Consider the following 115,343-nt stretch of genomic DNA (forward strand, 5'->3'; position numbering starts at 1 on the left):
CTATTATTAAGTGCGCTATTATCATTAGGATTTTTAACTCTTCCATTCACTACTGCAGAAGCAGCTACGACGAAAGATCAGCTTATCGTAAACACAAAAATAAATACAATGGATTATTATCAAGATGGAAAATTCATAAAAAGTTTCACCGTCGCTACTGGAAAAGCAGCAACACCAACACCTAAGGGTACTTTTCAAATCGTAAATAAAATTAAAAACCGTCCTTACTATACAGGAAAAATTAAAGGCGGCGATCCACGTAATCCACTTGGGGACCGCTGGCTCGGATTAAATATGGCAGGAACTTACGGAACAACGTATGCGATTCATGGAACTAACAATAATCAAGCAATCGGGAAAGCAACAACACTTGGTTGTATTCGTATGTTTAACAATGATATTCACTGGTTATTTGAGCGCGTTCAGCAGCAAGCTACTGTCACTGTAAATTAGCCTAAGAACAAGATTTATGTGTAGCCAAGAATTTTATGTCTTGGCTTATTTTATTTATTCATTTACAGTAGCAAAGTAACTGTATTTACATATATAATAAAAATAGATTGCATTCAACTTCATCGTAACATTGATAAACATGGATATTAAAATTATACAGTTATAATGTTTTATAAATTTTACAATACATACTATAATAGAACTACTGTAATTCTGAACTATTCAGTGACACTAAACAATCCCCCTTGCTACTTTCATTACTATTTTATAGCGGGGGCTTATTATATGTATAAACAATCTGAGTCATCCGAAAAATGACGAATTCGAATATTGCAGTAAAAAGCGTTATTTAGGAGGTGTTACTATGACGCATATACTGGTGATTGAAGACAACCCAGATATACAAGAACTTATTCGTGAATTTCTAATGGCACAAAACTTTACTGTTGATGTAGTTGGTGCTGGAACAGAAGGCATTCTTCTTTTCCAAAAAAATTCATACGATCTTGTCCTCCTCGATGTAATGTTACCAGATATAGATGGCTATAGTATTTGTAAAATTATGCGAGGACAATCTGATGTACCAATCATTATGTTAACAGGCTTACATAATGAAGAAAGTGAAATTAAAGGATTTGAGTTAGGTATTGATGACTATATTACAAAACCGTTCCATTACACCGTATTTATAAAACGTGTAGAAGCTGTATTAAGAAGGGCAGCAACAAAGGAAGCAGAAGCTGCAACTATACTACAATTCCATGAATTGATGTTAAATTCTACAGCATATGCCGCTTATGTTCATGGTAATCAAATTGAATTGACTACAAAAGAATTTGAAATTATATATACTTTACTGCAAAATCGGGGAAAAGTACTATCAAGAAGTGATTTGTTGAATAAGGTATGGGGCTATGAACATTATGGTGATGTGAGGGTTATAGATACACATATTAAAAACTTACGAAAAAAATTAGAAATTCCTTATATTAAAACGGTGAAAGGCATTGGCTACAAAATCGAATCGTAGCAAAGACAACATCACCAAAAATATATTCATCAAAACCTTATTATTTTGTATTCTATTATCACTTTGTCTTTATCAAATTATTTATTTTCTAGCCTCAAATTACGATAAAGATCGTTTGAAAGCTTCTGGAACGCAAACTGCGGAACAAGCGGAATCAGACAAACAAAACGACCAAAGTAAAACAAAGCAAAATAAAGCTGTGTCAGAGAGTAGCATCTCTAATTTTCAATCTTCTCAAATAGACATGAAAACACTCTCTACAGCCATCAATCATCTTTTGCAGCCTAGCCAAACTGCAAAAGCAAAAGAACATGCACAAAATATTCCGGGGAAAAGTAACACAACGTCTTCACTTACAGAAGCGGAAAAGCAAGTTACTAACAATGATGCCTTACATACACAAAATGCAGCAAGTAAAGCAAATGATACACATGATAATCCAAAGTTAACAGATGTGTTGCAGCAGTTAGCTCCACATATTGGGGCGACAATGCTTGCATTATCTCTGCTTGGATCTTTAATCTACGCAAAAATAATCGCCAAACCTTTCCGATATATGAGCGATGCTTTAAAAGATATTATGAATCTTGATTTCTCAGATAAAAAGCTACTTAACAAAAATATAGATCAAACAGATTTTAATTTGCAAGTAGCTGCCTCACAAGTACCTACTATTGTGAAAAATTTACATGAAAGCAATCAAGATTTAAGAAATGAACTCAAGAAGGAACAACAGTTAGAACAATCTCGTAAAGAATTTATGTCTATGATATCCCATGAATTAAAAACACCAATCGCAGCCGTTATGGGACAACTCGATGGCATGATTCACGGAATTGGCGCTTATAAAGATAGAGATAAATATTTAAAACGTTCATATGAGATGATGCAAGATATTAACATATTAACGGAAAAAGTGTCAGAATTATCCAAAATACAAAACCCTCAATTTAAACCAAATTTAAAAGTTATCTCATTAACTAATATTATTGAGGACGTTATAAAGAAAGTAGATTATTTTGTATCTGTAAAACAATTAAATGTTCAATCTAACATTAAACAAGATGTACAAATTTTAGCTGATCCTAAATTTATGCAAACTGCTATTTTTAACATTATTTCAAATGCAATTCATTATACAATTGACCATCAGCATGTATATATAAAACTTTATGAAAAGCCAAACGGTTACGCATTAGAAGTATTAAATACAGGTTCTCAAATTGATGAAGATAAACTTGCCCATTTATTTGAACCATTCTATCGCGCAAATCCTGACAAACATGGCTTAGTACAAGGTAGTGGTCTTGGGTTATATATTGTAAAACAAATATTAGATAAACATCAGTTTCCTTATGGAATACAAAACACACCTCAAGGTGTAAAATGCTCCATTGTATTCCCAAAAGCAATGTAAAACCTACTCTAATTTCATACCCCAAATTCATACTTCGTATGAATGGCGGAATTTTGTAGAGTATCTTACTCTGTTTCGTTCGCCCGTTATCCTTATTTGGATAGCGGGCGTTTTTTATTATTTAAAAGGAGGATTTTTATGGAGAAGTTTAAGTATTCATTACTAGTTTTATTCGGCGCTTGTAGCTACGGCGTACTTTCAACTATTTTTAAACTCGGATTCATCGACGGATTTTCCGCACACCAACTACTAGGAGGGCAATATGTCTTCGGATGGATTGGACTACTTTTACTCGTTCTGTTCTTTTCACGTCATAAAGTATCAAAAAAACAATTCTTTTCGTTACTAACAGTCGGCACAACAATGAGTATGACAGGTATTTTCTATGCTATTTCCGTAGAAGAATTGCCAGCCTCTATCGCTGTCGTTTTACTCTTTCAGTTCACTTGGATTGGTGTAGTCATCGAAGCGATTGCCAACCGGACATTCCCAAGCCGTGAGAAAGTTATATCTATTATTATTTTATTTACTGGTACATTGTTTGCTGGTGGAGTATTTGAAGGTCTTGGACAAAACTTTTCTACGAAAGGTATTATTTTCGGACTATTAGCTGCCGTCTCTTTCTCATTCTATGTATTTGTAAGCGGGCGCGTTGCTACAGATGTTCCGCCTTATACGAAAAGCTTTCTTATGACAACGAGTGCTACTCTTATTGTATGCTTATTTTTCCCGCCTACCTTTTTAACGGACGGCGCTTTACAAGCAGGCCTATGGAAATATGCTTTCTTCCTTGGACTGTTCGGGGTTATTATACCTGTCATTTGTTTTTCAATTGGGGTACCAAAAGTCGGAACTGGACTTGGTACAATATTAGGTGCAGCTGAATTACCAACAGCAATTATCGCTTCTATTACACTTGTTCATGAAGTTGTATCGCCAATGCAGTGGATTGGTATTGTGGTTATATTACTCGGTATTTTCACACCACAACTACTTATTGCTAGGAAAGAAAAAAAACATAATCGTGTTCATAGTGCATGACAACATCAACTTGTATATAAATGTGAATAAAGTTACGATATGTTAAACTTTATTACTACCTTTAAAATAACATATGATATTGCGGCTATTATTCTCGTAATCCTTGCTGTGCTTTTCTTTTTGAAAGATAAGAAAGAGGGTTATACAGCATAACAAACGACCTTTCATTTATTTGAAAGGTCTTTTCCTTATATTTCACTTTACCGCTCCATATAACTTCTCTACCTCATGTTCAATTTGTTTTACATCGATTCGCTCAAATAATGGCTGCACATTATCAATTCGGTTTGGCAACGTATTTTGAGGTTCCCAATTTACTTTAACACTCGATAATGTATTTCTAACTCTTTCACTTGAAAACGGTAAAAATGGTTCAAGCAGTTGTGCAAAGTTTGCTATTAGGTAAACACAATTATAAATTGTTTCCTCACATGAAACTGGGTCGTCTTCTCTTTGTTTCCAAGGCTGCTTTTCATCAAAGTATTTATTTGCAAAGCGTACTGCATCAAATATTGTTTCTAGTGCCACCTTAAATTTAGTTTGTTCAATCGCCTCTCCTACACTTTTATATAATCCTTCTACTTTATCTTTCAGCTCTACATCAATACTTCCCTTCGGTACAGTACCACCATAATATTTTTCAATAAACTTTAATGTCCGGTTCACAAAGTTCCCGTATGCACCTAACAATTCACTATTATGACTGTAAATGAATTCACGCCATGAAAAATCAGTATCACGATTTTCTGGTGCGTTAACTGTTAAAAAGTAACGAATAGAATCTGGATTATAGCGTTCCAATATATCAGGCACCCATACTGCCCAGTTTTTACTTGTCGATAATTTTCTTTTTTCTACTGTTAAATACTCATTCGAAACGATATGACGCGGGATCGCTTCTTCTCCTATTCCAAGTAATACCGCTGGCCAAATGATTGAATGAAACGGAATATTATCCTTACCATGTACATAATATGTTTTCGCTTCTTTATCCCAAAACTCTTGATCATCTTTCCCTGTTTCTTCAGCCCAGTGTTTACTCGCCGAATAATATCCTGTCACTGCTTCAATCCATACGTAAATTTTCTTATCTTCATATCCTGCCACTGGAATTGGTACCCCAATTGGTAAATCACGTGACACTGCCCTATCTTGTAATCCTTCCTTTAAATATCTCTCTGTTAATTGAATTGCATTGTCGCGCCATGTTCCTTTCTGCTTTGCAATTTCTACGGCCTCTTTAATTTGCTGCTGAAATTTATGCAATGCAAAATAGAAATGCTCTGTTTCCTGTACTGATGGCGTACTACCACATAACTTACATTTCTTTTCTAACAAATCGAGTGGATCTAAAATAGCGGAACAAGCATCGCATTGATCGCCCCTTGCTGCTTCATGACAATGCGGACAAATACCTTCTACATATCGATCCGGTAAAAATTGCGTACACGTTTCGCAATAAGCTTGTTCAACTACTTTTTTATAAATATAACCTTCTTCTAATAGTCGCAAAAAGACTTTTTGAACAGTTTCATGATGATGCTCGCTATCTGTACGTGTATAGCAATCATAAGTAAAACCAAGGCTACGAAAACATCGCTCAAACTCTTCGTGATACTTATCAGCAATTTCTTTCACCATCACACCGTCTTGCTTTGCTCTAATTGTAATCGGTGTTCCATTACAATCACTTCCTGAAACATACAACACATGCTCACCTTTTGCCCTGTAATAACGTGCTAAAATATCTCCTGGTAACAAACTAGCAATGTGTCCAAGGTGTAACGAACCATTTGCATACGGCCAAGCGCCTCCAATAAAAATACTCATCTTATATTCCTCCTTTAAAATATAAAAAGCCCCGCCCTTATCTTAAAAAAGATAAGGGCGGGGCTGTATAAACAGTCGCGGTACCACCTTATTTCGTCAGTCATTCGCATAACTAACCTTAACAAGTACGGAGCTATATGCTCTTATACTGTGGTTTTGATAACGAGTACCAACTCTCGTCGCCGCCTACTATTATCATTTGATAAGTTCAGGACGAAGCTCAAAGGCCATTGTTCAAATGAATATTCTTGCTTCTTCTCAGCTACCGAAGCTCTCTGGAAAGAATGGTTCTATTCTACTTTTCCTTTTCAACGCTTTTATGTATAAAACGTATTTTACGACTTAACAACAGAAAAATCAAACTTTTATTCAAAAAAACAGGAAATCCTACTCATTCACCGAATAACTATACGTTCACAAAAGGAGTGATAAAATTGAATCAAAAACAACTAAGTACTATTAATGAAAAAAGCTGGAACGCAGCTGCTTATGAAGCTTGGACAAATCGCCACGGGGCGCCAGAGGATTATGCGAAAAAGCTCATGGAAGATCCCGTGCGCGAGGTAAATCATTATTTACCTTACATACAATCTCCAAAAGGAAAGCGTATTATTAATTTACTCGGATCAAAAGGAAATAAAGCAGTTGCTCTTGCTCTTTTAGGAGCCGATGTAACAGTTGTAGACATTTCAGCAAGTAATGAAAAATACGCAACCGAACTAGCCGAAGCTGCTGGTGTCTCTATCCAATACATCGTCTCTGATGTACTGGATGTAAATCTTTCCGAATCATTTGATGTCGTATTGCTGGAACTTGGTGTACTTCATTACTTTTTAGATTTAAAACCACTCTTTCAAAAGATTGCTAACTTACTTAAACAAGATGGAATGCTTATCCTTCGTGACTATCATCCTATTTACACTAAATTATTAGGTGTAGATCATCCATCATTTCGGGCCAATGGAAATTATTTCGATGAAGAATTGATTGAAGATGATGTTGCTTATAGCATTCTTCTTACAGAATCGCAGAAAGAATCATTACCGAAGACAAACATACGCCGCTGGACGTTAGGAGAAATTGTTACAACACTTGCGGAAGAACGTTTTAAAATTGAAAAGCTAGTTGAAGAACACGGGTCTCATCAAAGGTGGGTTTTCCCTTCTACTTCACCCGAAGGAATTGAAGAACGTATACCAGGTCTATACACATTAATTGCGACAACATGCAAAAAAGGATCCCTTCACGGATAGGATCCTTTTTTTGCATGCTTACGCATATAAGTTGAGGTTGGAGATTACCATAATTCTGTAGAATAGGACACAAGATATTTCAACATTCGTCTCTGACTTACGTCGTCAAAAAGGGGTATGACCAACATAACGAAGAGTAATGTTTAGTTGATAGTGATAATCGTTATCAACTAATTAGAAGTATACAGGATGTTATTTCAAATTACAATACCATTTCTGATTTTTATTTATGAATTTTTTGATATACAAATGTATACATTTTAAGAACATTTAATCACATTAATCTGCCATATTCCATTATCTGCTATAATTTTCATTGAACAGATTAGTAACTTCTTAATTATGTTTTTATTAGTTTCGTTCTCAATATTCATAAATTACAATAAATAGTTTTTAAAAAGATAGGGGTAACAATGAAATATGTTAGCATTCGAAAAAAACTACTGTTCACACTCTTAAGCATTTCTTCCTTATTTAGCATTGCTCTTATTGTTATTCTTTCATTCGCGATGAATCAAGCAAGTGAAATCGAAACATTAAAGAATGATGTATCGAAAAGAGCAACGATTTTAAAAGAACGTGGCGATTGGTTCCAAGCGCAAGTCGCTGGTTTACAAGAATATTTACTATCACATGACCAAAAAGGATTGGATAAATTCAACCGGGAAGGAAAAAAACTAGCTGATACTAGGGAGAAAGTAACAAGTGATAAAAAACTCCCAGAAGGAATGAAAGAGGCCATTTTAATGGGAGCAAAATGGCGCAGCGTCGTAGATAATGAAGTCCTCCCTCTTGCACGGGAAGGAAAATGGGATGAAGCATCCAAAATTGCTCTTGCTCAAACAGATTATGTAAATGATCTTTTAAGTCGTTTTACTAAATATGCAAATGAAGAAAATGACAAACGGGACGTATTAATTGCTGACGTAGAGTCTTCTTCATCCCTTATTCAATATATTATTTTCTTCTCACTCATTACATGTACACTAACGTCTATTCTATTGGCATGGTGGTTCTCTGGTAAACTCGTTAAACCGATTCGACAAATTGATGCGAAGTTAAAAGAATTAGCTTCTCAAGATGGCGATTTAACCGCTAGATTGCACGTAACGAGTAAAGATGAAATTGGTGACATCGCAAATTCCTTTAATCAAATGCTTGCTAACTTACAGCGTATAATAAAGCAAGTTCAACAAACATCAACAAGTGTAAAAGAAGCTTCTGAAAATGTGTTTATCGAAACAACTGCTTCTATGGAAAATACCGCAAAAACTAAAGAGACTATGAATGCTCTTGAGCACAATATTCGTTCACAAGTTTCTAGCATTGAAGAAAGTTCAACCGCAATGGATGATATGGCAACGAGTGTTCAGCGCATTGCACAAGCTGCCTCTTCTGCCGCTAGCCTAGCTGTTACAACTTCTGAAAAAGCAGATGATGGAAATAAAGTCATTGAAAAATCTATTACACAAATGCATACAATTAACGAAGCTGTTAACGCTACATCACAAGTGGTAGAGCGACTCATTACACATACGAATCATATTGATACTGCACTTCAATCTATTTCTAATATTGCCGAGCAGACGAATTTGCTCGCTTTAAATGCTTCTATTGAAGCGGCCCGTGCTGGTGAACACGGAAAAGGATTCGCTGTTGTTGCCGATGAAGTACGAAAACTTGCTGAACAATCTCAGCTAGCAGCAAATGACATTAACCATTTACTTCATCAAATTCAAGCGGACACAAAAATAGCAAATGACATGATGACACAAGGTCAGTCAGAAGCTTCTGAAGGAATTACAGTCATTCGTACCGCTGGATCTTCATTCTCAGAAATTGTTAATCACATTAACAATTTCTCTACACAAATACAAGAAATGTCTGCAACTGCTGAAGAAATGGCCGCAAGTTCTGAAGAAATGAATGCAGCTTTAAATAATATCGCTTCTATTTCAAATGAAGTTGCTGCCGAAACATCGAAAACAGCAACTTCAGCTGGTGACCAAGTAAACAAAATGAGTGTCGTTGCTAAAAAATCATCAGAAATGAAAACAATTGTGCAAGAACTTGAAGTGCTCGTTTCTCATTTCAAAACAAATAGTTAAAATGAAAATTTCATTTATACTTCTACGAACTCTAAATTGTTAGAAAGAGCGATTTAGAGTCTCTCTTTTTTCACGCTAAAATATCTCTTTCTATCTCCCATTCTGTCTGCTATAATTCCTAAAGGAAAGAAGAAAGCTTTATTCCAGATGGAGTAAAGCTTTCTTTCAATTTTTTACATTAATTAATTAATTCTAATACTAAGATTTTACAAGGAGGATTTTTATCATATGAATTTTATTAGCATTCGAAAAAAACTAATGTTCATGATGGGAATGATTTGCGCTTTATTCGGCATCGCCTTAGCTTTTATTTTATTCTTTACCATGGATCAGTCTCATAAAGCTGAAACATTACAAAAAGAAATTTCTCCTCTTGCAACAGAATTGAAAGAGCGCGGAGACGCTTATCAAGTACAACTTTCTGCTTTAAGAGGTTATTTACTACAACATGATCAAGTCGAATTAGACAAGTTTAATGAGATGAGTAAACGTCTTGAAGATACAAAAGGGCAACTTCTTTCTAACCCTAACACTTCTCAGTCCGTGAAAAGCACAATGGAATTAGGATCCACTTGGAGAAAGTTCATTGAAGAGAAAGTATTCACTCTTGCAAAAGAACAAAAATGGGAAGAAGCTTTACAAGTAGCTTCTACAGAGAATGGCACTGTTTATAAAGTAATCGGTGATTTCACAAATTACACTAATGAACAAGCTAAATTACGTGAACAATCTATTGAAAAAATCGATCAATCTTCACTACGAATTGAATATGTTGTCTTCTTATCACTTGTTATTTGTATTGTAACTGCAATTATTCTTGCATGGTGGTTCTCTGGTAAGCTTGTAAAACCAATTCAACAAATTGATACTAAACTAAAAGAATTAGCCTCTCAAGAAGGCGACTTAACAGCCCGTCTACAAGTAAATAGCAATGATGAAATCGGTGCTATTGCTACATCATTTAATAAAATGTTAGAAAACTTGCAGCATATCATTAATCGTGTTCAAAAAACATCTGTAGAAGTACAAACAGCTTCTGAAAATATGCTAGAAAAGACTAATACATCACGCGAGGCAACAATAAGAGTTCAAAGCTCGATGTCCAACTTAAATTCAAGTATTCAATCGCAAACTTCTAGTATGGAAGAAAGCTCGACTGCGATGGATGATATGGCAATAAGTGTTCAGCGTATCGCTGAATCTGCTTCATCTGTAGCCGAACTTGCTGTAGCTACATATGAACACGCTAACGACGGAAGTACTGTTATCCAAAAATCTGTTTCACAAATGACAACGATACATGAAGCTGTAAATGCTACATCAGAAGTAGTCGAACGTCTAATCACCCATACGAAATATATTGATACGGCTGTACAATCTATTTCTAATATCGCTGAGCAAACGAATCTACTTGCTTTAAATGCTTCTATTGAAGCGGCTCGTGCTGGTGAACAAGGAAAAGGATTTGCTGTCGTAGCTGATGAAGTTCGTAAACTTGCGGAACAATCAAAAACAGCGGCAAAAGATATTAACCAATTGCTTCATCAAATTCAAAATGATACGGAAACTGCTAGCTCTATGATGTCTCAAGGCCGCTCTGAAGCATTTGAAGGCATTACTGTCGTTCGTGAGGCTGGTACTTCTTTCACAACAATTGTTGAACAAGTAAATAAAGTATCAACTCAAATGCAAGACATATCAGCAACTGCTGAAGAAATGGCTGCAAGCGCTGAAGAAATGAACGCTTCACTTAATAACATCGCTTCTATTTCAAATGAAGTATCTAGTGAAACAGCCGCAACGGCACAATCTGCTGAACAGAAAGTCATCGTGATGAATGAAATGACTCTCACTGCAAAACAAATGAAACAAACAGTTGAAGAATTAGATCAGCTTGTATCTCATTTTAAAACTGAATAGCTTTTCAAAAAAATATTCCTCTCTCAGGGAGGAATATTTTTTTGAGCTCATTTCCTGCACTTATCCCGCATATCCGTTATAATGAGAACCGATATCATTAATATTTAGGGGGTGCTACACATGTCACAACAAGCATTTGAAGAAAAGTTATATGCAAACTTAGAAGCTGTTATTGACCCTGAGCTAGGTGTTGATATTATCAATCTCGGATTAGTTTATGACGTTACAGCGGATGAAAATAATAATGCTGTCATTACAATGACGATGACTTCTATCGGTTGTCCAATGGCTGGCCAAATCGTATCAGACGTTAAAAAAGTATTATCAACGAACGTACCTGAAGTAAATGAAATAGAAGTAAACGTTGTATGGAATCCGCCATGGACAAAAGAACGTATGTCGCGTATGGCGAAAATCGCATTAGGTATTCGTGACTAAATAAGGAAAAGACCTGACAATCCAGTCAGGTCTTTTTTCTCTTATTATTTTACTCCTACAGCGTCATAAGCTTTCGTTACAGCTTGTACCTCTTTAGAGTTTTTACCGAATAAATCTTCTGCTGATTGAAGTGCAGCTTGACGCATCATTTTGAAATCAGAGTTTGCAGTTAAATATTTTGTAAGAGCACGATAGTAAATTTTTTCTGTCGCTTCGCGGCCCACTCCAGTTACTTTCACATTGTAATGCGTGCCGCCCTCAGACACTAAATACGCCGCCTTATTATTAATACTACTGTTAATATGAACGCCGCCATTATCAGCTGTTCCAGTATAACGTTTATTATAGTGATCTGGGTAACCTTCACCTGGTTTTAATGGGTTTGGAATAGATGCTGGATCTTTTAGAGAACGAAGTGCATCTCCAGGTTTACCAGGTGTATAAATATCAGCACCTAAATCCCAGCTCTTCTTCTCAACCATGACGCCCATAATATCAGATAACGATTCATTTAACGCTCCTGATTCATTTTTATATACAAGGTTTGCTGTATGTTCAGTTACAGCATGCGTTAATTCGTGGCCAATAACATCTAGCCCTGCTGATAATGGAATAAATGTCTTACCATCTCCATCACCATACATCATTTGCACACCGTTCCACGCTGCGTTATTCCAAGATTCACCTACGTGAACAGCAGAAATAAGTTTTGCACCTTTATCATCGAAAGAGTTACGGTTAAATGTCTTTTTATAATAATCATATACTTTTCCTGCATTCACATGCGCATCAACTGCCGCTTTATCTTCGAAGAACTTAGATTTACTTCCAATTTCTTCTCCTGTATATCCAAGAATTTGTGAGAATAAATTAAACCAGTCTTCGTTCATATTCTCTGCATCAAATGTATGGACACCTTGTCCTCGTGTACCATCAAATAAGTTGAACGCTCCTGTTTTCGTATCTTGAGCAATTTCAAATGATTGTCTAGCACCTAATACTCCGTAACCAAATCCAGTAATGTTATCTACAGCATTATATTTCTCAATAACATTTCCATTTGTTGCATCAACAAAGTAATGCCAATATCCTGGAGCTGGTTTCGAAACCGACGCTTTTACAAGATATGCAAGATAGTATTGACCATCTTTTTCATACACATATAAATCTTTTTTCACACCATCATAATTCTTTACTTTACCAATTTCTTTCTCAATATTAGCTTTTGCAATCGTTTCTGCTTGTTCCGCACTAATACTTGCAGATGTAGGAATATTTTTATCATCTAAACTCGGAATAACTTGTCCGAAAAATGCTTTTACATTGTTCTCTTTATCAAGCGTAACTGTTTGATCTGAACCATACACAGGAATGTTATTATGCTTCTCAACTAACTTCACATGTGTTGTACCAGACTCAGCATCTTTTTCTTCACCAACGATATTGAAATGTTTGTCAATATTTCCTGCTAGTTTAAACATATCTTTTTTACTCTCTAAATATTGAAAGACCGTCTCTTTTTTATCTAGTCCTTCCGGCGCTTTCCATTCTTCACCTATGTAAGCTGGTGTTTTAAACTCTTGGTGATACTGGATTTTTTGCTCTTCTGCTTTCGTCGTAGTTGCTCCAAATGCCCCAAACCCACTTGCGATAACAGTTAATGCTAATGCTGATGAAATTACTTGCTTTTTCAATCTAACACTCCCCATTTCCCTAAAAGTTTTTAACACCTTTATAAATATTCTGAATAATCTCTCTAATACCTGCTCTCAAAAATTGAGAAAGTTTTTTCTGATAATTAAACTCACCAAAAAGAGGACATCGAAAAACGATGTCCTCTTTCCTATAACTTTTCATTCCGCTATTTATATGCTGGAAAGCCACCACTGATTAAAGCCTCACTTTATTGCATTTTCATTTCAATTGCTAAATAGTGAGACTTCTCTTTCGCTTGAATGCGAATATATTCTTCTACAGCCTCCGCTGCATCACGCATTACAAGTGTTTCACCGTTTACAACGCTGCTACCTTCAATTTGTACAATGTACAATTGACGTCCTTCTTTAACAGGGAAATGAATTTCTTTACCAGCTTCTAATGATAAAGAATATAAATTTGCATCTTGGTGAATATGAATTGGTGCATCTCCATCAGAAGGAGATACCATATGGAACCACTCATTTTCACGTTTACTCCAATCAAATTTAAACTCACCATAGTTCGGTTTATGACCGTCGCGGTCTGGTAAAATCCAAATTTGCAATAAACGTAATGTTTCACTTCCTAAGTTATGCTCACTGTGAAATACACCAGTACCTGCACTCATATATTGAACATGCCCACGCTCAATTGTCCCGCGGTTCCCCATACTATCTTCATGTGTTAATTCACCATCTATAACGTAAGAGATAATCTCCATATCACGGTGCGGATGCATATCAAAACCAGTTTGTGGCGCTATTAAATCATCATTCATAACACGTACTGCTCCAAAATTCATGTTGTTTGGATTATAATAATTTGCAAAGGAAAAATGAAAATGTGTATTTAACCAACCGTGATTTGCTCTTCCCATATTTTTATGATCAACTTTTCTAAACATATCCTTCACCTCATATTATCTCGAAATCGAGATAATTATTTTTAATTTTATCACTGCAACTTCTTCAGTAATTCTAATAATTGTTTTTGTTCTTCTCTATTTAACTTATCAAATTGCTCTGCTTGAAATGTTTCTTGCGGCGGGACTATTTCTTCATATAGAACCTTTCCCTTTTCTGTTAATGAAATATATTTCGTAGTACCTTCTTGTTCACGCTGAATCCAATCTAGTTGCTCCATCTTATTTAAAAGTTGAGTAACATTTCCTTTCGTAACAAACAACTTATTTCCAAGTTCTTGCTGCGTTAAACGATCGTTTCCTCCAATTTGAACTAATACATCAAACTGAGCGGCAGATACATTCCACTTTTTCAAATGCTGATTCGTCTCACGAATACTTCTATTATAAAAGCGTGATAAACGAAACCATAATAGTACTCCAAGTCTTTCCCCTGCTTTCATTCCATCACCTCGCTCATTTGATACTATTAGTTTAGAACTAAACTTATTAAAGGTCAACTACTTATTTTTAATTAGCAATAAATAAAAGCACAGTGATTTTTCTCCACTATGCTTCAGATTAAATTTCTATTTTTATATTCATCTAGCTTCCTCTCCGCGAAACGCCTCGCATCTTTCTCAATCCATCTTTCTTCGTATAGTTCATTTCCAACATATAGTACATCGTCCTTATGCTGCATCGCATGCCTGAATTCATGCAATAGCGTTTTGAGCACTTGCTCATATTCTTCCCACATACAAACGAAAATTAATTGTTTTTCTTTATGATAAAAACCACCTACTGGGAATAAAAACTCCTCTTCTTCTTCTCCTAATGATAAAAGTACATGATTCGCATCACACGTATCACAAAAAATAACTGGCGTTGCACTTACTTCAATAAGAGAAAACAAATCATTTCTTAACTTTTTGACATCCCAAGGAAGCTCCGAATCCAACACATACCAATTCTCAACTTGTTGATATACATTTTGAAACTGGAGTTCCATTTCTCAATAATCCCCTTCCTAAACTCCCTTTTCCTATATATATGCCACAATATGGTAAATATTAAACATACACTTTCATCCTTTAAAAAATGACAATAAAAAAGAATCTATGTCAGCATAGATTCTTTTTCCGTAATCACTTTTTTTTCATCATTTTTTTTAATATAAAATAACCAATTGCACAAACAATAGCAGCAAGTGCAAAGTATTTCACATATGGCCCAGCTACTTTATTAATACTTTCCCACTCTGTTCCTAATTTAAAACCTAAATATACAAATACAATTGACCATGGAATAACAGCTAGTGTAGTTAGCGTAATAAACTTAGCATGTGACATTTTCGCAATACCCGCTGGTATCGAAATAGCATGACGCACAACAGGAATAAAACGCGCTGTAAAAATAACACCAGTTCCATAACGATTAAACCACGCTTCAGCATAATCAATATGTTTCTTCTGAATCAAAATATATTTTCCATATCGCTCAAGAACAGGTCTTCCTCCGTATCGGCCGATCCAATAAATGAATAGTTGTGCGATTACACCACCAATTGTACCGAACGCGACAGCCCCCCAAAATGTAATGCTTCCTGTTGATACTAAATAACCTGCATAAGATAATACGATTTCACTTGGGATAACCTCTATCATTAATCCCAGCATAATTCCCCAATAACCAAGTCCTTCTAGAAAAACTAAAACTGAATGAATCAACTCTCCTAACATCATTTACCTCTCTTTACTGTTTTCATTGCAAAAAATAAAAGTACAAGCAGTAAATATCTTGTACTTTTATTTTTTCAAAATTTATCTAGTCTTCGTATCCCACTTAAAGATTTTATTTAAAAATTTATATACATTCTTTGACTCTTTCGTCAGAAGTGGACCTAAGATCGATAGTATAAGCACGTATAGTGCTGAGAATGGTTTCAATACCGACATTAACCCACCCGCGATACCGATATTAGCCATAATGATTGAGAATTCTCCCCTTGAAACGATTGTTAATCCAATATTTGTTGATGCTTTATGAGATAATCCAGCTTGTCTTCCTGCAATCATCCCTGCTACAAAGTTTCCGATTATCGTCAGAAGTACAGCACCTAACGTTAACCATATTGCTCCGCCCAATGAAAACGGATCGATACTTAATCCGAAACTGAAGAAGAAGATAGCTCCGAAGAAGTCTCTAAATGGAACAACAAGATGTTCAATTCGATCACTATGCTCTGTCTCAGAGAAAACTAACCCTAAAAGAAGTGCCCCGATTGCTTCTGCAACGTGAATTGTTTCTGAAAAACCTGCAATAAAGAACAACGAAGCAAATACTACAATAATAAAAATTTCATCTGAACTAATATTGAGCAATCTATTTAATAACGGCGTTGCTTTTCTAGCCACAATAAAGAATAGAAGCATATATCCTAAAGCAATTCCAATTGAAGTAAGGGCACCTAAGAAGGAAGCGTGATCCCCAAGAACTAAGCCAGAAACTACTGATAAATATACAGCAAGGAATATATCTTCAAACATAATAATTCCTAAAATTAATTCGGTTTCATTATTACCAGTCCTTCTTAAATCAACTAATACCTTTGCAACGATAGCACTAGAAGAAATCGTAATAATACCCGCAATAATTAAGATTTCGAGTAACGGGAATCCCATTATAAATCCGTATAATAATCCTAGTGAAAAGTTAATCAAAATATAGATTGTTCCGCCAATCGCGATAGAACGTCCAGATTTAATTAGTTTTTTCATCGAAAACTCTAATCCCAGATAGAAAAGAAGGAACAGAACACCAATCCTTCCAAGGAAGGATATCACACTTGCACTTTCAATAAATTTGAGATCGATAACACCTATTGTCGGCGCGTGCGGCCCTACTAACATGCCAAGAACAATTAGAAAAGGAATTACTGAGAATTTAAACTTTCCAGCGATTACCGCCGCAATTGCTACTAAAACTAAAGCTGTACCAACTTCAAAAATTAAAGTATCCATCTAGTCAGTCCCCCTATTCGAAAGTAATTCATTAATAATCTTTTTAATTTCTTCTCTCTCACCAGAAACTACAAGCATATCTCCTTCTTCAATCACCGTGTCTGGACCTGGATTAAATAGCTTTTTCATATTCTTTTTCATAACTGCAATTATCGTTACGCTATATGTTTTTCTTATTTCAAGGTCGCCAATTGTTTTTCCGATTGCCGGAGCTGCATTCTCCACTTTAAACCACTCAATTGCTAAACCTTCAAAGACCATCTCAACATTTTCTAATGCTCTAGGTTTGTATACCATTCCACCTAATATTGCTGCAATTTGTCTCGCCTCTGAGTCACGTAATGAAATACTTGAGATGCTTTCTTCATGATCTGAATCAAAATGATACATTTCTCTACGCCCATCATCATGAATGACGATCACCATCTTTTCGTTACCTTTCGTAACGATTTGAAATTTATAACCAATACCCGGAAGTTCACTTTCTCTAATATTCATATTTAGCTCCTCCATAACTTCTTTATTTTAATTTTCTGTTTTTCTGTCTTTTGTTCATCCAATCAATTTTAGAAATTCTAACCATTCAGGATACCTATGACTTGGAAATCTTTTATTGTAATAATAAGTGGCTCCTAAAAAGATACTTAAAGATGTAATGATAAAAAATAAATTACTTCTTATTTTCAAACTCTTAAGACTTACTTTCAATAAAGATTCTTCTTTCAAATTATCCCCTCTTTTTCGCTTTAAATTTAGTTTTTTAAAATGTAAATAATTCTAAAAATATTACGATGTAACATAATCATAACACAAAGCACGTTTAAGTAACATGATTTTTTAGAAAAATTGATTCTGGTATATTTTTTGCATATAATTTTCTTATTATGAAAAAAAGGAAGTGTATTATATGGTTGATATCTTTAGCAGATTCCTTGAGGTAACGAATAATATTTTATGGTCATATATTCTTATTGCAATGTTAATCGGCTTCGGTCTTTATTTCTCTTTCAAATTAAAATTTGTCCAAATTACTCATTTCCGTGAGATGGTCAGTTTAATTAGTAAAGGATTTAATCGAAAAGAAAAAAAGAAAGATAGCATCTCTCCATTCCAAGCATTTTGCTTAAGTGCAGCGGCACGTATCGGTATCGGAAACTTAGCTGGTGTAGCATTAGCCATTTCAATGGGTGGACCTGGCGCAATATTTTGGATGTGGTTTATCGCTATCCTTGGAGCAGCTACTAGTTTCGTAGAATGTACGCTCGCGCAAATTTATAAAGTAAAAGATGGAAGCAGATTCCGTGGTGGACCAGCGTATTACATGGAAAAAGGGTTAAACAAACGCTGGATGGGTGTTTGGTTTTCACTTCTTATTACAGTTGCGTACGGATTAATTTTCAATTCTGTACAAGCAAACACGGTAACAATAGCATTTGAAAATGCTTTTGGACTAGAGCGAACGATCGTAGGAGCTCTATTAGCTTTATTAGTTGCAGTTATTATTTTTGGTGGTATCAAGAGCATTTCACGTATTACAGAAATGATTGTTCCTCCAATGGCAATCATTTATATCGGCGTAGCTGTTTTTGTCGTAATTAACAACTTCACTATGTTACCAAGCATTTTTACAGAAATATTTAACAGCGCATTTGGTTTAGACCAAGCTATCGCTGGTGGTATTGGAGCAGCAATCAAATTCGGAATTCAGCGCGGTTTATTCGCGACAGAAGCAGGTATGGGTAGCTCTCCTAATGCAGCAGCAACATCAGATGTATCTCACCCTGTAAAACAAGGACTTGTTCAAGCATTAGGTGTTTTCGTAGATACATTCTTAGTATGTACATCAACAGCGTTTATCGTATTATGTTCTGGGCTTTACAAAGGATCGAATTTAGAAGGTATTGAATTAACACAACAAGCATTAAGTTCACAAATTGGACCGTGGGCAAGCACTTTCTTAGCGATTATTATTTTCCTATTCGCTTTCAGTTCTTTACTAGGAAACTACTATTATGGTGAAACAAATATCGCATTCATTAAAGAAAGCAAAACATGGTTACTGATTTATCGTGTTGCAGTTGTCGGAATGGTGTTCTTCGGATCTATCGCTGCCCTTCAAACGGTTTGGAGTTTAGCTGATTTCTTTATGGGACTAATGGTATTTACAAACTTAATTGCCATCTCATTCCTTAGCAAGTTCGCCTACGCAGCATTAGTAGACTATATTAAACAAAAGAAACAAGGAAAAGATCCTGTCTTCGTTGCAAGTTCTATCCCTGGCTTAAAAAATACAGAGTGTTGGGATGGGCAAGATTTAGAAGAGAAGAAACAAGTTGGATAACAACTAAAAGCGGAAGAGGCTCGTAGGAAAAAGCGAAACCACCGAATATTCTAGCCGCTGGAGCTATATAATAAAAAATCCCTATTACTTCATAGTAATAGGGATTTTTTATTTACAAAAGTTCATAATTTGTTCAAATTAATTCCAGCAAAAGGGTTGTTTTATACAAATTACTAGATTATAATAATTATAAATTAGTAATTCATATAAAATAATAACTCAAGAGGAGATTGATCATAATGAATACACAAGTAATCGAAGCATTAAACAAACAAGTAGCAAACTGGAGCGTTTTATTTACAAAACTACACAACTTCCATTGGTACGTAAAAGGACCTCAATTCTTCACACTACATGAAAAATTTGAAGAGCTTTACACAGAATCAGCTACTCACATCGATGAAATCGCAGAACGTATTTTAGCAATTGGCGGCAAACCAGTAGCAACAATGAAAGAATACTTAGAACTATCTTCTATTCAAGAAGCAGCTTACGGAGAAACTGCAGAAGGGATGGTCGAAGCAATCATGAAAGACTACGAAATGATGCTAACTGAACTGAAAAAAGGCATGGTAATCGCTCAAGAATCTGACGACGAAATGACATCTGACCTACTACTAGGCATCTACACAGAACTAGAAAAACACGCTTGGATGCTACGTGCATTCTTGAATCAATAATATATTTAAAAGCTCCGGTGGCTCGTTCAGCTCTGACTGGCTAAGGTTCTTTCACATAGAAGGCGCTTTTTGCCTTCTTATGTGGAAGGTTCTTTCACATAGAAGGCGCTTTTTGCCTTCTTATGTGGAAGGTTCTTAGACACGAAGAGCTAGCCACCGGAGCTGGATAATATTAAAAGCGGAAGCGGCTCGCTCAGAATCGCAGGACATTGGGACCTTGAAGCGCTTTTTGCTTCGAGCGAGAGAGCGAAATGACCGGAGATTCTAGCCGCTGGAGCTGGGTTCAGAATCGCAGGACATTGGAGCTCTCGACCTTGAAGCGCTTTTTGCTTCGAGCGAGAGAGCGAAATGACCGGAGATTCTAGCCGCTGGGGCTAGATAACACTTAAAGCAGAAGCGGCTCGTTCAGAGTCGCTTTTTTCTATTGATTGGTCGCACTTGATAATACATAAAATTATATCGATCGCAACTCACGATATATCAACGTTTCGACAAAGAATATCGCTTTACCAACAAATCACGACAATACTAGCACTCCCCTCCACTACTTTTATCAATATATTACAATCTCTTTTATGTTAAAATATAGGAAACACCCTTTAGTAATTAGATCCAAAAAGCTTGTCCAAGTTCATCATTTACTACTTAAATGACGGGAGTGGTTCAGTTGAAAGACTACTTAATTAGAGCATTTTTTGCGTTAATAACAGTTGGGATTCTCTTACTTATAGCTAATATTTTCAACATACGTGTCGAGGTTAAAGACTATGCTTTCCTCGTTGTTGTAGCTATTGGTGGCGGTTGGGGTGGCTGGTACCTGTATAAAAAACAAAGTAATCAAAATGATAAAGGCATTCCGAAATAATATGGAATGCCTTTTTTCTCTAATACATAATTAAGCTTAAACCACTAATAAAAGCAGTCCTCAAAAACATCATACAATCCATATTCTATGGTAAATAAAAAGAATTCATTTTGAATATAGAAATAGTCCAAAATCTTGCATAACAGAGGTATGCCCCATTTGCCGCAACATTGTGGCTATATTCCCACGGTGATATGCTCCGTGGGTGACGACGTGTAGTATTGTTTCAGAAACCGTCGTATCCAGGAGCCCAGCATACGGATTATCAACCTCAAACACTTTTTCATAATCTTGTTGACTACTTAAAAGTTCTTTATATCGTTTAGATAATTCATAAAAACTAGTTTCCATTTCCTCAATATTTTTTGTTTCTAGCTGTTCTTTCAATTGGTCTGTGTGTACCATTGCATCACTCATACTTTTACCAGAAATAATCTCAAGCCAGGCTAAATCTGTGAGGTATATGTGAGACATTACTTTTGCCACCGAAGAAAAACCACTCTTAACTTCCTTATGGAAAATGTCTTGCGGTAGTTCTTTTAAGCGATTTAAAATAACTTCATTTGCCCATAAGTGGTAGTTATACATTTTTAATACCGAACGCCCCATGCTCATTTCTCCTCCAATTTTCATTTTACTGATTAGATTATGATACATAGCTGCTTAAAAATTCCCAAAGGATTAGATTTATAAAATTTATTCTGATTCCGATTAGAAAAACCTCTATTAACTTCATAAAAAACATTCGCCATCTTCCACAATCTGACCCTTTAACGGAACAATTCTATATCACTCAATAATTTCTTACTCACCTTTTATTCAGATGTTCTTTTTTAAATCAGCAAAACATACCTCCATCTACTTCCCCTCTTGGAACGATTTCACATCTCACTATCAATATATTTAACCAAATTAAAAACACATGTCTTTTTGCGATAAAAAGACATGTGTTTCCAAAATCCACTATAAAAATGTACTATGATAACTGCTTCCACTTAGTTCCCAAAACAGGACGCTCGTAATTTTGTATTTCATGAATTAATTTAGCTGCCGTCTCAGCTGAAACAATCAACTCTTTATTCGACGGGTTCATAAAGCCTTCTTCAGCTGCGCGATCAACCATTTGCAGAATTGGTCCGTAGAAGTCTTTAATGTTTAATAAACCAACTGGCTTATCATGTATACCAATTTGTGACCAACATACAACTTCAAATAATTCCTCAAACGTTCCGTATCCACCTGGTAATGCAATGAAAGCATCCGCAAGCTCTGCCATTTTTGCTTTACGTTCGTGCATCGTTTCTACTTCAATTAATTCTGTTAATCCTGTATGAACGATTTCACCACGGAATAAACCACGCGGCATAACACCTGTTACACGTCCACCTAAACGAAGAACTTCGTTTGCTACTTCTCCCATTAATCCAACGCATGAACCGCCGTATACAAGCTCATAATCGTTCTCAACAAACATTTTCCCTAACTCTATTGCCTGCTCCTTAAATTCTGGTCTTCCCCCTAAATTTGAACCTGCAAACACACAAATCTTTCTCATTCCTACACCCCGAAACTATATATTGTTATGATACAATGAATATTGTACAACATATTGAAGGGATGAGGAAGAAATGGATATCGTCGCATTTCAAAGATGGGTGGAGGAATTTTACGAAAAACGAAGCTGGTCACAGTACAACTCCTTTATTCGCTTAAATTTCTTAACTGAGGAAGTTGGGGAAGTTTCACGCGTTGTTCGCGCAATTGAAATCGGTCGTGATCGCCCTGATGAACAAACAAAAACACAAGAAGAGCTAAAACAAGAACTAAAAGAAGAACTTGGTGATGTACTTTCTAATCTTATTGTTCTTTCACAAAAATATGATTTGGATTTACAAGACATTATGGAAACACACGTCACAAAGCTTTCAAAAAGATTCGAAACATCTAAATGAGAAGATTATCAATTGTGATATAATGTTCTTGTCAAAATAATAAGGGGGATTTTATGTTATCTAAAAAATTGCACGACGCACTAAATGAACAAATGAATTTTGAATTTTACTCTGCCCACGCTTATATGGCAATGGCTGCTTACTGTACAGCGGAAAGCTATGATGGATTCGCTAACTTTTTCCTTGTACAAGCTGAAGAAGAGCGTTTCCACGCAATGAAGCTTTACAACTACATTAATGACCGCGGCGAGCGCGCTATTATTACTGGATTTGATCATCCTAATAACGAATATGAGTCTGTATTGAATGCTTTTGAAGTAGCACTTGAGCACGAGCGTGAAGTAACGAAGCGCATTTATCACTTATCTGATATCGCTTGGGATGAGCGTGAACACGCAACAATTACCTTCTTAAAATGGTTCGTTGACGAGCAAGTAGAAGAAGAAGCTTCATTTGATAGCATCATCCAAAAATTAAAACGTATTACAAGCGATTCAAACGCACTATTTATGCTAGATGCTGAACTAGAAAAACGTACATTTACGCCTCCAGCTGAATAATATTTCAATCACCTTAATGAATGGATTAAGGTGATTTTTTTATTTTCTCTCTAGCTTAAAATCACCTTAAATTTCCTTGTATTTGACATAACAACAGTAAATAAATGGTATTATTTTCAATATAAAACAATATACGAGGAGAGAAAAAATGAACCAACGTGTAGAATTTGTTGACGCCATTCGTGGTTTCGCTTTATTTGGCATTTTACTTGTTAATATAACATTAATTCAATTCGGGTTATTCACTAATGAAAAACCCACTTATATTTTCGGAAAACTCGATGAAAGTGCTAATTGGTTTATTCAATTTTTCGGCACACAGAATTTTATTTCCCTATTCTCTTTTTTATTTGGGCTTAGCATTATTTTGTTACAAAAAAGTATTATCGCAAAAGGAAAAAAGTTTTTCCCTACATATATAAGGCGTATTAGCATTCTTTTACTACTAGGCTACATTCACGGCACTTTTGTTTGGGAGGGAGATATTTTATTTGCCTACGGGATTGTCGGGATTTTCTTAATGATGTTCATCAATCGAAAACCAAAAACGTTACTCATTTGGGCATCCATTTTATTAGCACTCATTATGTTCGCATCTTATCAATCTGAACCAACATCAAACACATTCAATGATGTCGCACCTTATATTGAAAAAGAGCATAAAGTTCATGAAACTGGAAGCTATATGGATCATATCAACTTTAGATTAACTGAAAATCCTTTTGATTACATGGGAATTAACGGTATCTTCGGATTAGTTATCCTGTCAATTTTCGCATTAATTTTTATGTCTCCACTCTTCTTACTCGGCATGTACGTAGGAAAAAAGGGATGGCTATTTGAGATTGATAAACATATACCTGCTGTCAAAAAAATCTGGCTTATTACTGGTATTTTTTCTTTTACAATCAAAATTTTAACCATGTTCGTAAAGCATCCGATTTTAATTATGTTACAAGATGGCTTTACACCCGTAACCATGACCTTCCTTTACGGGTGTACAATTATTTTATTGTTCCATTACAAAAAAGCATCGCGCTTACTAACATACATGGCGAACATGGGAAAAATGTCAGTTAGTAATTACTTAGCACAATCTATTATTGCAACAACCATTTTTTACGCATATGGGTTTGGCTTATACGGTAAAATCGGCTATTTCTTCGGTATTCTTTTAACCATTGGAATTTATACGATTCAATTATTCGTTAGTACCTATTGGCTACAGAAATACCGAATGGGGCCTGTAGAATATGTGTGGAGACTGGGAACTTATTTAGAGAGACCACGATTTAAAAAAGGCTTGGATAAAGCAAGTTAAACAAAAAAGCAATGAGCCTACGCTCATTGCTTTTCTTAATTTATTAAAGCATAACCCCAACGATAATCGCTGATAATATACTTACTAACGTTGCACCATATACAAGTTTTAGTCCGAATGATGATACAACATTTGCTTGTTTGCCATCGATACTCTTCGTTGCACCTGCGATAATCCCGATAGATGAGAAGTTCGCAAATGATACAAGGAAGATTGATAAAATACCTACTGTACGGGCTGATAACTCACCAGCTACTTTTCCTAGATCAAGCATCGCAACAAATTCGTTCGTTACTAATTTCGTTGCCATAATTTGTCCTGCTGTTAGCATCTCTGATGTTGGAATACCCATTACAAATGCTAATGGTGAGAAGATATATCCTAAAATGCTTTGGAATGTGATTCCGAAAATAGAATCGAACACACCGTTAATTGCTGTAATTAATGCCACGAAACCAATTAACATTGCCGCTACTGTTACAGCGATAGAGAAACCTAGCATAATATATTCGCCTAACATTTCAAAGAATGTTTGTTTCTTATCTTCTTGTAATTCTAAAATATCGTCTTCTTCGTTTACGTCATATGGATTAATGATATGAACGATAATGAATCCACTAAATAAGTTTAGTACAAGTGCTGTTACTACATATTTCGGATCAATCATTTTCATATAAGAACCAACGATTGACATTGATACTGTTGACATTGATGATGCACAAAGTGTGTATAAACGATTTTTCGGTAATTTGCTTAGTTGATCTTTTACTGTAATAAATACTTCACCTTGACCAACAATTGCAGCTGCTACCGCATTATATGATTCTAGTTTTCCTAAACCGTTAATTTTACTTAATACGAAACCGACTGCACGAATGATAATCGGTAAAACTTTAATATGTTGTAAGATCCCGATTAATACTGCTAAGAAAATAATTGGTAATAATACTGTTAAGAAGAATGGTGCTTGTCCGTCATTTGCTAGACCACCAAATACGAAATTAACCCCTGCTTCCGCAAATTTTAAAATAGCGCCAAATCCATCTGCAATCCCTTTTACTAATACAAATCCGACCTTTGTATTTAGTAAGAAATACGCAAGTACCAATTGAATTACAAGCATAACTGCAATTGGCTTATATTTAATTTTCTTACGATCTGAACTTATAAGGAAACCTAGTACAAATACTACAAGTAAACCTACTAGAAACATTACTAGTTTCATATGTGAATCCTCCACTTCTCCCACGAGTTATTGGTCGTATAACGTATAACGAATGACGTCTGACCATTGATGTTAAAAAAATTTAAAACCCCTAAATATTATTCAACTGTTATCTAAAATCAGTAAGCGTTTACATAAATTGCAATTTATAAAAGGTAGCCTCTTCTCTCCTACCATACTTGAAAGTCTGAAATTGATACCACCTACAAATCAAATTGTAAGCGTTAACTAATTGAAATGCAATATAAATTTTAAAATATTTTTATATGTTAATATATTCCTAAATAATTGGTTTTTTCATGTAAATTTACCATAAAAAAATAGCCCTAGCTATGAGCTAGGACCATCTTTTTTACCCCGCTTTAACGGGCAGTAAGACCCCCACCTCAAAATTCAGCGAAAACAAAGAAGTTAGGTGGGTGATTAACTGCCCGTAAAAGCCCGATTGGTGAAGGCTAATAATCAGCGGGGGATAAAGCCCCCCACTGATTAAAGTTTCACCTTATAACATAACACCAACGATAATCGCCGATAAAAGACTTACTAATGTCGCACCGTATACAAGTCGTAATCCGAATGATGAAACAACGTTTGATTGGTTTTCATCGATTCCTTTCGTTGCACCTGCGATAATTCCGATAGATGAGAAGTTCGCAAATGATACAAGGAATACAGAAAGAATACCGACTGTACGAGCTGATAACTCACCAGCTACTTTCCCCAGATCAAGCATCGCAACAAATTCGTTCGATACTAATTTTGTTGCCATAATTTGTCCCGCTGTTACCATCTCTGATTGCGGGATACCCATTACGAATGCTAATGGTGAGAAGATATATCCTAAAATAGCTTGGAATGTAATACCGAACACTGAATCAAACAAGCTATTGATTGCTGTAATTAATGCTACGAAACCAAGTAACATCGCTGCTACTGTAATCGCAATCGTGAAACCGAGCATAATATATTCGCTTAACATTTCAAAGAATGACTGCTTTTTCTTATTTTCTAACTGCAATGTATCTTCTTCTTCCGTAATATCATACGGGTTAATAAGATGAATAATAATGAAACCACTAAATAAATTTAATACAAGTGCTGTTACTACATATTTTGGCTCAATCATTTTCATATAAGAACCAACGATTGACATCGATACTGTCGACATGGAAGATGCACATAATGTATATAAACGATGTTTTGGGATTTTACTTAATTGATCTTTTACTGTAATAAATACTTCTGCCTGCCCAACAATTGCGGCCGCTACTGCATTATATGATTCTAATTTTCCTAAACCATTTACTTTACTTAGCAGAGTACCAATAGCACGAATAAATATCGGTAAAATTTTAAAGTGTTGCAGAATTCCGATTAACACTGCAAAGAATACGATTGGTAATAAAGCTGTTAAGAAGAATGAAACCTCTCCTTTATTAACAAGACCACCAAACACGAAAACGATTCCAGATTCCGCATATCCAAGAAGTGCTCCAAATCCATCTGAAATTCCTTTTACTAAAATATAACCAATTGGCGTATTTAATAAGAAATACGTTAACGCTAGCTGAATAACAAGCATAATTGCGATTGGTTTATACTTGATTTTCTTACGATCAGAACTTATAAGAAAGCCGAGTACGAATACAACTAGTAGTCCTACAAGAAACATAACAAACTTCATTAATAAAATCCTCCATTTAACTCTTCATTAACGTTGAACGTCTGACTACTCAAAACAAGGAATAATCCGAACTTTCCATTTCTCCTCCAAAATCTTCAATCGGATATGAAAAACCATAAAATCTCTTGTCTCAAAGCCATTTTCCATTCTAACACAAATTATAACTCACATCCGCACTTTTCTTAAAAAAATACATTTTATTATAAAACACTCATTAATGTTCGTATTTTCCCTCTTCCTTTAGTTTATCACCATAAAAAAAACGAGCATCAAATTTCTCTGATGCTCGTTCCTTTTTATTATACAGCTTTTTCTTTATCTGCTACTGCTGGCTTATCCCAGCACTCTGTATTGTTTAAACCTGGAATAGACTCCGCATAAAAGACTGGATCTTTTCCTTGTTTCTTTTGTTTTACGTAATCTGATAATGCCGCGAAAGCATACTTAGAAAGGAATACAATCGCCACTAAGTTAATAATAGCCATGATACCCATGAATAAATCTGCTAAGTCCCAAACAATTTGAATTGTTGCTACAGAACCTAACATAACCATACCAAGTACCGCGATTCGATAAACATTTAGTAAAACTTTACTTCCATTTAAAAACTCAATATTTGTTTCACCATAGTAGTAGTTACCTACTAATGAACTAAATGCAAACAAGAAGATTGCAACTGCTACAAATATAGAAGCCCACGGTCCGATATGTTGACTTAATGCTTGTTGCGTTAATTGAATTCCGTTTAAATCAGCCGCTCCAGGCACATCTGATAATAAAATGATAAATGCTGTACAACTACAAATTAATAATGTATCTGTAAATACCCCTAAAGTTTGAATGAAACCTTGTTTAACTGGGTGCGTTACGTTTGCAGTCGCAGCTGCGTTTGGCGCACTACCCATACCTGCTTCATTTGAGAATAATCCACGTTTTACCCCTAGTAAAATCGCAGCTCCTAATCCCCCGCCCACTACTTCTTTAATTCCGAAAGCATGTAAGAAAATTTCTTTAAATACATATGGAATTGCCGTAATGTTTGTTACAACAACGAATAATGCCACTGCTACATATATAATTGCCATTACTGGAACAATCATTTCAACCGCACGTGCAATACGTTTTACTCCGCCGAAGATAATGATTGCAAGTAAACCAGCCATAAACAGACCTACAAACTTACCATCTGTGTTAAATGCTCCATCAAAAGCCGCGGCTACTGTGTTTGACTGCACGGCGTTGAAAATTAATCCGAAACTAACTGTTATTAGAACAGAGAAGACAACTCCTAGCCAGCGTTTCTTTAAACCCTTTTCCATATAATACGCTGGACCACCGCGGAATGCGTTCCCATCTTTCACTTTATAAATTTGCGCTAATGTGCTCTCTACAAATGCAGAAGCTCCTCCAATTACCGCGATTAACCACATCCAAAATACAGCTCCTGGTCCTCCTGCTGAAATCGCAATTGCCACACCAGCTAAGTTACCAGTTCCTACACGAGATGCTGTACTCATACAAAATGCTTGGAATGACGATACACCACTTTTTTCTTTTTGCGCTTTTCTTGTTTTTGAACTCGCTCCATCCCCAAGTAAGCGAATCATTTCACCGAAGTAACGAATTTGGACAAATTTCACACGAAACGAAAAGTAAAGTCCTAATCCAATTAACATCGCAATAATGATATATGACCAAAGGACATTATTTATATCCCCAATTACATTAGTTAAAAAATCCATAATTGCATTGCCCCCTCTTCCTAACAATAAGAAAATTATATTCTAAAAACTTTTAGTAATCAAGAACTTTATGTTAGGTTTCATCACATGGATACGTGAAGATTCCTAACATACATGTTTTTTTACGTGAAAATATAACTAGTACGTGCATTTATCCAATACTCAATCACTCATCCTATTCGACCAGTCATACTTTTAAGACAGTACGTTCCCTCCAAATAACGAGAGGAATGAACAAACAAAAATTATATTAATAATTACCTCTCACCCTTTTTATCATTTACTACAACAAAAAAGGCGAGCATCGAATTTATCTCGATGCTCGCCTTTTTATTATACCGCTTTTTCTTTATCTGTTACCGCCGGCTTATCCCAACACTCTGTGTTCGTTAAACCAGGAATAGAATCTGCACTGAATACCGGATCTTTTCCTTGTTTCTTTTGTTTCACATAGTCCGCCAACGCAGCATACGCAAATCGGCCAAGAAGTGTAATCGCAATTAAGTTTGTGATTACCATTAGACCCATAAATAAGTCTGCCATATTCCATACAACTTGAAGCGTCGCAACAGAGCCGAATAGTACCATTCCTACAACCGCAATACGATAAATCGTTAACCAAGTTTTACTTCGTTTAATAAATTCAATATTCGTTTCACCATAATAATAGTTTCCTAGTAATGAGCTGAAAGCAAATAAGAAAATGATAATCGCTAAGAAGCTACTTGCCCACGAACCGATTTGTGAACTTAGCGCGACTTGCGTTAATTCAATACCTTCTAAATTTGTTGCCTTATACGCACCAGAACATAGTACGATAAACGCTGTTGATGTACATACTAAGAATGTATCCACTAATACTCCAATTGTTTGAATAAATCCTTGTTTAGCTGGATGCGTTACATCAGCTGTTGCAGCCGCGTTTGGCGCACTACCCATACCTGCTTCATTCGCAAATAATCCGCGCTGAATACCAAACTTCATTGCAGCACCAATACCGCCACCTACAGCTGAATCTAAACCGAATGCACCTTTAAAGATTTCTGTAAACATATCCGGTATTAAATAATAATTTTTAATAACAACGAACACAGCTACTGCAATATAAATAATTGCCATCGGCGGAACAATCATTTCTGACATACGCGCAATACTTTTCACACCACCAAAAATAATAACCGCAACCAATACCGCAAGCACAATCCCTACAACATAACGCTCAATACCAAATGCATTTTTAAATGCTAATGTCACTGTATTTGCTTGTACTGAGTTGAAAATTAAACCGTAACTAATTGTAATAAGGATAGAGAACCAAATTCCCATCCAACGTTTATTTAAACCTTTTTCCATATAATAAGCAGGACCACCACGGAAGCCACTGCCATCTTTTATTTTATAAATTTGCGCAAGCGTACTTTCTACGAAACTTGAAGACGCCCCAATAATCGCAATAACCCACATCCAAAATACAGCTCCAGGTCCTCCCATAGAAATAGCTAGCGCTACACCAGCTAAGTTCCCGATACCAATACGAGCTGCTGAACTCATACAAAATGCTTGGAATGACGATACACTTCCCTTTTTACGTGTCTTTCCAGTTAATCCATCACTCATTAATCGAACCATTTCCCCTAAATGAGTAATTTGTACGAATTTCAATTTAATAGAAAAATAAAGACCTAAACCAATTAACATTGCAATAAGAATATATGACCAAAGAATTGTATTCGTTGATGAAACAAATTGCTCTAAAATATCCATACAATTAACCCCTCCTTTTCTCCATAAAACGAATTATATTTAAAAAACATTTAAAAATCAACATTTTTCGACAATTTGCATTTTCCAAATATTAGCCAGACACGAAGTAACAATATCTTTATGACTCTCCTCCCTCTAACTGTGCATACTAAAACAAAAAGTAAATCTACAAACTACCCCATTGACAAAAACACCAACCTGTAACTATAATGATTACATCAAGTTGTAACAAACCTTATTACAACAAATTCATTTACTTTCAGATATACACTTTAACAAAACACTTTGGAGGGATTTATTATGAAAATCGGAATCATCGGAGCAACTGGTAAAGCAGGAAGTCGTATTTTAAAAGAAGCATTAGATCGCGGACATGAAGTAACTGCAATCGTAAGAAGCGCTGCAAAAATTACAGAAGAAAATGTAAAGATTTTAGAGAAAGATGTATTCACTCTTACATCTAACGACCTACAAGCATTCGATGTAGTTGTAAATGCATTCGGTGCTCCAGCCGGACAAGAACACCTTCACGTAGATGCAGGAAACGTACTTATCGAAGCTATGAAAGGTGCACCTAATACAAAATTACTTGTTGTTGGCGGCGCTGGTAGCTTATTTGTAGACGAAGAGAAAACAACACGTGTATTTGATACACCAGGATTCCCAAATGAATATCTTGCAACAGCTCAAAACCAAGGTAAAAACTTAGAAATCCTAAATCAAACAAATGATATTACTTGGACATTCATTAGCCCTTCTGCACTATTCGCATTAGGAAAACGCACTGGCTCTTATACAGCTGGCAAAGACAACCTTCTTGTTAATGCGAAAGGTGATAGCTACGTAAGTTACGAAGACTTTGCGGTAGCAGCACTTGATGAAATCGAAAATCCAAAACATGTAAACGAACGCTTCACAGTTGTTTCTGAAGCTGAGTAATAGAAAAAGCTCGTAAACATAATGTTTACGAGCTTTTTTTCATCATCTGTTATATTGATTCGGTTTATGTGGTTCATTTGGTGTATAGGGTTTATTTGGTTTATTATCATGACCATTTGCTTTTTTCCAACTTACCGCCAACTCTGGACTTGTTTTCTCTTCACTACGCTCTAATAATACAACTGCATTTTGAATTGTCGGTGTTCCTTTATGTGCAATTCCTTGTAGTTTCGTTAAATTCCCTGATACTTTAAAGCTAAATCCACCCGATGGTGTTTGTTTCGGAATTAAAATGCGGAACTTTTCTCCTACATTAAATTCTGTTTTTCCCTCGCCTTTTTCATTTACGAACTTCGCGCCTTCTGGTGCACCTGTTGCTTGCACTTTATACGTTCCACTTTTTGCATTTGTTTGCACTGTGTATAAACCTGTTTCAAAAAACTCATTTTTTAATACTGCCTCTTGTTCTTCTGATGGTACTACACTCATCGTAATTTCTTGTAGTTCCTCACTAGCGCTTGCTTTTGCAACTATATCTTTCGTTACTTTTTCTACATTTTTATTACGGAAATCTAAATCGTTAATATCAATTTGTTTTAACGCATTCCACACCGCAAGCTGCGTTGCGTAATGTGCCTCTCTCCAATCGGAAACACCTAATTCTTGTGGGCTCTTCTGCGGATACCCGTTTAATAGTACACGGTATACGTTAATATCTACTTTACCCATTTCAGGTAAATCTTGGCCGCTCGGAGATTTCAAATCCACATTTAAGCAAAAAGCAATTTTGCCATCTGCTGTTTTAATAAGCTCTGTTCGAATTGGTTTTTTCTTTGACTTACTATAACTCCAATCCATTTGATACTTCGTGTGATCCATAACCTCTGCGGATGCCTTTTGAAGTGGGAATAATAAGTTCGCAAATACAAATAAAACACTCAAAAAAGCGGCCATTAGCTTGAACGATCGTTTTATATTCATGTCTACAACCCCTTATAAAATAACAAATTTACTACTATGTATTATTTAGTTAGAAAAGTTTTTTATGCATAGACAAAACAAAAAAGAGTGCAAACTTTTTTGCACCCTTTGAACTTACCTCTATTAGAAATCAAAGTTATCAGGATCTGGACCAACGCGGTGGTTCTGATTTAAAGCATCAATCTTTTCCATATCTTCTTTTGTTAATTCGAAGTCGAATATATTAGCATTCACAATAATACGCTGTTCTTTCGTTGATTTCGGAATCGTTACAACTTCATTTTGAAGATCCCAACGTAAAATGATTTGCGCTGTTGTTTTACCGTACTTATCAGCAACTTCTTGTAAAGTTTCATTATCTAATAATTGCCCTTGCATAAGTGGTGACCATGCTTCCATTTGGATTCCTTGTTCTTTACAGAAAGCTTGTAGTTCTTTCTGCGTTAAACGCGGGTGATACTCTACTTGGTTAATCATCGGCTTAATTTCCGCACCTTCCAGTACGTCTTTCAGATGATGGATTTGGAAGTTACTTACGCCAATTGCACGCACGCGTTCTTCTTTATAAAGTGTTTCTAACGCTCTCCACGAATCTTTATATTTCCCTTCAACAGGCCAATGGACAAGATATAAATCTAAATAATCTAGTTCTAATTTTTTTAAGCTCTCTTCGTATGCAGCAAGTGTCGTTTCATATCCTTGATCTGCGTTCCACACTTTTGAAGTAATGAATAAATCTTCTCGAGAAATTCCTGCTTCTTTTATACCAGCGCGAATGCCTTCTCCAACTGCTTTTTCATTTCCATAAATCGCAGCTGTATCAATGCTACGGTATCCTTCTTTAATGGCTACTTTCACAGCCTCTACAAGTTCCGGTCCATCTTCTACTTTAAATACACCTAAACCGAACCAAGGCATTTCCACACCGTTATGCAATGTTGTTTTACTTTGTAAATTTTTCATTATATTTTTCTCTCCTTTATTTTGCTTGATCTCTTTTTTCTAAGTTCATACTCCAAGCTGTTAAAATAACAGCGCCTACTACCATAATGCCGCCTACCCAAGCTGTATGAATTAATCCTAACGAGTTCGTTACAATACCGCCCAAATAAGCCCCAAGAGCAATTCCTGCGTTAAATGCTGCAATATTCATTGCTGATGCGATATCAACGGCACTCGGCACGAAACGCTCAGCCAATATAACGACATACACTTGTAGTCCTGGAACATTCATAAACGCGAATAGCCCCATAAAAATAATTGTGATAAGCCCCGCCACTTGAAACGGCGCTGTAAATGTTAGTACGAATAATACAATTGCTTGAATAAAGAACATGTAAAATAGTGCACGAATTGGATTATGATTCGATAATTTTCCGCCGACCATATTCCCAATCGCAATTGCAATCCCGTACACTAACAAAATGATTGTAACGGTACTCGATTTAAATCCTGTTACTTCTTGTAATAGCGGAGATAAATACGTAAATGTTACGAATGTTCCTCCGTATCCTAATGCAGTAATGACGAAAACAAGTAAGAGTCTTCCGTTCGTGATAAGTTTGAATTGATCACGAAATGATACTCGTGTACCCTTTTTTAAGTTAGACGGAATTAACATGCTGTTTGCGACTAAGGCAACAATTCCAATGACCACAATCACCATAAAAGATGCTCTCCAGCCAAATTGTTGACCAATAAACGTTCCAATTGGTACACCTGTAATCGTCGCAACAGTTAAACCAGTAAACATAAATGCTATTGCACTAGCACGTTTATTCTCTGGTACAAGCGCAGCCGCAATTGTGGATCCTATCGACATAAAAACGCCGTGTGCAAACGCAGATACAACCCTCGCCATAAGCAACACAGTAAAACTTGTTGCCACTGCCGCAATTCCATTACCAATAATGAAAATAATCATAATCCACATTAATAACGTCTTTCGCGACATACTAGCTGTTAATGACGTTAATACTGGGGCACCAAACGCTACCCCTAATGCATATAAAGAAACGGTTAAACCCGCTGTTGTAACAGAAACATGTAAATCCTCTGAAATAGATGGTAATAAACCGACACTAATAAATTCGGTTGTACCAATTCCAAATGCACTAATTGCTAGCGCTAATAAAGCAAACATACTTCTTCGATTCGTCTGTACCGCTGAAGAAGATACTGTATATGAATTCAATTGAACTCCTCCTTAATACGAGAAATCCAATCATAATAGTGTGATAAAAAGGCCTTTTTATCTTCTACAAAAATAATGCTACTGCTGATATATGCTATTATGAATGGCTTCACTCTTTTTTTGAAGAACGCACTTTAAAGTACGATAGGTACCAAAAGGTAACATAGGCACTTTTTAGTACCGTACTACTCATTTCCCTCTTACGTATGCTATTATGGAACATATTCAACATGATAAAAAGTACGTACTTTAAAGTGCTATAGGTACTTTTTAGTAACATTTAAATTATTTGGCTTCTTTTGTTGGAGAACTGAAATCTACATTCATCAAAGGAGATTTTTATATGAAGAAATATAATATTCCCGTTGAAGCGACTTTAGAGGTTATCGGCGGAAAATGGAAAGTCGTTATTCTTTGCCACTTAACGAAAGGTACAAAGAGAACGAGTGAATTAAAACGTCTCATGCCTGGTATTACACAAAAGATGTTAACACAGCAATTACGCGAATTAGAAGAAGACGGAGTTATTCAAAGAAAGGTATACAATCAAGTACCACCGAAAGTAGAATATTCTCTTACAGACTACGGTTGGTCTTTAGAATCCATTCTTGATTCTCTTTGTACTTGGGGCGAATGCCACCTTGAAAAAAGCGGTAACACATCAATGCTAATTACAGAAGGTGAACAATAAAAAAAGGAAAAAATGAACATAAATTTGTCCATTTCCTCATTTTTTTCTTTATATATATGTACATTTTTAAGATAGATAAAATAATTTATGCGCTTTCATGCCTTGTCAGTACTAGGTTACAGAATCAATATCAAATAATTAGGAATCATTTTTATGTTAACATACGTGTATATAGTATATAATATAGGATATATATTATATACACTTTCCGATAAGGGAACTTTCCATTATGCGGACAAGCCATGTATCGGACAGTTCATAAATAATAGGTAGGACATTATGGTTTTGGATTTATGATTTCAGCTTACTTGCTGTCATAAATTTAAAGGCATTTTATTGTGCTTTGTGAAACTTTGTATAAAGTTTCGCAAGTGTTTACTATCTTATCTATCAAAAATAAGAGTATTGCTATCGTAAAGGAGAATTGGAGATGCCAGAAACTATGACTCAAACAAAGCCAGAACAAGAAACTGTACAAATTTCTGCTAGCCAAGGACAACTTGATGTACTTGATCAGTTGTTAAAACCTGAGGTACAAGAATCATTAACAACACTAGTAGAACAGCTTCCAAAATTAACTGAGCTTGTTAACATTTTAACTAAGTCTTATGACTTCGCTCAAACTGTTGCTACTGATGAAGTATTAAAAAGCGACACTGTTAGTGCAATCACAGAGCTTGTAGAACCTGTAAAAGATACAGTGAAAAGCATGGCTGCAACTGCTATCGAAGCGAAAGATCGTGCTGATGAAAGCAACGAAGTTATCGGCCTGTTCGGTCTATTAAAATTACTAAAAGACCCACAAGCACAAAAAATGTTCCGCTTTGTGAACGCATACCTTCAAATTAGTGCAGAACGTAACAATAAATAATTTAACTTATAACAACAATTAGTAAAGACGGGGGATATCATACTATGTCAAAACAAATTGTCATCTTAGGCGCTGGTTATGGCGGTCTTCTTGCCGCTTTAAACGTACGTAAATATTACAGCAAATCAGAAGCACAAGTTACAGTGATTAACCAATACCCAACGCACCAAATCATCACTGAACTACACCGCCTTGCAGCTGGTAACGTTGCTGAGCAAGCAATTGCAATGCCACTTACAAAGCTTTTCAAAGGTAAAGACATCGATCTTAAAATTGCAACAGTTGAGTCATTCTCAGTTGATAGCAAAGAAATCAAACTAGCTGGTGGCACTACGCTATCTTACGATGCACTTGTAGTTGCTTTAGGAAGTAAAACTGCTTACTTCGGTATTCCAGGACTAGAAGAAAACAGCATGGTATTAAAATCTGCTGCTGATGCAAACAAAATCTACAAACACGTTGAAGACCGTATTCGTGAATACGCTAAAACGAAAAACGAAGCTGATGCTACAATCGTAATCGGTGGTGGCGGATTAACTGGCGTTGAGCTAGTTGGTGAGCTTGCTGACATTATGCCTAAACTTGCAAAAAGCCACGGCGTAAATCCAAAAGAAGTTAAACTTCTTCTTGTTGAAGCAGGTCCAAAAATCCTTCCAGTATTACCAGACCACTTAATCGAACGTGCAACTGCTAGCTTAGAAGCACGCGGTGTTACATTCTTAACAGGTCTTCCTGTAACAAACGTTGCTGGTAATGAAATTGACTTAAAAGACGGTCAAAAAATCGTTGCTAACACATTCGTTTGGACAGGCGGCGTACAAGGTAATCCATTAATTGGTGAATCAGGTCTTGAAGTAAACCGCGGTCGTGCAACTGTTGATGCACATCTACAATCTACTTCTCACAAAGACGTATTCGTTGCTGGAGACAGCGCTGTTGTCTTCTCTCCAGACGGTCGTCCATACCCACCAACTGCACAAATCGCTTGGCAAATGGGTGAGTTAATTGGATACAACTTATACGCAGCACTAGAAGGCAAAGCATTCGAAGAGTTCGCACCTATCAACTCTGGAACACTTGCTAGTCTAGGACGTAAAGATGCTGTTGCTACAATCGGAGCAAGCAATACTCCGCTTAAAGGTTTACCAGCATCATTAATGAAAGAAGCAAGTAACGTTCGTTACTTATCACACATTAAAGGTCTATTCAGCTTAGCATACTAATCTGAATATAAGCCCGAATCATGCCCTGCATGGTTCGGGCTATTTTTATCCCGCTATTTGCGGGCTGATAATCAGTTGGGATGTACAAAACCCCCACTGATTAAAGTTTCACTTTATCCGTAATTTTCTCTAACTTATTTATTCGACAAAAGAATAATATAACCTCTTTAATTATCAAAATATACTGACTTTTTTATGTCGAAATTGTGTATATGAAAAGAGCGGAAGTAGATATCTTCCCTACTTCCGCTCTTTCACAAGAACTATTCTCCTAATTCCACTAAGCTGTAGTTCTTCTTCCCTTTACGAATAATGATGAATCGTCCATCAAATGAATTTTCTACAGTAACATCTGTACCCACATCCGTTACTTTTTCACCATTCATAGATATAGCCCCATTATTAATATCTTCACGCGCTTGACGTCTAGAAGGTTCAATTCCTAAATCAACTAGCCACTCTACGATATTTTTCGTCTCTTTTGAAGATTGAAATATCGGCATCTCTTTAAAGCCTTGTTCAATTTCATCAGCTGTTAACGACTTAATATCTCCGCTAAATAACGCTACTGTAATTTTCACTGCCTGTAAAAATGCTTCTTCTCCATGAACGAATTTCGTCATTTCTTCCGCTAATACTTTTTGTGCTTCACGTTTATGAGGCTCTGTTTCTACCTTCGCTGCTAATTCATCAATTCGCTCTTTCGTTAAGAACGTAAAGTATTTCAAGTATTTAATTACATCACGGTCATCTGTATTCACCCAGAACTGGTAAAATTCAAACGGTGTTGTCTTTTCCGGATCAAGCCAAATAGCACCACCTGCTGATTTACCAAACTTCGTACCATCTGATTTTAATAATAATGGAATCGTTAATCCGAATACTTTCGCTTCATGACCTTCTAACTTACGAATTAAATCTAAACCACTCGTAATATTTCCCCATTGATCACTACCACCAATTTGCAATTGAACATCTTCTTTTGTGTATAAATGATGAAAATCCATCGCTTGCAAGATTTGGTACGTGAATTCTGTGAAAGAAATCCCTGTATCTAAACGACTTGCGACAATATCTTTCGCTAACATGCTATTTATGCTAAAGTTTTTTCCGTAATCACGTAAAAACTCGATAATGTTTATTTTATGTGTCCAGTCATAGTTATTTACCATCTTCACTTCGCTATTCCCGCCAAAGTCAAATAGCTTTTTCATTTGCGCTGTTAACGCATCTACATTATGCTGCACCACTTCTAAAGTTTGCAGTTGACGCTCTGATTGACGTCCACTTGGATCGCCAATTGTTCCTGTTGCCCCGCCAATTAAAATAACCGGATGATGACCAGCTAATTGGAATCTCTTCATCATCATAAACGGAATCAAATGTCCGATATGCATACTATCACCAGTCGGATCAACTCCGCAGTATAGTGAAATCTTTTTCTCTTCTACTAACTTACGTAAACCTTCTTCATCTGTCTGCTGATTCACAGCACCGCGCCATTCTAATTCATCAATAATATTCATCTTTTGTCATCCCCTTTATTTTTTTGAAAACAAAAAAGCCCCTATGTCTACAATAGACATAGGGACGATTATTCACCGTGTTACCACCCAGTTTGCATAAATAGCATAGCTATTCATACCACTCTTAGCAATAATATCGATTGCTAGTCCGCTTAGCGTTACCTAAGATACTCCAGAGTGTAATTCACAAGTTTGTTTGTGCTAGGTTCCAGCAATCCCTAGCTCTCTTTGATAACAGTGACAAACTGCTACTGGGCTCTTTCAACGTATATTTTATTTGTTAAATTATTAGCCATTATATTGAATCCAAATCAAATTGTCAACAATACCCAAATGTTATTTCGAAATAATTCATACTTTTATACGTTTTTTATTCAAAGATTACTGTAGATTTTCTCCAATAATCCTTACTTCTCTCTCTAATTTCACACCGAATTTTTCTTCAACAGTTGTTTGTACGAAATGAATTAAATCGATATAATCTTGTGCAGTTCCGTTATCAACATTCACCATAAATCCAGCGTGTTTTAAAGAAACTTCAACTCCGCCAATTCGCTTACCTTGCAGTCCTGATTCTTGAATAAGCTTACCCGCAAAATTATTTGGTGGACGCTTAAATACACTGCCACATGAAGGATACTCTAAAGGTTGTTTTGATTCACGCTTATACGTTAAATCATCCATCTTTTCCTTAATCTCTTCACGCACACCTTCTTCAAGTTCAAACCTCGCTTCAAGAATAATGTAATGATTGTTCGCAAATACACTCTTACGATATCCAAATTCAAATGCATCTTTCGTTAAAGTACGTAGCTCTCCATCACCTGTCATTACGACAGCTTCTGTTAGCACATATGCAACCTCACCGCCATATGCACCAGCATTCATATATAACGCTCCGCCAACTGAACCTGGTATACCACAAGCAAACTCAAGTCCTGTTAAACAGTGATCTAATGCAATTCGTGACACATCAATAATTGCTGCACCACACCCCGCAACAATCGCTGTCCCTGTTACAGTAACATTTGTAATATGAATTAAACTTACTGTAATCCCGCGCAGACCACCGTCTTTAATAATAACATTAGAGCCGTTTCCTAAAAACGTAACTGGAATATTGTATTGATTCGCATACTTTATAACTTCTTGAATTTCATCATAATTCGTAGGAGAAACGAACACATCCGCTTTCCCGCCCACTTTAATATGCGTATGATTCTTTAACATTTCATCTTGCTTCACATGACCTTCAGGCAATACTGTACTTAAATATTTATAAACCTCGTGCATATTCATTTTACGATTCCTCTATTTCTATAATCTTTTTATCCCGCTATATACGGGTCCATAATATCCCCACATAAAAATGCATTACAAAACAACAGCTAACGTGGTGAATACAGTGTACATAAAGCACACCTATAAACCTCTTAAATTATAAGAGGTTCCACTCATATTAAAATATATATCGCATAATAAAGCAACCCAAATGGGCTACTAAACTTGACATGTAACCATATAGACAACAATTTGTAAAATATATAGGTTTTTCAAAGTAATACCCTTCAATATCTTACTATACCATACGAAAGAAAAGTGGTATTTTTTTGTAATCTTTACTTTATTTTCATCAATAAAAAAGAGCACATCCCACAGAATGTGCCCTTTCTATACTTTTTAACTTATTTTTCGTTCTCTTCTTTTTCCTTATCAAACCATAATAGCTCATCGTCATCAACTTCACCATTATAATTGATTAGAATCTCTTCTCCCGCTTTTATATCTTTGTAAGCAAAGAAGTTAAACGTATGATTCTCGAAGACAATATCATACGTTGCATTCGGATTATATGCATGATTAAATAACATGCCGTATCCTAACAGGAATGCCGTATGATTTACCCCATACTCAAATGCGTAGTCAGCAAGTAACGTTTTCTCAATGTGTTCATGCTGTTCATTCGGATAAGAGATAACTGGTGCTGAGTGAATCAACTCACCCTTTTTAATATCACGAGTTGCAAATACCCCTCTATTAAATTCTCCATCACTAAGTTCAGAAGTCTTAACTTCGATCATATGCGTCACCTATATAATTCTTTCTTTGAAGTATTTTATTCCGCTATTTGCGGGGTTCAACTAATAATCAGTAGCGTATAGCCCCACTAATTAAAGTCTCAGTTTATCTCCTTAAGCTTGGCAGAAAACGCGCAGAAAAGCAATTAAATTACTATCAAGTATTCATTTAAATGAAAAAAGAGCACACATGGTGTACCCTTTTTAAGAGATATTACTTTTCTAAAATATCTTCTAGCAACTTCACTTGCTCGCTAACAGTATGTAACGTCTTCACCGATGTATCATTTCGATGCTTTTCTTCTTCAACACTCGCTAACACTTCTTCCGTAGCTGCAGAAGTTTGTTGAATTACGTTAGAAGCATGTGTAACGTCCTTTACGATATTCGTCGTTTTAGCTTGGAAACTTTCTTGATGACCAACAATCTCCCTCATTACATCATTAATCGCATCAATAAACTTCCCTAAATCCGTTACATTCGTCAAAACACTTGCTAACATTTCGTTACATTCTTCTTGTACTCTTTCTGACTTCTCTACCTGCACTTCTACTTTACTTGCTTGATTACTAAACTCCTTCAAAATCCCTTGAATTCTCCCCGCAGAACGATTCGATTCTTCAGCAAGCTTTAATACTTCATTCGCTACAATAGCAAAACCTTTTCCATGCTCGCCTGCCCTTGCAGCCTCAATATTTGCATTTAAAGCTAACAAACTCGTCTGACTTGAAATATTCGTGATTACATCTACAATTTCATTAATTTGTTTCGATTGTGTCATCAATTCTCTAAATATAGTTCCTGATTGTGAAACAACATCATTTAAACTTCTCATGTTAGCTTCAAAATTTCTTAAAGTATTTACACTACCCTTTGAGATTTCCAAACTTTTATCAACACGCATCGACGCATTTCTTACTTGAGAGATGATTTGGTCAATATTTCCCTCCATATCATTCAATACTTCTACTGAACGTGACATCATCTCTGATTGCGATTGAGTTCCCACTGCTACTTCTTCAAAAGCAAAGTTAATTTCACTCATTGACTCCATCGATGTATTCATATTTTGTCTTAAATGATTGAAATTACTATCTAGTTTCACAACTGTTCTCTCAATAAGCCTTTGCGTTTCTTCTAACTCCTGAGCTTTCTTCATCACCGCTTGCTTCTCATCACTTAAACGAGCCAACAGATTAGAACCAATCTTCGTTACACCCCACATTGCAATCGTTACAATCGCTAACAAGCTTGCGAAATTTGCAGCTTCAGATGACGCTGTATACGCAAAAAATTGATTTGGCCAATAACTACAAAGTATAAATGTAACAACAACTGCTACCCCGCCAAGAATTAAAATAAGACGTTCACTCAAATAAATAAGTGAAACCGCTAATGTAAAATAGACCATTTGAAATACAGCTGGGCTTTCATTAAATGCTTGTACCATAATGAAAGACATAATAAGTAGCATACATGTCATGATGTATTTATACATTACTCCCATACTTTCTATAAAAGTAAGCAGCGTTCCAAATACTACGATAGAAATACCACACATCCAAAATGCTATTGCTTTCTCTGTAAAAATATATCCGTAATACCCAATCGCGATTATCCCAAGGAAGAAACTACAAATCGTGATAAATAGCAATAAATGATTTTTCTGTGATTGTTTCTCAAGGTTAGAAAAACAAGTTCTCTTTAACCACTCCATATATGAAGCCCCACCTTCTACTCATACGTATCGATTACTTCAGCTTGAATACCGCACTCACTGGGTTATGATCGCTATTTTCAAACTTCAAATCTTTCCCTTGTACATTTACAATTTCAACATTCGGTGAAACGATAAAGCCATCAATAATCGTGACGAAATTTTCACCTTCCACATATTTCTTCACATCATCTCTCACAGTCATAACAGACGGATCTACAGCCCACTTAAAGCCACCATCAGTAAAGTCCTTTGGTAACTCTACTAACCACTCAGGACGCTCTTTCACGAACTTCGGATCACTTAACTGAGCGTTAGAAATTAATTGATTCCAGTCTCCGCCCATTATTACATAATCACCATTTTTATAATGCTTGTTCATATATTCTTTTAAATACTCCACTTGCTGCTTTCTAATTTTTCCGCCTTCATCATAAGCAGACAAATGTAAATTTACGAGTCTAACAAATTTCCCATTATTAACAGGAATTTTATGTTCAACAATCGCTCGGTCTAAATCAAATAAACGCTTTGGCCACGGCTCCATTCCAGGAAGCTGAAATCTCTTCGCTGTTTGAACCGTATATTTAGAAAATGTACTTAATCCAGCTTCAGCATATCCCATTGGACTTGTGATTGGTACAGGAACCCATTTTGTATCATAGTTCTTTCCGAACGAAGAAGTATAATCAGGCAGTCCTTTTTTCAAAAATTCATGCCCATTTACATCAAATGATCGCATTGATTTTATATCTACTTCTTGTAATAGCGCAAAATCACTATTCTCATTTTGTAAAAACGAAAGCATATTCTTTAAGTTAGTTTCCGTTTGTTCTTTACTACTTGAACCAGACCCTTTTCCCCCATCCATAAAGAAGTCTTGATCCTTATCTAGTCCAGCATATCCAATATTAAATGTTGTAACTTTAAATTCATTTCCAAGCGCAATTACGCGCTCCTTATTGTTTTCCACCTTCAAGCTTATAACATCAGCCGGCTGTTCTTTTGTAAGTGTCATATACGCTAAAAATCCACCTAGAATACAGGCCACTATTAAAATAAATATTAATACTATCTTTAAAAATTTCTTCAAAATAAATGACTCCTTTTTGTAAAATATCAACTAATTTTTCTTTATTTTCAGTAAACTAAAAACACATTAAAGACATACAAAATATTTTATCACAAGAAAAACTTTATATCATTATATTTAGTTAATAAATAATTATTACATCTCTTAATATAATCATCTTAAAATTCAATCATAAACATTTAAGAAGGTGAGCTTGTGAAGAAATTGCAGATTCAAAGAATATACAGATCCTCCTTTCAACACTTCTCATTAACATATTTATTGGCAATCCAAAATAATATTTAGTAAACTATACATAGAACTTATAGGCGATGGAGTTCGCCATAACCGCGAATTAGCTAATGACTCCTACCAGTATGTACACTGGTAGGAGTCTATTTTTTTGAATAAACTATTAGAGAGGTGAAGAAATTGATATATATTATTGTTGGCATAGCTGGTATATCAGGAGCCCTTTCTCGTTATTATTTAGGCCTTACTATCGATATGTTTTGGCATCATTCATTACCATTCGCTACATTAATGATTAACTTAATTGGCTGTTTCTTACTAGCTTGGTTGACCACCTATATCGCTCGGTTAAACATCTTACCTTCCGAAGTTATCACAGGGATTGGAACCGGCTTTATCGGTTCATTTACGACGTTTTCAACATTTAGCGTCGAAACTGTAAAACTAATCAATCATTCTGAGCTAGGTATCGCCTTTTTGTATGTATTATGCAGCATGCTAGGTGGTCTAATTATGTCTGGACTTGGCTATAAACTTGGTGATCTTTCACTACAAAAACGCCTTGGGGAAGGTGAAAAATCATGATTAACACTTTATTAGTAGCAGTCGGCGGATTCTTCGGTGCCATCACACGATTTGCGATTAGCAATTGGTTTAAAGAAAGAAACAACACTTCATTTCCCATTGCTACATTTCTCATTAATATAACGGGAGCATTTTTACTCGGATATATAATTGGCAAAGGGATAACTACAAGTTGGCAACTATTATTAGGTACTGGATTCATGGGTGCCTTTACTACATTCTCAACGTTTAAATTAGAATCCATTCAGCTTTTCAACCGTAAAAACTATCGCGTACTACTTCTATATTTAAGCACTACTTATATAATCGGTATCACATTCGCATTCCTTGGGATGAAGTTAGGCGGAATATAAAAAAGAAAGCGACTCTTATCAGTCGCTTTCTTTCATAAAAAGTATGTTGCACCATACGGAATTGAAAATAAACCAGCTGGATACACATTATAATGTACGATTTGCATCGGAGGCTGTGTATACGGTATATGCTGACTCTGCATCATTTGCTCTACCTGTGCTTGTTGTTGCATCTGAATAGCCTGATGCACTGCCTGAATTGTCCCCTGTGCCCCGGCCAGTGTAATAGCCGGACCTACTTGTCTTCCAGTGTAAAAATGATGGTTCATCATTATTCAGCTCACTTTTTATACAGAATGAATTCCTTTTATATGTTATGTTCACATACAATGCAAGTGTTTTAAATTTACATAAAACATGTTTTTAGCCCAACCCATACATCAAACACCTTCATAGAGTATATAAATGCCCACAAATATATGAAAAGGAGTGAGAATATGAGTTTCTACGAACAACAGCCTTTTACTCAAGATAACTATTATCGAGATCAACATTGGCATCCCCAAAATCCACTAAAACACCAAACAATCGCTATAATTGGTCCTGCTGTTTCTCACGGATTACGTGAAGCTGCTCATCTCGGCTATCAACACGCATTAACCGAAGCTGTCGCTATCGGCTACTTACTTGGAAGAGGTTACGATTATAACACCGCTTGGAAAACCGTTGAATCTTGGTGGAGACCACCAGGATCCCCGCTTCCTACTCCATACTAAAGCGAAAAGACCGTAAATATACGGTCTTTTCACTTTAGCATGCTTTCTTTTTTTGAAGCATCGAGAAAATAGCCATGAACAAAATCGCAATAATTCCAGTAAAAACAAATAAATAGGCTAATGGAATTAAGAAAAATGGTTCCACTAAAGTTCCATCCGGCTTCACTTCCGAACCAATTATATTAAACATAATTATACATAACACTCCTAAAAACATCGGACTAGCCGCTAATAAATATTTGTTTTTCATAATATATTCCCCTTCAATTTCATAATTAATTTTCTGTATTCCTTTTCACTATTCTTACTACCATCATAATAAATTCAACTACATTACAAGTCAACATTTTTTTATTGTTTAACGATAAATAATTGTTGACTTGTGTGAAGTAAAAAAGTTCTACGAAGCATCTTAAATTGCCTCACAAACCTTTTAAATCATAAATATTTACACTTCAAATCTCCTACTTAATACAACATAAATTGCGCACAATAGTACGAATATCCCCGCATAAATTAACAAAATTTCTACACTAAACGCATCAGCCAAAGGACCAAATATAATCATCCCCAAAGGCAAAGCACATGAATTTGCAATTTGTACAAGGCTAAACATCCGCCCGTGCATAGAAGGCTCTACTTTCTCCTGCAATAGCACGTTAACTGGTGTATTAAAGCAGGGCATTGTTATACCAATTAAAAAATTAAATGTTAAATACATAATAAATATTGGTGCACTCCCGAGTCCAACCATAAGCAGCCCATACAATGCACAAGCTAGTGCAGTTGTCTGCATGCGGTTACGAAAGCCACCCCACGCTGCAATCAGTACGCCACCAGCTGCTGCACCAGCACTAAAGGTCATCTCACTAGCAGTAAGTCTCCACATTTCTGCTCCGAAGGAACTAGTTACCATTAAAGGTGTTAAAAAGGCAGCTGGACTTATTAAAATCATGATAATGATTAATAAAACGAGTAGCCTTTTAATAAATACATTTTCTTTTAAATAAACAAATCCTTCTTTTATACCTTGTAGATTAGATTTTTGCTTACTCTCTACATTCACATGTCCTTCAAATTGAATGATAAACATAATACTAATTCCGATTATAGCCGTAATAACATCAATAAAAAATGTCGTTTCAATGCTGGCAATAGAAAGAATTGCAGCACTTACTGCTGGAGAAAGAAACATAATTATAGATGTAATACTGCTATTTATCCCATTTACTTTCATAAGATAATCTTTCGGAACAATTTGTGGGATTAACGCATTCACAGCCGGTGTTTGTACCCCTGTACCAGCTGAGCGAATGAGTAATACTATAAAAAACATCCAAATACTTTTATATCCTGTTAAAAATAAAATTGCCAAAACTAACGTAGCAATCGCTATAATCCCATCCGATAACATAATCATCTTTTTACGGTCATAACGATCAATCCACACACCAGCAAATAAAGATATCGCAATTTGTGGTAGAAAACCGCAAACAGTTGAAATGGTCAACATCACTCCTGATGATGTTGTAAGGGTGATATACCATATGATCGCATACTGTACGAGAGATGAACCGAACAACGAAATCGTTTGAGCGGTCAAAAACATTATTATTTTCACTTTCCAATCATTATCATTTATCATCTTTTTTACTCTCCTCAATTAAACCGCTCTCTATGTTGAAAATACTATCTGCCCAATCATGATACAGACGTGCTTCGTGAGATACGAGTATGATGCTACCCTTAAACTGAATTAATGCCTTTTGCAAAGATTCCTTCGCTTCTGCATCTAAATGATTCGTCGGCTCATCTAAGATTAAAAAATTACACGGTGATAATAATAATCCGCACAGTTTCACCTTCGATTGTTCACCACCACTTAACGTATGAATTTCTTGCGAAACATGAGTATCCTTCACACAACACGCAGCTAAATGATGACGTATTTCCTTCATATTCAGTTTAGGAAACTGTTCTGAAGTAATTTGAAGCGGCGTTAAAGAATCATTGCTCCAATTTAAATCTTGTTCATAATATCCAATCTTTATTTGCTCTGAGAAGTGAAATTCTCCAGAAATACTAGCAATAGTGCCAACGATTGTTTTTAATAAAGTAGATTTCCCTACTCCATTGAACCCTGTAATAACAAGTTTTTGCCCACCCATTACTGAGAAATTCAATTTTGGTAAGAGAGCAAAGTCATAACCAACTTCAAGGTTATTTACCTCAAGAACTGTTTGAACTGAAATAGGAAGTTCCCGAAAATGAATAGACGGTTTATAAGTAAAACTTGGTGGCGCAATTCTTTCCATACGTTGCAACTGCTTTCTACGTCCTTGCGCTATTTTGGAATTCACTCCAGCAATATTTCTACGAATATACTCTTCCGTTTTTTCAATTTTCTTTTGTTGTGCATGATATTGGCGAATATAATCTTTTCGCAAATGCTCCTTTTGTCTTACAAAATCTGAGTATTTTCCGTAATACTTCTTCACCGTTCCAAACTCTACATCACAGATGCAAGAAGTCACTTTTTCCAGAAAATCAAAATCATGTGACACTACAATAAAAGCCCCTTCAAAATTCATTAAATAATTAGCAAGCCACTCCACATGCTCTTTATCAAGGAAGTTCGTCGGTTCATCTAGTAATAAAATATTAGGCTCTTCTAATAAAAGCTTCGCTAAAATTACTTTTGCACGTTGTCCCCCGCTTAGTTCAGCGATTATACGATTCATGCCAATAGCATCAATACCTAAGCCAGCTGCAATTTTATTAATTGTGCTATCTACCGAATAAAAATCACGAGCCTCAAGTTGTTCTTGATATGCGGCCGCTTTTAACAATTTGTCAGGATCACCTGTCATAGCACTTTCTTCATACAATTTGTTCATTCTATCTTCCATTTCAAACAAATCATGAAAAGCTCTCTTTAAATATTGTGAAATGGTATAAATTCCATCAATTTCTGCATATTGATCAAGATGCCCAATTTGAATATTAGGCTGCCACTTTATGTCTCCCTTATCAGGAATTATTTCTTCAATCAATATTTTCATTAACGTACTTTTCCCCGCACCATTCTGTCCAACAATCCCCATATGTTCTCCTTTATGCAAATCAAAAGAAGCATTTTCATATAAGGCTTTATCTATAAAACTAAGTGATAAACTTTCAACTTTAAGTAAACTCATTCGTATTCCTCTTTTCCTGAAATTAAAAAAAGCAGAGAGATAGCGTCATTCGACACTAGCCCTCTGCTTCGTGGTTTTTTCCTATACTACTCCAATTTATTGTAAAAACTCATCGGAATAATATACACAAAGGGCCATAGACAAAGCATTGTCTATGGCCCCTTAATCTATTTTATACATCAGCTAAAAACCAAAACCAAATAAGCATAGATAAACTATACTTTTTTAGAAAAGTTATTCAGCCGATGAATATCGGGGATTTATACCCCTTGATTAAGCTCCGTACAACGCTTCACCGTATACATTTGTGCGGAGCAAAGTTTTCTAATGAGTTTTACAAATTTTATATAAAGCATGTTCTGCACCTTCCTTAATACTTAAAAGGGATTTTAGCATACGGTTTTATGAAGCGTCAAGATTACTTCCAAATAATTCAACTACTTATTTTCAAAATATTGCTTCTGGAACATACACATTCTTATCGCATTATGATAGTTACCATCCACGAAAAACTCGTCTTGTAACTCACCCTCCACGATAAATCCAACCTTTTTATAAACATGTACAGCCTTTTCATTCTCTTTATCAACAACTAAATAAAGTTTATGCATATTTAATACAGAAAAAGCGTAATCCATCGCTAAACGCGTCGCTTCCGCTGCATAACCATGTCCTTGATAATTCGGATCAATAATAATTTGGAATTCAGTTCTTCGATGAATATAATCGATTTCTACTAATTCGACTAATCCAACCATCTCATTATCTTTCTCCAGGATAAAACGGCGTTCACTTTGATCATGTATATGTTTATCGTATAAATCCTGCAGCTCCACAAATGCTTCATAAGGCTCTTCAAACCAATACGACATAATATGCGCGTTATTATTAAGTTCGTGTACAAACTTTAAGTCTTCCCGTTCTAAAGGACGTAATTTCAATTCCTGACTCATTTCTATAACCTCCAAGTAAAATAACCTCTTCACTTAATTTCTCAATTTTTTTCGATTTCAAACGCCCTAATTACATTGTAAACCTTCAAGTAACTTGAAGGTCAAGGTACAAAAAGTAGTGCAAACTTATGTCTGCACTACTCTTTTCTCAAATCTCTCATATTCGATATGTATAAAGCAATAACTAAAACAAGAATGGATCCCGCATATAATAACGTCTCCATTGGTTCCTCATGAGACACAATAATTAAACGAATTAACGCCGTAATTCCGATATAAATAAAATAACGTAACGGAAAATGATAATTCGACTTAAAATACTTAATAATTAATGCGATGAACTCGAAGTATAGGAAATAGACGATGATACTCTCAACTAATTTATAAGATGTATACTTCTTCGCTGAAAATATGTATTGAATAAAAGTAATTGTTTCGTTAATTAAAAAAATCGATAAAACAATGGATAATATGATTAATGCTATATTTAATATCCACTGTAAAACGCTAGCTATATAATGATCGATATTAAATGACTTCATTTTCTCTTTTAGCTCCCCTTCGTGTAAGTACTTATTCATTATAGCAAAATTATACTTACAGAAATGTTAAATCATATATGATCGTCCTCTTTCACGATTACTTCACCATTCGGATATTTATGCTTAATATAATCGCTTCCCCAATCGCAAAGCACCTTCAAACCCTTTTTTAATGATTCTCCCTGTTCTGTAAGAGAATACTCAACTTTCGGTGGTACTTGATTATATACTTTTCTAGACACAAGCCCATCTTTTTCAAGCTCTTTCAATTGCTCAGTAAGCATTTTTTGTGTAATACCAGTTACCAATCGTTTTAACTCACCCGTTCTTGTCGGTCCGCTTGTTAAATGATATAAAATGTGGGATTTCCACTTACCTCCGATCACATCCAAAACGACTTCAATTCTATTGTTATACTCTTTTTTCATATTGAATTCCTTCTGTATTTTGATAGGCACTTTCTCGTGCCTATGTCACGAGATGGTGTCTATATCACGGAAAAGTGCGTACTTTTCATAATATCTGTACTATACCATAATGATGCATGTAAGCAACTTATAACAGAGCATTAAATTAGTGGAGGTATTTTAAAATGAAAAAAGAAAATCGTACTGCAAATTTTTATGATGTGATTCGTGAGCGCCGTTCCGTTCGCTCTTATGATCCTTCAGTTACAATCTCTGATGAAGAAATTAAAGAACTTTTAGAAGAAGCAATGCTAGCACCAAGTAGTTCCAACTTAAACCCATGGCGTTTCATGGTAATTACAGATCAAGACTTAAAAGAGAAACTTCATCCAGTTGCTTTAAATCAACCACAAGTGCTAGAAGCATCCGCTATGATCGTAATTTTAAGCGAAAATAATGCCCATGAATTCGAACATATCAATAAAGTGAATGAACGTGCAGTAACTGCTGGATTCATGACAGAAGAAATTAAAAACAGACTGAACAACAGTATTCGTGAGTTTTATGCACCTGTAAGCGAACAAGGAAAAAGAGAATGGCAAATGCTTGACGGTGGTTTGCTAGCTATGCAATTTATGCTTGCTGCAAAAGCGAGAGGATACGATACAGTCCCAATGCTTGGCTATAACGTTGAAGAATTCCGCAAAGCATTTAACGTTCCAGAAAACTTAACTGATGTCTTAATGATTGCATTAGGCAAAGCAAAAGAGCCAGGATTCCCAACAGTACGATTAACTGTAGATGAAGTAACGTCTTGGAATGGCGAGTTTTAATCACAGTGTTTATCGTACTTTAGGAATAAAAGTACGATAAACACTATTAACGAAACTATGATGGTAGCAACCATAATCATAATGCAAAACTACAATCTAATCGAATAATACAAAAAAGAAAGGCGGAGAAAACAATGCTTGAAGTTTTAAATCGAATTAATGAATTAGCTAAAAAACAAAAAGAAGAAGGTTTAACAAAAACAGAATTAAATGAGCGCACAGAATTACGCGAGAAGTATCTTCAAATTATTCGCGGTCAAATCAACACCACTGTTACAGGATTAAAAATATTAGATCCTTTAGGAAATGACGTGACTCCTGAAAAATTAAAAGAGCAACAAAAGCTATCACTAAACACAGATAACAACGCATGAAAATACCCAGCTCCTTTGTTACTTAATGATGCATCTAATAGTACGTTTGCTTAGATGCATCATTAAGTTAATATCTACTTCCCCATCCACTTTCTGTTTCTAAATCAAAAAACCACAAACAAATTGTCCCCATCTTTTCTTTGCATCCTTTAGCTTTTTCACAATGAAACCATATACGTCAAAATCTTTTCATGACGTTATTACTTCCACATAGTTGCAATTTATATAATAACGGTACAGTACAAATAACTTGCTGTATAAATAATTGTGGGGGGATTAATGATGAACGAAGCGTTACTATTAGTCGACATACAAAATGATTACTTTGAAGGCGGCAATATGGAATTACATCAACCTGAAAAAGCCGCACAAAAAGCGAAAGAAGTCTTGAAAGTATTTCGTGAAAAACATAAAACAGTTATTCACGTACAACATATTGCGAACAATGAAGGAGCTACTTTCTTCTTACCTGAAACAGTAGGTGCTCAAATTCATGATGATGTACAGCCAATTGCTAACGAAAGAGTCATACAAAAACATCACCCTAACAGTTTTTTAAGAACCAATTTATTTGAAACATTAAAGAAAGAAAAAATAGATCAACTAGTCATTTGCGGTATGATGACTCATGTATGTATTGATGCAACAGTACGTGCTGCCAGTGATTTAGGATTTCAATGTGTTGTAATTGAAGATGCTTGTACAACAAGAGATTTAGAATTTCAAGGAAATCTGATCCCCGCAGTACACGCTCATCAATCGTTCATGAGTTCGTTAGAGTTTGGTGATATTTATGCGAAAATCATGTCGGCAAACTGTTTTATAAACAAGAGCAAATAAAGAATTACAGTTCCATATAAAAAAAGAAAGAATAAATCTCTTATTCTTTCTTTTTTTCGATTGTCTTAATGACAGTATTTATACGATAATCACCATAATGTAAAACATCTGCAAGAGTCTCTTCTAATTGCTGGTGCGAAGATGTGTGAAGAATCATGATATAACATCCATCGCCACTTATACGATACATTTCAGTAATTAAGTCCGTTTTTTCAAAAAAAGTTTGAATTTGATTATGATAATGTGGTGCATGCAGAAATAGTGTAACAAACGTCATAATAGACCCTTCTAACTTAGCCCTGTCGATATCTATCGTATATTTTTGAATGACACCCGCCTCTTCTAATTTATTAATTCGTTTCCCAACAGCCTGGCCAGTCAAATGTACTATCTCTCCAATTTCCTTCCAGTTCATTCTAGCGTTTTCTTGTAGTAACTTTATAATTTTAAAATCTGTTGAATCAAACATGGACATCCCCTTCCTATAGGAATCACCTTCTATAAGATCATCATTCCCCCTACAATTCATCTTAAAAACTTTTACAATACACTCGATTAACTTTATTAAGAATTACATTACTGTTAACAGCTTTCCTTCTTCCTTTACTATGTATTTTTCGATTACTCGTAGGTATCAGAAAAAAATTGATAAGCGTTCGAAAGGGCCATCCAGTAAGCCAGCGATTGTTTTTTATAAATATGAAAATTTTTTAGGAATTAGTTTATCTTTTTTTAATGATTTATTTAGAGGGAGTTTATACTCGGGGATTAACATGATAAACGTAGTAACTAAGTTCGTTGCTCCCACCTGAATCTTTTCATATAACAAAAATTTAAAAGGACGAACTGCTACTATAATCGCAAACCGTACTAACTAAAATCATACAATAAGGAGACGATAAAAATGAATAAAAAAACAAAAGTACTATCATCCATACTGCTAGGATTCACATTAGCATTAACAGGTTGCGCTGGCACGAAAGCTGAAGAAAATCATAGTAAACAAAAACAAGAACAAGCTGCGAAAGATACTAAAAAGGAAAATAAGTTAACTAAAGGGAAAAAAATGGCTAATATTCTTAGCGAGACAAATTGGCAAGGTACAAGAGTGTATGACAAAGATAAAAATGACTTAACGAAAGAAAATGCAAACTTCATTGGTCTTGCAAAATATGATGCGAAGTCAGGAAGATATGAATTTTTTGATGCTAAGACTGGTGCAAGCCGTGGCGATAAAGGAACTTTCTTTGTCACAAATGATGGGAAGAAAAGAATATTAATTTCAGAATCAATGAAGTATCAAGCTGTTGTTGACATGAAAAAGCTAAATAAAAATGTATTTACCTATAAAAGAATGGGGAAAGATGCTAACGGTAAAGATGTAGAAGTTTTCGTTGAACATGTTCCATATAAAGAAAAAGAGCTTTCTTTCACGGATCCGGATAAGCAGCTAAACTCTACTACAGGTGATATCGTTAAAAACGTGGATGGAGATAAAATTTTAGGCGGAACCCTTTGGCATGGAACAAAGGTATTAGATGAAGCCGGTAATGATGTAACGCAGTTTAATTCGAATTTTATAAGTCTAGCAAAATTTGATGACAAGTCTAATAAATACGAGTTCTTCAATAGCGAAACAGGTCAAAGCCGCGGTGATTATGGCTACTTCGATGTTGTACATGAAAATAAAATAAGAGCTCATGTTTCAATTGGAAATAATAAATATGGTGCGGCTCTTGAACTTACTGAACTGAATAATAAGAAATTTACGTATAAAAGAACTGGTAAAGACCAAGCGGGTAAAGACATAACTATATTCGTTGAACATGAGCCTTATAAAGGTGATATAAAACCACAATTTAGCTTTTAAAAACGTTTGATTACAAATCCTGTACTGAGCTGCAGGATTTTTTTAAAGAAAAATCATTTATGATTCCCTTGAAAAAAATTGTCTTATATCCCCCTCAACAATTCAGCACGATTATTGAATATAATATCTCTCATTTTTTTAACAGCTTTAAAAAGCCTTACTACACATAAATTGTAGTAAGGCTCCGACTATTTAAGATAAAAATTTTATTATCTCTACACAAATAAGGTTTAGCAAATAATGTTACTATAACCTCAAAAAAAGAAATCTTATTTTAACTTTCCTATTGATAAGTTAACACGATAATTCCCATACTTTAATAGTCGCCCCAGAAAGTTATCCAATTCTTCATTAGAAGCAAAATGTGTTTTTAATAAATAACATCCCTCACCACTTATACGGTCTACTTCAGAAATCCCTTCTTCTTTTTGAAAGAAATTCATAAACTCTTGATGATTAGCTGTTGTTACGAATAAAGTAACAAATGCAGTCACTACTTGTCCTAATTTGATTCGGTTTATTGCGATTGTATATTGTTCAATAATCCCTAAATCCTCTAATCTTCGAATTCGATTTCCTACAGCCTGCCCTGTCATATGTATTTTTTGACCAAGTTCTTTCCATTGTATTCTTGAGTTTTCTCCTAATAATTTCAGTATCTCAAAATCTGTTTGATCAATGATATAAACCAATCCTTTCATCGTGAAAGTAGAAAGCCAGAAAGTGTTTCGCCAACTTATTCTGCTTGTCGATACAATTCACTATACTTAGTTTATCCTCTTACATCACATTGTTTATCAGTTATATTTACTTATAACACAGAGGACGCAACAAAAAAATACATCTAGATTTAAAGGAGGTTACAAATATGTTATTACAAGAGATTTTATCGTTCAATGAACAATTTGTAGAAAATAAAGAATACGCTCCTCGTGAAGCGACAAAACTGCCTAAAAAACGTATGGTTGTTGTTTCTTGCATGGACGCTCGTTTAATTGAGCTACTTCCAAAAGCTTTAGATATACACGATGGTGATGCAAAAGTTATCAGAAATGCAGGTGGTAAAATTGCTTCTGCTTTCGATAGTGTTATGCAAAGTGTTGTCGCATCAGTATATGATCTAAATGCAGATGAAATCTTCCTTATCGGACACCAAAGATGTGGTGCGAGCCAAACTAATCCAAAAGGAACACTTCAAAAAATATTAGATCGTGGAGTAGCTTCACCAGAAATTTTATCAGCGATTGAATATGCTGGTGTTGACCTTGAAAAATGGTTATTTGGATTCGATGATGTCAACGGTTCAACTCAAGCTAATGTTGATTTAGTAAGAAATCATCCACTTATTCCAAAAGATGTTCCTGTACATGGTTTAGTTATTGATCCTCACACAGGTAAATTAGATTTAATAGTTGATGGATATAAAGCATTAAATGGTATGAAAAATTAATTATTACTTAAATGAAGGGAAGTTATTAGATATGAATAGACAAGAAGCTACGCAAAAAATTATGGAAGCAAAAATTGCAAAAGGTTTAACATGGGAAGAAATTTCAAAAGTAAGTGAAAACTCTGAGACTTGGGTTGTAACAGCGTTATTAGGACAAGCTACAATGACACGTCCAGAAGCAGAAAAAATCGGTAAACTATTAGAATTAGATGAAGAAGTAGTTCAAGCATTAACAGTAGTTCCACTTAGAGGTCAAGTAATGCAAATGCCTCCTACTGACCCAATCTTATATCGATTATATGAAATGATGTTACAATACGCACCAACTCTTAGAGAATTAATTCTAGAAAAAGCTGGCGAAGGTGTAATGAGTGCAATTAACTTCAATCTAGGTGTGGACACACAAGAAGATCCAAAAGGTGGCGACCCTCGTATCGTGATTACACTTAACGGGAAATTCTTACCGTTCCGTACATGGTGATTAATTAAAAATCTATCTATATAATTAAAGTAATTTTATAGATTTACAAAATCCATCCTTTTTAATCTAGCTGTGTAGAAAGGATGGATTTTTACTATGAGATTCTTTTTATACAAGGGAGAATAATATGAATAAAAAATACGTCGATACGAGCTTTAGTATTCTACAGTGGTTTGTGTTTTTATTAGCAAATGCAATTGCATTGCCTATCATTATCGGTGGCATATTCCATTTATCAATAGAAGATATCTCAACATTAATGCAACGAACTTTTTTAGTTGTAGGAGTAAGTTCATTTATACAAGCATGGTTTGGGCATCGATATCCCATAGCGGATGGGCCAGCCGGTTCATGGGTAAGTATATTTGTCATATTGGGACAAGTCGCTATGCATCAGGGACAAAGTGCAAAGGATGTATTACAACTTTTAGAAGGCGGATTAATTATTGCAGGTATATTACTCTTCACGCTTGGTATAACAGGGCTTGTACATCGAACCTTGCGTTTATTTACCCCTTTAGTTACAGGAACTTTTCTTTTAATATTATCTCTTCAGCTTAGTGGTGTGTTACTAAAAGGAATGATGGGATTACAAGGAGCTGTAACTCATCCTGATTATACAACGGCTACTATTGCGCTCTTTGTTTTTGCCCTTATTACTTTCTTATCAATTAAAGGGAAAGGATGGATGAAAAGTTACGCTGTGTTACTTGGAATTTCATGTGGTTGGCTTTTGTATGCTGTATTAGGAAAATCATCTCATCTGCCTTCACACACACCGTTAGTTAAGTTACCAGAGATATTCGCTTGGGGCATGCCTAGGTTCGATATTGGAATGGCTCTAACTGCAACTTTATTTACATTTCTTTTAGTTGCAAATACAATCGCTGCTATTTCGGCTGTAAAACAAGTGGCTCCGTTATCTAAAGAAAATGAAAAGCAAATACTGAACCGCGGCGTGTGGGCCGGAGGTATATCGCATATTATCTCGTCGTTGTTTTCTACAATTGGAATTGTACCATTACCTGCATCAGCAGGATTTATTCAACTAACAGGACAAAGAAAAATGAAGTCGTTCCTTATAGCAAGTCTTATATTAGCAGGAATTTCTTTTATTCCTTCAATTGTAAACTTTATATCCTTACTACCAGGTCCTATTGCTAATGCCGCACTTTTAGCAACATTTGTCCAAGTAATAGGCATTTCATTTCAATCCATTTTACGTGAAGAATTAAATCAACGCCGATTAACAATATTAGGAATTTCATTATTAATCAGTTTGGGAATAATGTTTCTTCCAGAAAGTGCATTTAGCGGAATTCCTTCTTCCTTACAATATGTTTTAAGTAATGGATTACTTGTGGGTACCATGCTTGTCATTCTATTGGAACAGTTTTGGAAAGAGTAAAATTTGTGACTAAGTAAAAAAGCGCCCTGCTTACAGGGCGCCTTTTTATACCTAATGACTAATACTAGCAGTTGGGTATAATGTTGTTCCTCCAATTGAAACTTTTATTTCATTTGTTAATGGAACATTTTGTTCATTAATAATTGTTCTCCACCATTCCCATGCAAGACCAGTACATTCTCTTGCTACGATTTTTATATTTTTTGAATTTGGTGGAAGAGGGATAACTGTAGAGTAATGAGCCGTTTTGTCTTTGCCGCTACCATCCCATGTTTTATGTGTTAGTACTTCTTTACCATTTTGATCAAATGTGAATTCATCCCAAGATACATCAAATTGCGCAACGTAAGCACCGTAATGATCCAGTGTCATTTTAGCACTTGAATATTCTGTAGTTGTCGTCTCGATATAATCTGTATTGTTATGAACAGCAGCAGTTGCATTATCTTTTAAAAAAGTACTTGTATATGAAATTGGGTATGCTGGATTTTTAAGACTTAATTCAGCATTATCTTTAATGATATTTCGGATTTCATTGAAATCTTTAGTAACAACCTTGTTATGCTCTTTCGCATCTCCGCCTAATACTACAGCAGTAAAGGTACTTTCTTCAAAAATATCTTTGTACTGTCCATTCGTTTCGACGCTGTTATTCTTAAGTAAGGCTTTAAAAGCAGCTTGTACATCTTTGCTCTTAGATGTTGTTTCTAATTTTACATAAACAGTTCTACCATAAGCTACATTTGAGACCATAACAGGTGGAGCCGAATTACTTACACCTTTACGAGTTAACTCACCAAAAGTAACACTATTATCAAAAAGATCGGATGGATTGTTAGGTAGTTCAGCACTTACGGTATAAAATATTTGCTTATATGCCGCTACCATCACTTTTTTCTCTCCATTTGCAACCGCATTAAAATCAATGTTTAGACTGTTATCAAGATATTTAGCGTTAACGTTAAGGGCACTTGCGATTTGTGATTTACTATAAACCATAGATTCTGTATACTGCATTCTTGCAGGTAACGTATGTGTTTTAGAATACTTTTCATTCCAAGTAGATACTAAATCATCTACTGCTCCAGCCACATTACCATATGTCGGATTTTGGACAGTAATTGTATTTTCTTTTCTCATGCCAGGTAAGTCTATACTAATATTCAAAGGCTTTCTCTTAGCCACTAATAAACTAGGTTGATTGTCTGCAAAAGCTTTATTTGCAAGTTGTACCGCTCCTGGATACGTACGATTCACCACAGAATCAATAATCGAAATATCGACTGGTGAAGTTGTAAGTGATTTTTTCTCGCGTTCCACTACTACAAATTTACCATTTGAATTGATACTTTCTTTCGGAACAAAACTCTCTACCTTATCACCATTTACAGCTAAAACCTCTTGATTATTATATTTAAGATTTGCTATACCAGTATCAATGCCACTAGCATTTTTGGTTACATCAGTTGCATTACCTACTTGTGTTTCTGCGAAGGAAATAGATGAATAATTAATAGTGCATAGACTAACTAATAAACACGCAAGGAACTTTCTTCTTTTAGTGTTTTTCTTAATATTCAGAAAAATCACCCCGTTCTTTTTTTAGTAAGATATGATAATGATTGATAAATGATAGCTAACTAATAAACCTACATAAATGCTTTCAAAAGTTCTTGAATTAACGGGATTACGCCACCTACAAATTTCAAAACTGCCATTGCGATTTCCATATTATTTCCTCCTTTTTTATTGCTACAAAAATGTGATTTATCTTTATGCCCTCATTATAGTGACCCCTTACACTTTTATCAATACACTCTTATATGCAATATTACATACAAAAAAAACAAACTGAATTCTTATAAAAAGTTATACAGAGATAAATTTTTCGTTTGGTAAATACTTGAAAATACGAATCGTTCCTTTGCATTTCATGAGTAATTTACAAGTTTATTGTTGGAAGCATCGCAGGACCGGAAGTAATGAAATACATGCAGGACTGTTACGAGCAGCCAGAAATATTAAGAGTTATCATGGGCAACCGCATTAAAAAAAGCTGCTGCCTATAAAATACAGACAGCAACTTCAACTAGAGTAGCTGGCATGATTTACACAAGCTACAGTATTTTTTTGACATACTCATTTTTTACATTTTGTAACTAATAAACAGCTATTGGCCCATAAGGACCATTGATAATTTCTATTTTTGTTTCAAAAATATCTGTCAAAATTTTTGGGTCCATAACCTCTTCTACTGTTCCAAAAGCAGCTATTTGTCCATCTTTCATAGCACAAATTTTATCAGAATATTTAGCCGCAAAATTTATGTCATGCATAACAGTCAAAATTGTTCTTCCAAATTCATTAGCCGCACGTCTCAAATGCTCCATCATTTGAACAGAACGAGCAACATCAAGGTTGTTCAGAGGCTCGTCCAAAAGTACATATTCAGTCTCTTGGCACAATACCATCGCTACATATGCCCTTTGTCTTTGACCACCAGAAAGCTCATCTAAATATCTATTCTCTAAATTAGTTAAATCTAGAAAATCGATATATTTAGAAATAATAGCTTCATCCTCTTTAGTTAATCTTCCCTTTGAATAAGGAAAGCGCCCAAATCCAACTAATTGTCTAACAGTAAGCCTAGTTACAAAATGATTCTCTTGTCGCAATATAGTCAAAACTTTTGCTAAGTCTTTTGATTTGGATTCAGAAACATCCATATTTGCTACCTGAATTTGGCCTTCATCCATATCTAAAAGTCTTCCAATCATCAATAGTGTCGTTGACTTTCCAGCGCCATTTGGTCCAATTAAAGAAGTAAAGCCCGCTTTTGGTATTTCAATATCCAAAGGTCCTATTTTCACCTTATCAGTATAGAACTTTTTAACATTATCAATTTTTATCATAAAGCCCTCTTCCTTAAAACTATAGTTAAGAATATTATTCCACCAAATAATTCAATAATAACTGAAACTACACCTTGAGCATGGAATACATGATACATTAAAAAATATGCACTCGTCATTATCAAAAATCCTATTGCAAAAGCCATTGGAAAAATATATCTATGATCATAAGTTGACGCCGCCTGATAACTCAAAGTTGCTACTAAAAAGCCGTAGAAAGTAAGTGGCCCAATTAGAGCTGTTGAAATGGACATCAAAATAGCAACTAATACAAGCGTATAAATTACACTAGGTTGATATTTAACTCCAAAAGAAGTAGCAACATCCTTTCCTAGTGACAAAACATTCAAATTCTTAGAATGAGCAAAAATTAATACTGCTACAATTATGATCATAGGAATTACAATAGGAAAATATGCAGGATCTGCGTGATTAACAGAACCAAATAATTTCGCTTGTAAAATATCAAACTCTGAAGGCGCAAGTAGCTTTCTCATAAAAGTTGACACAGAATTTAGTCCGGTACCAATAATAATTCCAACTAAAAGCATAAGTTGTAAATTCCCGTATTTACCGGAAAGTAACCATCCATAAAGTATCAAACTCATGAAGACCATAACAACAACTTGGAATACAAACGATCCAATTCCATTAAAGTTTATTAATGCACTAGCACCAAAGAAGAATATTGTACTCGTATGAATTGCTGAATAAAGTGATTCGAAACCTAAAAGCGAAGGAGTAATAATCTTATTGTTCGTAATAGATTGGAAAGCAACTGTCGACAAGCTATGGCAAACTGCAGCAATAATCATCGCAACAATGGCTATTATCCTTCTCTTAACAACTGGGATAAAAGAAGGTGAATCTATCGGAACTGGATTGTTATAAACTAAAAGTCCATATGAAGAAAGGAGACCTAAAGCGATTAATGTTATCAGTACAATCCAATAACGTCTTGCCTCCTTCTTAGAACGAAAAGCGCTAGCTGATCTACTTTCATTATGAAGGCTAGAATCGATTTCGACATTTTCTTTATTTCTATAGTCTAATGTGATCATCGCAGCCTCCTTGGTTTTCTTTTTCTCAATAAAATAGTAATAAATACGACTGCTCCCACTGTTGCAAGTATTAAAGAAACAGGTACTTCAAAAGGCTTTATAATTGTTCGAGAAATGATGTCACAGGCAGTTATTGTCCCCATTCCGATTACACATACCCAAGGTAAATTACTCCTAAGATCATCTCCCCTAAACATTGAAACAATGTTTGGAACAATTAATCCCAAGAAAGGTAAGTTTCCAATAACAGCTGCAACAATTCCAACTGCAACAGAGATAAGGCCAGTCCCAAAAAGAACAATTCTATTGTAATTAACTCCAAGGCTTGTTGCGACATCTTCTCCTAGTCCAGCTAAAGTCAATCTATTAGCATACATAAAAATAAGCAAAGTAACGATAACAATCAGCCATAAATATTCATATCTTCCCACCTGAACGGTAGCAAATGAACCTACGAACCAAGTTTCAATACTTTGCGTCATTTGAAAAAGGAGTCCCAAAAAAGTAGACACTGCAGAAATAACTGCTCCAAGCATCAATCCAATAATCGGGACAATTAAAGACGAACGAAGTTTAACTCTTCTTAAAAATAGAAAGAAAATCATAGTTCCTATAAAAGAAAAAATGATTGCACCAGTCATTCTTTGAACTAACGTCGGGGCAGGAAATAATAAATATACAAAAAGCAGGCCTAAGCCTGACCATTCAATAGTCCCCGTTGTAGTAGGTTCAACAAAACGATTCTGTGTAATTAGTTGCATTACGAGCCCTGCCATCGCCATTGCAGCTCCAGTAAGCATTAATGCAACTGTTCTCGGAACACGAGTTATGAAAAACATCTCCATTCCGTCCTCTTGTCCACGTATATCATAAACTCCAGTAAACAGTGATATAATCCCTAAAATTATAACAACTATAATCGCTATTATAAAAGGTTTTGTCCATATTTTATTGTGATTATAAAACTGGGGTTGAGAAATATTCTCAACCCTAGAAATCATATTTTTTGACACTGTTTCGTACTCCTTTACACTACTTAGCTAAAGTTTTTGCGATATTTCCAAATAACTCTATATAAGTCTCAATTGATTCATTTGTGTAAGTATCTGCTGGTGCATAAACAATTTGTTTTTTAGAAACAGCAGTTGTGTTTTGAAGAGCAGGTGATTTAGAAATAACATCTTGAGCAGGAGCTGAAGTAGCAGCATCAGATGTTGCAGCATCACGATCTAATACGAAAAGCCAATCAGGATTTGTTTGTGCAATAGCTTCAACAGAAACGTCATCACCTTTATGACCTGCAGTAGAATTAGACACTTCTAGTGCTGGAGTCCAACCGAAAATCTCATACATTGGTCCCCAAACGCGACCAGAGTGAGGAGCAGCAAAACCAATATTCCCACCAGTAACGATAACACTCATAACTTTATCTTTTCCATTATAAGCAGATTTTACATTTTCAATAGATTTATCAAAATCAGCTACTAATTTTTTAGCTTCTTTATCTTTATCAAAGATTTTTCCTAGAGAAATTGTAGAATCTTTAAGTCCTTTTACTAAGTTTTCTCCAGGCTTAGTAGCTTTCTCAGAAACATCAACATTAAGATCAATAACAGCCGCATTTGGCACTAATTTTTTGATTTCTTCGTAATGGCCAGCAAATCTTTGACCAACGATTACAAGTTCAGGGTTTGCCGCTGCAATAATTTCAAGATTTGGTTCGCGGTGATTTCCAATATTTTGAACTTTACTATCCTTTACATATGCTGAATCTGCAGGCATTACATCCTTTGGAGCAGCCGCTAATTTAATTCCCCAATCAGCTAAAGTTTCAAAAGTTCTATTATCTAAAGCAACTACATTTTTTGGATTTACAGGGACTTTAACAGTTCCATGTGCATCAGTGATTTCAACCGTTTTTGGCTTATCACTACTATCACCTTTATTAGCTTTCGAAGTTTCCTTACTTGAATCTGAGCAAGCTACTAACATTAAAGTGAAAATTGCTAGAATACTTACTAATTTTAAAAGCATAGTTTTTTTCATACGTATACTCCTTATTATGTAATTTAGTTCGAAAATGATAAAGTCCATAGATTAAATTAGATAGTAACTTTTATGCATCTAAATTGCTATTGATAATCATTTTCATTTGAACATCCTGTAAATAAGTATAGTCATTAATTCTGTGAAAATCTTGTGAATGGTGTGAGTTAACAAAATTAAAAACAAATTAGATACAGTCTCCACCAGATCCATCCCCCACACGTACTAACTGATAGATTAGCACCTTATAAACCATGATTTCTACTGCAAAAAAGGGCCCATTAATAGCTAATTTTTTCATATTCCACTATCTGATAGCAATCTTCTTTTTATAGTTTCCGTCTTTTAATATTTCACAGAAACTATTTTATTATCTTATTTTTATCATTCAACCATTGAATAGCCCCTGCCATGTATCGTTTGAATATATCTATCTCTCTTCTCGCACTTTAATTTTTTTCTTACATACCCAATATATAAATCCACTACATTTGGATTGACTACTACGTTATATCCCCAAACCTGGTTCAAAAGCATTTCACGGCTCAATATTGTGTTTTTATTCTTGATTAAAAATACAAGTAAATCGTATTCGCGCTTAGTAAGCGTGAGATTTTTACCACCTTTTTTCACAATATTGCTAGATGCATCAACAAAGAGATCTTTAAACTGAAAAAAGTTTGTCTCATTTTGCTGGATACAGTCACTTCTCCTTAAAATAGCTTGAACCCTCGCTACTAATTCTTCTTTCACAAATGGTTTTCTAATATAATCATCTGCTCCTGCTTGTAGCCCTGCTATACAATCCTTGCTAGAAATATTGTCGGTCACAATAATTATCGGTGTCGTTTTAACAAGTCGTATTTGTCTGCAAATTTCTGGTCCCGATATACTTAATGAATCCCAATCCAATATGATAATATCCCAATCTTGTTCATATACTATATTTAAACCTTGGTTTTCATTGTGAAGTTTTAAAATGAAATAGCCCTCTTGCGTTAGACCGCTTACTATTTTCTTTGCAAAAGACCGTTCATTCTTAATTACTAACACCTGCTTCACCGATGGTTCACCTCTACTTCAATATAACTTAGTTGGATAAAAAGTTATCTCCAAAAAATAATTTAAGATTTATAAATATTAAATCCCTAAAAAAAGCCATTATAACAGCTTATTAGGAGAACTCTATATAATCTTACAATAGATATGGATAAAAACACAAAATATATGAAGATTTAAATACATATTATTTAATCATTAAGAGCAACTATATTATCTAGCTGCTTATTATCAATAACTATTCCCTCAGTTTCTGTTTCAAGGGTACCGTCCTCAACTTAAGCATTTTATAAAACCACAAAATGAAAAAAACGGTATTCTTTCTATTTTTCTACTTATAAATACTTGTGTAGAAGTGATTTTGTTATTGTTTATTTTAGATAAAATTGTGATCGTTAGGGGATAACACACACAAGATGCATTGAGAATGGAATTGAAAGAACCGAAGAATTAAATACATTCTAATTTTAGAACCATAACCTCGCCAACCTGGCAAAGTTATGGTTCTTTTTGTGACTTTACCCATAAAGTTGCCGCTAAAGGAAGCATATCTTTGCCGTGGATTAATTATTAACCCATAAGCTTGCCGTGAATACTGTTGGTTTGTAATAAAGTTTGATTAAAAGCATGCTACAAAAATTGATTTTTCAACAGAAGAAACCCAAACATTTTGAAAAAAGTTTGATCAAAATGCTTGGGTTATTTGTTGCTAGTGAATAATTTTTTATAAAAAGTTTAATCATTTTTCTATCTGTGTTTGCTCAACAATCGCGTCCGATTACTAAAGATCATTATTCAAACCTTATTGAAGAAAAGCACCCGTTGGTTAAACAACAGAAGGTTTCTTAGTCAAGAACCGCTCCAATAGTATTACGGTATTAAATTACCTATCATAAGATTCGAGCTTCAAAATAAATTCTTCAACATCCTTGCCTCTTGCGTTGGAAAAACCCTTATCTTCAGAGAAGATTTTAAACCTGCATTTTTCCAATACCCTAATGGAGGCGAGGTTATCTTTAGCGGCACGAGCATAGAGCGGGCGTACCTTAATATACTCCAGAAACTCTGACAACGCTTTAGTTGCAATACCATGACCCCAGTATTCCTTCCCAATCCAGTAGCTTACTTCGGGTTCGCAGAACTGTTCAAAGTTCGAGACGTGTCCAGTGACAATGCCATTGAATAATATAGTCTTAATTGTGATAGTCTCGTCAGCGATAATTTTTTTCCAATGGTCAAAAAATGCGTCCTTATCAGTGGGATCTTTAGCTGTAAAGGCAGCCATATAGTTCGCCGTTGAATCTAGTTGTTGTTCGAAAAAGATAGGAAGATCTTCCTCTGTGATATCTCGTAGCTTCACTTCGCTTTTGCTAATGGATTCCATATAATTCACAAGCTCCTTAACATATTTTTGAATATAAATTCTTCCAAGTTTAGAGAAATTCCTTCTTCAACTAACCTGCCACTTAGCTTAAGTACGTTTCTTCATAATATTCTCTATATTCTTTAACAGAAATATCTAATTTTCTTATTAAGTGTTATTCCACAAAATGGCCCTTTAGTTGAGTAACTTTATTGCTACTCAACAGTTCCTTAATCCGTCTTTCAGTTCAAATCTTCTTTTCACTATAAAAACACCCCTTTAGATAAACAGATCCAAAGGGAGAAAACATCGCGTCTTTTTTATAAACATCGTGACTTTATTTAAAAGCGACATTAAAAATATTCTTCAAATCCTGGAAGCATAAGTTTGCCGCAAACAAAAAGAACCATAAGCTTGCCGGAACGGCAAACTTATGGTTCATATCACATACAAAATAAAAAAACCACCAAATATGTATTGGTGGAGACGGTGGGAGTCGAACCCACGTCCAAAAATATCGGCACTTAAGCTTCTACGAGTGTAGTCGATATATTAGCATTTCGCGAACTCTTCGGCCTATCGACAGGCTTCCAAGTTGCTAGTCTGATTGTTCTCTTCCTTCGCCCTCAGACGGCGAACTCCGGCGTAGTCCACTTAGTTTGAGTCCCTTACCCTACCACATGGACGATGGAGGGAGGAACCTTTAGTGCAATTAAGCAGCTAAAGAAAGATTGTTTTGTTTGCCAATTATAGGCTTTGACGTTTTAACGAGGCCGATCCCCTCGACTCGCAACCTAAGCTCGAACTATCCCTGTCGAATCCGTAACGTCCCCATGATAAAAATGGAGCATACGAAGAAATATCGTGATAGCTACTAAGAGCTGTTTTTCAATGTGCAACAATCTTACATAAGTTATTATATCATACGCGCGCCGTTTTACAAATGTAAATATCTGTATTACATCTTTTGACGATCACGGAACACGCGTGCAATTTCACGTTTAGCTTCTTTCTCTTTTAAATCGTGACGCTTATCATATTGCTTCTTACCTTTTGCTAAACCAAGTGCCATTTTCGCAAATCCATTTTTCAAATAGATTCTAACTGGAACTAATGCATATCCTGTTTCTTTTGCGTAACCTGCTAGCTTATCAATTTCTTTTTTATGAAGAAGTAACTTCCTTGTACGTAGCGGATCGTGATTGAAACGATTCCCTTGTTCATATGTATTAATATGCATATTATGAACCCATACTTCACCGTTATGTATACGTGCAAACGCATCTTTCAAGTTCACGCGTCCAGCGCGAATCGACTTAATTTCCGTTCCTTGAAGGACAAGCCCTACTTCGTATGTTTCTTCGATGAAATAATCATGAAATGCCTTTTTATTTTGCGCAATAACCTTACCTGTACCTTTTGGCATATAACGTCCCTCCTCTATTTTTACTATTGTAACAAATGTAAACCAAAAGCGAAAGTGGCTCGCTCAGAATGTGAGGTGGATGGAGCTTCTGACCTTGAGGCGCTCTTTGCCTCCTGGGAAGAAGCGAAGCCACCAAACATTCTAGCCACTGTAGCTGGATTCAACAAAAAGCGAAAGTGGCTCGCTCAGAATGTGAGGTGGATGGAGCTTCTGACCTTGAGGCGCTCTTTGCCTCCTGGAAAGAAGCGAAGCCACCGAACATTCTAGCCACTGTAGCTGGATTCAACAAAAAGCGAAAGTGGCTCGCTCAGAATGTAAGGCGAAGCCACTCTTTTCTTACTTGCGCTTTTTCTTTTTCTTCTTGAATCCTGGTACATTTTCAAAGAATCCTTTTTTCTTCTTACCATTACTATTACCATCTTTTTTCCCTGGCTGACTAGCGGATGTGGATGCAGATGCAGATGCTTTTCCTTTTCCTTGTCCACCACGATCAAACTTTCTTCCTGTGCCGCGTTCACCACCGCGCTCATTACTACGTTCGCTACGTCCACCGCGTTTCTTTCTGCCTGTTCTTGGCTGTTCAATCACAACTGGACGATCTTTGAACTTACGACGAGGTGTGCCTTTCATGCCAACGATTTCAAAGTCGATTGCACGCTCGTCTTTATTTACGTTAATAACACGAATTGTAATTTCGTCACCGATGCGGAATACGTTACCTGTACGTTCTCCGATCATCGCAAAATGTTTTTCGTCATAACGGTAGTAATCATCTGTTAAATAGCTAACGTGTACAAGACCTTCAATTGTATTTGGAAGCTCTACGAATAAGCCGAAGTTTGTTACAGAGCTAATCATACCGTCATACTCTTCACCGATCTTATCGACCATATACTCTGCTTTTTTCATTTCGTCTGTTTCACGCTCTGCTTCAACAGCACGGCGTTCCATATTAGAAGAGTGCTCTGCAATCTCAGGTAAGTTTTCACGCCATTTCGCTTGCGTTTCGTTGTCTACTTTACCATTAATGATGTATTCACGAATCAATCTATGAACAATCGTATCTGGGTAACGACGAATTGGCGATGTGAAATGCGTGTAGAACTCAGTTGATAAACCAAAATGTCCTAAGCTGTTCGAATCGTAACGTGCTTGCTTCATAGAACGAAGCATAACTGTTGAAATGACTATTTCTTCCGGCTGACCTTGAACCATTTCAAGAATTTGCTGCAATGCACGAGGGTGTATTTCATTCGCACGTCCCTTTACTGCATATCCGAAGTTTGTTACAAACTCGAAGAAACGCTCAAGCTTATCTTCTTTCGGATCTTCATGGACACGGTACATAAACGGTACGTTCATCCAGTGGAAATGCTCCGCTACTGTTTCGTTCGCAACAAGCATAAACTCTTCAATTAACTTCTCTGATACAGAACGATCACGCATTACAACATCAGTCGGTTTTCCTTCTTCATCTACTAGTACTTTCGCTTCTTTAAAGTCAAAGTCAATCGCACCACGGCGCATACGTTTTTCACGTAAAATTTGTGCTAACTGCCCCATTTCTTTAAACATTGGTACTAGCGGCTCGTAACGTTCAATTAGTGCTTCGTCTTCATCTTCTAAAATGCTTCTTACGTCAGCATACGTCATACGCTCTGTCGTTTTAATTACACTTTGGAAAATCTCGTGTTTTACAACATCACCTAGATTGTTGATTTCCATTTCACAAGATAGTGTCAGACGGTCTACTTTCGGATTTAATGAACAAATACCGTTTGATAAACGATGCGGAATCATCGGAATTACACGGTCTACAAGATATACACTCGTTGCTCTCTCTGCTGCTTCAACATCAATTGGAGAACCTTCTTGAACGTAATGACTTACATCCGCAATATGAACGCCAAGCTTATAGTTACCGTTCTCAAGCTTCGTTACTGTAACAGCGTCATCTAAGTCTTTCGCATCCGCACCATCAATTGTAACAATCATTTGATCACGTAAATCACGACGATCTTTTATATCTTCTTCTGAAATCGTTTCTGGTACACTGTTTGCATGCTCCATCACTTCTTCAGGGAATGCTAAAGGTAAATGATGTTTATGAATGACAGATAAAATATCTACTCCTGGGTCATTTTTATGACCTAGAATTTGAATAACTTCACCTTCTGCGCTTAAACGGTTCTCTGGGTAGCCCGTAATTTTCACAACTACTTTATGACCTTCTACAGCGCCCATAGATGCACTTTTCAAGATAAAAATGTCACTTGTCCAGCGTTTATTATCAGGTATAACAAATCCAAAGTTCTTTGACTCTGTATATGTACCAACTAGTTCCTTCGTTCCACGCTCTAAAATACGAACAATCGCGCCTTCTTGGCGTGATCCACTTGATTGTGCGCTAACACGTGCTAATACTGTATCACCATGAAGTGCACCATTTAATTCTGTCGGCGGGATGAAAAGATCATCATCTCCTGTTTTCTTCTCTTCTGGAACAACGAACGCAAAACCACGTGCGTGCCCAATTAATTTACCGCGTACTAAATTCATTTTTTCTGGAAGACCGTAGCGGTTACTACGTGTGCGGATAACAAGCCCCTTCTCTTCCATCATTACAAGTGCCTTTACGAAATCTTTAAAGCCCTCAGAGCCTTCGATTCCAAATGCCGATTCTAATTCTTGTATCGTTAACGGTTTATACGCTTCTTCCCTCATAAATAATAACAACTTATCAATATGTTCTTGCATGATTTCTTCCAAGCAGAAATACCTCCTTTAAACCCTTATATTATTTAGTGTATCCGAAAGATGGGGGATGTATAAAGTGAAACTTTAATCATCTCCCAATGATTTTTTACAGCTTTCATAAAGTGTAACTTTAACCAGTGGTTTTTTGTCCGTCCCCACTGATTATTAGCCCACAAATAGCGGGATAAAAATTCCCTTATGAAAAAAAGAGGCAACTAGACCTTACCAATCTAGTTGCTCCAAGAAGTTATATACATCCTCATGTAGCACATCACGTTCTTTATCAAGTGTAATGACATGCGTAGAGTCTTCATACCATTTAATGTCTTTTAACGTAGATTCTACACCGTTATAAATAATGTTAGCACTATCTGTATTAATCATCTCATCATGACGTGCTTGTACAACGAATGTTGGAGCATAAATCATATCAACATTATTGCGTACGTCACGAATCAACTCCTGTAATGCTTTTAATGTATTCATTGGTGTCTGTTTAAATTCAAACATTTCCTGCTCAATTCGTTCTGGTGATTTTTGCTCACGCTTTTTATATTCGCGGGCATATGCCAATATACCTTGGTACATAATTTCTTCACTTTTAATGTACATCGGTGCACACATTGGTACAACACCTAAAATCGGTAATGTATAAGCAAGTTTTAATGAGAATACTCCGCCTAATGATAATCCAACCGCAGCTATTTTCTCGTAACCTTGATCTTTTAAATGCTGGTAGGCATTCATTACATCTTTCCACCAGTCTTCAGGGCCTGTATGAACAAGCTCTTCTGGTGGTACACCGTGTCCTTTGTAAATTGGCGCATGACAAGTATAGCCTTTCTTCTCTAAGAAACGCCCTAGCATGCGTACGTCAGCTGAGTTCCCTGTGAATCCATGTAATAATAAAACAGCGCGGTCTCCACCTTCAAATGTAAATGGTTTCGGAGATGCTAATTTCATCATGTACTTCTCCTCTTTCTCTTCTGTAATCTAGTCGTATTCTTTCTATTCTTAGTGTACCATATTTATAATTCTATAATCTAATTAGAAACTTTTTTTGAATAACAAATCAAAAAAAGAAGAACCATTAGCATAATCCGCTAACGCTTCTTCTTTTAATTTTATAAATTTAAGTACGTAACACCAATTGTTAGTACGAAGAATAGTACAGCTAAGACAACTGTAACACGGTTTAATACCGCTTCAATTCCACGTGCTTTTTGCTTACCAAACAATTGCTCTGCACCACCTGAAATAGCGCCTGAAAGGCCTGAGCTATTACTAGACTGCATAAGTACCATAACAATCATTAAAATCGATACAATAATAAGTAAAACTGATAATAACGTATGCACTTGGCGTACCTCCTACAAAGATTCAGTTATTTTAAATGTAGCATAAATCCTATAGAAAAGCGAGAGCTATAGAATCGCTCTCGCTTTTCTTCTATTACATGAACATCATTGCGAATAACGGTCCAAGCAAACATGTCAAAATTGCTGTTAATGTCATTGTTACCGATCCAATAACACCTTCATGCTCATTATTTTTCATCGCTCTCATAACACCCATAATATGAGACGCACATCCAAAGCCAATCCCTTTACCAACTGAGTTTGTAACACGGCTCCATTTTAATAAAATTGGTCCTGAAATCGTTCCAGTAATCCCTGCGATAACGACGAATGCCGCTGTTAAGGACGGGACACCACCAACTTGTTCAGATACACTCATCGCAACTGGCATTGTCACTGATTTTGGTAAAGAAGATAAAATTAAGCTTTTATCTGTTCCCATAAGTGTGGCGATAGCAAAATCACTTGCAATAGCAACTGTTGTACCTACTAATACACCACCAGCAATTGGTACAACATATTTTTGCAGAACATGACGTTGTTTATAAAGCGGGATTGCAAATGCTACAACACCTGGTCCTAATAGCTTCGCAATCCAGCCACCACCACTTTCCATATAATTTTGATATGGTATATCAAGCATTATAAATAAGAAAGCCATTAATCCTGTTGCAACAAGCATTGGAATGGTAAATGGTGTTGGAAATAATTTGTAGATTTTTTTAGATAATTGATATAATAGCACCGTAAAAAGAACCCAACCGATTCCGATTAATATTTGGCTCATTGTGTCTCTTTTTCCTTTCTATTCGCAAGATATTGTCCTGTATGTCCTGCGACAATAATAATTAAAAACGTACTCGCTACAACTGTAATGAAAAGGGAAATTCCTTTACTCATAAAAAAAGCACCGTAATTCATTAAGCCAAGCGTTGGCGGAATTAATAAAAACGGCATAATAGCAACGAGTGTTTCTGCTCCTAAATCAAACCATTTCACTGGAAGTACTTTTAGGCTAAGCAAAACAAGTAGGAGGAACATCCCAATCAAACTTCCTGGAATCGGAAGATTCAACATTTCTTGCACCCAATTTCCAACGATATAAAATACATAAAGAGCAGCAATTTGGACAAGAATCTTTGTAAGTTTCATGTTCATCATCCCTCATGTTTATACGATCTTCTGTTAATATCCTTATCATAGTATAAATTGTAAAAACCTGCAATTTATCAAATCGACAACGAAAACCCACTATATTATACGCTTACACCCTTGATATGACTGCGTTTCCTAATGTAATTTACGTCAAAAACCTTGACCTAATATATAAAGTTTATATTTTCTGAATTTTGATGGTTATTATTTTAATAAAACAAAATCCTTCACTCCATTTTTATTCTGCCTTCTCTCTAGCACACATATATATATAAAGATAGGTGGTGAACGTATGTCTAAAAAAATTCTCATTTTTTGTGATCCTGGAATCGACGATGCGATAGCCCTCCTCCTCGCATTCTTTATCGATGAAATTGAAATTGTTGGGATTGTCGCTGATTACGGCAATGTTCCAAAAGAAATGGCCGTACAAAATGCTCATTTTCTTAAACAAAAATCAAGAAATAGAGATATGAAAATATTTGGTGGTTCAGACCGTCCTCTCAATGGAGGTCCACCCGCTTTTTTTACTAATATTCACGGTAAAGAAGGGTTAGGGCCAATCATCCCAAATGAAAAGTTACAAAACGGAGAAATGGAGAATTTTTTTGAAGTTATCCCTCTTATCGAGCAGTATAAAGACGAACTAATCATTGTAAGTTTAGGGCGACTCACTTCCCTAGCTGCTTTATTTATTTTATGTAAAAACTTAATGCAGCAAATTAAATCTTATTATGTAATGGGTGGTTCCTTTCTGCACCCAGGTAATGTAACTCCCGTATCAGAAGCGAATTTTTATGGCGATCCAATCGCGGCTAACATTGTATTACAATCTGCATCCAACATGTACATATACCCGTTAAATGTAACTCAGTATTCCATCGTTACACCTGATATGGCTGAATATATTGAGGCGAAAGGAAAGGCTTCTCTCGTCAAACCTCTATTCGATCATTACTACTATGGATATTACGAAAAAATTTTACCACGATTAAAAGGCTGCCCTTTTCATGACACGATACCGATATTAGCTTTACTTGATAATTCTATGTTTACCTACTACAAATCACCAATTACCGTCATGACCGAGTCTTACGCTCAAGGAGCAAGCATCGGTGATTTCCGCTCTTTAGTAGGATCAAACCCATTCACCAATCGGCCCTCGCAGCAAATTGCTATCGATTTTGATTATAATCTCTTCTTTAAATACTTCATGTCACTTATGACAGACGAACAATTTTAGCAAAAAAAACAGACCGTGATTTCTCACGGTCTGTCGTTATTTTCTACAATTATCGTTTGATATTGTAGAAAGATTGTAAACCAGCGTAAACAGCGATTTCGCCTAGCTCGTCTTCGATACGTAATAATTGGTTGTACTTAGCAATACGGTCAGTACGGCTCATAGAACCAGTTTTGATTTGGCCAGCGTTAGTTGCAACTGCGATGTCAGCGATTGTAGCATCTTCAGTTTCACCAGAACGGTGAGATACAACTGCTGTGTAACCAGCACGTTTAGCCATTTCGATTGCTTCGAAAGTCTCAGTTAAAGTACCGATTTGGTTAACTTTAATTAAGATTGAGTTAGAGATACCTTTTTCGATACCTTCAGCAAGTTTTTGAGTGTTAGTTACGAATAAATCGTCACCAACTAATTGTACTTTATCACCGATACGCTCAGTTAATAATTTGTGACCATCCCAGTCGTTTTCGTCTAAACCATCTTCAATAGAGATGATTGGGAAGTCTTTGCAAAGCTCTTCGTAGAAATCAACCATTTCTGCAGAAGTTAAGCCAGTACGGCCTTCGCCTGCAAGGTCATATTTACCAGTTTCTTTGTTGTAGAACTCAGAAGAAGCAACGTCCATTCCTAAGAATACGTTCTCGCCAGCTTTGTAACCAGCTTTTTCGATAGCTTCGATGATTACTTCTAATGCTTCACGGTTAGAACCAAGGTTTGGAGCGAATCCACCTTCGTCACCTACTGCAGTGTTAAGACCTTTGTCATGTAATACAGCTTTAAGTGCATGGAATACTTCAGCACCCATACGGATTGATTCTTTGAATGTTGGAGCACCAACTGGTAAGATCATGAACTCTTGGAAGTCAACGTTGTTATCAGCGTGAGAACCACCGTTGATGATGTTCATCATTGGAGTTGGTAATTGTTTTGCATTGAATCCACCAAGGTAACGGTATAATGGAAGACCTACGAAGTCAGCTGCTGCGTGAGCTACTGCCATAGATACACCAAGGATAGCGTTAGCACCTAGTTTACCTTTGTTTGGAGTGCCATCTAATTCGATCATAGCACGGTCGATACCAGCTTGGTCAGTTACGTCGAAACCAACGATTTCTGGAGCGATTGCTTCGTTAACGTTGTTTACTGCGTTAAGAACACCTTTACCAAGGTAACGAGATTTGTCACCGTCACGTAATTCTACTGCTTCGTGCTCACCAGTAGATGCACCACTTGGTACGATAGCGCGTCCGAATGCGCCGCTTTCTGTGTAAACTTCTACTTCTACAGTTGGGTTACCACGAGAGTCAAGGACTTCGCGAGCATAAACATCAATAATTGTTGACATAATAAATTCTCTCCTTTTTATATAAGCAAATTATTTAATAATTGTTTTACCTGTCATTTCTTTCGGTTGTTCCACATTTAAAAGTGTAAGCATTGTTGGGGCGATATCTCCTAAAATACCACCTTCACGAAGCTCTACATCATTTTTTGTAACGATGAAAGGAACCGGGTTAGTTGTATGAGCTGTCATTGGTCCACCTTCAGCAGTTAACTCCTGATCGGCATTACCATGGTCAGCAGTAATAAGTGCTACACCATCTTTTGCAAGAATCGCTTCTACAACTTTTCCTAAACATTCGTCAGTTGCTTCTACTGCTTTAATTGTTGGTTCCATCATCCCAGAATGGCCAACCATATCACAGTTTGCAAAGTTAAGAATGATAACATCATGTTTATCATTTTCAATGTCATTTACTAAAGCGTCCGTTACTTCATAAATGCTCATTTCAGGTTTCAAGTCATACGTTGCAACCTTCGGTGAGTTAATTAAAATACGCTCTTCTCCTGGGAATTCAGCCTCACGACCACCGCTAAAGAAGAATGTAACGTGCGGATACTTTTCAGTTTCCGCGATGCGAAGTTGCTTTAATCCCGCTTGCGCAACAACTTCACCTAATGTGTTATCAAGGTTCATTGGCTTGAATGCCACGTAACCATCTACAGTTTCACTGAAATGTGTCATACAAACGAATTCAGGAATGTGAGGTACTTTTTCACCACGATCGAACTCACGGAAGTCTTCGTTTGTAAATACACGAGCAATTTGAATTGCACGGTCTGGACGGAAGTTATAGAAGATAACTGCATCATCATTATTGATTGTTGCAACTGGCGTGTCATCTTCGTTAACAATTACAGACGGCAATACGAATTCATCATGAATACCATTTGCATAAGAGTCTTCTACACACTCTTCTGCTGATTTATAAGTAGGGCCTTCACCATTCACCATAGCACGGTAACATTTTTCTACGCGATCCCAGCGCTTGTCACGGTCCATGGAGTAATAACGACCAGAGATAGTCGCGAATTGTCCTACTCCTGTTTCTTTAATTACTTCATTTGTTGCATCGATATAACCTTTTGCTGTTTGTGGTCCAACATCGCGGCCATCTAAGAATGCATGGATATATACTTTCTCCACGCCTTCTTTTGCTGCTAAGCGAAGAAGAGCAAACATATGGTTCATGTGACTGTGCACACCACCATCAGAAAGTAAACCGAATAAATGAAGAGCAGTACCTTTTTCTTTCACGCTTTTAATTGCATTTTGGAAAGTTTCATTCTGATCGAACTCACCTTCACGAATTGCAACGTTTACGCGTGTTAAGCTTTGATATACGATGCGACCAGCACCGATATTTAAGTGACCAACCTCTGAGTTACCCATTTGACCTTCTGGAAGACCTACTTCCTCACCAGAAGCTGTAAGCGTTGTGTGAGGGAATTTGTTCCAGTAACCATCAAAATTAGGTTTCTTAGCTTGTGCTACAGCATTCCCGTAAGTTTCTTCACGTAGTCCGAAACCATCAAGAATGATTAAAGCTGTTGGCTTTCTCATTTTACCGCCCCCAGAAGACCTAAGAACGAAGCAGGCTCTAAGCTAGCACCGCCAACTAAAGCGCCGTCGATGTCAGATTGTGCCATATACTCTTTAATGTTTTCTGGTTTTACGCTACCGCCGTATTGAATACGAACAGCTTCTGCAGCTTCTGGAGAAACAGCTTCTGCAACAACTTTACGGATGTGCGCACATACTTCATTTGCATCTGCAGAAGAAGAAGATTTACCTGTACCGATAGCCCAGATTGGCTCATAAGCGATAACAGTTACTTTAACTTGCTCTTCTGTTAAACCTGCAAGTGCTTTTGTTACTTGACCTGCTACTAGATCAAATGTTTTTCCGCTTTCGCGCTCTTCTAAAGTCTCACCACAACAAACGATTGGTGTTAAACCATGTTCAAATGCTGCAAGAGTCTTTTTATTTACTGACTCGTCTGTTTCAGCAAACATTTCACGACGCTCAGAGTGGCCAAGTACTACGTAGCCTACTTTTAAGTCGCTAAGTGCTACTGGGCTAATTTCGCCAGTGAATGCACCATTTTTTTCGAAGTGCATGTTTTGTGCACCTACTTGTAAGTCAGTTCCTTCAGCCTTTGCTACTAAGCGCTCTAAGAATAGAGCTGGCGAACAAACTACTGCATCAACAGCTGAAGCTGCTGGGATTTGACCTTTAACTTCCTCTACGAAGCTAACTGCTTCAGATAGAGTTTTATTCATTTTCCAGTTACCTGCGATAATTGGTTTACGCATGCTTTGCACCGTCCTTTTTCTTTGGCTGCTACTTATTTGTCGTTAAGACAAACTACACCTGGAAGTTCTTTACCTTCCATGAATTCTAATGACGCACCGCCGCCAGTAGAAATGTGGCTCATTTTATCAGCCATACCGAATTTTTCAACAGCTGCTGCAGAGTCACCACCGCCGATAACAGAGTATGTATCTTCTGCATCTGCTAATGCTTGCCCTACTGCTTTTGTACCTTCTGCGAATGGAGTCATTTCGAATACACCCATTGGTCCATTCCATACAACAAGCTTAGAGTTTTTAATTACATCTGCATAAATTTCACGTGTTTTAGGACCGATGTCCACGCCTTCCCATGTAGAAGGGATAGAGTCGATACCAACGATTTGAGTTGTTGCAGTTTCAGAGAATTCCTCTGTGATTACAACATCAACTGGCATATAGAAGTTTACGCCTTTTTCTTTTGCAAGTTGCATAAATTCTTTAGCTAGTTCAATTTTGTCGTTTTCACATAGAGATAGACCAATTTCATGACCTAATGCTTTAACGAATGTGTAAGCAAGTCCGCCACCGATGATTAAGTTATCTACTTTGTCTAATAGATGACGAATTACACCGATTTTATCTTTTACTTTCGCACCACCGATGATAGCTGTGAATGGACGTTCTGGGTTAGAAAGTGCTTTACCTAATACATCTAACTCTTTTTCCATTAATAAACCAGATACTGCTGGTAGGTAGTCTGCGATTCCTGCTGTAGAAGCGTGAGCACGGTGAGCTGCACCGAATGCATCGTTTACGAAGATATCAGCAAGAGCTGCAAATTCTTTCGCAAGTTCTGCATCGTTCTTTTCTTCGCCCGCATAGAAACGTACGTTTTCAAGAACTAATACGTCGCCTTCGTTCATTGCTGCAACCATTTCTTGTGCAACTGGTCCGAATGCTTCGTCCGCTTTTTTAACATCTTTACCAAGAAGCTCGCCTAAACGTGCTGCTACTGGAGTAAGACGTAATTCTTCTACTGCTTGACCTTTTGGACGGCCTAAATGACTTGCTAAAATTACTTTCGCACCTTGCTCTATTAAATATTGAATTGTAGGAAGAGCTGCACGGATACGAGTTTCATCTGTAATTTTGCCTTCTTTCATAGGTACGTTGAAATCAACGCGGCAAAATACACGCTTACCTTTTAAATCTACGTCACGAATTGATTTTTTGTTCATTGGATTTCCCTCCGACTACTAGTTAGGATTGACAAAACCCATTCAAAAGCTTAACACATTTGCTTCTAAAACGAAAGAAGAGAGAGAGGGAACAAACCCTCTCCCTCGTTTTGTCATTGATTGCTTATATACTTAAGAATTAAAGACCTTTAGAAGTCATGTATGCAGCTAGATCTACTACGCGGTTAGAGTAACCAGTTTCGTTATCGTACCAAGAAAGTACTTTAACCATGTTACCTTCCATTACCATTGTAGATAATGCATCGATTGTAGAAGAAGCTGTACATCCGTTATAGTCGATAGATACTAATGGCTCTTCGCTGTATCCAAGGATACCTTTTAATTCGCCTTCAGAAGCTGCTTTGAATGCTGCGTTTACATCTTCAACTGTTACTTCTTTGTCAAGTTCAACAACTAAGTCAACAAGAGAAACGTTAGCAGTTGGAACACGTACAGCGCCGCCGTTTAATTTACCTTTAAGTTCTGGTAATACTAATGCTACAGCTTTAGCAGCACCAGTAGATGTTGGGATCATGTTTTCAGCTGCTGCACGAGCACGACGTAAATCTTTGTGTGGTAAGTCTAAGATTTGTTGGTCGTTAGTGTAAGAGTGAATTGTTGTCATCATTCCGCGTTTTACGCCGAATTTTTCGTTTAATACTTTAGCGAATGGAGCTAGACAGTTTGTAGTACAAGAAGCATTAGATACTACGTTGTGGTTAGCTGCATCGTATTGTTCATGGTTAACACCCATAACTACAGTGATATCTTCGTCAGAAGCTGGAGCTGAGATGATAACTTTCTTAACTGATCCACCTAAGTGTTTCTCAGCGTCTGATTTTTTAGTGAAACGGCCAGTAGATTCTACTACTACTTCTACTCCGTAGTCGCTCCATGGTAATTGAGCTGGGTCACGCTCAGCGATAACTTTAATTTCTTTACCGTTAACAACGATGCTGTTTTCGTTAGCAGATACTTCTGCATTTAAAGTTCCGTGAACTGTATCATATTTTAAAAGGTGAGCTAATGTTTTAGCATCTGTTAAGTCGTTGATTGCTACTACTTCTACCTCAGAGTTGTTAAGAGCTGCGCGGAATACGTTACGTCCGATACGTCCAAATCCATTAATACCAATTTTAGTCATTTAAATTTCCTCCTTGGGGGATTATATTAAAGGGTAATACCCTTTGTTAATTGTTTTGCTGCACCTTCATCTGTAATTAGAATTGAAGTGTGCCCTTGCTTTATTACAGCCTGTATTGCTTTTGCTTTTGAAGAACCTCCAGCGACTGCGACAACGTGAGATACATGTTGTAAATCTTCAAGTTGCATACCAACTGTTCTTACTTTATGAACAACATTTCCTTGTTCATTAAAGTAGTAACCGAAAGCTTCGCCAACTGCTTCGCTTGCCTGAATCTTTAACCAATCTGCTTCTGAAGTATTTCTGCGACGTGCCATTGTTAACGCATCACCAATTCCATGAATGACGATATTGGAAGATCGAATCAACTCAAGAACTTCTTTCACGGAGGGCTCGGTTACAATAGACGCATATGCTTCGCTACTAACGTGATCTGGAACATACAATAAGCGATAATTACTCATCGTATTTTGTGCCATTTTGGCGCAAATGGTATTGGCTTCTAACTCGACACCTTCTCCAATTCCACCACGTGCTGGGACAAATAGCATATGTAAATCTTTGCAATCAAGTTGCATCATGTCCGCAGCAGCAGCTAGCGTAGTTCCTCCAGCCACAGCAACGATATTATTCACTGTCAGACGGTCTTTTATACAAGTCACACAAGCACGGCCCATCTCCAGTTTGACCCAAGGTGATTCATCACTATCACCAGGGACAACGAAAACTTCATCCAAGTCTAATGTTTCCTTAAGTTGTTTTTCTAAAACCTTTAACCCGGAAATTTCTTTCATAAAGTCTTCCAAAGCAAGAACTAAAGCTGTTCCTTCTTCTGTCAAAGTCATTCCAGAAGAAGCGACGTGAACTAAGTTTTGTTCTTTCAAAACTTGAACTTCACTTCGCAATACTCGTTCTGTCATACCGAGACTTGCAGATAAGTTTCTTCTTCCAATCGGCTGCATAAGCCTAATGTACTGAAGCACTTGCATTCTCGTTTGCATAACAGGTAGCAGATCAGGTAATAATTTTTTTGTGTTCTGAATCCATGAGCGCATATCTTTTCTCCTCACTACATCGGTTCATTTCCCTTCGTGGTCACTTTATGTCCCGTAGTGACATTTTCCGTCCCACTTAGGTTAAAAAAATAATCCCTGCTACGTGTATTATTGTAACAGGAGACAGAAACTTATTCAACTCTTAACTGCATTGTTTATATAGTTTATTATGACACCTTTGTGAATGTTACCATATTCTACTTGTCTTCCGCCTATTTCTACAACAGGAATCATTAGATGGTATTTCTCTAAAAGGTCATTATCTTCATATATATCTATTTCCTCAATTTGAAAAGAATATTCATATTGTACTTCTTTTAAAACTTGTTTCGCCTTCACGCAAAGACCACAATCTTTTTTTGTATATAGTACAACCTTCATCTTCTTCACCTATCCAATTGTTTTTCTTAGAGACGAAGCAGGAATATGCATTTGTTCTCTATACTTCGCAACCGTTCTTCGAGAAATAACGATTTCATGCTCTTCTTCTAATAATTTTGAAATCTTTTGATCCGAAAGTGGCTTTTTCTTATTTTCTGCTCCAACAAGCGTTTGAATGAATTGTTTCACACGCTTTGTAGAAACCGCCTCATCTTCCGTCGTAGAAATAGAATTACTAAAGAATGATTTCATCTCAAATAAACCGTACGGCGTTTGCACATATTTATTACGCGTTGCACGACTAATTGTAGACTCATGCACACCTAACTCTTCCGCCACCTCTTTTAATGCAAGTGGTTTTAAATACTCTGGACCTCCCCAGAAGAAATCATGCTGTTTTTCCATAATAATATTCATCACTTGTAAGAGTGTTTGTTTTCTCTGTTTCAAACTGCGCATAATCCATTGCACATGCTGATACTTCTCCGATACGTAAGAAGCCACTTCACTTTCACTATTATTTAGTAACGCACTATACTCAGAGTGAATTTCAATTCTTGGCATATTTCTCTCATTCATCTGTAAAACGAGATGATCGCCATCTTTTTTTACCGCCATATCAGGCACAATATAAAGTGGTTTATCAGAAGAAAATGCAAGACCTGGTTTCGGCTGCAATGATGTAATACAGTTCACCGCATCCTGTAATTCCTCGTTGGTACACTTCAACACTTGAACGAGCTTTCGCCAATCTTTCTTAACGAAATAATTAAAATGATCATCTATAATTTCTTCCGCTAACCCATTTCTTCTTTGTAAGCGCTTCAACTGGATTGATAGACATTCCTGAATATTACGCGCACCTACCCCTGCTGGCTCTAACGATTGAACAAGCTCCACGGAACAGTCCACTACATCAATTGGCGCAGAAAGAAGCTCTGATAACTCTTCATTTGTTTCTTGTAAATAACCATTTCCATCCATGTTCATAATAATGAAAGAAGCTGCTTTTCGCTCTTCTTCATCTATTTTATAATACTGTAGTTGATTTAATAAATGTTGCTGAATCGTTGTAGAATCCACACTGTAGATTTCCATTTGATTCTCGACTTGTTTGCGGGTACTTTTACTTGTGTTAGAGCTCTTTTTCTTCTCCCTCTCAAAACCACCTAACTCAATAAGGGGATTCTCTAACGATTGCTCATACAAAAACTCCGATAATTCTTGTACATTATACTGGAGCATTGTAATCGCTTGCCTTAACTCTTGTGTCATTGCCAAACGTAAGCTTTGTTCTTGTAAAAGACTTGCCTTCAAACTAATCTCCCCCTTGTTTCTATTGTACAATAAGTTTGGTAAAAGGAGAATCCTATCGCAGACACCCATTCCAAAATATTATTAATTTATATGTATTAATGAGATTTACATCTTACAACCTAAATTTGAATAATATTGAAAGAAAATAATAACGCATAAAAGTTATTACCACATACTAATAGTAAATCTTATTATTAGATATAACAAGTGATAATAAAAAAGGTCTGAACTTATACTTGTAAGTTCAGACCTTTTTTACAATGGCGAGTACATATCGAATATTACACGTTTCTTCACCATTGTCGCATTTTCATTTGATAGATTAATTCCGTTCGTATCCTCTACGAGTACCACACGCACCAAATTCACAGCGTTGCGATTTGCTATAAAGATACTTTCTTGTTTATCTGCTTTGTGTAATTTTCGAATTGTGACTTGGATTACCTCTGAGTTATTTTTCCAGGGTCTATTCTTACAAGTGAACAACATTTATGACATGTACTTTTTACTTAACTGCAATAAATACCTAGCGATGCCGTTATCTTATAAACTTCATTGAAATTTTCATCTTCCATGAAGACCTCCATGATTTCAGGTATTCCTTTTGCATACGCAACTAACATTTCGAATGCATCATCTTTCGTTATCTTGTGACGAGTCACACTACTGTTGTGATGTTCCATCGTTACATAATAGACCTTTTCTCCGCACTCCTCTTCTTCAATACATGTAAGAAACGATTTTATTTCAAATAGCTTGCGAGAACCTTTTTTCATTCTTCTTCCCCTTCATAACGGTCAAGAAAGTCCGATAATGCCAACGAAAGATGATCACTTTTATTAAACTTCAGCTTACTGGCAAAGACGGCTAGCCTGTCCCTATTGCTTTGTGAATCACTACTATCTTACGTTTCATATCTTCGTTCAGCAACTTAACAATACGCTTGTGCAATATATCTCGTTACAATTTCTTTTAGTGCTAAAATCTGTTCTGATTTGAATTGCATTTCACTCTTTAATTCTTTTCATAACGAAAAACCCCCTATACACGATTATTTCTAATCACATACAAGGGGTTTCTTTAGATTTACTATTAATTTTCAACACGTTCTTCACGCTATTATGTGCTATTTACTCAATACTTTTAAATAGAACACATCACAACAACAATACATAACGCGCCCAGAGGGATTCGAACCCCCGGCAGACGTGGTACCGGAAACCACCGCTCTATCCGACTGAGCTATGGGCGCATGATTATTACGATAATATCAACGGCTTGCCTCCGTCTTCTTCCGACTTGCTCTTACCGAAAGTTACACGTAGGATACGAACACCAACACGTAGACGTTCGCTTCTTTACATATGGATATTATATCCTGACGCTAACCTAATACGCAAGCATAAAAACCTCTTCTACACTAGCTTTAGCGCGCAGTTTTCCTTCTTTCGTTCCCCCTTAATCTACTTAAATCGAAATAGAACGCATATAGGCTCATAGCTCATACTTCATCATATTAAATCTAATCGTCTAGAATTGCATCTCTCGGCATCGCACTTTTCGCATATAGTCTATAAAAAAAAGACAGGCGAAGTGATGCCCGCCCATCTCCGCACTATTTTATATATTTTGATCGCAGGCTAAATATATCTTCCCCTTCACGAATGCCTGCCGATCCCTTCCTCACATTTTTTACGACAGTCCAATTCGGGTTAGTTTCATCACCGATGTTCTGTACTGTAAAGTTGCCGTCACCATATTCTCGGTGACCTTCTGCCAATTTCTCCGTTAAATCATTCTCTTTTGATCTCACCATCTTTGCGCCATCTCCCTTTTTATACAACCCTCTTAAACTGTCCAACCGATCACACGTTCAGTCAATTGGAGATCCTCGTTTTCCGCTTCGATTAATTTTAACACACTGTCGGGGGTAAGTTCCGATAACGGCTGCCCAATCGCATTAGAAACGTTATTTTCTTTGATAGTAGAAACTCGGCGAGGATTGGGTAAAAGACAATTCGCTGGGCTGCGTCAGGACTTCGCGAGAGATCAACCCCCTGATTCAAAAATCACAAATACTATCTCTAAGGGACTCCTGCGACGGCTCAGCGGGGTGGCTTGGAGGGTTCGGAAAATTTTCGTTTGGGTTGGCTTGTGGTGAATAGCGTATTCATTTTGATGAATGACGAATACAACATAAATGACTTTTGTTACTTTCGACTTTCTCTTCTAAACGTTGATTTAAAAGAATTCGCAAGACTTTCGATGAACAAAACAATTCGTAAATGTTTTATGCATTAAAAGAAACGTTGATTTAATAACGTTCTTCTTTCGTGAATGACTTCGATTGAACGAATAAGATAATGAAGATATTATTTTTTTAAAACTGAACACATCCTTTTTTTTACTATACAAGAAAATTTTATTTTAAATTAAAAATAACTACAAGAATAGAAATATATATTTTATTGATATGTTTTTTGTGAATAATTAGAAATTTAACCTCATGTAATTTTCAGTTACTTTTTAATCTTCAACAGGTAACATACCTACATCATGAATTACATATTATCCTCTTCCATCTTATAAAGCGCCACTATAACACAGAATTCATTGACGCTTGAATCAAAGCTTTAACTTCAAAAACCTAAATTTTCCAATCATAAATTCACCCCAACTCACAAATTATAATCTTTGAATTGATATTCCAAAGGGGGCTTCATTCAATGACTGTAATTACAAAACTAAAGCAAACTGTTTCTGGATTAAAAAGTGCACAAGCTAGCTTAGAGGGATTCGCTCTTGATACGGATAACCAACAAGCAAAGCAACTTTTCCAAACAGCTGCGCAGCAAACACAAACAATTATCGATTCTTTAAACCCGCGTGTTGAAGAAGTCCAGCAAGAAGAACCACAATACACACAGCAATAACCAAAGGTGCCATTGTATCTAATGGTACACAATTTGAGAAAAAGGGTGATATGCAATCATCCTTTTTTCTCAAATTACATAATGCAATAGAAATGGAATGATTATAATGCGAAAACTTGGAATCATAACCGCGTTATTTATGCTCCTATTCGGTTCACTTACCGGATGTGATAATAGCCCGTTAGATAAAAAAGTAAAGAAAGAAGAAGCTAAGCGAGCAGATGAGAAAAAGGGCCCTAAATTAACAAAAATGAGTACAGAATCCTTTAATCAATCTATATCGCAAGACGCTAAGAAAAAAGCTCTTGCTATGGAGGGAATTATAGAAGCTACCGCAGTTAATACAAATTTAGATCTTTACATAGCCGTTAAACCTGAACATCACGAAAGATTTGGTTTAAAACCTTTACGAAGTAAATTAAAAAAGAAGCTAAGTGATGAAAACCCTACTTTCGATATTCGTGTAAGTACAGACAAAAAGATTTTTATGCTCATAGAAGAACTTGAAAACAAAATTAAGAAAAAGAAAGTGAGTAAGGATGACATTAAAGAACAGTTAAAACTCATTCAATCAGAAATGGGATCTAATATTTAAGCTTTCTAAAAGAGAAGGAAGGATTCAAATGTCTAGTAAAGATAAAAATTTAACACCTGTGCAACAAGAATATAAAAAATTCGAACAACAGCGCGAACCGAAGCGCCCCGTTTTAAAAAATTGTATGAAAGCTTTTTTCGTCGGGGGATTAATTTGTCTAATAGGCCAACTGATTTCCACCTTTTATATTACGTACTTTGATTTCACTGAAAGATCTGCCGGGAACCCTACCGTTGCAACTCTTATTTTTATCTCCATGCTACTGACGGGATTTGGCGTCTACGATCGCCTCGGACAATTTGCTGGTGCTGGTACCGCAGTTCCCGTTACTGGATTTGGTAACTCTGTTATTGCCGCATGTATTGAACACCGTACAGAAGGGTTCGTTCTCGGCGTTGGTGGTAACATGTTTAAACTAGCAGGATCGGTCATCTTATTTGGCGTATTTTCAGCTTTTGTCATCGCTCTTATTAAAACGATTCTCTTTCAATGGGGAGGGCTGTAAATGTTACAAGGACACCGAACATGGGTATTCGAAAACAAACCAGTTATCATCTCAACAGGTGTAGTCGGTGGCCCATTTGAGGCAAATGGAAAAATTCCTGAAGACTTCGATACCCTGCATGAAGATTTATGGCTCGGACAAGATTCTTACGAAAAGGCGCATAAAATTTTATTTGAAGAAGCTTGTAGCCGCGCTACCGAAAAGGCAAAGCTCCGTAAAGACGATATTCAATTCGTACTCGCAGGGGATTTAATAAACCAAATAACTCCAACGAGCTTTGCATGTCGCACACTCGGAACACCTTATCTCGGTTTATTCGGCGCCTGTTCTACCTCTATGGAAGGCTTAGCACTCGGCGCAAGTATCGTAAATGCAAAAGGCGCAAAGTATTTATTAACTGGGGCATCAAGCCATAACGCTGCGGTAGAAAAACAATTCCGCTATCCAACTGAATATGGTGGTCAAAAACCTCCTACGGCTCAGTGGACAGTGACCGGTGCAGGCGCGGCTATTTTAAGCGACACTGGATATGGTCCACAAGTAACATCGGCCACCATTGGACGAGTTATTGATATGGGACTAACAGATCCTTTTAATATGGGTGGTGCGATGGCCCCAGCTGCTGTCGATACGATTGAAGCTCATTTACGCGAACGACAAATTGATGCCTCTTATTACGACTTAATCGTAACAGGTGACCTTGGACATGTCGGTCGCGAAATCGCTTACGACCTACTACATAAACACGGAACAAAGGTAAAGAGCGAGCAATTTCAAGATTGCGGAATCATCATTTATAGAGAAGGTCAACCTGTCATAGCTGGTGGAAGTGGTCCAGGCTGTTCAGCAACAGTCGTATACGGACATTTATTAAACCGAATGAAAAGAGGAGAATTCAAAAAAATACTTGTCGTTGCGACAGGCGCTTTACTATCTCCACTTACATTCCAACAAGAAGAAACGATTCCGTGTATCGCTCACGCTGTTTCGATTGAATTTGGAGGTGCAACGCAATGATTTTTTTCTGGGCTTTCGTCATTGGTGGACTCATATGCGTAATCGGACAGCTTATGTTTGATGTCGGCAAACTAACCCCCGCTCATACGATGGCAACACTCGTTGTTGCTGGAGCTATATTAGATGGATTCAATCTGTATGAACCATTAATCGACTTTGCAGGCGCTGGGGCAACTGTACCTATTACAAGTTTCGGTAATGCCCTCGTTCATGGCGCGATGGAGGAAGCAGCCAAACATGGCATCGTCGGCGTTATTACCGGCATGTTTAAAGTAACGAGTGCTGGTGTATCAGCTGCCATTATTTTCGGCTTCATTGGAGCATTGCTATTCAAACCGAAAGGATAAGGTGTTCGTATGACAGTTATCGCTAGCGTTAAAACCTGCCTTGCCAGTGTAAGGGGCGCTCAAGCAAGTTTAAGCTCCCTTTCACTAAATTCACAGGACGCGGAATCAAAACGTGTATTTCATGAATGTATGTTAGAAATGGACAGCATCATCGCTGATTTACAGAATAGGGTTTCAGTATTAGAACGTGAAGAACCTCAATATAAAGGGTTTTAAGTAGACTGGAGGAAATGACTATGTCTCACCTGCCGGAATGGACACTTGTCATTCTTCGCTCTGTATTCATATTAATTATTTTATTCGCTATTACGAAATGGTTAGGAAAAAGACAAATCTCTCAGCTCTCCTTTTTTGAATACATAGCCGGAATGACAATCGGTGACATCGCTGCCCAAGTATCTACAGGGCTTGATTCAAAATTTTTCCACGGCGTCTTTGCGATACTCATTTTCGCTGTGGTACCTTTTTTCACTGGAATCCTCTCTTTAAAGAACAAAACAGCTCGAGATTTTTTTGAAGGAAAATCTACCGTATTAATAAAAGACGGCAAAATACTTGAAGATAATTTAAAGAAAGAAAAGTATACAAGTGATGAATTACTTGAGCTTCTCAGAGGAAAAAATGCGTTCAGCGTAGCTGATGTTGAATTTGCTGTACTAGAACCGAGCGGTGAATTAAATGTATTATTAAAGAAAGATCGCCAACCACTTACAGCAAAAGATATCAGCCTAAAAGTGCCAAACGAAAAAGAACCGCAAACTGTTATTATGGATGGAAATGTACTAGATGAACCTCTTTCTGCTAGCGGACATAATCGCGCTTGGTTACATTCTGAGCTAGAAAAACTCGGTGTTGTCATTGAAAATGTCTTTCTTGGTCAAGTTGATTCATACGGACAACTTACTATCGACATCTATAATGATAAACTCCAAATGCCTTCTCCTCAAAACAAGCCTTTATTATTAGCATCCTTAAAGAAATGCAATGCTGATCTTGAATTATTCTCTTTAGAAACGAAATCAAAATCAGCGAGTGATATGTATAGTAAAAACGCAAAACAAATCGAGAAAATCTTAAATAAAGTAACCTATCTGTTAAAAGAATAAAAAATGAAAGAACGCTTCTATACAAAAGGCGTTCTTTTGCCTTTTCCACACCATTAATCACGTTTAAATTTATGTAATTCGGTTATGATGTTGAAGATACATAAGCAGGGAATTTTAAAAACATAGCGAATAAATCATGATACAACTACATATTTTTTGATTTAAAGTGGTTTCGTTTGACCTTCATTGACCATAATTGTATTATAAGACTAAGAAAGCTTTTAAAGGAGGAAATAACAGATGAATTTAATTCCTACAGTAATTGAACAAACAAATCGTGGAGAACGCGCTTACGATATTTACTCTCGACTATTAAAGGATCGCATCATTATGCTTGGTAGCGCAATTGATGACAATGTAGCAAACTCAATCGTTTCCCAGCTTTTATTCTTGGAATCTCAAGATCCAGAAAAAGATATTCACATTTACATCAACAGCCCTGGTGGTTCTATCACAGCTGGTATGGCAATTTACGATACAATGCAGTTTATTAAACCACAAGTATCAACAATCTGTATCGGTATGGCTGCATCTATGGGTGCATTCTTACTTGCAGCAGGTGAAAAAGGAAAACGTTACGCACTTCCAAACAGTGAAGTTATGATTCACCAACCACTTGGCGGAGCACAAGGTCAAGCGACTGAAATCGAAATCGCTGCAAAACGTATCCTATTCTTACGTGAAAAATTAAACCAAATTCTTGCTGACCGCACAGGTCAACCACTTGAAGTTCTACAACGCGACACAGACCGCGACAACTTCATGACAGCAGAAAGAGCTCTAGAATACGGCTTAATCGATAAGATCTTTACAAATCGTTAATACTTAAAAGCGGAAGCGCCCTATTACAGGGCGCTTTTTTTATTATGTACAAGGGTATCACATACCCAACCTAGTATCTAATCCAATATATCGGTGATTTTTCAATTATATCGAACACAACTCAAATTATATCGGCGTTTCGACACAACTTATCGACTTACCGACAAGTGCGAACCAGCTATATACCCACCGACCATTCGTTACCACACCAACCACGCACCCCACAAACAGAAAAATAAAAAAAGCTATCGCACATTCGCGATAACCCTTTATTGTACATATGCAGTTAATGCTTCCAAAGCCTCTTCTGCATCTGAACCTTCTGTTGTGATTGTAATCATGCTACCAGTTCCGATTGCTAAGCTCATAATCCCCATTATGCTCTTTGCATTCACTGTCTTTCCATCTTTCTCGATGAAGATATCCGCATGAAAGCGATTTGCCTCTTGTACAAACAACGCAGCCGGACGTGCTTGTAAGCCGTTTTTTAATGCCACTTTAACCAGTTTTTGAACCACAGCTCCATTTCCCCTTTAACCTTTTATTTTTTTGCTACTGTTTCCCCCGCGCGTAATTTCTCTGCAATTTCATCGATTTTACGCAAACGATGATTAATACCCGATTTACTAATTTTCCCCCCGGATACCATCTCACCTAACTCTTTCAATGTTACATCTTGATAATCTCTTCGTAACTGTGCAATTTCTCTTAATTTATCTGGCAAAATATCAAGCCCAACCGTCTCATCAATATAGCGGATGTTCTCAATTTGCCTTAGCGCTGCACCAATTGTTTTATTTAAATTAGCTGTTTCGCAGTTAACTAAACGATTTACTGAATTACGCATATCGCGAACAATTCGAATATCTTCAAATCTTAAAAGTGCATTATGAGCACCTATAATATTTAAAAACTCTGTAATTTTTTCAGCTTCTTTCAAATACGTAATGTACCCTTTTCTTCTTTCCAACGTCTTACTATTTAAATCAAATCCGTTCATCAGTTCACATATAGAATCATTATGTTCCTTATATAACGAAAAGATCTCTAAATGATAAGATGATGTTTCTGGGTTATTTACTGAACCACCTGCTAAAAATGCACCGCGTAAATACGATCGTTTACAACATTTCTTCTCGATTAATTCCTGTGATATATTTCGAATAAACGAAAAGTCATCTCGAACAATGTGAAGATCTGCTAATATTTCGCGAGACTTCTCAACAAGCCGCACGATATATACATTATTTTTCTTCAATCGCATTTTTTTACGAACAAGTAATTCTACCGTCACATCATATCCTTTTTTCAAAAGCGTATAAATCCTTCTTGCAATTGCTGCATTTTCCGTTTGAATATCGATAGATAGGCGACGGTTTGAAAAAGAAAGCGATCCGTTCATTCGAAGCAACGCCGATAATTCTGATTTCTCGCAGCATTCCTTCATTTCAAGGTTGGTCAACTCTTTCTTTGTTTCTGATGCAAATGACACAGTCAACACCTCCTTATACTATTACTTTGGAACAAAAATCTTGTCCTATATGAATGAGGAGCGTTACCTCAAATGAGGCAACGCACATTTATAACAATGAATATAAAATAGAAGCTAACTTTAATGTATCATGTCTTACAACACGATCATCATATTTCGCTAATCTATCTTGAATAATTTCGATATTATGTTCAGCAAAACGATTTGTATCCAGTGCAACTGGTTCCGACATCTCTTCCTCATATAACTTACGTAATTCACGAGGAATATCACGATTATTTACAATCGCAGTGTCGATAAATGGTTTACCTAAATGATCATGTAACGCCTGCACATGATCAAATGCAGTATAACCCTTCGTTTCGCCCGCTTGCGTCATAACATTACATACATATACCTTCTTCGCTTTTGCAGCAAGAACAGCGTCTCCAATTTTGTTAACAACTAAATTCGGTAATATACTTGTGTACAGACTTCCTGGACCGAAAACAAGCAAATCAGCTCGTTTAATTTCCGTCAACGTTTCACATAACGGTTCTACATCTTCTGGAGTTAAAAAGACACGATTAATCTTCTTCCCGAAATGAGGAATCTTTGATTCACCTGTTACAATTTCTCCATCTTCTAATTCTGCATGAAGTACCGCACTTTGATTCGCTGCTGGTAATACACGTCCTCTGACATTTAATACTTTACTCGTTTCCGTAATCGCGTGGTAAAAGTCTCCTGTAATCGAAGTCATACCTGCCAATAGTAAATTTCCTAACGCATGCCCTTTCAGTCCGTCTCCAGTTGTAAAACGGTGCTGAAATAAAGCCTCCACTAATGGTTCTACATCCGATAACGCAACAAGTACGTTACGAATATCACCTGGAGGTGGAATTTCTAGCTCATCACGTAGTCTACCTGAACTGCCTCCATCGTCGGCTACTGTTACAACTGCTGTAATATCAACAGGATATTGTTTTAATCCCCTTAATAAAACAGAAAGTCCAGTTCCACCTCCCATGATAACAATTTTAGGTTTTCTCTCTTTTTTCATCCCTTAATGGCCCTTTCTCTTCTCCACATCACGATGAGATACATGAACGCTATACTCTGGTTTCAAATGTTTCCCAAGGTACTCTGTAAGCGTAACAGAACGATGTTGCCCACCTGTACATCCAATCGCAATTACAAGTTGACTCTTACCTTCTCTTTTATAATGAGGCAGCATGAAAGTGATAAGATCCGTCAATTTCTCTAAAAACTTATGTGTTTCATTAAATTTCAACACATACGACGAAACTTCTTCATCCAGTCCTGTTAATGGCTTCATATGTGGAATATAATATGGATTTGGTAAAAAACGAACATCAAATACTAAATCAGCATCAATTGGAATTCCGTACTTAAATCCAAATGACATAACATTTACACGAAATGCTTGCTCAGTTTCTGTTGAGAATAAGTGAACAATTTTTTCTCGTAATTCTTTCGGTTTCAAATCAGATGTATCAAGCACAATATTCGCTCTTGCCTTCATATCAGTTAATAAACCACGCTCAGCTTCAATTCCCTTTAACGGCAAGCCAGTTGGCGCAAGTGGATGCGAACGTCTCGTTTCTTTATAACGAGTTACAAGTGTGCTATCTTTCGCATCTAAAAATAAAATATGAGGAATAATCCATGTACGTTCTGATAAATCATCAAGCGCTCCCCATAAATATTCAAAAAACTCTCGGCCACGTAAATCAATACCGAGTGCCACTTTATTCATTTTACCTTTTGAATCTGCCATAAGTTCAATAAACTTCGGCAATAACATCGGTGGTAAATTATCTACACAAAAATATCCTAAATCTTCGAAACTTTGTAACGCTACCGTCTTTCCAGCTCCAGACATCCCTGTAATAATTACCATTTTTATATCATTATTCTCTGTCATCGTATCCTCTCCTTGCAGGTTTAACTCGGATCTAATCGATATGAAAGCAACTCAAAATCTGGGGTATATACAAATGTACCGTAGATTATACCATTCCCTTTAATTAAATAATCAATAATGTGATAATCTCCTGGTGCCATTGCTAAATCATCAATTTTATCAAATGTATGCCAACCAATGATGCCTTCTTCGCTCTCTAATTTGTTTTCTCCTGCAAAATCTGTTGCTAAAAAGGAGAACATCATCCATTCAGAAACAACTTTATCACCTTCTTGGATGACAAAAGTGAAGACCCCTTTTAATGCTGGATTCTTTAAATAAATACCTGTTTCTTCACGATACTCGCGAACAACGGAATCTCTTACTGTCTCACCACGCTCCATTTTCCCGCCCGGTGCAACCCACCAATTCCGGCGAGGTTTTTGGAGTAAGAGTACTTCATTATCTCTAATTAACACACAGTTTGTCACTCTTTGCATGTTTCTTCACCTCAGCTACTTGCAGCAAAATTTCTCACTGCATACTCATTTCATTATACTATCAAAAACAGTTTGCTACAACGAAGGTGCCAGTCCCCTTTCGCTAAGCAATTGTAAAAATTCTTTCTATAACAAGCAATCAAAATACCTTACTTCCCATGAATAGCACATAAAAATCCCCTTAACGATTTTTATCGTTAAGGGGATTAAAACACTTATTTCTTACCGAAATAAGTAACAACCGCAAATCCTAAAATAAAAGTAATAATTGAACTTACAATTGAAATGCCACCAGTCGGAATGCCAGGGAACACAATGACAATCGACCCGATAACGAGCCCAATAATTGCCGCAAATGTCATACTTTTATAACGATCTAACAAATAACTAATTCCTTTACTACTTACAACAAATCCGGCCATCACGCCGGCACCGATAACCACGATTAACGGTAAATTGAGTGTAGTTAAAGCGTTAATTGCTGTTGGATACACACCAATAATTAATAAAATAAACGATCCACTAATTCCAGGAAGAAGCATAGCCATACTAGCCATCCATCCTGCGAAAAATAAACCAATTGCATTTAAAATTGTTAACGTCGTAATCGGATCAGCTGCCTTATCTGGTTTAAAGAATGCTGTTATTGCAACAAGAATTGCTGCAATTATTAATAAGGCAATATGACTACCTTTAAATGTTGCCTTTGCATCAGCTTCTCTCATTAACATCGGTAATATACTAATAATTAAACCGAGGAAGAAAAATTGAGTCGGTTCATAATGATTTGCTAATAAATATTTAATAACGTGACTTAACGTTAGAAAAGCCGCCGCTACACCAGCTGCAAGTGGGATTAAAAACGCTAAATGTTTTTTCCATTCACGACTAAAGAATCCGCTAATTGCTGCGAGCAATTGTTCATAAATCCCTAACACAACAGCGATTGTTCCGCCGCTCACACCAGGAATTAAATCACTAACGCCCATACAAAATCCACGATATATATTACGCCATTCCATACTGAATAAATTCCTCATTTCTTATAGTGATTTTTTCCGTAAAGTCCAGTATATCAATAAGAAATCTTATAATCCTAATTGTTTTTGACAAAACTTTGACATTTTCACAAAAAAAAGAAAGCTCCTATCGGTAGCTTTCTTCTCAAAAGGTATATTACCCCTTATTTTTCTGTTACAGTTTTTAATTCTTCTACTAACTCTTCTATATAATGCTGTGCACTCTGCGCTGCAATACTACCATCACCTGTTGCAGTTACAATTTGACGAAGCATTTTTTCACGAACATCACCAGCTGCGAAAATACCAGGAACTTTCGTTTCCATACGCTCGTTCGTTTCAACATAACCATTTTCATTTGTAATACCTAGCTCAACAAACGGTTTTGATAGTGGTAACATACCGATGTATATGAAAACGCCGTCAGTTTTAACTTCTTGTTCTTCTCCGCTGTTTACATCTACAAGTGTTACGCTTCCTACTTTACCATTTGCGTCGTTAATTTCTTTTATAGTGTGATTCCAAATGAAATCTACTTTCTCATTTTGGAAAGCACGATCTTGTAAAATTTTCTGTGCACGAAGAGTGTCACGACGGTGAACGATCGTTACTTTTGATGCGAAGCGTGTTAAGAACACACCCTCTTCAACAGCAGAATCTCCGCCGCCAATAACAACAAGTTCTTTCCCTTTAAAGAATGCACCATCACATACTGCACAATACGATACACCGCGGCCGCCAAGTTCTGTTTCACCTGGCACACCAATTTTTTTATACTCTGCACCGCTTGCAACGATAATTGCACGTGCTTTATATTCTTTTTTACCAGCAATAATTGTTTTGTACTCTTTACCATCGATGATTGCTTTTACATCACCGTATGCATATTCAGCACCAAATTTCTTCGCATGCTCAAACATTTTATTTGATAAGTCTGGTCCTAAAATAGACTCATAACCTGGATAGTTCTCTACATCTTCTGTATTTGCCATTTGTCCACCTGGAATACCACGCTCAAGCATCAGTGTGCTTAAATTCGCACGAGATGTATATACCGCAGCTGTCATACCAGCTGGTCCTGCACCAATAATAATGACATCATAAATTTTTTCTTCTGACACACTATTCACTCCCATTCATACACATTAAGTTACCCTCATTATACTGTTAGCATCATTTTTTTCCCAATGATTTGCCTACCCTACGTGTGCGTGCGCTTAACAGCCTGCACATACTTTCGTACAGTCGCTACAGATACATTATATACATCACCAAGCTCTGCCTGTGTCATCTTATTTCTTTGTTCGCCGCGCACAATGTATTCAATTGCCGCTGACCAACCGTACACATTTGTAAAAGTCGCTCCAGATGTATATAAACGTATGAACGTGCAAAACCAAAAATTTAAACACTCTTCGATTAATTCATCATCTTTTTTCGTATAATTGTATAATGCATCCGCGATTCGTACGCACTGTTCAAATTGCTGTAAATCAGCTGGGATGCTTTTATGACTATTAAGTAAAAAGAAATATTTTGCAAGTTGCGATACGATTGGAACACCATTTTTCGCTTGCGTTACATCAAAGAAGAATCCAACCTTCTCTGGTGTTGACAATTCATTCATTAAATATAAAGCTAGCATTTTCTCTTCTAGCGTCGTACTTTGCTGAAATGATTTTCGTAACTCTTCAAATAAAAGATTTTGTCCTTCATCTGCTAAATTCAGTGCATTCCACGGTTCTTTTCCTTTTTTATCAGGATGCAATTCTACAACATGTTGCCACATTTTTTCAGCTACTTGCTGTTCCTTCACCATATACGCAGAGTATGCAAACCAGTAATAAAAACTGACGTCTCCTTCGTACCCTTGACGCTTTAATACTTTGAACCATTTATATGCAGGTTCAAAATGACCAATTGTTGCAAGCGTTGTTCCAAGTTTCAAACGATGCTCAAATGAAATTGGATATACCGATACTAACTGCCCCGCTAATGACTCTACTTGCTTATGCTCTCCAATTGAATATAGAAAAATAAGCGTATTACAAAGCGCATGCATATTACCAGGATTTTTCTCTAAAATCATTTCTGTTAACTTAAGCGCTTGATCTACATTACCTGATTGAAAATGTGCAATCGCTAAATTATTATGTCCTGACCAAAATTCTGGATATTCTTTCGTAACAACTTCTAGTGTAGCAATCGCCTCTTCTAATTGTCCGTTACGAATGTAGCGGTTCGCTTCTTCTTGCATAACAATTAGCTCATCTTCATCCTCAATCTCTTCCGCACCCATTGCATCTTCTTCCATAATCTCAAGCAATTCTAATGTATCTTCTACAAATTCCTTCTCTTCCGCAACTTCTAAATATCGCTCTGCATACTTCTTCGCCTGTTGAAACAAGCCCATATATGCATAATTATTTGAAATAAAATAATAGCATTGCTCAAGTTCAGGATTGGATCTAACAAGCTTTAGAAATATCTGATTCGACTCTTGATATTCACCAGATTCAGATAATGCTATTGCTAGTTGGCATAAAATAAACGGCTCCTTCTCGCTTTGTGCTGCTCTTCGAAAATATTTAATTGCATCTTGCAATTTTTGCCCTTTATAAGCCCTCATCCCTTTTTTATAAAAGAAGTCCGCTAACTGATTAAAAGAGATAACTTGTCCGTTCTCCTTATATATTCTTTGATTTTTCCCCATATATCCTCCAGTTTTTTGTTTTCTTCGTTCACACATTCTTCTATCTATAAGTATAAACGATTCCGTAAAAAACAAAACAGTATATTATAATCAATTATTTCCTTTTTATTCATAAAAAGAGAAGGGAAATGTTACATTTTTAACATCAACCTTCTCTAGTGGCCATTTCCTCTTTCGTATAAATAATACGCATCGGATTTCCGCCTACGAAAGCGCCGCCTGGTACATCTTTATGGACAAGTGTGCCTGCAGAAACGATAGCTCCATCTCCAATTGTCACACCTGGTAAAATTGTCGTATTCGCTCCAATCATAACTTCATTCCCTATGACGATTTCTCCAAGTCGATACTCACGAATTAAATATTCATGCGCTAAAAGCGTTGTATTATAGCCGATAATTGAATTTTCTCCCACAGTAATCTTTTCTGGAAACATAATATCTGGCATTACCATAAGTGCAAACGACGTTTTCTTTCCTACTTCCATCCGTAAAAACGTGCGATATAACCAATTCTTTACGGATAAAAATGGCGTGTAACGTGCGATTTGGATGATAATAAAATTTTTCATTACCTTCCAAAAAGAAACTGTTTTATACACATTCCACAATGAATTTTCTCCTGAAACAGGATAGCGCGTTGTCCGTCGCACTGAACTCTCTCCTCTACTTATATAAAAGTGACACTTTAACCGGCAGGAATCTTACTACCCGTTAATGCGGGACAAAATCGGTAGTAAATCACTCATTTTATCTAGCACATAATCTGGTTTATACGCTTCTAAATACGCTCTACCTTTCAATGTCCATGAAACCGCTACTGTTTTCGTACCTGCATTTTGTCCACCGACGATATCATGATGATTATCACCAACCATCAATGTTTCTTCTGGCTTTGCATCTAATAATTTCAATGCTTTTTGAAGTGGTTCTGGATGTGGTTTCACATGTTCCACATCATCAATCGTCACGACAACATCAAAAAACTGATCAAGTTTCGAAAGCTTTAATCCCATTTCAACCGTCTGTCTCGCTTTCGTTGTAACGATGCCGATCTTATAACCTTGCTTCTTCAATTCTTGAACCGTTTCATATACAGTTTCATACTCTTCCACTAATTCATCATGATGCTCATGATTAAATTGACGATAACATGTAATCATCTCTTCAACCTTACTTGCATCAATTTTACTAAAAGTATCATGCAAAGATGGACCGATAAATGGCAATACATCTTCACGCTTATACTGATTAGAATAATAGTGATTTAACGTATGTAAAAAAGAAGAGATAATAAGTTCATTTGTATTAATTAACGTTCCATCTAAATCAAATAACACTGTATTTATTTTCATCGTCCTTAATCCTTTCATTACCTGAATATGAAAGAAGCAGCATCTTCTATAAGATGCTACTTTTCTCTAATTTTCTAAATATCTTTTATCAGCTTGCCCCATTTTTCGTCTCACAATAATGAAAATGATAGAAATAACAACAATTCCAATAGACATTACTTGTGCAATACGAAGTGGTCCTAACATTAAACTATCTGTACGCAAACCTTCTACGAAGAAGCGTCCCACTGAATACCAAATTAAATATGTGAAGAATAATTCACCACGGCGTAAATTCACTTTTCGTAACGCGAGTAGTAAAATAACACCTGCAAAGTTCCATAATGATTCATATAAAAACGTTGGGTGATAATACACACCATCAATGTACATTTGATTAATAATGAAATCTGGTAAATGAAGACCTTCTAAAAACTGTCTCGTTACTTCATCACCATGCGCCTCTTGGTTCATAAAGTTTCCCCATCGGCCAATTGCTTGTCCTAGTAAAATACTCGGCGCAGCAATATCCGCTAACTTCCAGAATGAAAGCCCGCGTCGTTTCGCAAAAAGGATTCCTGTAATAACAGCCCCGATTAAACCACCATGAATCGCCAAACCACCTTGACGAATATTAATAATTTGACTCGGATTTTGCGAATAATATTCCCATTCAAAAATGACATAATACATTCTCGCAAAAAGAATGGCAATTGGTACTGCGATTAATACAAGGTCGATAAATGTATCTTTGTGAATACCAAGCCTTTCTCCCTCGCGAGTTGCTAGCCAAAGACCTAATAGCACACCTGTACCGATAATAACCCCATACCAATAAACAGGGAACGGCCCAAGTTGGACTGCTATACGGTCAAGCTGTGGTACAGAACCTAACAGCATATATATGACCTCCCTCTCCAGAGTCTACTCTTGACTTCCTAACTCAATCGCACTCATTAATCGTTCAGAGAACTGTTGTGCCGCATTGACTCCCATACGTTTTAATCTGAAGTTCATCGCTGCTACTTCAATAATAACAGCCAAGTTTCGACCAGGACGAACTGGAAGTGTAATCTTCGTAAGTTCTGTATCAATAATCTTCATCTTCTCTTCATCAAGACCTAAGCGATCATAATTTTTCTTTTGATCCCAAATTTCAAGATTAATAACAAGTGTAATACGTTTATAATTTCGTACTGCCCCTGCACCGAATAACGTCATTACGTTAATGATACCTAGACCACGAATTTCTAATAAGTGCTCAATTAAATCAGGTGAGCTCCCTACTAATGTATCTTCATCTTCTTGACGAATTTCTACGCTATCATCCGCAACAAGGCGGTGACCACGCTTTACAAGTTCAAGCGCTGTCTCACTTTTCCCGACACCACTTTGACCTGTAATTAAAACACCAACACCATAAATATCTACTAGCACACCATGAACAGCTGTTGTTGGCGCTAACTTACCTTCTAAATAGTTTGTTAAACGACTTGATAATCTCGTCGTCGTTTGAGCAGAACGTAATAAAGGCACGCCTGATTCACGTGATGCTTGTAATAACTCATCCGGTACATCTTGATTACGAGTTACAATAATACAAGGCGTCTCCTCAGTACAAAGCGCTTTCATTCTCTCTTGCTTTTGCTCTGTCGTTAACGTATCAAAGAACGTAAGCTCCGTTTTCCCAAGAAGCTGCACGCGATCAGCTGGATAATATGTAAAAAATCCTGCCATTTCAATTCCAGGTCGCGATAAATCACTCGTATCAATCGGACGATGAATCCCTTCTTCACCACTTACTAACTCCAATTGAAATTGTTCAATTAAATCTTTTGTCCTTACTTTCGGCATATGTATAAACCTCCACTCCGCTGCGGGTTCAGTCTCATTTGATGTAAAATTCCATTCTATCGGATATTGTACCATTTTTTTCTGGAAACAAGAAACTCGGTTTCTAATAAATAGAAAAAAACATTTCATATGAGTCATGAAATGTTTTTCTTTTTGTCATTTCCTCTTTTTTTCATGTAATGGTTCAACAATTACTTTTTCAATTATCATATTAAAAATAGAAATACAAATTGCCGCAACAATCGCTACACCAAATCCAGATATATTAAAGGCGTCCCCTAATAACGAATCCGTCATCTTTAACGTAATCGCATTAATAACAATTAAGAAGAAACCGAAAGTTACAAGAGTAATCGGTAGCGTAATTAAAATTAAAAGCGGCTTTACAAATACGTTTAAAATCGCCAATATAATACTCGCAATAATTGCAGTTTGTATATTTGCTATGTAAAATGCGTCTGGTGCAACCCCTTTTAAAAGTCCGGATACAGCGATTAACACAACGCTATTTACAAGAAGTGATACAATCCATCTCATTTCCTTACACATCCTTTTAATATATATATTTCATCATACGCTAATAGATAATAAACGCAAGTAACATGCAAACACTTATACCAATTTATTCTATTCTTTATACTTGTATACCTACTAACATTCTTACCAGTTTCCCTTAGTGAAATAAAAACCGAGTGCAATTCCCACTCGGTTTTTATTAACAACTTATTGTGATAACTCTACTTCTTTTATTTTCTCTTTCATTCTTGCTTTATCACGATCTAAAATCTCTTTTAAATACTTACCTGTATAAGAGCGCTCTTCTTTCACCACTTGCTCTGGCGTTCCCGAAGCAACAATTTGTCCGCCTTTGTCTCCGCCTTCTGGTCCAAGGTCAATAATATAATCAGCTGTTTTAATAACATCTAAATTATGCTCAATTACAAGTACCGTCTCACCACTCTCAACAAGACGTTGCAACACTTCTAGAAGGCGTGCAATATCATGTGCATGTAAGCCAGTCGTTGGCTCATCTAAAATGTATAACGTACGCCCTGTAGAACGACGATGTAATTCAGAAGCTAATTTCACACGCTGCGCCTCACCACCTGATAACGTCGTAGCTGGTTGTCCTAATTTCATATAACCAAGCCCTACATCTACAAGCGTTTGAAGTTTACGCTTAATTTTCGGGATATTAGCAAAGAACTCTACCCCATCTTCAATTGTCATCCCTAACACTTCAGAAATATTCTTATCTTTATATTTCACTTCTAACGTTTCACGGTTGTAACGTTTACCGTGACAAACTTCACATGGAACATACACGTCTGGTAAGAAATGCATTTCGATTTTAATAATTCCATCACCGCGGCACGCTTCACAACGGCCGCCTTTTACGTTAAAGCTGAAACGTCCTTTTTGATAACCACGTACTTTCGCTTCATTCGTGTGCGCAAATACATCACGAATATCATCAAATACGCCAGTGTATGTCGCCGGATTTGAACGTGGTGTACGCCCGATTGGTGATTGATCAATATCAATAACTTTATCTAACTGCTCAAGACCTTTAATTTCTTTATGAGCCCCTGGCTTTGCTTTCGCTTTATATAGCTTTTGAGCTAATGATTTGTATAGTACTTCATTAATTATCGTACTTTTTCCAGAGCCAGATACGCCTGTTACTGCTACAAATGTTCCTAGGGGGAATGACATTTTCGCATTCTTTAAGTTATTTTCTTTCGCACCGACAATCTCCACTTTACGTCCGTCACCTTTACGTCTTTCAAGTGGTACCGGAATAAACTCTTTACCGCTTAAATATTTCCCAGTTAATGAATTCTCGTCTTGCATAACTTCAGCTGGTGTACCTGCTGATACAACTTGACCACCATGAATACCTGCACCAGGTCCGATATCAAGTAAATAATCAGCAGCCATCATTGTATCTTCATCATGCTCAACAACAATTAACGTATTTCCTAAATCACGCATTTCCTGCAATGTACGAATAAGACGATCATTATCACGCTGATGCAAACCGATAGAAGGCTCATCAAGAATGTAAAGTACGCCAGTAAGGCGAGAACCAATTTGTGTCGCTAAACGAATACGCTGCGCCTCACCACCTGATAAAGTTCCTGCGGCACGACTTAACGTTAAATAATCTAAACCGACGTTCACTAAGAACCCGACACGTTCCTGAATTTCTCTTAAAATTAAATGAGCAATTTTTTGTTGTTTCTCCGTTAACTCAACAGTTGAGAAGAACTCCTGTACTTCTTGAACAGAATATTTCGTTACATCGGCAATCGTTTTATCACCAACGAAAACAGCTAAACTCTCAGGCTTTAAGCGTCCACCTTTACACTTCGGACAAGCTTGCTCTGCCATATATTTCTCCATTTGCTCACGAATATAATCAGAACTCGTCTCACGATAACGACGCTCAATATTCGGAATAACACCTTCAAATAAAATCTCATTTTCCTTTACTTGACCAAATTCATTCACATAGCGGAAATAAAGCTTCTCTTCCCTGCTTCCGTACAACACTTTATCAAATAAATCCTTCGGTATATCTTTCACCGGCATATCCATATCGATGCCGTAATGATTACACACGGATTTTAATAATTGCGGGTAATATTGTGAACTTGTCGGTTCCCAAGGAGCAATCGCATGTTCATTTAATGATACATCCCAGTTCGGAATAACAAGTTCTAAATCTACCTCTAACTTCGATCCAAGTCCATCACAAGAAGGACACGCGCCGAACGGACTATTAAACGAGAACATACGCGGCTCTAATTCTCCGATTGAAAAACCACAATGTGGACAAGCATGATGTTCACTAAATAGAAGTTCTTCCTCTCCCATTACATCGATTAAAACTCGGCCCCCGCCAAGCTTTAAAGCACTTTCTAGTGAATCTGCAAGTCGGCTTGCAATTCCTTCTTTCACAACAATACGGTCAATAACAACTTCAATTGAATGCTTCTTATTTTTTTCTAAAGTAATCTCTTCCGATACATCCAGCATCTCTCCATCAACGCGCACACGAACATAACCTTGCTTCTTAATATCTTCTAATACTTTCGCATGCGCACCTTTACGCCCTGACACGATAGGCGCTAGCACTTGCAACTTCGTACGTTCAGGATATTCAAGAACACGGTCTACCATCTGTTCCACTGTTTGTGATGTAATTTCAATTCCATGATTCGGACAAATCGGCGTACCAATTCGTGCAAATAATAAACGTAAATAATCATAAATCTCCGTTACCGTTCCAACCGTTGAACGAGGATTACGACTCGTCGTTTTTTGATCAATTGAAATCGCTGGAGATAAACCTTCAATCATATCAACATCCGGCTTATCCATTTGCCCTAAAAACTGGCGCGCATACGCAGATAAAGATTCCACGTATCTACGCTGCCCTTCTGCATAAATCGTATCGAATGCTAACGATGATTTCCCCGAACCAGACAATCCCGTCACAACAACAAGCTGATTTCTCGGAATGGTTACGTCAATATTTTTTAAATTATGCGCTCTAGCACCTTTTACAACAATAAAATCTTTACTCACTCTTTTCACCCTTCCGCTTTTAATTCTAATAGTAAATCTCTTAATTCAGCTGCACGCTCGAAATCTAATGCCTTTGCTGCTTCTTTCATCTCTGCTTCCATCTTCGCAATTGTATTTTCACGTTCTTTTTTCGTCATCTTCTTAGCTGGTGTTGCTTCATATATTTCCGTATCCTCAGCTGCTGTTGTCGCACGAATAACGTCACGTACTCCTTTTTGAATCGTTTTCGGCGTAATACCATGCTTTTCATTGTAAGCTTCTTGTATACTACGACGACGCTGTGTTTCTTCAATTGCAATTCCCATCGATCTCGTTATGCGATCTGCGTACATAATAACGCGGCCGTTTGCATTACGCGCCGCACGACCAATTGTTTGAATTAATGAACGCTCTGAACGTAGGAACCCTTCCTTATCAGCATCTAAAATAGCTACAAGTGATACTTCTGGAATATCTAATCCTTCTCGTAATAAGTTAATACCGACAAGTACATCAAACTTACCAAGGCGAAGATCACGGATAATTTCAATACGCTCTAATGTTTTAATTTCAGAGTGAAGATAATTCACTTTAATTCCTACATCTTTTAAATAGTCCGTTAAATCCTCTGACATTTTCTTCGTTAAAGTCGTAATTAATACACGTTCATTTTTCGCAATCCGGTCATGGATTTCTCCTAATAAATCATCTATTTGTCCTTCAATTGGTCGTATATCAATTGGTGGATCTAAAAGCCCTGTTGGACGAATAATTTGTTCTATTGCTTTCGGTGACTGCTCTAACTCGTACGGTCCTGGCGTTGCCGAAACGTAAATAACTTGATTCGTTTTCTCTTCAAACTCATCAAACGTGAGCGGTCTATTATCTAAAGCTGATGGCAGACGGAATCCATGATCAACAAGCACTTGCTTACGTGCTTGGTCCCCGTTATACATCGCTCTTACTTGCGGAACCGATACGTGCGACTCATCCATAACGATTAAGAAATCCTCTGGAAAATAATCTAAAAGCGTATACGGCGTTGAGCCTGCTGGACGAAGTGTTAAATGACGGGAATAGTTTTCAATCCCTGAACAAAAGCCCATCTCGCGCATCATTTCTAAATCATAACGCGTTCGCTGTTCTATGCGCTGCGCCTCTAACAACTTACCGTTATCATTTAATTCTTTTAAACGCTCTTCTAATTCTTTTTCAATATTTTCAATAGCGACCTTCAGCTTTTCTTCACGTGTAACGAAGTGAGATGCCGGGAAGATTGCTACATGATCACGTTCTGCTAATACTTCACCCGTTAATGCATTTACTTCTCGAATACGATCTATTTCATCCCCAAAAAATTCAATTCGAATACAATGCTCATCAAGTGATGCGGGGAAGATTTCAACTACATCTCCGCGCACACGGAATGTACCACGCTTAAAATCAATATCATTACGTCCATACTGTACATCAACAAGTTCACGAAGCAATTGATTGCGGTCCTTTTCCATACCAACTCGAAGCGAAACAACTAACTCGCGGTATTCTTCCGGAGAACCTAAACCGTATATGCACGAAACACTCGCAACGATAATAACATCATCTCTTTCAAATAAAGAAGACGTTGCCGAGTGGCGTAATTTATCAATTTCATCGTTAATTTGCGCATCTTTTTCAATAAACGTATCCGTATGTGGTACGTACGCTTCCGGCTGATAATAATCGTAATAACTAACAAAATACTCCACAGAATTGTTAGGAAAGAAATCTTTCAGCTCACTATATAACTGTCCTGCTAACGTTTTATTATGAGCCATTACAAGTGTTGGTTTCTGCACTTCTTTAATGACATTTGAAATCGTAAATGTCTTACCCGTTCCTGTCGCTCCAAGCAACACTTGCTTTTTCTTTCCACTATTAATTCCCTCTACAAGCTTCTCTATCGCTCCCGGCTGATCACCTTGCGGGGAATACTCTGAGATAATTTCAAATGGATGTTCCAACTAAAAACCGACCTCCTCATAAAAATCTGTATTATTATTTTACCACGAATGCCCATAAAAAACCTAAAAAAACGAACAGATATTCGGTAAAGTTTTCGACAAGTTATATATAGAAAAAGGAAGGAATAAATACTTCCTTCCTCTACTAACTCTATTTTTCAAGTACATATAATAAGTCATATCCATTGCGCCCATTTTCATTCGTACAATCTATTAACCTATATGCCGTTTCTGACTCACGTTGCTCTTTAACAATCCTTTTACAACTATCTTTATGTAACCCTTTATGGTCACCAGCAAATTGATCTTGTCTATTATCTAACACATACAGTATATCTTTCTCACTATGCTCTAACGTTTGAAAAATCGGGTCACCTTCATGTGTATACTGTACAATTCTTATTTTATCAACTTCCCCTTGTTCCACATTCCAAACGAACTTCTCGAATTTATCTAGATTAGAAATTTCTGCCCCCTTTGCAACGACATCATTCTTCTTATCGATTGCACTGTTAGGTTGTGAACATGCTACTAAACTAAAGAGAAATAAGCATATAAAACCTGTTCTTTTTCCTATTGTTATCCTCTCCTATACAAACTATTGGTATACTAGAAAAAAGCTACTTTCCTCTATGAAAGTAGCTTCTTGTTTCCTTTCTCCTTCTTCGGAAAAATAACATATGAAAATGAAATCGCAGTATCCACTAAAAGAATAATAGCCCATACTTGGCTTACACGGCTTGCTGTTTTATTTAAAACAATTCCTGACTCTAACCAATTCCCCCACTGTTCTACTGGAATAAGCCCATACATGAAGAAAAAGAATATATGAACCGCAATAAACAAAATAAGATGTAAAATCCAATTTTTTATTTCCTGCTTCGCATGCGCCATCCCTGTTACTTCAAGTGGTTCTTCGATAATAGGCGCCGGTTCATTCCGCCACTTCGCAACTAATTTTTGTGCATATATGTCTAATTTCTTCAAATCCTTTTTCCCATAAAAAACTGCATATAATAAAATGATTACCGTAATGATTTGAAAATTAGAGAACTTCCCTGTTTGATAATAGTCCAATACCCCTAAAGTTAAAATAAACACTTCATTTATGAGTAGCACAATCCCCATAATAAAGCTCGCCTTTTTCAAGTGAAATCCATACCTTAGTAAAAAGAATCCAATAGCTGATAACCAAAATACAATCTCTGCCCCAATTAAAAAATACCAACGATATTCTGCGAGTATACTCATTTATCCCTCTCCCTTTCATCATATATACGAAAAGCCTCATCCATATATACTAGAAGCTCTTCCTCAATTGGATACATACTCATTTTCTGTGAATCTTCTTTTGACTTTCTTACTTCCCACAGTTTATCTAAAAATGCTTCATCACCATTTGCCATCTCTAAACACTTCTGCATTAATTTCTTTGTTGCGCCTTGTACTTCATCACATGATGCTTCCTTACCGTCTTTCATAAAGTTACGTAGTTGCTTTAATAAATTTACCCATTCTAAAACATTCGGATCTTCTTCACTCATGTTCGGCAAATTATGAAGCAACTTTTGTTCTCCCTTAGAAAAAACTTCATTTTGAAACATCTCACGTATTCGCGGAGACTGTTTCGAAAGCTGAATGAGTTCAAACATAACTTTCCAATCCAGTTCTCCCTCCACATCTACTGAATAAACAACTGCCTGTAAAATACGTTCCATTCGATTAAATTTTTTCTGTTCTTCCTGTACAAATCTAAGTTGCTTTTCAAGCGATACTTTTAAATTGAGCTCATCCGTTATTAACATATTCGTAATCTCTTTTAATGAAAAACCCATTTCTTTTAAAAATAAAATTTGCTGCAAACGAACAACATCTCTCTCGCTATATAACCGATGTCCTCCATCAGTTTTCCCACTCGGCTTTAATAAATCAATTTGATCATAATAACGTAACGTCCTTACTGTAACCCCTGTTTCCCTCGTTAGTTCTTGAATTGAAATCAACTCCATCACCTCTTCTCCTTCATTATAAAAGATGACGTAACGTAACTTTCAAGTAGTTTGTAAAAAAAATACAAAAAGCTGTTTATACCTTTTGTATAAACAGCTTTTATGGAAATAACCCCTTTTGTATAGCACGACCACAAAATAAAATAATTGCCCCTACAACAACACTTGTTGCTGTTTTATGATAATGCGCTAAAATTAATAAATAGTATGATAAACCTACAGCACCAATCATAATACATACACTTGGCACTGGATTACGAGAGAAGTTTTGTATTCCCCAAAACAAAGCAAAAATAGCCGTAGCGACACATAATACCGGTAATCCCATCCCAGTTCCCCTTTTTCTATCTATTCCTTGTTGCTAACACACTCGTCGATGCCATACTTATTAATAAACCAAAAATAGCAATATATAATAACTCATTTACATGTACTACTTGCCTATCTAAATACTTATTTACACAAAGATACATAATGAACAAAAAAACGCAGCTTGTAATACAAATCGTAAAATATGACTTCATATTGTTCACAACTCGCTCATCAATTGACGGTACTCTCTCTTCTTTCAAACGCTTCTGTTCTCTATATTCCGAAATGCCATATAAAATGACTAGTGCTACATTCGATATGAAGATCGTTCCCCACGAAATACTTAAAATCATTAAACTCACATTTAAAACAAGACCCGCTAAAAACAAACTTCCTATGAACCGTATAATATCTTGCTTACTCATACATGATCAGCCTCTTTTTGATTTCTATATTTCCATTTCGGCCAATAGTTCACAAAGAAATAAACAAACTGTCCTAATACAAATAAAACAAACGGCATGCCCGCATTTCCATAAACAATTAAATTATACAAACTCCATACCGCTAAACTCATTGTTAAAAACAACCCTAAATATTTAAACGCTTTATCCGACTGAAATCTCTCAAACTCATCTTGCATTTTCATTCCTCCTATCGTTATGCTCGTTTTCCCGCCATTACTCCTATGATGAGACTACCAGCAAATAAGAAACTACATACAATGAATATTTCTGGAATGGGTATAGTAATTCGCCCTATCGCTTTGCTTGCAACAATATAAACAATAAGCAAAAGAAATGCGAATATACATGAGGCATTTACATACTTTTTTATATTTTCATTTACCCGCTCATCTATATCTGGAAGTCCTTCTTTTTTGTACTTCCGCTTTTTGTAATTCGTATACAATATCAGAAATACAATTGCTAAAATGTTACTAACTATAAGCGATAACATCGGTATGGATGGGTCCATAATCCGAACTAAAACGTCCCCCTCCACATAATCCTAAGACCGTAGCGATATACAATTTTTTAGTATCGTTCATTTTCTCTCCCCTTACTCCAGCGTAAATATTTCCTCTACCTTCATTCCAAAATATTTGGCGATTTTTAGGGATAACTCTAGACTTGGGTTATAGTGGTGGTTCTCAATCGCCACGATTGTCTGCCGGGTCACTTGCATCGCCTTTGCCATTTCAATTTGCGTTATATGATGTTGTTTTCGCAATTCTTTAATTTTATTTTTCACACCCATAGGCTCCACCTTCGAAAGTAAAGATATCTTTACTTTAATTATAAATATTTTCCAAATCCAAGTAAAGATATCTTTACAAAAAAAGGTAAAAAAAAGAGACATCTATAAGATGCCTCTTTTTTTGCTACATAAATCCTAACGCATACACAAGAACGTACCCAAGAACAGATAAACAAACCGAGCCAATCAACCCTGCCACAAATGCTCTGCTTCCTAATTTGCGGAACGTTTTAAACTCTACATTTAAACCGAGCCCTGCCATTGCCATTGCAATAAGCATGTACGCAATTACTACAATATATCCGGCAACAACTTCTGGGATAATCCCAATCGAATGCACCGCACTCATTGCTAAAAATCCGAAGATGAACCAAGGAATCGGAAGGTCGCGCCACGATCTTTTTTCCTTGCTGTCCTCGCTCTTACCAAACCATAATCCAATTAAAATCGCTACTGGCACAAGCATCGCTACGCGCGTTAACTTCACAATAACCGCGATGTCTACAGCCGTGCTACCGCCTGGCGCCGCAGCCGCGATAACGTGAGCGATTTCGTGCAGCGTCGCCCCTGAGAACACCCCGTAACCGTAGGGTGAGAAGCCAAGCACTGGGTATAATAGCGTATAAATAAGTGTAAATATTGTACCTAAAATTGCAATAATCGCTGCCCCGACTGCTGTTTCTTCATCTTTCGCTTTCACTTGCGGTGCAATTGCCACGACCGCTGCAGCTCCGCAAATTGCCGTCCCACATGCTGTTAAAATTCCAAGTTTCTGTTCTACTTTAAATACTTTCGTTAGTCCATATACAACGAAAATTGTAAATGTAATAACAACCGCTGCGATGACCAATACTTTCGGCCCCGCCTTCGCAATATCTACAAGATTTAACCTCATTCCGAGTAAGATGATCCCAAAGCGTAGCAACTTCTTACTCGCAAAGTTCGTTCCCGCTATCGCTTCTTGAGGAATCCCGATTGCCGCGCGCCAAACCATCCCGATTAGAATAGCGATTACTAATTGTCCCATAATATTTAAAAATGGAAGCTCTGCTAAATATTTCGCGGCGATTGCGATTAATAACGTAATCCCAATACCTTGCGAAAATCCAAAGCCCTTCTTCTTTTGTATAACAAGTGTTTGTTCCACTTTGTACCACCCCAATAATCGTATTGGAACATGCATGTTCTTTCTAGTTACATTATAAGAGAGTTTTAATAATAAGTTTAATATCAATATTGAATACCTATCATCAGAAATACTTATGATAAAATAAAAGCAAAAATAAAGGGGCCTAACAAATGAACGTCGACATTTTAAAGATCTTTGTTACTGTCGTTGAACAAAAACATTTTTCGCGTGCTGCGGAACTATTAAACCTTTCACAACCTGGCGTTAGTATGCACATTCGCAACCTGGAAAATGAATTTGGGACTACACTTATTCAGCGCTCCCCAAAGCACGTCCAAGTTACGGAAGCTGGAAACATATTATACATACACGCAAAGCAGATGCTCTCACTTTATGAAGATGCAAAACAGGAAATTAATGCGCTGCATAACGTCGTAACAGGAACACTTCGCATCGGCGCTAGCTTTACAATTGGCGAATACTTACTTCCAAAAATACTTGCGCGCTTTGCCAATGAAAATGCACACGTCGAAGTTCATACATTTATCTCCAATACGGAAGAAGTTTTGCAAAGCCTCCGCTCTAATCAAATTGATATCGGCTTAGTGGAAGGCCAAGTCGTATACGCTGACGTAGATGTTGAAACTTTTATGCAAGATGAAATGAAACTCGTCGTCCCGCCAAACCACCCATTGCTCCATATCAAGGGGATTAACGAAAATGCATTGCAAGACCAAGTCTGGGTATTAAGGGAGAGCGGCTCTGGCACACGTGCCTATAGCGATCGATTTATACACCAACATCATTTAAAAATGAAACGCTTCTTTACATTTAGCAGTATTCAAAGCGTGAAGGAAGCCGTTGCAGCCGGTCTTGGCATCGCCATCCTTTCAGATTGGACTGTTCGAAAAGAACTATTAGCAAAAGAACTATTCCACATCCCTGTTCCGAACGAAGAGCTAATCCGTCCATTCTCCATCGTGCGCGGCAAATATTTTATCCCGTCTAAAGCTATTCAAGTCTTTTTAAAACACGTAGATTCTTTTGCGAAAAAACAGAGTTGACCTTCACATTAGTGTGAAGGTTTACAATACATGTAAAAGGAGTGAAACGCATTGCGAATTGGAGAGTTATCAAAAGAAACTGGGGTTAGCGAAAGGGCACTAAGACATTATGAAGAAAGGGGATTACTCCCTTCGAAACGCCTAGCAAATGGCTACCGTGATTTTGATGAAAGTGCAATCGAAAAAGTAGAGCTGATTCAAATGTACTTGCAAATCGGCTTAAATTTAGAAGAAACAGAACGAATGCTACGTTGCCTTGAAATCGAGCCACATCTTTACGAAAATCCGTGTAGTAGTATCCTTGCACTTTACGAAGACAAACTTGATGAGGTAACGAAGCAAATCACATTACTTTCCAACATTCAAACGAATTTACAAAAACACGTTTCACTCCTAAAACAAGCAAAAGAAAAGGGATGATTACATGTTTGTTATACATGGCAGTTCAAGACAAAACGGAAATACGGAAGCTTTAACACATATGGTGATTGATGGGATTGAAACAGAACAAATTTACTTGCGTGATCATATCGTCCACCCAATCATAGATCAGCGCCATGATGTAGAAGGATTTCAACCTGTAAATGATGACTACGAGCAGTTAACCAAACGCATGCTAGAGCACGACACGATTATCTTCGCTACACCGCTATACTGGTACGGAATGAGCGGCCACATGAAGAACTTCGTTGATCGCTGGTCACAAAGCTTGCGTAATAAATCTCTTCATTTCAAAGAAAAAATGAAAGGCAAAAAAATGTACGTTGTCATCGTTGGCGGAGACAGTCCAAAACTGAAAGCATTGCCGCTTATCGCCCAGTTTCAATATATCTTTGATTTTGTTGGTTCATCATTTGAAGGGTATATTATTGGGGATGCGAATGGACTAGATGAAATCAAGAACGATGCTGAGGCACTGGCAAAAGCACAATTGTATAATAATAAATTCAAAAATAGCACACAGAAATAAGTTTGACAAATCCATTTGTATGCGCATACAATAAAAGTAATATTATGAAAGGAAGGTACTTTGACCAATGAAGTTCTAATTCTCTTATTTATTTCATCCATCACAAATAGTGAACAAAAATGATGAAAACTAGCAGAGGATTAGTCTGTCCATTTGTCGATACTTTCTTTCGATACGATCATGTAAAAAATCGTTTATTTATGTACGATTTTTACATTGAAGGGCGACATTTATCCTCTCTAGTGAAACTAGGGAGGTTTTTTTATGACTATTTTAATCGCACGTAATATCGAAAAGAGCTTTGGTGATCGCACCATATTTACGTTACCATCACTAGAAATTCAAGCAAACGATCGTATAGGAATTGTCGGAGTCAACGGAGCTGGAAAATCTACGTTATTACAAATATTAAGTAAAGAAATAGAAGCTGACAAAGGCACAGTAACTCATCATAGTTCTATCAGCATCATTCCACAGCTTAGCGAGGGGATACCAGAAACCGCTTCTTCCCTCGCTAAGGGCAAATGGAATATTTCAAACGTCGCAAATTCAATGAGCGGCGGTGAACGAATGCGCCTAAAGATCGCCCATGCCCTCGAACAAAATGCAGGCATTCTATTTGCTGATGAGCCAACAAGTCACTTAGATATGTTCGGTACAGAGCAATTAGAAAAGGCACTTTTATCTTATAAAGGTGCACTTGTTTTAATATCGCATGATCGTGATCTTTTAGATGCCATATGTACAAAAATCATCGAAGTTGAAGACGGTACTATTCAAGAATATAAAGGTAATTATTCAAACTATCGAAAGCAAAAAGAACGTGAGCGAATACAAAAGCAGGCAGAATATGATCAATATATACAAGAAAAAAATCGGTTAGAACAGTCAATTTCACAAAGAAAGCAACGTGCTTCTAGCATGACAAAAA

At 36.5% G+C, this 115,343-nt stretch carries 118 protein-coding genes, 1 tRNA gene, 1 other RNA gene, 1 pseudogene, 1 riboswitch and 2 other annotated features (2 of these 124 running past the window's edge); of the genes and pseudogenes, 41 read left to right on the forward strand and 80 right to left on the reverse strand.

The features are described 5' to 3' along the window. From DN408_RS05020 to DN408_RS05035, 4 genes are all read left to right on the forward strand, one after another. A protein-coding gene (locus tag DN408_RS05020) for a L,D-transpeptidase (RefSeq protein ID WP_147739975.1) crosses the window boundary here: on the forward strand, positions 1–453 show its 3' portion. The gene continues 9 nt to the left of window position 1, outside the view; 453 of the gene's 462 nt are visible here — the last part of the coding sequence; its start codon lies beyond the left edge, outside the window; the stop codon is at positions 451–453. A 364-nt stretch (positions 454–817) separates the two neighbouring features. Continuing rightward, a complete protein-coding gene (locus DN408_RS05025) occupies positions 818–1,483 on the forward strand; it encodes a response regulator transcription factor (protein ID WP_000148832.1) in 666 nt (221 codons plus the stop codon). After that, a complete protein-coding gene (locus DN408_RS05030; protein WP_078177973.1) occupies positions 1,461–2,900 on the forward strand; it encodes a sensor histidine kinase in 1,440 nt (479 codons plus the stop codon). The genes DN408_RS05025 and DN408_RS05030 overlap by 23 nt, the downstream gene beginning before the upstream one ends. 138 nt (positions 2,901–3,038) lie before the next feature. Further along, complete coding sequence (locus DN408_RS05035; RefSeq protein ID WP_098632648.1) at positions 3,039–3,941, forward strand: EamA family transporter; 903 nt, start codon at positions 3,039–3,041, stop codon at positions 3,939–3,941. Positions 3,942–4,136: 195 nt separating this feature from the next. On the opposite strand, the gene metG is transcribed toward DN408_RS05035, so the two are convergent. Then, positions 4,137–5,771, reverse strand: a complete 1,635-nt coding sequence (gene metG, locus DN408_RS05040) for a methionine--tRNA ligase (RefSeq protein ID WP_002015978.1) — start codon at positions 5,769–5,771, stop codon at positions 4,137–4,139. Between the two features lie 50 nt (positions 5,772–5,821). Then, positions 5,822–6,092: a binding site (T-box leader), on the reverse strand. Here metG and DN408_RS05045 point away from each other — a divergent pair. The 4 genes from DN408_RS05045 to DN408_RS05060 all read left to right on the forward strand — a co-directional run bounded on the left by DN408_RS05045 (position 6,056) and on the right by DN408_RS05060 (position 11,490). Further along, on the forward strand, positions 6,056–7,024 hold the full coding sequence (locus DN408_RS05045; RefSeq protein ID WP_147739976.1) for a class I SAM-dependent methyltransferase: 969 nt from the start codon (positions 6,056–6,058) through the stop codon (positions 7,022–7,024). Its footprint overlaps the feature before it by 37 nt. 413 nt (positions 7,025–7,437) lie before the next feature. After that, positions 7,438–9,132 carry a methyl-accepting chemotaxis protein gene (locus tag DN408_RS05050; protein WP_002129822.1) on the forward strand — a complete coding sequence of 565 codons (1,695 nt, stop codon included), beginning with the start codon at positions 7,438–7,440 and terminating at the stop codon, positions 9,130–9,132. Between the two features lie 228 nt (positions 9,133–9,360). Further along, complete coding sequence (locus DN408_RS05055; protein ID WP_002129823.1) at positions 9,361–11,052, forward strand: methyl-accepting chemotaxis protein; 1,692 nt, start codon at positions 9,361–9,363, stop codon at positions 11,050–11,052. Positions 11,053–11,172: 120 nt separating this feature from the next. Beyond that, positions 11,173–11,490 carry a metal-sulfur cluster assembly factor gene (locus DN408_RS05060; protein WP_000082522.1) on the forward strand — a complete coding sequence of 106 codons (318 nt, stop codon included), beginning with the start codon at positions 11,173–11,175 and terminating at the stop codon, positions 11,488–11,490. Positions 11,491–11,534: 44 nt separating this feature from the next. Here the strand turns inward: DN408_RS05060 and DN408_RS05065 are convergent, their stop codons facing one another. The 7 genes from DN408_RS05065 to DN408_RS05095 form a co-directional block, all read right to left on the reverse strand. Then, a complete protein-coding gene (locus DN408_RS05065; RefSeq protein WP_002129824.1) occupies positions 11,535–13,184 on the reverse strand; it encodes a M4 family metallopeptidase in 1,650 nt (549 codons plus the stop codon). Positions 13,185–13,393: 209 nt separating this feature from the next. Then, a complete protein-coding gene (locus tag DN408_RS05070) occupies positions 13,394–14,092 on the reverse strand; it encodes a pirin family protein (RefSeq protein ID WP_033730855.1) in 699 nt (232 codons plus the stop codon). Between the two features lie 50 nt (positions 14,093–14,142). Further along, positions 14,143–14,553: a MarR family winged helix-turn-helix transcriptional regulator gene (locus DN408_RS05075; protein ID WP_002129828.1), complete on the reverse strand. Its 411-nt coding sequence runs from the start codon at positions 14,551–14,553 to the stop codon at positions 14,143–14,145. Positions 14,554–14,666: 113 nt separating this feature from the next. Next, positions 14,667–15,101, reverse strand: a complete 435-nt coding sequence (locus DN408_RS05080) for a DUF3920 family protein (RefSeq protein ID WP_002129830.1) — start codon at positions 15,099–15,101, stop codon at positions 14,667–14,669. Positions 15,102–15,237: 136 nt separating this feature from the next. Next, on the reverse strand, positions 15,238–15,831 hold the full coding sequence (gene uptA, locus DN408_RS05085; protein ID WP_000900199.1) for an undecaprenyl phosphate transporter UptA: 594 nt from the start codon (positions 15,829–15,831) through the stop codon (positions 15,238–15,240). An 81-nt stretch (positions 15,832–15,912) separates the two neighbouring features. Beyond that, positions 15,913–17,112: a cation:proton antiporter gene (locus DN408_RS05090; protein WP_002129832.1), complete on the reverse strand. Its 1,200-nt coding sequence runs from the start codon at positions 17,110–17,112 to the stop codon at positions 15,913–15,915. Then, positions 17,113–17,610, reverse strand: coding sequence for a cation:proton antiporter regulatory subunit (locus tag DN408_RS05095; protein WP_001026068.1), 498 nt, complete (start codon positions 17,608–17,610; stop codon positions 17,113–17,115). Between the two features lie 409 nt (positions 17,611–18,019). On the opposite strand from DN408_RS05095, the gene DN408_RS05100 reads away from it, so the two are divergent. The 3 genes from DN408_RS05100 to DN408_RS05110 all read left to right on the forward strand — a co-directional run bounded on the left by DN408_RS05100 (position 18,020) and on the right by DN408_RS05110 (position 20,998). Then, positions 18,020–19,453 carry an alanine/glycine:cation symporter family protein gene (locus DN408_RS05100; protein ID WP_002184697.1) on the forward strand — a complete coding sequence of 478 codons (1,434 nt, stop codon included), beginning with the start codon at positions 18,020–18,022 and terminating at the stop codon, positions 19,451–19,453. Between the two features lie 239 nt (positions 19,454–19,692). Then, on the forward strand, positions 19,693–20,133 hold the full coding sequence (locus tag DN408_RS05105) for a Dps family protein (protein ID WP_002034654.1): 441 nt from the start codon (positions 19,693–19,695) through the stop codon (positions 20,131–20,133). A gap of 667 nt (positions 20,134–20,800) precedes the next feature. Further along, positions 20,801–20,998, forward strand: a complete 198-nt coding sequence (locus DN408_RS05110) for a hypothetical protein (protein WP_000656312.1) — start codon at positions 20,801–20,803, stop codon at positions 20,996–20,998. Positions 20,999–21,103: 105 nt separating this feature from the next. On the opposite strand, the gene DN408_RS05115 is transcribed toward DN408_RS05110, so the two are convergent. Together DN408_RS05115 and DN408_RS05120 are read right to left on the reverse strand one after the other, a co-directional pair. After that, positions 21,104–21,607 (reverse strand): DinB family protein, encoded by a 504-nt coding sequence (locus DN408_RS05115; RefSeq protein ID WP_000533787.1) that lies wholly within the window; start codon positions 21,605–21,607, stop codon positions 21,104–21,106. A gap of 367 nt (positions 21,608–21,974) precedes the next feature. Further along, positions 21,975–22,553 (reverse strand): LOG family protein, encoded by a 579-nt coding sequence (locus tag DN408_RS05120; RefSeq protein WP_033707925.1) that lies wholly within the window; start codon positions 22,551–22,553, stop codon positions 21,975–21,977. A gap of 73 nt (positions 22,554–22,626) precedes the next feature. On the opposite strand from DN408_RS05120, the gene DN408_RS05125 reads away from it, so the two are divergent. The 3 genes from DN408_RS05125 to DN408_RS05135 all read left to right on the forward strand — a co-directional run bounded on the left by DN408_RS05125 (position 22,627) and on the right by DN408_RS05135 (position 24,831). Continuing rightward, positions 22,627–22,950, forward strand: coding sequence for a MazG nucleotide pyrophosphohydrolase domain-containing protein (locus DN408_RS05125; RefSeq protein WP_002089472.1), 324 nt, complete (start codon positions 22,627–22,629; stop codon positions 22,948–22,950). Between the two features lie 53 nt (positions 22,951–23,003). Next, positions 23,004–23,510, forward strand: coding sequence for a ferritin (locus DN408_RS05130; RefSeq protein WP_002015996.1), 507 nt, complete (start codon positions 23,004–23,006; stop codon positions 23,508–23,510). A 148-nt stretch (positions 23,511–23,658) separates the two neighbouring features. Further along, on the forward strand, positions 23,659–24,831 hold the full coding sequence (locus DN408_RS05135; protein ID WP_147739977.1) for a DUF418 domain-containing protein: 1,173 nt from the start codon (positions 23,659–23,661) through the stop codon (positions 24,829–24,831). Positions 24,832–24,874: 43 nt separating this feature from the next. Here the strand turns inward: DN408_RS05135 and DN408_RS05140 are convergent, their stop codons facing one another. From DN408_RS05140 to DN408_RS05155, 4 genes are all read right to left on the reverse strand, one after another. Beyond that, positions 24,875–26,056 (reverse strand): NupC/NupG family nucleoside CNT transporter, encoded by a 1,182-nt coding sequence (locus DN408_RS05140; protein WP_016121019.1) that lies wholly within the window; start codon positions 26,054–26,056, stop codon positions 24,875–24,877. A gap of 502 nt (positions 26,057–26,558) precedes the next feature. Continuing rightward, on the reverse strand, positions 26,559–27,740 hold the full coding sequence (locus tag DN408_RS05145) for a NupC/NupG family nucleoside CNT transporter (RefSeq protein ID WP_002184694.1): 1,182 nt from the start codon (positions 27,738–27,740) through the stop codon (positions 26,559–26,561). Between the two features lie 299 nt (positions 27,741–28,039). Then, positions 28,040–29,482, reverse strand: a complete 1,443-nt coding sequence (locus DN408_RS05150; protein WP_016093527.1) for an alanine/glycine:cation symporter family protein — start codon at positions 29,480–29,482, stop codon at positions 28,040–28,042. A 333-nt stretch (positions 29,483–29,815) separates the two neighbouring features. Beyond that, positions 29,816–31,246, reverse strand: a complete 1,431-nt coding sequence (locus DN408_RS05155) for an alanine/glycine:cation symporter family protein (RefSeq protein ID WP_002167417.1) — start codon at positions 31,244–31,246, stop codon at positions 29,816–29,818. A 300-nt stretch (positions 31,247–31,546) separates the two neighbouring features. Between DN408_RS05155 and DN408_RS05160 the strand changes: the two genes are divergently transcribed. After that, positions 31,547–32,185, forward strand: coding sequence for an NAD(P)-dependent oxidoreductase (locus DN408_RS05160; protein ID WP_002129841.1), 639 nt, complete (start codon positions 31,547–31,549; stop codon positions 32,183–32,185). A gap of 42 nt (positions 32,186–32,227) precedes the next feature. Here DN408_RS05160 and DN408_RS05165 read toward each other — a convergent pair whose 3' ends face one another. The 3 genes from DN408_RS05165 to DN408_RS05175 form a co-directional block, all read right to left on the reverse strand. Beyond that, on the reverse strand, positions 32,228–33,166 hold the full coding sequence (locus DN408_RS05165; RefSeq protein WP_002184692.1) for a thioester domain-containing protein: 939 nt from the start codon (positions 33,164–33,166) through the stop codon (positions 32,228–32,230). A gap of 123 nt (positions 33,167–33,289) precedes the next feature. Next, a complete protein-coding gene (locus tag DN408_RS05170; RefSeq protein ID WP_147739978.1) occupies positions 33,290–34,129 on the reverse strand; it encodes an aldo/keto reductase in 840 nt (279 codons plus the stop codon). Between the two features lie 16 nt (positions 34,130–34,145). Continuing rightward, a complete protein-coding gene (locus DN408_RS05175; RefSeq protein ID WP_161939635.1) occupies positions 34,146–35,309 on the reverse strand; it encodes an MFS transporter in 1,164 nt (387 codons plus the stop codon). A gap of 394 nt (positions 35,310–35,703) precedes the next feature. On the opposite strand from DN408_RS05175, the gene DN408_RS05180 reads away from it, so the two are divergent. The 3 genes from DN408_RS05180 to DN408_RS05190 all read left to right on the forward strand — a co-directional run bounded on the left by DN408_RS05180 (position 35,704) and on the right by DN408_RS05190 (position 38,145). Next, positions 35,704–36,051, forward strand: coding sequence for a winged helix-turn-helix transcriptional regulator (locus DN408_RS05180; RefSeq protein WP_000760478.1), 348 nt, complete (start codon positions 35,704–35,706; stop codon positions 36,049–36,051). A 430-nt stretch (positions 36,052–36,481) separates the two neighbouring features. Then, a complete protein-coding gene (locus DN408_RS05185) occupies positions 36,482–36,922 on the forward strand; it encodes a DUF1641 domain-containing protein (protein WP_002016003.1) in 441 nt (146 codons plus the stop codon). Positions 36,923–36,966: 44 nt separating this feature from the next. Next, entirely contained in the window at positions 36,967–38,145 is a 1,179-nt protein-coding gene (locus DN408_RS05190; protein ID WP_002016002.1) for an NAD(P)/FAD-dependent oxidoreductase, read from the forward strand. 263 nt (positions 38,146–38,408) lie between these two features. On the opposite strand, the gene tyrS is transcribed toward DN408_RS05190, so the two are convergent. The 5 genes from tyrS to DN408_RS05215 form a co-directional block, all read right to left on the reverse strand. Then, entirely contained in the window at positions 38,409–39,671 is a 1,263-nt protein-coding gene (gene tyrS / locus DN408_RS05195) for a tyrosine--tRNA ligase (RefSeq protein WP_147739979.1), read from the reverse strand. 57 nt (positions 39,672–39,728) lie between these two features. After that, positions 39,729–39,945: a binding site (T-box leader), on the reverse strand. Between the two features lie 107 nt (positions 39,946–40,052). Continuing rightward, complete coding sequence (gene murB / locus DN408_RS05200; protein ID WP_061673699.1) at positions 40,053–40,970, reverse strand: UDP-N-acetylmuramate dehydrogenase; 918 nt, start codon at positions 40,968–40,970, stop codon at positions 40,053–40,055. Between the two features lie 386 nt (positions 40,971–41,356). Then, positions 41,357–41,752, reverse strand: coding sequence for an SET domain-containing protein (locus tag DN408_RS05205; protein ID WP_000573650.1), 396 nt, complete (start codon positions 41,750–41,752; stop codon positions 41,357–41,359). Between the two features lie 211 nt (positions 41,753–41,963). Continuing rightward, positions 41,964–43,466, reverse strand: a complete 1,503-nt coding sequence (locus DN408_RS05210; RefSeq protein ID WP_147739980.1) for a DUF4077 domain-containing protein — start codon at positions 43,464–43,466, stop codon at positions 41,964–41,966. Between the two features lie 34 nt (positions 43,467–43,500). Then, entirely contained in the window at positions 43,501–44,559 is a 1,059-nt protein-coding gene (locus DN408_RS05215; protein WP_147739981.1) for an endonuclease/exonuclease/phosphatase family protein, read from the reverse strand. Between the two features lie 298 nt (positions 44,560–44,857). Then, positions 44,858–44,917, forward strand: a riboswitch (Fluoride riboswitch). A gap of 53 nt (positions 44,918–44,970) precedes the next feature. Here DN408_RS05215 and crcB (DN408_RS05220) point away from each other — a divergent pair. Together crcB (DN408_RS05220) and crcB (DN408_RS05225) are read left to right on the forward strand one after the other, a co-directional pair. Next, a complete protein-coding gene (gene crcB / locus DN408_RS05220; protein ID WP_078175879.1) occupies positions 44,971–45,375 on the forward strand; it encodes a fluoride efflux transporter CrcB in 405 nt (134 codons plus the stop codon). Further along, entirely contained in the window at positions 45,372–45,728 is a 357-nt protein-coding gene (gene crcB / locus DN408_RS05225; RefSeq protein ID WP_002144957.1) for a fluoride efflux transporter CrcB, read from the forward strand. The genes crcB (DN408_RS05220) and crcB (DN408_RS05225) overlap by 4 nt, the downstream gene beginning before the upstream one ends. A 32-nt stretch (positions 45,729–45,760) precedes the next feature. On the opposite strand, the gene DN408_RS05230 is transcribed toward crcB (DN408_RS05225), so the two are convergent. After that, positions 45,761–46,000 carry a DUF3947 family protein gene (locus DN408_RS05230; RefSeq protein ID WP_078175878.1) on the reverse strand — a complete coding sequence of 80 codons (240 nt, stop codon included), beginning with the start codon at positions 45,998–46,000 and terminating at the stop codon, positions 45,761–45,763. A gap of 165 nt (positions 46,001–46,165) precedes the next feature. Here DN408_RS05230 and DN408_RS05235 point away from each other — a divergent pair, with 165 nt between their 5' ends. Beyond that, positions 46,166–46,444: a hypothetical protein gene (locus tag DN408_RS05235; protein ID WP_002144954.1), complete on the forward strand. Its 279-nt coding sequence runs from the start codon at positions 46,166–46,168 to the stop codon at positions 46,442–46,444. A 34-nt stretch (positions 46,445–46,478) separates the two neighbouring features. On the opposite strand, the gene DN408_RS05240 is transcribed toward DN408_RS05235, so the two are convergent. The 6 genes from DN408_RS05240 to DN408_RS05265 form a co-directional block, all read right to left on the reverse strand. Next, complete coding sequence (locus DN408_RS05240; protein ID WP_078175877.1) at positions 46,479–46,694, reverse strand: DUF3955 domain-containing protein; 216 nt, start codon at positions 46,692–46,694, stop codon at positions 46,479–46,481. A gap of 198 nt (positions 46,695–46,892) precedes the next feature. Next, positions 46,893–48,086: an MFS transporter gene (locus DN408_RS05245; protein WP_078177989.1), complete on the reverse strand. Its 1,194-nt coding sequence runs from the start codon at positions 48,084–48,086 to the stop codon at positions 46,893–46,895. Continuing rightward, on the reverse strand, positions 48,079–49,641 hold the full coding sequence (locus tag DN408_RS05250) for an ABC-F family ATP-binding cassette domain-containing protein (protein WP_147739982.1): 1,563 nt from the start codon (positions 49,639–49,641) through the stop codon (positions 48,079–48,081). Before DN408_RS05250 ends, DN408_RS05245 begins: the two co-directional genes overlap by 8 nt. A 437-nt stretch (positions 49,642–50,078) precedes the next feature. Continuing rightward, positions 50,079–50,594: a spermidine N1-acetyltransferase gene (gene speG / locus DN408_RS05255; protein ID WP_016096564.1), complete on the reverse strand. Its 516-nt coding sequence runs from the start codon at positions 50,592–50,594 to the stop codon at positions 50,079–50,081. A gap of 137 nt (positions 50,595–50,731) precedes the next feature. Then, positions 50,732–51,136, reverse strand: a complete 405-nt coding sequence (psiE, locus tag DN408_RS05260) for a phosphate-starvation-inducible protein PsiE (protein WP_002129862.1) — start codon at positions 51,134–51,136, stop codon at positions 50,732–50,734. 71 nt (positions 51,137–51,207) lie between these two features. Continuing rightward, a complete protein-coding gene (locus tag DN408_RS05265) occupies positions 51,208–51,564 on the reverse strand; it encodes a winged helix-turn-helix transcriptional regulator (protein ID WP_016121030.1) in 357 nt (118 codons plus the stop codon). Positions 51,565–51,728: 164 nt separating this feature from the next. Here DN408_RS05265 and DN408_RS05270 point away from each other — a divergent pair, with 164 nt between their 5' ends. From DN408_RS05270 to DN408_RS05280, 3 genes are all read left to right on the forward strand, one after another. Continuing rightward, the gene (locus DN408_RS05270; protein WP_078175875.1) at positions 51,729–52,376 is read left to right on the forward strand and encodes a nitroreductase family protein; all 648 of its coding nucleotides are present in this window, start codon (positions 51,729–51,731) and stop codon (positions 52,374–52,376) included. A 134-nt stretch (positions 52,377–52,510) separates the two neighbouring features. Further along, on the forward strand, positions 52,511–52,750 hold the full coding sequence (locus tag DN408_RS05275) for a DUF896 domain-containing protein (protein ID WP_002129863.1): 240 nt from the start codon (positions 52,511–52,513) through the stop codon (positions 52,748–52,750). A 282-nt stretch (positions 52,751–53,032) separates the two neighbouring features. Continuing rightward, positions 53,033–53,590, forward strand: a complete 558-nt coding sequence (locus tag DN408_RS05280; protein ID WP_033713130.1) for a cysteine hydrolase family protein — start codon at positions 53,033–53,035, stop codon at positions 53,588–53,590. Positions 53,591–53,630: 40 nt separating this feature from the next. Here the strand turns inward: DN408_RS05280 and DN408_RS05285 are convergent, their stop codons facing one another. Next, complete coding sequence (locus tag DN408_RS05285; protein ID WP_002099310.1) at positions 53,631–54,065, reverse strand: Lrp/AsnC family transcriptional regulator; 435 nt, start codon at positions 54,063–54,065, stop codon at positions 53,631–53,633. A gap of 429 nt (positions 54,066–54,494) precedes the next feature. Between DN408_RS05285 and DN408_RS05290 the strand changes: the two genes are divergently transcribed. Then, on the forward strand, positions 54,495–55,460 hold the full coding sequence (locus DN408_RS05290) for a DUF4822 domain-containing protein (RefSeq protein WP_147739983.1): 966 nt from the start codon (positions 54,495–54,497) through the stop codon (positions 55,458–55,460). 269 nt (positions 55,461–55,729) lie between these two features. On the opposite strand, the gene DN408_RS05295 is transcribed toward DN408_RS05290, so the two are convergent. Then, positions 55,730–56,161, reverse strand: coding sequence for an Lrp/AsnC family transcriptional regulator (locus DN408_RS05295; RefSeq protein WP_002016035.1), 432 nt, complete (start codon positions 56,159–56,161; stop codon positions 55,730–55,732). A 167-nt stretch (positions 56,162–56,328) separates the two neighbouring features. On the opposite strand from DN408_RS05295, the gene DN408_RS05300 reads away from it, so the two are divergent. The 3 genes from DN408_RS05300 to DN408_RS05310 all read left to right on the forward strand — a co-directional run bounded on the left by DN408_RS05300 (position 56,329) and on the right by DN408_RS05310 (position 58,799). Next, positions 56,329–56,910, forward strand: a complete 582-nt coding sequence (locus DN408_RS05300; protein WP_002129867.1) for a beta-class carbonic anhydrase — start codon at positions 56,329–56,331, stop codon at positions 56,908–56,910. Between the two features lie 31 nt (positions 56,911–56,941). Continuing rightward, the gene (cynS, locus tag DN408_RS05305) at positions 56,942–57,391 is read left to right on the forward strand and encodes a cyanase (RefSeq protein ID WP_001081567.1); all 450 of its coding nucleotides are present in this window, start codon (positions 56,942–56,944) and stop codon (positions 57,389–57,391) included. 127 nt (positions 57,392–57,518) lie between these two features. Continuing rightward, positions 57,519–58,799: a purine/pyrimidine permease gene (locus tag DN408_RS05310; protein ID WP_147739984.1), complete on the forward strand. Its 1,281-nt coding sequence runs from the start codon at positions 57,519–57,521 to the stop codon at positions 58,797–58,799. Between the two features lie 51 nt (positions 58,800–58,850). Here DN408_RS05310 and alo read toward each other — a convergent pair whose 3' ends face one another. The 14 genes from alo to DN408_RS05385 all read right to left on the reverse strand — a co-directional run bounded on the left by alo (position 58,851) and on the right by DN408_RS05385 (position 73,942). Next, positions 58,851–60,389 (reverse strand): anthrolysin O/cereolysin O family cholesterol-dependent cytolysin Alo, encoded by a 1,539-nt coding sequence (alo, locus tag DN408_RS05315; RefSeq protein WP_002167407.1) that lies wholly within the window; start codon positions 60,387–60,389, stop codon positions 58,851–58,853. A gap of 569 nt (positions 60,390–60,958) precedes the next feature. Next, positions 60,959–61,711 carry an iron ABC transporter ATP-binding protein gene (locus tag DN408_RS05320; protein WP_002120667.1) on the reverse strand — a complete coding sequence of 251 codons (753 nt, stop codon included), beginning with the start codon at positions 61,709–61,711 and terminating at the stop codon, positions 60,959–60,961. Beyond that, positions 61,708–62,772 carry an iron chelate uptake ABC transporter family permease subunit gene (locus tag DN408_RS05325; protein WP_002089519.1) on the reverse strand — a complete coding sequence of 355 codons (1,065 nt, stop codon included), beginning with the start codon at positions 62,770–62,772 and terminating at the stop codon, positions 61,708–61,710. Before DN408_RS05325 ends, DN408_RS05320 begins: the two co-directional genes overlap by 4 nt. Continuing rightward, complete coding sequence (locus DN408_RS05330) at positions 62,769–63,785, reverse strand: ABC transporter permease (RefSeq protein ID WP_002166486.1); 1,017 nt, start codon at positions 63,783–63,785, stop codon at positions 62,769–62,771. Before DN408_RS05330 ends, DN408_RS05325 begins: the two co-directional genes overlap by 4 nt. Positions 63,786–63,804: 19 nt before the next feature. Then, positions 63,805–64,818, reverse strand: a complete 1,014-nt coding sequence (locus tag DN408_RS05335; RefSeq protein WP_002139176.1) for a siderophore ABC transporter substrate-binding protein — start codon at positions 64,816–64,818, stop codon at positions 63,805–63,807. Positions 64,819–65,202: 384 nt separating this feature from the next. Then, positions 65,203–65,880 (reverse strand): response regulator transcription factor, encoded by a 678-nt coding sequence (locus DN408_RS05340; RefSeq protein ID WP_003192297.1) that lies wholly within the window; start codon positions 65,878–65,880, stop codon positions 65,203–65,205. 880 nt (positions 65,881–66,760) lie between these two features. After that, positions 66,761–67,261 carry a GNAT family N-acetyltransferase gene (locus DN408_RS05345; protein WP_147739985.1) on the reverse strand — a complete coding sequence of 167 codons (501 nt, stop codon included), beginning with the start codon at positions 67,259–67,261 and terminating at the stop codon, positions 66,761–66,763. 457 nt (positions 67,262–67,718) lie between these two features. Beyond that, positions 67,719–68,073: a transfer-messenger RNA gene (gene ssrA / locus DN408_RS05350) on the reverse strand. A 125-nt stretch (positions 68,074–68,198) separates the two neighbouring features. Next, the gene (gene smpB, locus DN408_RS05355) at positions 68,199–68,666 is read right to left on the reverse strand and encodes an SsrA-binding protein (RefSeq protein ID WP_002034685.1); all 468 of its coding nucleotides are present in this window, start codon (positions 68,664–68,666) and stop codon (positions 68,199–68,201) included. A 336-nt stretch (positions 68,667–69,002) separates the two neighbouring features. Further along, on the reverse strand, positions 69,003–71,423 hold the full coding sequence (gene rnr / locus DN408_RS05365; protein WP_370458377.1) for a ribonuclease R: 2,421 nt from the start codon (positions 71,421–71,423) through the stop codon (positions 69,003–69,005). 222 nt (positions 71,424–71,645) lie between these two features. After that, entirely contained in the window at positions 71,646–72,386 is a 741-nt protein-coding gene (locus tag DN408_RS05370) for an alpha/beta hydrolase (protein WP_162836430.1), read from the reverse strand. A 161-nt stretch (positions 72,387–72,547) separates the two neighbouring features. Further along, positions 72,548–72,781 carry a preprotein translocase subunit SecG gene (secG, locus tag DN408_RS05375; RefSeq protein WP_002016062.1) on the reverse strand — a complete coding sequence of 78 codons (234 nt, stop codon included), beginning with the start codon at positions 72,779–72,781 and terminating at the stop codon, positions 72,548–72,550. A 94-nt stretch (positions 72,782–72,875) separates the two neighbouring features. Continuing rightward, positions 72,876–73,568: an LrgB family protein gene (locus tag DN408_RS05380; protein WP_002129877.1), complete on the reverse strand. Its 693-nt coding sequence runs from the start codon at positions 73,566–73,568 to the stop codon at positions 72,876–72,878. Then, a complete protein-coding gene (locus DN408_RS05385) occupies positions 73,565–73,942 on the reverse strand; it encodes a CidA/LrgA family holin-like protein (RefSeq protein WP_170935229.1) in 378 nt (125 codons plus the stop codon). The genes DN408_RS05380 and DN408_RS05385 overlap by 4 nt, the downstream gene beginning before the upstream one ends. Before the next feature lie 286 nt (positions 73,943–74,228). On the opposite strand from DN408_RS05385, the gene DN408_RS05390 reads away from it, so the two are divergent. Further along, positions 74,229–75,179 carry a nucleoside hydrolase gene (locus DN408_RS05390; RefSeq protein ID WP_002129879.1) on the forward strand — a complete coding sequence of 317 codons (951 nt, stop codon included), beginning with the start codon at positions 74,229–74,231 and terminating at the stop codon, positions 75,177–75,179. A 49-nt stretch (positions 75,180–75,228) separates the two neighbouring features. Here the strand turns inward: DN408_RS05390 and eno are convergent, their stop codons facing one another. From eno to DN408_RS05445, 11 genes are all read right to left on the reverse strand, one after another. Then, on the reverse strand, positions 75,229–76,524 hold the full coding sequence (eno, locus tag DN408_RS05395; RefSeq protein ID WP_002034740.1) for a phosphopyruvate hydratase: 1,296 nt from the start codon (positions 76,522–76,524) through the stop codon (positions 75,229–75,231). Between the two features lie 30 nt (positions 76,525–76,554). Next, positions 76,555–78,084 (reverse strand): 2,3-bisphosphoglycerate-independent phosphoglycerate mutase, encoded by a 1,530-nt coding sequence (gene gpmI / locus DN408_RS05400; RefSeq protein WP_050001007.1) that lies wholly within the window; start codon positions 78,082–78,084, stop codon positions 76,555–76,557. Next, on the reverse strand, positions 78,081–78,836 hold the full coding sequence (gene tpiA, locus DN408_RS05405; protein WP_002016069.1) for a triose-phosphate isomerase: 756 nt from the start codon (positions 78,834–78,836) through the stop codon (positions 78,081–78,083). Before tpiA ends, gpmI begins: the two co-directional genes overlap by 4 nt. A gap of 32 nt (positions 78,837–78,868) precedes the next feature. Then, complete coding sequence (locus DN408_RS05410; RefSeq protein ID WP_002016070.1) at positions 78,869–80,053, reverse strand: phosphoglycerate kinase; 1,185 nt, start codon at positions 80,051–80,053, stop codon at positions 78,869–78,871. 139 nt (positions 80,054–80,192) lie between these two features. Then, the gene (gene gap / locus DN408_RS05415) at positions 80,193–81,197 is read right to left on the reverse strand and encodes a type I glyceraldehyde-3-phosphate dehydrogenase (protein WP_002016071.1); all 1,005 of its coding nucleotides are present in this window, start codon (positions 81,195–81,197) and stop codon (positions 80,193–80,195) included. A 26-nt stretch (positions 81,198–81,223) separates the two neighbouring features. Then, on the reverse strand, positions 81,224–82,252 hold the full coding sequence (gene cggR / locus DN408_RS05420) for a gapA transcriptional regulator CggR (RefSeq protein WP_002089545.1): 1,029 nt from the start codon (positions 82,250–82,252) through the stop codon (positions 81,224–81,226). A gap of 135 nt (positions 82,253–82,387) precedes the next feature. Beyond that, positions 82,388–82,633 (reverse strand): glutaredoxin family protein, encoded by a 246-nt coding sequence (locus tag DN408_RS05425; RefSeq protein WP_002089547.1) that lies wholly within the window; start codon positions 82,631–82,633, stop codon positions 82,388–82,390. 9 nt (positions 82,634–82,642) lie between these two features. Beyond that, a complete protein-coding gene (gene rpoN, locus DN408_RS05430; protein ID WP_002129881.1) occupies positions 82,643–83,950 on the reverse strand; it encodes an RNA polymerase factor sigma-54 in 1,308 nt (435 codons plus the stop codon). Positions 83,951–84,459: 509 nt separating this feature from the next. Then, positions 84,460–84,726, reverse strand: a complete 267-nt coding sequence (locus DN408_RS05435) for a hypothetical protein (RefSeq protein ID WP_002143723.1) — start codon at positions 84,724–84,726, stop codon at positions 84,460–84,462. A gap of 400 nt (positions 84,727–85,126) precedes the next feature. Then, positions 85,127–85,202, reverse strand: a tRNA-Arg gene (locus DN408_RS05440). Positions 85,203–85,565: 363 nt separating this feature from the next. Further along, on the reverse strand, positions 85,566–85,766 hold the full coding sequence (locus tag DN408_RS05445; RefSeq protein ID WP_002129884.1) for a hypothetical protein: 201 nt from the start codon (positions 85,764–85,766) through the stop codon (positions 85,566–85,568). Between the two features lie 910 nt (positions 85,767–86,676). Between DN408_RS05445 and DN408_RS05450 the strand changes: the two genes are divergently transcribed. The 8 genes from DN408_RS05450 to clpP all read left to right on the forward strand — a co-directional run bounded on the left by DN408_RS05450 (position 86,677) and on the right by clpP (position 91,275). Continuing rightward, a complete protein-coding gene (locus DN408_RS05450) occupies positions 86,677–86,883 on the forward strand; it encodes a DUF1657 domain-containing protein (RefSeq protein ID WP_000216167.1) in 207 nt (68 codons plus the stop codon). 106 nt (positions 86,884–86,989) lie between these two features. Continuing rightward, positions 86,990–87,478, forward strand: a complete 489-nt coding sequence (locus DN408_RS05455; RefSeq protein WP_002167400.1) for a YhcN/YlaJ family sporulation lipoprotein — start codon at positions 86,990–86,992, stop codon at positions 87,476–87,478. A gap of 28 nt (positions 87,479–87,506) precedes the next feature. Next, complete coding sequence (gene spoVAC, locus DN408_RS05460; RefSeq protein ID WP_002129887.1) at positions 87,507–87,983, forward strand: stage V sporulation protein AC; 477 nt, start codon at positions 87,507–87,509, stop codon at positions 87,981–87,983. Beyond that, entirely contained in the window at positions 87,984–89,000 is a 1,017-nt protein-coding gene (gene spoVAD / locus DN408_RS05465) for a stage V sporulation protein AD (RefSeq protein ID WP_000938981.1), read from the forward strand. It abuts the gene before it with no gap. After that, the gene (gene spoVAE / locus DN408_RS05470) at positions 88,997–89,347 is read left to right on the forward strand and encodes a stage V sporulation protein AE (protein WP_000575919.1); all 351 of its coding nucleotides are present in this window, start codon (positions 88,997–88,999) and stop codon (positions 89,345–89,347) included. The genes spoVAD and spoVAE overlap by 4 nt, the downstream gene beginning before the upstream one ends. Positions 89,348–89,356: 9 nt before the next feature. Continuing rightward, a complete protein-coding gene (locus DN408_RS05475) occupies positions 89,357–89,563 on the forward strand; it encodes a DUF1657 domain-containing protein (protein ID WP_002167398.1) in 207 nt (68 codons plus the stop codon). Positions 89,564–89,583: 20 nt separating this feature from the next. Next, positions 89,584–90,453 carry a DUF421 domain-containing protein gene (locus DN408_RS05480; protein ID WP_002016080.1) on the forward strand — a complete coding sequence of 290 codons (870 nt, stop codon included), beginning with the start codon at positions 89,584–89,586 and terminating at the stop codon, positions 90,451–90,453. A 240-nt stretch (positions 90,454–90,693) separates the two neighbouring features. Then, entirely contained in the window at positions 90,694–91,275 is a 582-nt protein-coding gene (clpP, locus tag DN408_RS05485) for an ATP-dependent Clp endopeptidase proteolytic subunit ClpP (protein WP_001049163.1), read from the forward strand. Between the two features lie 269 nt (positions 91,276–91,544). Here the strand turns inward: clpP and DN408_RS05490 are convergent, their stop codons facing one another. From DN408_RS05490 to DN408_RS05605, 24 genes and pseudogenes are all read right to left on the reverse strand, one after another. Beyond that, positions 91,545–91,793, reverse strand: coding sequence for an HPr family phosphocarrier protein (locus DN408_RS05490; RefSeq protein ID WP_002016081.1), 249 nt, complete (start codon positions 91,791–91,793; stop codon positions 91,545–91,547). A 23-nt stretch (positions 91,794–91,816) separates the two neighbouring features. Next, on the reverse strand, positions 91,817–92,767 hold the full coding sequence (gene whiA / locus DN408_RS05495) for a DNA-binding protein WhiA (RefSeq protein WP_002016082.1): 951 nt from the start codon (positions 92,765–92,767) through the stop codon (positions 91,817–91,819). Positions 92,768–92,855: 88 nt separating this feature from the next. Next, positions 92,856–93,809, reverse strand: a complete 954-nt coding sequence (locus DN408_RS05500) for a gluconeogenesis factor YvcK family protein (protein WP_002016083.1) — start codon at positions 93,807–93,809, stop codon at positions 92,856–92,858. 3 nt (positions 93,810–93,812) lie between these two features. Beyond that, positions 93,813–94,694, reverse strand: a complete 882-nt coding sequence (gene rapZ, locus DN408_RS05505; protein WP_002016084.1) for an RNase adapter RapZ — start codon at positions 94,692–94,694, stop codon at positions 93,813–93,815. Positions 94,695–94,714: 20 nt separating this feature from the next. Continuing rightward, positions 94,715–95,173: an NUDIX hydrolase gene (locus DN408_RS05510; protein WP_001190080.1), complete on the reverse strand. Its 459-nt coding sequence runs from the start codon at positions 95,171–95,173 to the stop codon at positions 94,715–94,717. Between the two features lie 215 nt (positions 95,174–95,388). Further along, positions 95,389–96,195: a DUF368 domain-containing protein gene (locus tag DN408_RS05515; protein WP_002016085.1), complete on the reverse strand. Its 807-nt coding sequence runs from the start codon at positions 96,193–96,195 to the stop codon at positions 95,389–95,391. Positions 96,196–96,356: 161 nt separating this feature from the next. Further along, positions 96,357–97,313 (reverse strand): thioredoxin-disulfide reductase, encoded by a 957-nt coding sequence (gene trxB / locus DN408_RS05520; RefSeq protein WP_002089563.1) that lies wholly within the window; start codon positions 97,311–97,313, stop codon positions 96,357–96,359. A gap of 80 nt (positions 97,314–97,393) precedes the next feature. Then, complete coding sequence (locus DN408_RS05525; RefSeq protein WP_002129890.1) at positions 97,394–98,905, reverse strand: tetratricopeptide repeat protein; 1,512 nt, start codon at positions 98,903–98,905, stop codon at positions 97,394–97,396. A 145-nt stretch (positions 98,906–99,050) separates the two neighbouring features. After that, positions 99,051–99,557 (reverse strand): acyltransferase, encoded by a 507-nt coding sequence (locus tag DN408_RS05530; protein ID WP_002129892.1) that lies wholly within the window; start codon positions 99,555–99,557, stop codon positions 99,051–99,053. Positions 99,558–99,611: 54 nt separating this feature from the next. After that, on the reverse strand, positions 99,612–100,259 hold the full coding sequence (gene ppaX / locus DN408_RS05535; protein ID WP_002089567.1) for a pyrophosphatase PpaX: 648 nt from the start codon (positions 100,257–100,259) through the stop codon (positions 99,612–99,614). 66 nt (positions 100,260–100,325) lie between these two features. Continuing rightward, a complete protein-coding gene (gene lgt / locus DN408_RS05540) occupies positions 100,326–101,138 on the reverse strand; it encodes a prolipoprotein diacylglyceryl transferase (RefSeq protein ID WP_002034719.1) in 813 nt (270 codons plus the stop codon). A gap of 24 nt (positions 101,139–101,162) precedes the next feature. Next, on the reverse strand, positions 101,163–102,092 hold the full coding sequence (gene hprK / locus DN408_RS05545; protein ID WP_002198873.1) for an HPr(Ser) kinase/phosphatase: 930 nt from the start codon (positions 102,090–102,092) through the stop codon (positions 101,163–101,165). Positions 102,093–102,248: 156 nt separating this feature from the next. Beyond that, entirely contained in the window at positions 102,249–102,629 is a 381-nt protein-coding gene (locus DN408_RS05550) for a phage holin family protein (protein ID WP_002089574.1), read from the reverse strand. Between the two features lie 186 nt (positions 102,630–102,815). Continuing rightward, positions 102,816–105,686, reverse strand: coding sequence for an excinuclease ABC subunit UvrA (uvrA, locus tag DN408_RS05555; RefSeq protein WP_147739986.1), 2,871 nt, complete (start codon positions 105,684–105,686; stop codon positions 102,816–102,818). Positions 105,687–105,691: 5 nt separating this feature from the next. After that, positions 105,692–107,668, reverse strand: a complete 1,977-nt coding sequence (gene uvrB, locus DN408_RS05560; protein ID WP_002016097.1) for an excinuclease ABC subunit B — start codon at positions 107,666–107,668, stop codon at positions 105,692–105,694. Positions 107,669–107,819: 151 nt separating this feature from the next. Next, on the reverse strand, positions 107,820–108,251 hold the full coding sequence (locus DN408_RS05565) for a DUF4362 domain-containing protein (RefSeq protein ID WP_078204975.1): 432 nt from the start codon (positions 108,249–108,251) through the stop codon (positions 107,820–107,822). A gap of 47 nt (positions 108,252–108,298) precedes the next feature. Next, entirely contained in the window at positions 108,299–108,919 is a 621-nt protein-coding gene (locus tag DN408_RS05570) for a hypothetical protein (protein WP_147739987.1), read from the reverse strand. Beyond that, complete coding sequence (locus tag DN408_RS05575; protein ID WP_002129901.1) at positions 108,916–109,677, reverse strand: MerR family transcriptional regulator; 762 nt, start codon at positions 109,675–109,677, stop codon at positions 108,916–108,918. The genes DN408_RS05570 and DN408_RS05575 overlap by 4 nt, the downstream gene beginning before the upstream one ends. Before the next feature lie 100 nt (positions 109,678–109,777). Continuing rightward, a complete protein-coding gene (locus tag DN408_RS05580) occupies positions 109,778–110,005 on the reverse strand; it encodes a hypothetical protein (RefSeq protein ID WP_002034710.1) in 228 nt (75 codons plus the stop codon). A gap of 16 nt (positions 110,006–110,021) precedes the next feature. Further along, positions 110,022–110,414: a hypothetical protein gene (locus tag DN408_RS05585; protein ID WP_002129904.1), complete on the reverse strand. Its 393-nt coding sequence runs from the start codon at positions 110,412–110,414 to the stop codon at positions 110,022–110,024. Then, complete coding sequence (locus DN408_RS05590; RefSeq protein ID WP_002089582.1) at positions 110,411–110,632, reverse strand: hypothetical protein; 222 nt, start codon at positions 110,630–110,632, stop codon at positions 110,411–110,413. The genes DN408_RS05585 and DN408_RS05590 overlap by 4 nt, the downstream gene beginning before the upstream one ends. Positions 110,633–110,649: 17 nt before the next feature. Next, positions 110,650–111,040 (reverse strand): annotated as a pseudogene (locus tag DN408_RS05595) (hypothetical protein). 11 nt (positions 111,041–111,051) lie between these two features. Next, positions 111,052–111,249 carry a helix-turn-helix transcriptional regulator gene (locus DN408_RS05600; protein WP_002016109.1) on the reverse strand — a complete coding sequence of 66 codons (198 nt, stop codon included), beginning with the start codon at positions 111,247–111,249 and terminating at the stop codon, positions 111,052–111,054. 124 nt (positions 111,250–111,373) lie between these two features. After that, positions 111,374–112,396 (reverse strand): YeiH family protein, encoded by a 1,023-nt coding sequence (locus DN408_RS05605; RefSeq protein ID WP_002167391.1) that lies wholly within the window; start codon positions 112,394–112,396, stop codon positions 111,374–111,376. 152 nt (positions 112,397–112,548) lie between these two features. On the opposite strand from DN408_RS05605, the gene DN408_RS05610 reads away from it, so the two are divergent. The 4 genes from DN408_RS05610 to abc-f all read left to right on the forward strand — a co-directional run. Continuing rightward, entirely contained in the window at positions 112,549–113,442 is an 894-nt protein-coding gene (locus DN408_RS05610) for a LysR family transcriptional regulator (protein ID WP_002034705.1), read from the forward strand. A gap of 51 nt (positions 113,443–113,493) precedes the next feature. Beyond that, complete coding sequence (locus DN408_RS05615; protein WP_078177899.1) at positions 113,494–113,862, forward strand: MerR family transcriptional regulator; 369 nt, start codon at positions 113,494–113,496, stop codon at positions 113,860–113,862. A 4-nt stretch (positions 113,863–113,866) separates the two neighbouring features. Continuing rightward, positions 113,867–114,412 carry a flavodoxin family protein gene (locus DN408_RS05620; RefSeq protein ID WP_002016115.1) on the forward strand — a complete coding sequence of 182 codons (546 nt, stop codon included), beginning with the start codon at positions 113,867–113,869 and terminating at the stop codon, positions 114,410–114,412. A 264-nt stretch (positions 114,413–114,676) separates the two neighbouring features. After that, positions 114,677–115,343, forward strand: partial view of a ribosomal protection-like ABC-F family protein gene (gene abc-f / locus DN408_RS05625; RefSeq protein WP_147739988.1) — the 5' end (the start) only. Its footprint extends 968 nt past the window's final position; 667 of the gene's 1,635 nt are visible here — the first part of the coding sequence; the start codon lies at positions 114,677–114,679; its stop codon lies beyond the right edge, outside the window.

It is taken from the genome of Bacillus sp. AR13-1, from assembly GCF_008042285.1.
GTDB lineage: Bacteria > Bacillota > Bacilli > Bacillales > Bacillaceae_G > Bacillus_A > Bacillus_A mycoides.

Coding starts and splice junctions, on each gene's coding strand:
- DN408_RS05025 (WP_000148832.1), top strand. CDS start 818: ATGACGCATATACTGGTGATTGAAGACAACCCAGATATACAAGAACTT.
- DN408_RS05035 (WP_098632648.1), top strand. CDS start 3,039: ATGGAGAAGTTTAAGTATTCATTACTAGTTTTATTCGGCGCTTGTAGC.
- metG (WP_002015978.1), bottom strand. CDS start 5,771: ATGAGTATTTTTATTGGAGGCGCTTGGCCGTATGCAAATGGTTCGTTA.
- DN408_RS05045 (WP_147739976.1), top strand. CDS start 6,056: ATGGTTCTATTCTACTTTTCCTTTTCAACGCTTTTATGTATAAAACGT.
- DN408_RS05050 (WP_002129822.1), top strand. CDS start 7,438: ATGAAATATGTTAGCATTCGAAAAAAACTACTGTTCACACTCTTAAGC.
- DN408_RS05055 (WP_002129823.1), top strand. CDS start 9,361: ATGAATTTTATTAGCATTCGAAAAAAACTAATGTTCATGATGGGAATG.
- DN408_RS05060 (WP_000082522.1), top strand. CDS start 11,173: ATGTCACAACAAGCATTTGAAGAAAAGTTATATGCAAACTTAGAAGCT.
- DN408_RS05070 (WP_033730855.1), bottom strand. CDS start 14,092: ATGTTTAGAAAAGTTGATCATAAAAATATGGGAAGAGCAAATCACGGT.
- DN408_RS05075 (WP_002129828.1), bottom strand. CDS start 14,553: ATGAAAGCAGGGGAAAGACTTGGAGTACTATTATGGTTTCGTTTATCA.
- DN408_RS05080 (WP_002129830.1), bottom strand. CDS start 15,101: ATGGAACTCCAGTTTCAAAATGTATATCAACAAGTTGAGAATTGGTAT.
- uptA (WP_000900199.1), bottom strand. CDS start 15,831: ATGTTAGGAGAGTTGATTCATTCAGTTTTAGTTTTTCTAGAAGGACTT.
- DN408_RS05090 (WP_002129832.1), bottom strand. CDS start 17,112: ATGGATACTTTAATTTTTGAAGTTGGTACAGCTTTAGTTTTAGTAGCA.
- DN408_RS05095 (WP_001026068.1), bottom strand. CDS start 17,610: ATGAATATTAGAGAAAGTGAACTTCCGGGTATTGGTTATAAATTTCAA.
- DN408_RS05100 (WP_002184697.1), top strand. CDS start 18,020: ATGGTTGATATCTTTAGCAGATTCCTTGAGGTAACGAATAATATTTTA.
- DN408_RS05105 (WP_002034654.1), top strand. CDS start 19,693: ATGAATACACAAGTAATCGAAGCATTAAACAAACAAGTAGCAAACTGG.
- DN408_RS05115 (WP_000533787.1), bottom strand. CDS start 21,607: ATGGGGCGTTCGGTATTAAAAATGTATAACTACCACTTATGGGCAAAT.
- DN408_RS05120 (WP_033707925.1), bottom strand. CDS start 22,553: ATGAGAAAGATTTGTGTGTTTGCAGGTTCAAATTTAGGGGGAAGACCA.
- DN408_RS05125 (WP_002089472.1), top strand. CDS start 22,627: ATGGATATCGTCGCATTTCAAAGATGGGTGGAGGAATTTTACGAAAAA.
- DN408_RS05130 (WP_002015996.1), top strand. CDS start 23,004: ATGTTATCTAAAAAATTGCACGACGCACTAAATGAACAAATGAATTTT.
- DN408_RS05135 (WP_147739977.1), top strand. CDS start 23,659: ATGAACCAACGTGTAGAATTTGTTGACGCCATTCGTGGTTTCGCTTTA.
- DN408_RS05140 (WP_016121019.1), bottom strand. CDS start 26,056: ATGAAACTAGTAATGTTTCTAGTAGGTTTACTTGTAGTATTTGTACTA.
- DN408_RS05145 (WP_002184694.1), bottom strand. CDS start 27,740: ATGAAGTTTGTTATGTTTCTTGTAGGACTACTAGTTGTATTCGTACTC.
- DN408_RS05150 (WP_016093527.1), bottom strand. CDS start 29,482: ATGGATTTTTTAACTAATGTAATTGGGGATATAAATAATGTCCTTTGG.
- DN408_RS05155 (WP_002167417.1), bottom strand. CDS start 31,246: ATGGATATTTTAGAGCAATTTGTTTCATCAACGAATACAATTCTTTGG.
- DN408_RS05160 (WP_002129841.1), top strand. CDS start 31,547: ATGAAAATCGGAATCATCGGAGCAACTGGTAAAGCAGGAAGTCGTATT.
- DN408_RS05165 (WP_002184692.1), bottom strand. CDS start 33,166: ATGAATATAAAACGATCGTTCAAGCTAATGGCCGCTTTTTTGAGTGTT.
- DN408_RS05170 (WP_147739978.1), bottom strand. CDS start 34,129: ATGAAAAATTTACAAAGTAAAACAACATTGCATAACGGTGTGGAAATG.
- DN408_RS05175 (WP_161939635.1), bottom strand. CDS start 35,309: ATGTTTGCTTTATTAGCGCTAGCAATTAGTGCATTTGGAATTGGTACA.
- DN408_RS05180 (WP_000760478.1), top strand. CDS start 35,704: ATGAAGAAATATAATATTCCCGTTGAAGCGACTTTAGAGGTTATCGGC.
- DN408_RS05185 (WP_002016003.1), top strand. CDS start 36,482: ATGCCAGAAACTATGACTCAAACAAAGCCAGAACAAGAAACTGTACAA.
- DN408_RS05190 (WP_002016002.1), top strand. CDS start 36,967: ATGTCAAAACAAATTGTCATCTTAGGCGCTGGTTATGGCGGTCTTCTT.
- tyrS (WP_147739979.1), bottom strand. CDS start 39,671: ATGAATATTATTGATGAATTAGAATGGCGCGGTGCTGTGAATCAGCAG.
- murB (WP_061673699.1), bottom strand. CDS start 40,970: ATGAATATGCACGAGGTTTATAAATATTTAAGTACAGTATTGCCTGAA.
- DN408_RS05205 (WP_000573650.1), bottom strand. CDS start 41,752: ATGATCGAAGTTAAGACTTCTGAACTTAGTGATGGAGAATTTAATAGA.
- DN408_RS05210 (WP_147739980.1), bottom strand. CDS start 43,466: ATGGAGTGGTTAAAGAGAACTTGTTTTTCTAACCTTGAGAAACAATCA.
- crcB (WP_002144957.1), top strand. CDS start 45,372: ATGATTAACACTTTATTAGTAGCAGTCGGCGGATTCTTCGGTGCCATC.
- DN408_RS05230 (WP_078175878.1), bottom strand. CDS start 46,000: ATGATGAACCATCATTTTTACACTGGAAGACAAGTAGGTCCGGCTATT.
- DN408_RS05235 (WP_002144954.1), top strand. CDS start 46,166: ATGAGTTTCTACGAACAACAGCCTTTTACTCAAGATAACTATTATCGA.
- DN408_RS05240 (WP_078175877.1), bottom strand. CDS start 46,694: ATGAAAAACAAATATTTATTAGCGGCTAGTCCGATGTTTTTAGGAGTG.
- DN408_RS05250 (WP_147739982.1), bottom strand. CDS start 49,641: ATGAGTTTACTTAAAGTTGAAAGTTTATCACTTAGTTTTATAGATAAA.
- speG (WP_016096564.1), bottom strand. CDS start 50,594: ATGAGTCAGGAATTGAAATTACGTCCTTTAGAACGGGAAGACTTAAAG.
- psiE (WP_002129862.1), bottom strand. CDS start 51,136: ATGAAGTCATTTAATATCGATCATTATATAGCTAGCGTTTTACAGTGG.
- DN408_RS05265 (WP_016121030.1), bottom strand. CDS start 51,564: ATGAAAAAAGAGTATAACAATAGAATTGAAGTCGTTTTGGATGTGATC.
- DN408_RS05270 (WP_078175875.1), top strand. CDS start 51,729: ATGAAAAAAGAAAATCGTACTGCAAATTTTTATGATGTGATTCGTGAG.
- DN408_RS05275 (WP_002129863.1), top strand. CDS start 52,511: ATGCTTGAAGTTTTAAATCGAATTAATGAATTAGCTAAAAAACAAAAA.
- DN408_RS05280 (WP_033713130.1), top strand. CDS start 53,033: ATGAACGAAGCGTTACTATTAGTCGACATACAAAATGATTACTTTGAA.
- DN408_RS05285 (WP_002099310.1), bottom strand. CDS start 54,065: ATGTCCATGTTTGATTCAACAGATTTTAAAATTATAAAGTTACTACAA.
- DN408_RS05290 (WP_147739983.1), top strand. CDS start 54,495: ATGAATAAAAAAACAAAAGTACTATCATCCATACTGCTAGGATTCACA.
- DN408_RS05295 (WP_002016035.1), bottom strand. CDS start 56,161: ATGAAAGGATTGGTTTATATCATTGATCAAACAGATTTTGAGATACTG.
- DN408_RS05300 (WP_002129867.1), top strand. CDS start 56,329: ATGTTATTACAAGAGATTTTATCGTTCAATGAACAATTTGTAGAAAAT.
- cynS (WP_001081567.1), top strand. CDS start 56,942: ATGAATAGACAAGAAGCTACGCAAAAAATTATGGAAGCAAAAATTGCA.
- DN408_RS05310 (WP_147739984.1), top strand. CDS start 57,519: ATGAATAAAAAATACGTCGATACGAGCTTTAGTATTCTACAGTGGTTT.
- DN408_RS05320 (WP_002120667.1), bottom strand. CDS start 61,711: ATGATAAAAATTGATAATGTTAAAAAGTTCTATACTGATAAGGTGAAA.
- DN408_RS05325 (WP_002089519.1), bottom strand. CDS start 62,772: ATGATCACATTAGACTATAGAAATAAAGAAAATGTCGAAATCGATTCT.
- DN408_RS05335 (WP_002139176.1), bottom strand. CDS start 64,818: ATGAAAAAAACTATGCTTTTAAAATTAGTAAGTATTCTAGCAATTTTC.
- DN408_RS05345 (WP_147739985.1), bottom strand. CDS start 67,261: ATGGAATCCATTAGCAAAAGCGAAGTGAAGCTACGAGATATCACAGAG.
- smpB (WP_002034685.1), bottom strand. CDS start 68,666: ATGCCAAAAGGTACAGGTAAGGTTATTGCGCAAAATAAAAAGGCATTT.
- rnr (WP_370458377.1), bottom strand. CDS start 71,423: ATGCAAGAACATATTGATAAGTTGTTATTATTTATGAGGGAAGAAGCG.
- DN408_RS05370 (WP_162836430.1), bottom strand. CDS start 72,386: ATGAAATTAGCATCTCCGAAACCATTTACATTTGAAGGTGGAGACCGC.
- DN408_RS05380 (WP_002129877.1), bottom strand. CDS start 73,568: ATGAGCCAAATATTAATCGGAATCGGTTGGGTTCTTTTTACGGTGCTA.
- DN408_RS05385 (WP_170935229.1), bottom strand. CDS start 73,942: ATGATGAACATGAAACTTACAAAGATTCTTGTCCAAATTGCTGCTCTT.
- DN408_RS05390 (WP_002129879.1), top strand. CDS start 74,229: ATGTCTAAAAAAATTCTCATTTTTTGTGATCCTGGAATCGACGATGCG.
- eno (WP_002034740.1), bottom strand. CDS start 76,524: ATGTCAACAATTATTGATGTTTATGCTCGCGAAGTCCTTGACTCTCGT.
- gpmI (WP_050001007.1), bottom strand. CDS start 78,084: ATGAGAAAGCCAACAGCTTTAATCATTCTTGATGGTTTCGGACTACGT.
- tpiA (WP_002016069.1), bottom strand. CDS start 78,836: ATGCGTAAACCAATTATCGCAGGTAACTGGAAAATGAATAAAACTCTA.
- DN408_RS05410 (WP_002016070.1), bottom strand. CDS start 80,053: ATGAACAAAAAATCAATTCGTGACGTAGATTTAAAAGGTAAGCGTGTA.
- gap (WP_002016071.1), bottom strand. CDS start 81,197: ATGACTAAAATTGGTATTAATGGATTTGGACGTATCGGACGTAACGTA.
- cggR (WP_002089545.1), bottom strand. CDS start 82,252: ATGCGCTCATGGATTCAGAACACAAAAAAATTATTACCTGATCTGCTA.
- DN408_RS05425 (WP_002089547.1), bottom strand. CDS start 82,633: ATGAAGGTTGTACTATATACAAAAAAAGATTGTGGTCTTTGCGTGAAG.
- DN408_RS05435 (WP_002143723.1), bottom strand. CDS start 84,726: ATGAAAAAAGGTTCTCGCAAGCTATTTGAAATAAAATCGTTTCTTACA.
- DN408_RS05445 (WP_002129884.1), bottom strand. CDS start 85,766: ATGGTGAGATCAAAAGAGAATGATTTAACGGAGAAATTGGCAGAAGGT.
- DN408_RS05450 (WP_000216167.1), top strand. CDS start 86,677: ATGACTGTAATTACAAAACTAAAGCAAACTGTTTCTGGATTAAAAAGT.
- DN408_RS05455 (WP_002167400.1), top strand. CDS start 86,990: ATGCGAAAACTTGGAATCATAACCGCGTTATTTATGCTCCTATTCGGT.
- spoVAC (WP_002129887.1), top strand. CDS start 87,507: ATGTCTAGTAAAGATAAAAATTTAACACCTGTGCAACAAGAATATAAA.
- spoVAD (WP_000938981.1), top strand. CDS start 87,984: ATGTTACAAGGACACCGAACATGGGTATTCGAAAACAAACCAGTTATC.
- spoVAE (WP_000575919.1), top strand. CDS start 88,997: ATGATTTTTTTCTGGGCTTTCGTCATTGGTGGACTCATATGCGTAATC.
- DN408_RS05475 (WP_002167398.1), top strand. CDS start 89,357: ATGACAGTTATCGCTAGCGTTAAAACCTGCCTTGCCAGTGTAAGGGGC.
- DN408_RS05480 (WP_002016080.1), top strand. CDS start 89,584: ATGTCTCACCTGCCGGAATGGACACTTGTCATTCTTCGCTCTGTATTC.
- clpP (WP_001049163.1), top strand. CDS start 90,694: ATGAATTTAATTCCTACAGTAATTGAACAAACAAATCGTGGAGAACGC.
- DN408_RS05500 (WP_002016083.1), bottom strand. CDS start 93,809: ATGAAAAAAGAGAGAAAACCTAAAATTGTTATCATGGGAGGTGGAACT.
- rapZ (WP_002016084.1), bottom strand. CDS start 94,694: ATGACAGAGAATAATGATATAAAAATGGTAATTATTACAGGGATGTCT.
- DN408_RS05510 (WP_001190080.1), bottom strand. CDS start 95,173: ATGCAAAGAGTGACAAACTGTGTGTTAATTAGAGATAATGAAGTACTC.
- DN408_RS05515 (WP_002016085.1), bottom strand. CDS start 96,195: ATGGAATGGCGTAATATATATCGTGGATTTTGTATGGGCGTTAGTGAT.
- DN408_RS05525 (WP_002129890.1), bottom strand. CDS start 98,905: ATGGGGAAAAATCAAAGAATATATAAGGAGAACGGACAAGTTATCTCT.
- ppaX (WP_002089567.1), bottom strand. CDS start 100,259: ATGAAAATAAATACAGTGTTATTTGATTTAGATGGAACGTTAATTAAT.
- lgt (WP_002034719.1), bottom strand. CDS start 101,138: ATGCTGTTAGGTTCTGTACCACAGCTTGACCGTATAGCAGTCCAACTT.
- hprK (WP_002198873.1), bottom strand. CDS start 102,092: ATGCCGAAAGTAAGGACAAAAGATTTAATTGAACAATTTCAATTGGAG.
- DN408_RS05550 (WP_002089574.1), bottom strand. CDS start 102,629: ATGAGATGGATTGTATCACTTCTTGTAAATAGCGTTGTGTTAATCGCT.
- DN408_RS05570 (WP_147739987.1), bottom strand. CDS start 108,919: ATGAGTATACTCGCAGAATATCGTTGGTATTTTTTAATTGGGGCAGAG.
- DN408_RS05575 (WP_002129901.1), bottom strand. CDS start 109,677: ATGGAGTTGATTTCAATTCAAGAACTAACGAGGGAAACAGGGGTTACA.
- DN408_RS05580 (WP_002034710.1), bottom strand. CDS start 110,005: ATGGGATTACCGGTATTATGTGTCGCTACGGCTATTTTTGCTTTGTTT.
- DN408_RS05585 (WP_002129904.1), bottom strand. CDS start 110,414: ATGAGTAAGCAAGATATTATACGGTTCATAGGAAGTTTGTTTTTAGCG.
- DN408_RS05590 (WP_002089582.1), bottom strand. CDS start 110,632: ATGCAAGATGAGTTTGAGAGATTTCAGTCGGATAAAGCGTTTAAATAT.
- DN408_RS05600 (WP_002016109.1), bottom strand. CDS start 111,249: ATGGGTGTGAAAAATAAAATTAAAGAATTGCGAAAACAACATCATATA.
- DN408_RS05610 (WP_002034705.1), top strand. CDS start 112,549: ATGAACGTCGACATTTTAAAGATCTTTGTTACTGTCGTTGAACAAAAA.
- DN408_RS05620 (WP_002016115.1), top strand. CDS start 113,867: ATGTTTGTTATACATGGCAGTTCAAGACAAAACGGAAATACGGAAGCT.